The sequence below is a fragment of the Mesorhizobium sp. M0663 genome, from assembly GCF_040320585.1.
Classification (GTDB): Bacteria; Pseudomonadota; Alphaproteobacteria; order Rhizobiales; family Rhizobiaceae; genus Mesorhizobium.
In genome coordinates, this window is record NZ_JAMYPX010000022.1 from 1 (window position 1) to 109,073 (window position 109,073).

Consider the following 109,073-nt stretch of genomic DNA (forward strand, 5'->3'; position numbering starts at 1 on the left):
ATTGCGTCGTCGGCAGCTTCGACAATCTCAATCCGTTCATCCTGAGAAGCCTGCGCACCACCGCGCGCGGCATGATGGATCAAGCCTTTGGCAATCTTGTCTTCGAGCCGTTGATGCAGCGCAACTACGACGAGGCCTTCAGTCTCTACGGCCTGCTCGCCGATACCGCCGACATGGATCCCGAGCGCAAGAGCATCGAATTCCACCTCGATCCCAACGCCAAATGGTCGGACGGCGAGCCGGTGACGCCGGAAGACGTGTTGTTTACCTATGACGTCTTCACCGAGAAGGGCCGCCCACCTTACAGCCAGCGAATGAAAGCGATTGCCAAGCTCGAAAAGACCGGCGACCGCAGTGTGCGCTTCACCTTCAACGACAAGGCCGACCGCGAATTTCCTTTGATCATTGCGCTGACGCCGATCATCCCGAAACACGCCTTCAACAAGGACACCTTCGACAGGACGACGCTAAAGCCGGTGATCGGCAGCGGGCCTTACACGGTGGCGCAAGTCGTGCCCGGTCAGCGCATCGTGTTCAAGCGCAATCCGGACTATTGGGGCAAGGACGTGCCGTCCAAGCGCGGCTTCGACAATTACGACCAGATCACCATCGAATATTTCCTCAACGCCAACGCCAAGCAGGAAGCGTTCAAGAAAGGCATCTGCGCCATCGACGACGACAGCGACCCGGTCAAGCGCGAGCGCGATCTCGACTTTCCGGCCTTCCACAGGGGCGAGGTCATCGCCGAAACTTTCGATACCGGCATTCCGCCGGTGGTCAACGGTTTCCTGTTCAACACGCGGCTGCCGAAATTTTCCAATCCGGTCGTGCGGCGCGCGCTCGGCATGCTCTACGATTTCGAATGGGCCAACAAGAATCTGTTCGGCGGCAAATACACGCGCACGATGAGCTTTTGGCAGAATTCCGAGTTGTCCGCGCTCGGCCACCCGGCCAGCGAAAAGGAAAAGGCCCTGCTGGCCCCCTACCCCGGCCGCGTGCCCGCAGATGTCATGGACGGCACCTACAGGCCGCCCGTTACCGACGGCTCCGGCCAGGACCGCAAGGTGCTGAAGGCGGCATTCGAGCTGCTGAAGAGCGCGGGCTATACGGTGCAGGACGGCGCGATGCTCGATCCCGAGGGAAAGCCGTTCGGTTTCGAGATCCTGACCGCCTCGCAGGACGAAGAGCGACTTGCCGCTATCTATCAGCGCACCCTTGAGAAGCTCGGCATCGATGTCGGCATCCGCAGCCTCGACGGTGATCAGATCCAGTCGCGCAAGCAGCGTTTCGATTTCGAGGTGCTGGTCGGCTCGACCGGTTTCAACAACTCGCTGTCGCCCGGTATCGAGCAAACCGGGCGCTGGGGATCCGCTGCCGCCAAGGCCGAAGGATCGTTCAACCTCGCCGGCGTCGCCGATCCGGCGGTGGATGCGGCGATCGAGGCGATGCTGAGAGCTCGTTCGAAGGAGGACTCCGTCGCCGCCGTCCGCGTTCTCGACCGGCTGCTGATCTCCGGCAACTACATGGTGCCGACGCAGCACAACAACCAGCAATGGCTCGCTTATTGGAACTATCTGGAACATCCGCAAAAGACGCCCATATACGGTTATCAGTTGCCGACCTGGTGGCGCAAACCGAAGTGACCTCTTCACAACAGGAGATCAAGATGAACGACGAGAACTCGATTACCGTCGATGTGGTCTCCGACGTCGTGTGCCCCTGGTGCTTTATCGGCCAGAAACGGCTCGACAAGGCGATTGCCGCCGTCGATATCGACGTTCACATACGCTGGCGGCCCTTCCAACTCGACCCAACAATCCCGCCCGAAGGCAAGAACCGCCGTGACTATATGGTGGCGAAATTCGGCAGCGAGCAACGCATCCGCGAAATCCATGCCCGGATCGAACCGCTGGGCGAGGCTGAAGGCATCTCCTTCGCCTTCGACGCCATCAAGGTCGCGCCCAATACGCTGGATGCGCACCGTCTCATTCGCTGGGCCGGCACGGCCGGCGAGGCCATTCAGAACCGGCTGGTGCGCCGGCTGTTCCAGCTGAATTTCGAGGAAGGCGCCAATCTCGGCGATCATGCCGTGCTGATCGAAGCCGCCCGCGAGGCCGGCATGGATGCCTCCGTGGTCGAAACGCTTCTGCCGACCGACGCCGATGTCGAGGCGGTGCGCACCGAAATCGCCACCGCTTCGCGCATGGGCATATCGGGTGTGCCGTGCTTTCTGCTTGAAGGCAAATATGCGGTGATGGGAGCCCAGGACGCCGATACGCTTGCCGATGCGCTCCGCCAGGTCGCCGCGGCCAAGGCGCGCGGCGAACTGGAAACAGCGAACTGAGTCGGACTACTTCACCGTCACCTTGGCCTTGCTGACGAAAAAGCCATGGCCATGCTTGCCGGTGCAGGTCAATCCCTTGGTGGATGACTGGCAGGAAAACGGGCCCTTACTCCAGCTGGCGCCGTACGCCAGCCTGGTGACGTCGCCGCAGCAGCCTTGCTCGCCCGGATTCTTGATCAGCGTCGCCGGACCTTTCGGACCGAGGATGACGGTGACGTAGCTGGGCTCGACACGCGAACAGCTCAGTTCCGGTCCGCCATCCTGTGGCTCGTAGGTGCTGGTGCCGCCCTTCGGCGTGTAGATGCAGCCAATATTGCCGGACGGCGTGTTGAACTCGATCTGTCCCTCGGCGTTTGCGGGAACGGTCTGGCTGCCGGCATATGTTTGCGGCAGCCAGAAAAATGTTGCGAGCGTCGCGACAAAAAATGTCAGTGCAAGCATGGCGAACTCCCCCTGGTTCAAACCTGGATGCGTCCGGCCAGGTTCAATCCGAAGCGCGTGTTTGTCAAACGCGGTTTGTGCGCGCTCTTAAAACGGCACGGGCCAATTGATATTGATCTTCATCCTGGACTGTGTCGGCAAAGTCATTGCTTGGCCGACTACGGGGTCCTGACAAGGCGGCTTCAACCACGAATCATACGGTCACGTTCTGGCCGCCGACGAGGCCGGACTGGCCGTGAAGGCGATTCAGGCTGTGAAAGATCGACCGCTGGACGGCGCTTCTATGTTCACAAAGCTGTGTGAAGACCTTCCCTTAGGGAAGGTCACTGCTTGCTCCGGCTCAGGCAAGTAACTATTTGAAATTGCGTTGGTATTCCGCCCCTCGAAGCATGACGGCATAGCGCCGTGATCATTCATTCTGTTGCTCTACTGCAACGGCCGGCGAGCTAAGCCACCTGCGACTGGTGAAAAGCTAATGGAAAATGATCAATTGGTGTTACTGTCCGTAACAAAAGAAAAATCGTTTGGGCGGGATAGTGATTCGGGTCGATAGACCAACGCGACATTCAATATCGGAAAAATGGCTCCGCGGTGCCGCAAGGCCGTCGCCCCTGACGCCCGTATCGTCGATGCGCAGCTTCTGGGGACTGATGCGGGCCTACTGGTTCTCGGACCGGTGGGTGGAAGCCTGGACGTTGACGCTGGTGATCGCCCTGCTCACCGCGCTCTCCAGCAAGTCAGGCGTGTGGTTTGCCGTGGCATCCGGAGAGCTGGTCAACTCGATCGCCTTTTTCCACGATGCCGCAAACACCACCCCGCTTCAGACACTGCTGACCAATGCCGGGATACTTGTCCTCCTGGTCTTGCTCAAGGATGCGGGTTTTACCGGTATCCGCAGCCTGGTATCCGCAACGTTGCATCGCAAGTGGCGCGGCTGGCTGGACAGCCAGTTCAACGAAGCCCTGCTTGACGCCAATCACACGCATTTCCACGCTCAGCATGGCTCGTCAGGTGCCGCCGCTCCCGACAATATCGATCAGCGCATCCAGGAATCGATCAAGGATATGACGGGCGGAGCCATCGGCCTCGCGATGGGGGTTCTGGCCGTTGCTACTTCATTGTATTTCGTTGGCCAGCAACTGCTTGCACACTCGGCGGAGGTCAAAGGGCTGGAGTTCCTCGGCAGCTATGGCAGCGCCGTCCTCGCCTTTCTGGCGGTCGCCACCTACGTGCCGTTGAACACCTGGATCGCGGTCAAGCTGGGCAGGCTGCTGGAACGACTCAATGTCAGGATGCAGCAGGCCGAAGGCAGCTATCGCGGCGAGCTGATCACGTTTCTGCGCCGCAGTTTTCATGTCGCCGCATCGCAAGGCGAGAACGTGCAGAAGGCAGTGCACAGCCAGCGCTATGTCGACATCGACCGCACCTGGGCGCGGCTGAACATCGTCAACACAGGCTACAATTCGTTCGAGCTGATCTACAATTTCATCGGTGCCCGCATTGTCGCCTACGGGCCAGGCTTGGTTCCCTTTATCCATAACGGCTTCGATCTCAAGGGCTACATAACCGGCTCCGAGATGGTCAACTCGCTGATCAGTCAATGCTCGTGGTTCATCCACGTCATGCCTGCCATCGCCGCGCTGCGGGCCAACAGCCAGCGCGTCACCGAACTCGCAAACGCGATCGAAAACGTCCAGCACCCGCAGGAATTTTATCAGCAGACCGGCCGCTCCGATTTTCGCTACGACCGCCAAAACCCGGTTTTCGGCCTGACCATCCAGAAGCTCGAACTGGCGCATCAGGGCGAGGACGCAACGCCCTTCCTGAGTGCTGCAAATTTGCGCTTCCGGCGTGGCGAGTGGACTTTCCTCAAGGGCGAATCCGGCTGCGGCAAGACCTCGCTGATCAAGGCGATCAACGGGCTGTGGCCTTACGGTCGCGGCACCATCGTCTTCCCGGAAGGGGTCAGGAGTTTCTACGCCGCCCAGGAGGTGAAGCTGCAGCAGGTTTCACTGAAGCAACTGGTCTGCCTGCCCGGTTCCGAGCATGATTATGCCGACGTGCAGGTCGCGTCCGCCTTGCACAAGGCCGGCCTCGGCGACTTCATCGAGCATCTGGCCGATGAGAGCCGTGAAGGAAAGATCTGGGATCAGGTTCTTTCGGGTGGGCAGAAACAGAAGCTCGTCGTCGCCCGCATCGTGCTGCAGCAGCCGGGACTACTGTTCCTCGATGAAGCCACCGGCGCGCTCGATCCCGAAGGACGGATCGCCTTCCATCAGGCGATCAAGGACAATTGCCCTGATGCAACTGTGATCTCGATCATGCATGAGGCGACGCCGCCGAGATCGCTCGCGGGCACCGAATTCTACCACAGCGTGGTTGCGATCGCCGACGGCGTCGCCACCAAGAAGCCGCTGGTTCCGAGCTTGCCGGTAGAGCTCACCACCATCCTCACGCAGCCGACGCGGCCGGCCGAGGACAAATGGCTGCGCTTTCCCCGCCGGCTGAAGCAGAGATAGCCGCGGGCACCACTGCCGGCATCCAGCCAGCCTGCCACGTCGCCCGATCACAGTCTCGCGATCCAGTCGGTTTGCCGCCGCTTTAACCCGCTCTCGCGATTGACTCGGCAAGGCGCGCTCCTATGTTGCGCCGGCTTGCAGAATCTCAACTCGAACCCGCGAGCAGAAAGGTCACCGCGCCATGCCTGGCGACAGTCACAGTCGAACGCAACCGCCGTCCGCTTGACGTGACCTGACAGGCTCACGTCCTGCCGGACGGCAAGGAGTGAGCCATGAACGAGTTTTCCCCTGTCGCGGGCGGCGATGCCATCGCCATCGCTCGCGTACTTGCCAACGAACACGTCGCCGACATCGTCGAGGCCTTGAACCAGGAGCCCCGGGAGACGGCATCGGCGCTGCTTTGCGAAGTGCCGTTCGAGCGGCTGGTCGAGATCTTCGACCAGCCTGAACTCGACGGCGCTTCCGAACTGGTGGAGGCGCTGCCCCGCATCAAGGCAGGCAGACTGCTTGCCGCCATGTCGGTCGACCGCGCCGCCGACATACTGCGCGATCTGAACGAGCCGGCTCGTTCCGAACTGCTCGGCGGCCTGGCGCCACCGCTGCGCGCGACGCTGCTTGCCATTCTCGGCTATCCCGAGGGCAGCGCCGCCTCGCTCATGACGACCGAATATGTCAGCGTGCCGCCGGACTGGAGCGTGGCCCGCACGCTGGATTATATCCGCAAGGTGGAGCGGACTCGCGAAACCGTCTACGCGATCTACATCGTCGATCCGCAAACGCATGTCCTGTTGCGCTCGACCAGCCTGCGTCGACTGATCGCTGGCGAGCCGGATCAGCTGATCATGGCAATAGCGCCGGATCGCGCGCCTATCACCGTTTCACCGCTGACCGATAGTGAAAAGGTTGCTCAGCTGATCTCGAAATATGATCTGCTCGCCGTTCCGGTCGTGGACAACGGCAGACTGCTCGGCATCGTTACCATCGACGATATTATCGACACAATGATCGAGGAAACGACGGAGGATGTGCATCGTTTCGGCGGCATGGAGGCTCTCGACGAGCCCTATATGAAGATGGGCTTTCTGGCGATGATCCAGAAACGCGCCGGCTGGCTGTGCGCGCTGTTTATCAGCGAGATGCTGACCGCCAACGCGATGCAGAGCTACGAGGGCGAGCTGGAAAAGGCGATCGTGCTGACGCTATTTATTCCATTGATCATGAGCTCCGGCGGAAATTCCGGCTCGCAGGCGACCTCGCTCGTCATCCGGGCGCTGGCGCTGCGCGAGATCGGCCTTGGCGACTGGTGGCGGGTGGCATTGCGCGAGCTGCCCACCGGCCTGGTGCTTGGCTCGATTCTTGGCGTGGTCGGCGTCTGCCGCATCGCGCTCTGGCAGTATCTCGGCTTCTACGACTACGGCCCGCACTGGCCGCTGATCGCAATGACGATCGGCGCCACGCTGGTTGGCATCGTCACCTTCGGCTCGCTGTCTGGATCGATGCTGCCGTTCGCCCTGAAGCGCATGGGCTTCGACCCGGCCAGCGCATCGGCCCCGTTCGTCGCCACGCTGGTCGACGTCACCGGGCTGGTGATCTATTTTTCTGTGGCGCTGGTGATCCTGCGCGGAACGTTGCTGTAAGAAAACTCACGCACTTCCATCGCGGCAATCTCGTTGCCGCGATGGGTTCTTGTCGCGTCAGACCCGCTCACCATCTCTCACCCGGTAAGTCGGCTTGTACATTGTGACGAGTTCTTCCGCGGCGGTCGGATGCACCGCCATGGTGCGATCGAAATCATCCTTGGTCAGGCCGGCCTTCAGCGGTATGCCGAGAAGCTGCGCCATTTCGCCGGCATCCGGCCCGAGGATGTGGGCGCCGAGGACCTTTTTCGAGGCGCCGTCGACGACCAGCTTCATCAGCATCTTTTCGTCGCGGCCGGAAAGTGTGTGCCGCATCGGCCGGAAGGTGGCGCGGTAGATTTCAACATCCGAAAAGCGCTTTGCCGCCTCATCCTCCGACAGGCCGACCGTACCGATCTCGGGCTGCGAAAAGACTGCGGTAGCGATCGTGTCATGGTCGGGCGCCGTCGGCTTGTCCTTGAAGGCGGTCTCGACGAAGCACATCGCCTCGTGGATTGCCACCGGCGTCAATTGCACGCGATGGGTGACGTCACCGATTGCCCAGATGTTGTCGATGTTCGTGCGGGAGTATTCGTCGACGTGGATTGCCCCGGTTTTGGTCATCTCGATGCCGACGCCTTCCAGGCCCATGTTCTCGGTATTGGGAATGCGGCCGATGGCGAGCATGACCTGGTCGACCGTCAGCACCGTGCCGCCGGTGACAAGCGCGTCGAGCCGGCCGTCAGGCCGCTTCCTGACCCACTCTGATACGGCGTGGCAGAGGATTTTTATCCCTTTCTTTTCCATCGTGTCGTGCAGCATGCGTCTGAGGTCCATGTCGAAACGGCTGAGGATCTCCTTGCCGCGGTAGACCAGCGTCGTGTCGACGCCGAGGCCGTGAAAGATGTTGGCGAATTCGACGGCGATATAGCCGCCGCCCTCGATCATGATTGCCTTCGGCAGTTCCTTGAGGTCGAAGGCCTCGTTGGAAAAGATGCAGTGCTCATGGCCGGGCAATGCCGGATGCGGCGCCGGTCGCCCGCCGGTAGCGATCAGGATCTGGTCGGCGGTAACGGTGCGATCCTCACCGAGAAGATGCACCACATGCCGACCGACCAGGGTGGCGCGCGAATGAAAGACCTCGCCGCCGGCGCCCTGCACGTTCTTCTTGTAGATGGCCTCCAGCCGGCTGATTTCGCGGTCCTTGTTGGCGACCAGCGTCTGCCAGTCGAAACGCGCCTCAGGCACCGTCCAGCCATAACCGGCGGCGTCGGCGAAATGCTCGGGGAATTGCGAGGCGTAGACATAGAGCTTCTTCGGCACGCAGCCACGGATCACGCATGTGCCGCCATAGCGGTATTCCTCGGCAATGCCGACACGCTTGCCGAGTGCGGCCGCGACGCGCGCCGCCCTCACCCCGCCGGAGCCGCCGCCGATGACGAAAAGATCGTAGTCGTAACCGGCCATGGCTGAACTCCTTGCCCCTCAAACCCCGAGACAGGTAGGCTGCCGACTATCAAAAGAAAAGCCCGGATTTGCCGGGCTTTTGGTCCAGTGGCGGTCAGGCGGCTCGGAAGTCCGCAATCAATTCGGTGTAGCGTCCGCGGGAGCTGCACCATCGGCCGGAGCGGTACCGTCGGCAGGTGCAGCCGGCGCCTTGGCATTCGCCGCTGCACCCAGGGTCTCGCCGACCTGCTGGGCGAGATCGCGAGCCAGGCCGTTCTGCCAGATCTCGGCAGCCTTCACCAGTTCGCGCGTCACGATCGGGCCGTTGTCGAGCAGCTTCTTGCCGGAATCGGAATTGTAGAACGCGGCAATTTCATTGAGTTCCTTTTCCGAGAACACCTTTGCATAGGCGAGCGCCGCTTCCTTTTCCAGGTCGGCGCGGCGCGATGCCAGGGCCATCGCCTTCTCGTTGATCGTCTTGGCGATCAGTTCCTGCATGTCCGGGTTCTTCTGGATCAGCTGCTGCTCCAGTGCCGCGGCCGCTTGCGGCAGGATGCTGTCGAACGTATCCGTCGCATGGATCGCCGTGACGGCGGCGCGCGCCGCCTTCAAATGCGCATCGGTGACGTCCTGCGAAAACGCAGGCGACGAAAACGCGAAAACGGCCGAGGCCGCCAGAATGGCAAAAAAGCGGCCAACCCGGTTATGCAACATCATGATCGGTAAAACTCCCTGATTTTCGGGCGGCATGGACGGTTTGGATGCCGTCGCCGCCGGCTATGATGGCCGTTGATGCCAGCCCGATGAAAAGACCATGCTCGACCACGCCCGGAATGGCGTGGAGAGCATTCGAAAGCGCTCTTGTATCCGGAATGCGGCCAAAAGATGCATCGAGGATAAAATGGCCGCCGTCTGTAACAAATGGCTGGCTCCCCGTCATCCTCAATGTAACAGGGCCGGAAAGGCCAAGGTTTGCAGCCGCCGCGCCGACCGCAATTTCGGTGGCGCGCAGGCCAAACCGGTTGACTTCGATGGGCAGCGGAAAACGGCCGATCATCTCGACCATCTTGGAGCTGTCGGCGATGACGATCATGCGGGCGGAGGCCGCCGCGACGATCTTTTCGCGCAGCAGCGCGCCGCCGCCGCCCTTGACCAATGTCAGCGCCGGATCGATCTCGTCGGCGCCGTCGATGGTGAGGTCGAGCTCGGGCGTTTCCTCGAGGGTCGACAGCGGCACACCAAGCTCGCTGCAAAGGACGGCGGTGCGCTCCGAGGTCGGCACGCCGATGACAGTCAGGCCGGTGGCGACCTTGTCGGCGAGCAGCCGGACGAACTCGTCCGCCGTCGTGCCGGTGCCGATGCCGAGCCGCATGCCATCCGTGACATGGGCAAGCGCTGCCCGCGCGGCCTCAACCTTCAATTGCCTCGCATCCATGCCGGGTCCCGAGATTTGTTTCGGCGCTCGTAGCATTTTTGCCGGGCTGGTCAAAGGACCTTGCCCGCGGTGGATAAGCCGGCTTGCCTGAACGGGCCGCAGCGTTTATCGCCTGCCGGCAATCAAATCGTCACAGGACAGGCCATGACCCGACCGATCATCGTGTTCGACCTCGACGGGACGCTGATCGACACGGCGCCGGACCTGCTCGACAGTCTCAACCACAGCCTTGCCGCCAGCCAGCTCGCGGCCGTCGACGAAGCCGGCTTCAAGCGCTTCGTCGGCCATGGCGGCCGGGTGATGATCGAGCGCGCTCACGCAGCGCAGCACAGGTCGCTGGCAGTGGAGGAGCACGACCGCCTGCTCAAGCTGTTTCTGGACCATTACACCGTTAACATCCCCGGCAAGTCGCGCCCCTACCCCGGCGTCCCCGAGGCGATCGCACGGTTCGAGGCAGCCGGTTACCTGCTGGCCATCTGCACCAATAAATACGAGGCCAATTCGGTGGCGCTGATCGAGGCGCTCGGTATGACCAGGCATTTCGCGGCGATCTGCGGTCAGGATAGTTTTCCGTTCCGCAAGCCCGACCCGCGCCATCTCACGCAGACCATCGCGCGCGCCGGCGGCGACCCGCACCGTGCACTGATGGTCGGTGATTCGCAGACCGACATCGACACGGCGAAAGCCGCCGGGATTCCGGTAGTGGCAGTCGATTTCGGCTACACCGACCGTCATGTGCGAGAGTTCGAACCGTCGGCGGTGATCTCGCATTTCGATTCGCTGACGCTCGATCTGGTGCAAGGGCTGATGGCCGCGGCAGAAGGCTGAAAGCTGTCCATCGGGCGGACCGCCAAATGCCGACCGACAAGTGGTTGACTTAGCAGGCCGGCCTCCCTTATATCGCGGCGCGCTTGGCCTTCGGGCAACGAGCGGGCGATTAGCTCAGCGGGAGAGCACACCCTTCACACGGGTGGGGTCGCAGGTTCAATCCCTGCATCGCCCACCATCTAACCTACTAAAACGGTTAGATGATTTGACCCAGCCATCTTTTTTCCAAAAAAGCTCACTGGCGCGTAACTGGCGCGTAAACCAAAAAGACCTTTGCCGAGCGCAGAATCTCGGCGGAAAAGCACAGACGCAACCTGGTTCTCCAATCGCACCGCTTGGGCGGGCGGTTGGGGGTGCCGTAGGCACGGTGCTATTAGCCCCTTCGCTCCGCAGCCGTAGGAATCGGCTTGCCCTTAATCCAGAACGTGCCGCGAGTGACCCGCTCCAGCTTCCCTCGCTTGATACCGTCGTATCCGACTTGGGCGTGAGCTTTCTCGCATCCTCTTGGAAATCGTCAGCGTACGGGTAGAGCGGTTGCAGGATATCTCGGACGAAGATGCCTACAAATCGGGCGCTCAATCGATTTGTGAGAGCAATGACATGGTGAGCTACCAATACGGGGCCTACAAATGGCAATCCGCGGTGAAGACAAGCTGCCTTCGCTGGCCGCGTTCATCCGCGACGTGAAGCTGGCGATCCGCTCGAACGTGCTAACCCGCAAACAGATGCTGGAGCGTTTCCTCGTACAGTGACCGCATCTAAAAAACGCCCCAGTTGCATCGTCCAGCCTATTAGGTGCACTGCCCGTTCGAGTTATCGGGCGGAATGTAACAACTATTGCAGCAACTCACGTCGGGGTAAGATTCCCCACATGCTGAACCTCGATTTGTGCAAGCAACCTCTTTGAATTTCTTACTCATCGGAATTGGCACTTGCCGATGCAATTTTACCGAGGCTTCCGTAGCCGGATCGGAGTAGAAAGCAAACGCCGATGTGGCAAGTAAGGTAGAAAAAGCGAGTAATGCGATTAGCTTACGCATGCAAGTCCCCCCTCTGTTACAAGCGGAGACTAGCTGGAGTATTTAACAATTGCAATCTCCCGACATGGCCTTGACTCCTCTGGAACAAACAAGGAATATATTCCTAGAACGTTCGCGAGGTCACCATGCCAGCCCGCCACAAGGGCATCAACTCCGATGCCTAGACCGTTTTTGGCCGTACCATGCCTTGATTCCGTGGGGAAAACTGCTGCGAGAAGGCCTATGAGCCTGCCCACGGGCGGGCGGCGGCAATGGGGACGGCTGAGCGCCACGCCTTCATCCGGCGCGATTACCGGGAATACCTCGGCTTCCGGTTCAAGGAGCCGGAGCATGCTGAGGCGATGGCGTGGGAGTTCGGCGGCGAAACCTACTATGCGCTCGACCGCAGCAAAGGCAGCGGCTGGGATAAGTGGCGGAAGAATGTCAAGCGGCGCCCGGCTTCTTGACCTTCCGGCGCTTCCGGGTCTGCACCACAACCCCGCTCCGCGTGTTCTGGCGCCCGTCCAGTGCCTTTACCGGGGGCAGCACCTTGATGTTGTGGTTACCGATGCGCGGGAGCTTCAACAGGCCTTCCCGCTCCAGCGCGGACAGCTTGCGCGCCTCATTGCACATCGCCACCATGAATTTCAGGGCCGACACCGGATTGCCAACGATGGCACAAATCCGCTCCGTCGATTCCTCGTCAAAGCCAAGGCATTCGGAAAGCTGAAAGAGCAACACGCGGGCTTCGTCCAGGTCGAACCCCATTTGGTCGTCTATCTCTGTCTTACGGCCGGGCTTGACCAGGTTCCTCCGCTTCAGGAAGTATTTTTCGATTTTGGCGTAGAGGTCGAACAGCTTCTCCGACACGTCCAGCCACTTGCTGGCCACGCGCGCCGCAAGCAAGAGTGCCGGCAGGATGCCGACCAATATCAGGGTGCCTGGCGAAGAGTAGTGGAAGGACTTGATGCGTAGGCCGTCGTCCTTCGGGATTTGGCGATAGAGAAACAGCCCAAAGCGCCGGGTCTCGATGTCGCCGCGCCAAAACTGCGCCTGAACGATGGAATGCAGCTGAGCCCGCGTGTCCTCATCCTGCGCCACTAACGGCAGGAAGTAGCCGTAACTCTCAGTCAGGCTCTCGGACAGATGAAACAAGTCCTGAATATCCCAAGCGCCGTCGACAGTGATTTCAATAGTACCGACCGGGTTTGCCGCCAAACCATCCTCCCAAGCTCTTCCCTAGAGCGCTTATACACGCTAACGCTCGAAATCGCTGGTCAAGAAGTGGGCTTTGCCACATGATTCTCTGGCTGGTATTTATTCTGCCTTACAAGACAGCGCCGGTGCAGGATGTCAAAACTGAGTGGCGTGCTGCCCGCGTTGCTGCGGGACTGGATGACAAGGTTAATCCCTACAGCCTGAGGCACACAGCGGCCCGCTGGATGCGCCGAGAGGGCGTGAGTGAGTGGGACACTGCCACCCAGCTCGGACACAGGCGGCCGGGCGTTACGGAGCGCTACACGGCCTATGACCCGGCTTACCTCGCAGCTGCAGGTCGCCCCCTCGCCGCATCATGATTTTTAGCGAGCTGCCTTTCTTTCGGCAGCCATAAATCAGGTACGGACGGCGCCTCCTTGTAGCGCAACGGTCCGCTATCCCGGAACAAACCTACATAGAAACGAGTTTCTGCTGATCGAGATGTGAGGGAAAGCCATGTCCAGACTTGTTTTGGCGGCCGCCGTGCTGCTTGTCGGCGGATCGGCCTTTGCCGCGGACGAAAATCCGGTGCCGCCGCAGAATGCCAAGAAGCTGTCGGAAATCATCGCCAAGGTCGAGCAGCGCGACGACTTCCGCTACATCAAGGAAATCGATTGGGACAGCGATGGCTACACCGTCATTTATTACACGAGCGACAAGGCGAAAGTCGAAATCACCTACGATCCGGTGACAGCCGCGCCGAAATAGTCGCTGCCTGCAAAGGTCAGCATTCGAAAAAGGCGCGCCCGGAGGCACCCGGCCTTGGGCATGCACTTGCGCAGATATGACTTTGATGGCTGACTGCGGTGCTATCATTGCGCGCGGGGGTGGGCATGGCGACGGTAAAGCACGTATTGAAACGCTTTCTGATGATGCTCGCGGGTTATTTCATAGCGGTACTGGTTGGGCTGATCGCGGTGGCGGCGATCTATGGCGGGCTGAGTTCGCTGCCAAATGCGCCGAATTATTTCGACGTCATGGGTGTCACCCCCGTTGCGGTGCTGCTGTTGCCGCCGCTAGGCATGTTCATCTATTTTCTGACGATCGTGCTGACCGGCCTGCAGACGCTGATCTTCGCACTGATTGCCGAGTTTTTCTCGCTGCGCAGTTTTTGGCTGCACATGGTCTTCGGCGCGGCGGCCGCGGTTGGCGGCTTCGCCTTGATCTGGCCCAGTGTACCGGATGACACGAACCCGGAGCGCTGGGCCGATATCGGCATCATTGCCGCCGCAGGCGTTGTCGCGGGCTTGGTCTATTGGCTCATCGCCGGACGCGACGCCGGTTTCCGGCGTCCGCTGTTTCAGCGCTAGAACCGCATTCGTCAGCTTGCCGGCGAACGCACCGCTTCCGTGCTGTCGAGTGCCTGCTGCAGCCTTGTATCGCGGCCGTAGACGTCGTTGAAGTATTCGACGGTACCGGACAGGTCCGGCCATGCGGTGAAATAGGCGACATAGACCGGGATCTTGCGTGTCACGTCCTCGGTCGAATGTCCGTGTTTCAGTCTGTCCTCGATGTAGTCGACCGAGGTGCCGAGCACGGCAGCGGCCATGCCGCGCGGATCCTGCAAGCGAACGCAGCCATGGCTGAGCGCACGCATGTCGCGCTGGAAAAACGACTTCTGCGGCGTATCGTGCATGTAGATTGCATGCTTGTTGGGGAACAGTATCTTCAGCTCGCCCAGCGCGTTGGCCTCGCTCGGCAGCTGGCGCACGCCGTAGGGTATCTTTGCGCCGTAGGCGCCCCAATTGACCGAGGACGAGGGAATGCGCTTGCCGCGGGCATTGACCACCTCGTAGCCGGCGCGGTCAAGATAGCCAGGATCCCGGCGCAGCCGCGGCAGCATCTCGTTGACCAGGATCGACTGCGGCACGCCCCAATAGGGATGGAAGTCGACCTGCTCTATCTGGTCATAGAAGAAAGCAGTCTGGTTGGTGGGCCTGCCAACCACGGCGCGGGTCTTCAGCTTCTCCTCGCCATCATCGATATAGCTCGCGGTGAAAGCCGGCTGGTTGATGAAGACGCGCGGGCTGCCAAGGTCGGAAGGCAACCAGCGCAACTCTTCGAGCGCAACCCGAACCTTCTGAATTTTGTCGGCCTTGGACGTTCCGGCCAACGATGCAACGGTACGCGGGCCGATGACGCCGTCGCCTTTCATGCCGGCCCGTTTCTGCACCGCCTTGATCACCGGCACCAGCTCCGGATCGTAGACCTCGCTGGCGGCGAGCCTCGCCAGGACCTCGCCATAGGCGCCGCCCATCTCGTCATCGAGATTGCGCGCGATCTTTGTCAAAAGCTTCGGCAGCTCGGGGCTGGTCTGCCCCGGCTTCAACAGCAGGTTGGGATCGATGGTGATTTCGTCTTCGGCGCTGGCCTGGAGCGCTTCCAGTTCGACGCGCAGCGCCTGATACTCGGAATTCTGTGGATGCCGTGACTCGAGATAAGTGCGCACTTGCTGGGTATGGGCCAGCGTCTTCAGCACCCCTTCCATGTCGAGCGGCTTCGGCGGAAAATCGTAGTAGCCGGTCATGCGGTTGGGATCGACGCGGCCGCTTTGTGCGTCACGGGCGTAGCGCAGGACACGCGCCGACAGCGCCATCTCGAAGCGGACCAGCTCTTTCAGGCGTTCATCGACATTGCCCGCCGATGTGCCTGCTGCCGGAACTTCGACGGTGTAGTCGGCGGGCGTCAGGCCGTAGCTCGCGGCCTCGCCCAGCACCCGCACGGCATCCTGGGCACGGCTGCTGGGACTGGTTCCCGTCACCCAGATGAAATCCGGATTGGCCGAGTAATAGGCGATCAGCGCCTTGGCGGTGTCCTTCTCGGCGTAGAGGTCATAGCCGTCGAGGCCGGCAATGGCTTCGCGGAATGCAGCCCCGGTGGCCGCCGGCTCGAAAGCAGCGTCCTGAGGCGTTGCTGGTTCAGGCGCTGCCGACAGTGCCGAAAAATCGACGCGCACCAGCGGATCGCTCTTGTAGGTATAATAGGACGGGCCGCTGATTTGCGCACCACCACCGCCCCCACCACCGGAAGCGGCCGGCGCCTTGGGCTTCGGCTTGTATTTTGACGGTGGCGGCGGAAAGTTACCTTTCGGCGGTGCGTGTTTGACGCCGCCGCCGAAAAGCATGTCGAAGAACCCTTGCGCTTCAGCCTTCGGCGCCCCGAAGGCCAGCATTGCCGCGGCCACCGCAAACGGCAGCACGGTTGCTTTGTTTCCAAAGAGTTTCATGGATCACCCGCTCCGGTTGAACCGGATCCCATTCCGCGCCGCTTTCACGGTCTCGCCCACCGCATGGCGGATGTAAGGCGTGACTACACTGATTCATACTGATTTCGTTAAGCTTCCATAAATTTCGGAACGTCTGTTGCAGAACGGTTTCACAAGATCGTGACGGGTCGAGCCGATCCGCCATCGCCCCCGATCAATGGTAGTGCCCGTGAGCCAAGCCTCAAGCGTTGGCGCCGCCGTCGATGGTCAATGCCGTGCCTGTCACGAAGCGCCCTTCGGGACCGGCAAGCCAGGCGACCATGCCGGCGATCTCGTCGGCCGTGCCGAAGCGAGGCATCGCCATCTTCTGGCGCTGATGCTCGGCGTGCGGGCCGGCTGCCGGATTCATGTCGGTATCGGTCGACCCCGGATGGACGACATTGGCGGTGATGCCGCGCGGACCGAGATCGCGTGCAAAGGCCTTGGTCAGGCCAACCAAGGCAGCCTTGCTGGCCGAATAGGCGCTCAGGCCGGTGTCGGTGGCACGCTCGGCCAGATTGCTGCCGATCGAGATGATCCGGCCACCCTCGCCCATATGCGCTGCTGCCGCCTTGGCGGCGACGAACGGGGCTCTGAGGTTGACCTCCATTGTCTCATCGAAATCGGCAAGCGACAGGACATCGATCGGCGCAGCGCGCCAGATGCCGGCGCTATTGACCAGGATGTCGAGCCGTCCGAAGGCTTTTGCTGCCTCATCGACTGCCGCCTCGATCGCACCAGCATCGCGATTGTCGGCCTTGATGGCAAAGGTCCGGCCGCCGGCCGCCTCGATTTCCCTGACCACCGCACGCGCCCCTTCCTCGCCATTCACATAGGTGATCGCCACGCCTGCGCCGTCGGCCGCGAGCCTTCTTGCGATCGCCGCACCAATGCCGCGGCTGCCGCCGGTGACGAGGGCGGCCTTGCCGTTCAAGCTTCTGGATGACACCTGCTTCTCCATTTTGTAGTGATTGATACATAAATATCTGCCAGCCTTGCTGAACCACGTCAACCGAATTATGTATCGATCAATACAGAAAGGATGCCATGCCGGAACGAGGCCGCCCCCGCACCTTCGATCGAGCCGCCGCCTTGCGGCGCGCAATGGAAGTGTTTTGGGTCAAGGGTTATGAGGGCGCGTCGATAAGCGACCTGACCGCTGCAATGGGCATCAACTCTCCCAGCCTCTATGCCGCCTTCGGCAGCAAGGAAGCGCTGTTTCTCGAGGCAACCGAGCTTTACACGCGGGTCGAGGGAACCGAGATCTGGTCCGCGCTGGAAAAGGCGCCGACCGCGCGCCAGGCGGTCGAGCGGTTCCTGCGGCAGACGGCCAGGGCCTATTCACAGACCGGTCGCCCGCAAGGCTGCCTGATCGCGCTCGGCGCATTGCACCAGGACTCAAGCCGCGGCGCCATCTGCGATGATCTGCGCCGTCGCCGCGCCGAAAACCGCGAAGCCTTGCTGAGACGGCTCGAGCGTGGCGTGGCCGAGGGGGAGTTGCCGGCCGATTTCGACTGCGGTACAGCCGCGACCTTCTACGCGACCGTGCAGCACGGCATGTCGATCCAGGCGCGCGACGGCGCGTCGCGCTCGGCTCTTCTGGCGACGGTGGCCGGGGCAATGGCGGCTTGGATAGCGATGGCCAGCACCGGGGCGGCGTGACGGTCGAAACCGGCTGACAAGAACGATATTCAGGTCACTGCAGAGACGGCTCCAGTCTGCCGGCAACGAAGCCAACGGCACGCTCCGCCACACCCCTGTCGGCGAGAATGCGGCGGTGGCCGAGCCCGTCGGCCCAGTAAAGCCGCACATGGTCTCCGGCGCGCGTGTAGAGCCTTGCATGCTCGGCGGACACTTCGCGGTCGTCCGGCGCGTGGATCACCAGCGTCGGCAGCGGCGTGCTTGCGAGCTGGCGGTCACCGGTGAACTCGTGCAACGGCCGGCCGGCGATGCGCTCGGCCCGGTCGGCCATGGCGGCCTGCGAGCGCGAGCCGACATTCAGCATGCGGCTGAAATCAGCGAAGATCGCCGGCAGCGAGCTCGGCGCGGCGATAAGCACCAGCCGCCCGGCCGCCAATCGCGGGATGTTCCTGATCGAACCGGCGACGGCGTTGGCGGCAACGGCACCACCGAAGGAATGGCCGACAATGGCCGCGAACGGGCCGAACCATTCGCCGGCAACCCGTGCCGCATCGACCGCACTGACCAGGGTAAGCCGGCGGCCCTGCGACTGGCCGTGGCCCGGCAGATCGAGCGAGACCACCTTGTAGCCGGCATCGCGATAGGCTTCGATCAGCGCGCGCATGTATTCGGTGCGCGAACGCCAACCATGGATGACGAGCACGGTGCCGGCAGTCGCCCTGCCCGGCTCGGGCCGGAATTCATGCACCATGACGCAGCCGGTTCTGGTCTTTAGCCGGTGATGGCGTGCCTGGGTCATGAAATCGGCGGCGCGATCAATTGCGCGGCGCTCGCCTTTGCTCAAGCTCTTCTCGTGCGGCGTGCGGCAGAACAGCTCGAATGCAGCACGCCCGGTGAGTCGCGGTGCCACATGCTCAGCCACGCCGAACGTGCCGCGGATGACCTTCAGTCCAAATGATGCCATAGTGGCGATCCATTCATTGGTTCAAGCATGAACATAATAGTTCAAACATGAACATTAAGCAAGACCTGCCCTGGGACAACCCGCGTTTTCGCAACTGGGTCGCGGTGGCGCGCGCCTGCCATGTGGTGGAACGCACCCTGGCGGTGAAGCTTGCGCCGCTCGACCTGAAGCCGGCGCAGCTCGACGTGCTGATGAACCTCTACCGTCATCCCGGCATGTCGCAGCACGACCTTGCTCGTCGGCTGCTCGTCGGCCGCTCCAACATCACCATGCTTTTGCCTCAGCTGGAGACCCGTGGCCTGCTGCGCCGCGAGGGCGACGAGAAGGACAAGCGCGTGCTGAGGCTGACGTTGACAGAGGCCGGCGAGGCACTGCTGATGCAGGCGCTGAAGGTCCATATGGCGCTGATCGAGAAGGCGATGAGCCAGTCGACGCCGGAACAATGTGACATGATCGGCGAACAGATGCGTAGGATTGCCGAGGTTTTGAAGACCGCCTGACAGCCCAGTGCTCCACCACCAACTGCTTCACCACATCGATTTTTTCGCGCGCTCGGGCCATTCCTTGTCGTAGACCTCGCCGTCAATGTTCTTGCGGCTGGTGATTTCCAGGATTTGGCCGGGAGTCGGCAGCGATCTCGGGTCGACATGCCTTGCCGGATTCCACAGTTCCGATCGGTGGATGGCGCGGGCGCACTGGAAATAAACCGCATCGATCTCGATGATCGTCACCGAGCGCGCCGGCTTGCCCTCGACGGCGAACGAGGCGCAGAGCCCGGTATCGGTGGTGATGTGGGCGCGGCCATTGACGCGCAGTGTCGTGCCGGAACCCGGCACCAGGAACAGAAGCGCGACGCGCGGATCGCGAAGGATGTTCCTTAGCGAATCGGCACGGTTGTTGCCGCGCCGGTCCGGCATCATCAGCGTTTTCGGATCGTGGATGCGGACGAAGCCGGCGAGATCGCCGCGCGGCGAGCAGTCCAGCCCTTCTGGCCCGCAGGTTGCGAGCGCGGCAAACGGCGAAGCCTCGATGATAGCTGCGTATTCGCGAATCAGTTGGTCGAGTTCCTTGACCACCGACGCCTCGCCGGGCGGGCCATAGAGCGCTTCAAGCTGTTCGATGCTGGTGATCATGGACATGTTTTCGTCTCCAAAGCTTTGCCGGCGCTACTCCAGATGGATGACGTTTTCACGACAAGTGCCCGTTTGCCGGTCATCAGGAAACGGGTGTCGAGGCAACGCAAACAAGGGCAAACCGCTTTACCTGCATGATCGTGCCAACGGATACGGAGGTCAAAAATGGATAAACCGCTCGACCGGCGACGCACCGCCATGGAACTTATTGAAAACATGTTCAATGTTGAAATGCGTTTCCTGCAATCAGGCTCGGAGAGCCTCGATGTGCTTGCCGGCGCATTTCATGCCGACATTGTCGTGCATGAGCCGCGCTCCCTGCCCTATGCCGGTGACTGGAACGGCCTCGACGGCGTTGGCGCCCTTTTCCGCAAAATGCGGGAAATCTGGAGCGACGTGGCGGTGGAGGACCTTCAGGTCGCCCAAAACGATGACACGGTGTTCATGAGCTGCTCGCTTTCGCTGACATCGTGGGCCAATGGTGCAACCATCAAACAGCCGTTTGCCGAAGTCTTGCGCTTCAAGGATGACCGGCTGATCGAAGGCACGCCGTTTTATTACGACACCAGCGAGATACTGGCGATCCTGCGTTGACCTGAGAGTCCTGCGGGATCCATTCAACGGTCGCGGCTCAGCCCCTTCTCTTCCAGTTCGGCGAGATAGGCGGCCCAGCGTGCATCCTTCTCATGACCCAGCGTATGCAGGTAATTCCAGGTGAAGATGCCGGTATCATGGAAATCGTCGAAGGTGATGCGCACGGCATAATTGCCGACCGGCTCGATCTTCAGAATCGCTACATTGCGCTTGCCGGGAACGGTGACGCGCTGTTCGGGCGAATGGCCCTGCACCTCGGCCGATGGCGAGGCGACGCGCAGCAGCTCGGCCGACAATTCGAACGGCTGATGGCCCGGAAAGGTGACGGAAAGCAGCTTGCGGTCCTTCGAGACCCTAAGTTCTTTTGGCGCTGTCATGGTGGTGGATCCTGCGGAGAACTGCCCTTCCCTACGCCGCTTCGCGTCGAGGGAAAAGGCCGCATGGAAAGTTCCGACATGATCTGTCGGCGTCGGAATGTTACCGATGATCGCGAGCTTCTATCTTGAATGCCAAGTTGGCTCGTATCACATAGCCATATATAACGAAGCCGTTCACGCCCACGGGAAGCGCACAAGCATGGATATGATCGATCCTTTCGGTCGCACGATCACCTACCTGCGCGTGTCGGTCACCGACCGCTGCGATTTCCGCTGCACCTATTGCATGGCCGAGGACATGACGTTCCTGCCGAAGAAGGACCTGCTGTCGCTGGAAGAGCTCGACCGGCTCTGCACGGTCTTCATCGAAAAGGGTGTGCGCAAGCTCCGCCTCACCGGCGGTGAGCCGCTTGTGCGCAAGAACATCATGCACCTGGTACGCCAGCTTTCGCGGCATCTCGAGAGTGGTGCACTGGAAGAGCTGACGCTGACCACCAACGGATCGCAGCTTTCCCGCTTTGCCACCGAGCTCGCCGACTGCGGCGTCAAGCGCATTAACGTCTCGCTCGATACCCTCGATGCCGACAAATTCCGCCAGATCACCCGCTGGGGCAATCTAGACAAGGTCATGGACGGCATCGACGCCGCGCAGGCGGCCGGGCTAAAGGTAAAGCTCAACGCCGTGGCGTTGAAGGACTTCAATGACGCCGAATTGCCGGAAATGCTGCGCTGGGCGCATGGCCGCGGCATGGATCTGACGGTCATCGAAACCATGCCGATGGGCGAGATCGACGCCGACCGCACCGACCAGTATTTGCCGCTGTCGCTGCTGCGCGCGGCTCTCGAACGCCAGTTCACGCTAAGCGACATTCCCTACAAGACCGGTGGCCCGGCCCGCTATGTCCAAGTCGCCGAGACCGGCGGACGGCTGGGCTTCATCACGCCGATGACGCATAATTTCTGCGAAAGCTGCAACCGGGTCCGGCTGACCTGCACCGGCACCCTTTACATGTGCCTCGGCCAGGAAGATGCGGCCGACCTGCGCGCGCCGCTGCGTGCGTCGGAAGGCAACGAGCTGGTCGCCGATGCCATCGACGAAGCAATCGGCCGCAAGCCCAAAGGCCACGACTTCATCATCGATCGCCGCACCAACCGTCCGTCGGTGTCGCGGCATATGAGCGTCACCGGCGGCTGATTTTTCGCCGATTTCGTGCAAGAATAATCACCTTGGTATCGGCGCGAGGCAAGGCGTGCAGCGGTTTTTTGCAGTCCTGACGTTTTTCGGAGTGATGGCGGGGACCACGGCAGTTGCCGCGCCATTTACCTACACGAACGAGCGCTTCGGTACCATCTGCACCTATCCGGATGAAATCTTCACTCTTCGCCAGCCTGAGCCGGACAATGGCGATGGACAACAATGGCTCACTGCCGATGGCGCCAGCCTGATCTGTTCGGGTATCCTCAACATCGATGATGACACCCCGACAGCCTTCGTCTCCGCCGAGAGGGCCAGCAAGGAACCTGGCTACAGGATCACCTACAGCAAGACCGGCAAGGACTGGGCGGTGCTGTCGGGCATCAAAGGCGGGAACATCTTCTATGAACGCCGCCTGTTTGGAAAAGACGGTGTCATCCGCACGGTCTGGATCGACTACCCGCCAGCCCTGAAATCGAAATACGACCCGCTCGTCGATGCGATCGCCGGCAGCCTCAGGGGACCGTGAGCATCCGGCGACGTCAGAACTTATTGGCAGCCTATTGTTTTTGCTAGCGAGTCACGGTTGTTGGCGCGTGTAGTCATATCGTACGGCAAGCCATTTTTTGCCGCTGCCATTGGCCTGGAGGAAATGTTGCTCGGCCACTTCGTGATTGTCGCCGTCCCTGGAAATGACGAAATCGGAGGCCGTGAACCGCCCTTCGACCTCGGGGCCGAAGCCGACGAAACCAAGCGGCTGGAACAGCAGTGAAATCTTGCCGTCCTCCTCGCCACCAAAACTCCAGGCGGGCATGATCCCTGCCGGGAAACGGGTGTCCATGGAGACATACTTCCAGCGGCCCTCCACCCGGTCATAGCTCAAATAGGCTATCCGCTGGAAGTCCGGCATTTTCGACCCGGGCGCCGGGCGCATCACCTCCTGCATGAAGGGACCGATCATCGTGCGCTCGGCCACCAGCCCCGTCATCACGATCGGCTGGGCGCCGGGCGTTGGCCAGATCGTGTTGACGACGGACCATTTCCCGACGCGGCGAGCGAGCTCATCCGCTTCGTGACCCGGCGTGGACATCCGTTCGACTGCCGACGCCGAAGCGCCGTTCTCGGCGAACGCAGGCGCTATCGCCATGAGGATAACCGCCAGGGCAGAGGAGAACCGGAAAAGCCGACGAAACATGCCGCCTGCTGCCTGTGCCAAGCCAGTCCGCATTGCCTCGTGCATTCATCATGGACCATCTCCCCAACACGATCAGAAGCTTACAATGACCAATTTGGTGAATCTTGCCGAGCAAATTTGATCTCGTCGAAAAATTCTCCTCGAGCCGCAGTGTGACAAATTTGCCCTCCGAACCCATCCTTTAGAACGGCACCTTTTTTGGGGTCACACCCAGAAAAGGTCTTGTCCGCAAACGGTCACCGGATTTACCGCAAGCCCATTCGGGCCTAGCCTCTGCTCTGGAGCGGTTCTTCGCCCAGTGGGGGAATACGATATGCGCAAACTCATTCTTTCTCTTGCATTGCTCAGCCTCGCGGCCCTGCCCGCGGCGGCTCAGTCGATCGGCGGCACCTATGCCGTGGCCGGCACCAATTTCGATGGGTCGTCCTATGGTGGCGACGCCACGATCACGCTGACCAGCGAGACGACCTGCACGATCCATTGGGAGACAGGCGGCTCGTCCTCGGACGGTATCTGCATGCGCAACGACGATGCCTTCTCCGCCGGCTATGTCATGGGCAAGGCGGTCGGTCTAGTTGTCTACAAGGTGCAGGAAGACGGCTCGCTGCATGGCCTGTGGACGATTGCCGGCAAGGAAGGCAACGGCACCGAGGTACTGACGCCCAAATAAGCCCTGCCGCTCTTGCGCGGCAGATGTCACGGGCCACAGAAAGGCTGTGGCCCAGCCCTTTGACGTTGCTGTCTTGTGGGTGCCTGCTAGACGCTTGCTGCAGGACTCACCCGGTAATCGCCTTGCCTCTTTCGCCAAACCTCCGCGGCGCGTTGTTCATGATGGTGGCCATGGCTGGTTTCACTCTGAACGACGCGATCACCAAATTCTCATCAGAATCGATGAACATGGCGCAGGTCATGCTGATCCGCGGCGCCTTCGCTTCGCTTTTCGTTGGCCTGCTTGCGTGGCAACGGGGCGCGCTTGCCCGGCCAGGTTCGATGCTGCAGCCGACCGTTGCGCTGCGCGTCGCCGGCGAGGCCGGCGCCACCGTGTCGTTCCTGGTTGCTCTGGCACACCTTCCGATCGCCAATGTCTCCGCCGTACTGCAGGCGCTGCCGCTGGCGGTGACGATGGGCGCCGCGCTTGTGTTCAACGAGGGCGTCGGCTGGCGGCGCTGGCTGGCCATTGCCGCCGGTTTTGCCGGCGTGCTGATCATCGTGCGGCCCGGCTTCGAAGGGTTCAGCGTCTTTTCTCTGCTGGCGCTGGCCAGCGTCGCATGCTGCGCGGTGCGCGATCTCGCTACCAAGCGGATCCCGCAGGCAATTCCAACATTGCTGGTGTCGACCGCCACCGCCCTTGCCATGACAGTTCTGGGCGCGGCACTGCTTTCGCCGATGGGCGGCTGGACACCGATGACAGGACAAAGCACGGCGTTCCTGGCGCTGGCGGCGGTGCTCGTGCTCATCGGCTATCACTTCATCATCACGGCGATGCGGGTGGGCGATATCTCCTTCATCGCGCCGTTTCGCTACACCGCCCTGCTCTGGTCGATCTTGCTTGGCTTCACGATCTTCGGCGATGTCCCCGATCTGCCGATGATCCTCGGTGCCACGATCATCATCGCGTCAGGCCTCTATGCACTCTACCGCGAACGGATCGTCGGCCGGCGAAAAACAGCCGCCGAAAGCACTGGACCGGACATGGCGCCGGACGGCATATAGAGTGACTGTCGACGACTGTCTGATTTGAAAACTGGATTTTGGGTCTAGGCAGCAAACGATGGGCCGACATATCGCAGGGATCATTCTGGCCGGCGGCCGATCGAGCCGGATGGGTGGCGGCGACAAGACGCTGCTTGCGCTTGGCGACGGTACCCTGCTCGACCGTGTCGTTTCGCGCCTTGGCCCGCAGGTCGGACCGCTTGCGCTAAACGCCAATGGCGATCCGACACGGTTTGCCGCAACGGGGCTTCCGGTGCTTGCCGACACTGTCAAAGGTTATGCCGGGCCGCTTGCCGGGATCCTGACCGGCCTCGAATGGGCTTCCGACACGACCTGCCAGGCGCTGGTCACGGCTGCCGGCGATACGCCTTTCCTGCCCAGGGATATGGTCGAGCGGCTGCTCGCGGCAGCCGACGAACGCCCCGGCTCGATTGCGGTCGCCTGTTCCGGCGGCAAACGGCATCCGACCTTTGCACTCTGGCCGCTAGGGTTAGATCAGGTCTTGCGACAATTTCTCGTCGAGGAAGACAACCGGCGCGTTGCGGCGTTCATCGACCGGCACGGTTTTGTCGAGGTGGAATTTCCCATCCTGAAATCCGGCGGGGCCGAGATCGATCCGTTCTTCAACATCAACACTCCCGACGACCTTGCCCAGGCCGTGCATCTGTTGCAGAGCATCAAGCCATGAAAAGACGTATTTTCGGCATCACCGGCTGGAAGAACTCCGGCAAGACGACATTGACCGAAAAGCTGGTAGCCGAACTCGTCCGGCGCGGCTGGAAAGTGTCGACGGTAAAACACGCCCATCATGATTTCGACATCGACAAACCCGGAGCGGACAGCTTTCGCCACCGGCAGGCGGGAGCGATGGAGGTCGCGGTCGTGTCGGGCAGGCGCTGGGCGCTGATGCACGAATTGCGCGGCGAGGACGAGCCGACGCTGGACGCGATCCTGTCACGGCTGGCACCGTGCGACATCGTGTTAGTCGAGGGTTACAAGCGCGAAGCGCACATGAAAATCGAGACGAGACGGCTCGAGGCCAAGGACCGGACACCGCTCTCGGCAGGCGATCCACACATTGTCGCCATCGCCTCCGACTTCCCCATTGTCGGCGAAGACCTGCCGGCCTTCGATCTCGACGACACGAATTCGATAGCTGACTTCATCGAGCGCGCCACAAGCCTGTCGCGCTGAAAATGCGGCAGAAGACAGTTTCCGCCCAGTTGCTTTCCAATTTAGGCGTCTGACCCAGCGTCATCGCTTTCTGAACATGACCTTCCCTCAAGCGACGGTTTTGCAGTTGCTTTTTCTTGGGAAAGAATGGGAATATCGCATCAGCGGGCGGTCAAAAGCACCGCCCACAGAGCCGTTCGGGAACGACGGCCGGGACTAACAGAGAGGACCATTATGCGTATTGCACTGCGTATCGCGCTTGCCGCTTCGGCTGCGCTGCTGACGCTTGGCGTTGCCCAGGCCCAGGAAAAGACCTTGAGGATCGGCACCGAGGGAGCCTATCCCCCATTCAACAATCTGACAGCCGACGGCCAGCTCGTAGGCTTCGATATCGACATTGCCAAGGCGCTCTGCGACGAGATGAAGGTGAAGTGCACCTTTGTCGCGCAGGACTGGGACGGCATCATTCCCGCCCTTCAGGCAGGCAAGTTCGACGCCATCGTCGCGTCGATGTCGATCACGCCGGAACGCGCCGAGAAGGTCGACTTCACCCACAAATATTACAATACGCCGCCGGCGATTGCCGCGCCCAAGGACACCGACATCAAGGGTGTCACCAAGGAAGATTTGGCCGGCAAGACGATCGGCGTGCAGGCGTCCACCACGCATTTCAACTATTCGACCAAGACTTATACCGACAGCACCGTCAAGCCGTACCCGACCGCACAGGAATACCAGCTCGATCTGGCCAATGGCCGGCTCGATGCCGCCAATGACGACATCGTCGTGCTGCAGCAATGGCTGGATTCGCCGGACGGCGCCTGCTGCAAGCTGGTCGGCACAATCAAGCCGGTCATCGAAATCCACGGTCCGGGCGCCGGCATTGCCGTGCGCAAGGGCGAGACCGATCTGGTCAACCAGTTCAATGCGGCGATCGACGCCATCCGAGCAAACGGAAAGTACAAGGAAATCAACGACAAATACTTCAAATATGATGTTTATGGCGGCGAGTCCTGATCGACCGACATACGAGGACTTGAACGGCGGGAGATTCCCGCCGTTCTTATAAGGATGCCGCGCACGAGGGGTGACGCGGCACGGGTCTCAAAGAGCCTCAAGGAGAACAGGCAGGCGGATGCAGAGCGCACTGACGCTTCTCAGTTGGGGACCCGAAGGCTGGCTCGACGACATCGCCGCGGGTGTGTTTGTCACAGTATGTCTTGCGCTGGCCACTCTGCCCTTCGGGCTGACGCTCGGCTTTTTCGTGGCGCTGGCCAAACAGTCGGAAGAGCCGTCGCTGAGACTGGCCGGGAACATCTACACCACGATTTTTCGCGGAATACCCGAGCTGCTCACGCTGTTTCTGATCTTCTTCGGCATCCCATTGATCCTGCAGTACATTGTCCGGCTGGTGAGCCCCGGAACGTCCGCCGACGTCAACAGCTTCGTCGCCGGCATGATCGCGCTCTGCTTCATTTTTTCCTCTTATTCCAGCGAGGTGTTTTTATCCGCGTTCCGCGCCATTCCAAAAGGGCAATATGAGGGAGGCTATTCGGTTGGCCTGTCCAGCGGCCAGACGATGCGGCTGATCGTGCTGCCGCAGTTGATCCGCATCGCGTTACCCGGACTTGCCAATCTCTGGCTTATCCTGCTCAAGGACACCGCGCTCGTCTCGGCCGTCGGGCTCAACGAGATCCTCAGGCAGAGCGGGGTTGCCGCTCGCGTCACCAAGCATGCCTTCCTGTTTTATGGTTTTGCCGGCCTGATCTATCTCCTGCTGGCGATCGTCTCCTCCTTCGGCATCAATGCGATCGAACGAGCGGTCGGCGGCAGCGAGGTCAAGAGATGAGCCTGGCCACCGACACGCTGAAGGTCGACCGGCCGCCGCCCCCCGCACGCGGCTGGTCGCGCCAACGCATCCTCGGCCATGTCCTGGTCGGCCTGTGGATCGCTCTCGGCATCGGCATGGTCGTCTACCTGACCGCTGCGTGGAACCCGGAGTTCTTCCAGAAATATGCACCCGGCTACATATCCGGCCTCGGCATCACCCTGTTGCTGGTTGCCATCTCGATTGTGCTTGGTGCGATCCTGTCTGTGCCGATCGCCTATGCACGCATGTCGAAGAACCCGATCCTTTCGGGGTTTGCCTATGCCTATGTCTATTTCTTTCGCGGCACGCCGCTGTTGGCGCAGACCTTCCTGGTCTACTATGGGGTCGGCTCCTTCCGGCCGGAGCTCGAGATGGTCGGACTGTGGGGCTTCTTCCGCGAAGCGTTCAACTGCGCGATCTTCGCCTTTTCGCTGAATACGGCCGCCTATCAAGCCGAGATTTTGCGCGGCGCGATCGAGAGTGTACCGAGGGGTCAATGGGAAGGTGCCGCCTCGCTCGGCCTGCACAAAGTGCAAATCCTACGGAAAATTATCCTGCCGCAGGCCCTGATCGTGGCGCTGCGCCCGTATGGCAACGAGATCATCCTGATGATCAAGGGCTCGGCGATCGTTGCCATCATCACCGTCTATGATCTGATGGGCATCACGAAGCTCACCTATGCGCGCACTTTCGACTTCCAGTCCTTTATCTGGGCGGCGATCATCTATCTGATCATTGTCGAGATCCTGCGTCACGCGGTCGAGTGGATCGAACGGCGCATCACCATCCATCTGCACCGCTGACTCCCATCGCCTTGCCTGATCCGGTAAGAAGGCCGCAAAGCAGGCTTCTAAGGGATTCGAAAACATGGCTTCGGTGGCATTTCTTGGTCTTGGCGTCATGGGCTATCCGATGGCCGGACATCTCAAGAACAAGGGCGGTCACGACGTCACCGTCTACAATCGCACCAGCGCCAAGGCCGAGCAGTGGGTTGCCCAGCATGGCGGCAGCTTCGCCGCGACGCCAGCGGAGGCGGCCGCGGGCAAGGACTTCGTCTTTTCCTGCGTCGGCAATGACGACGATCTGCGCTCGGTGACGACCGGTGCCGAAGGCGCCTTCAATTCCATGAAGAAAGGCGCCATCTTCATCGACAATACCACGGCATCGGCCGAGGTCGCGCGCGAACTGGCACAGGACGCGCAAGCGCTCGGGTTTGCGTTCCTCGACGCCCCGGTCTCCGGCGGTCAGGCAGGCGCCGAGAACGGCATGCTGACCGTGATGGTCGGCGGCGAGCCCGACGCCTTCGACAGGGCCAAGCCAGTTATAGATGCTTATGCCCGCATGGTCGGATTGATGGGATCGGCCGGGGCTGGCCAACTCACCAAGATGATCAACCAGATCTGCATCGCCGGCCTCGTTCAGGGCCTGGCGGAGGGCATCCATTTCGGCAAGAAGGCTGGGCTCGACATCGAAAAGGTAATCGAGGTTATCTCCAAAGGCGCCGCCGGTTCCTGGCAGATGGAGAACCGCCACAAGACGATGAATGCCGGCAAATATGATTTCGGCTTCGCCGTCGACTGGATGCGCAAGGATCTTGGCATCTGCCTCGCCGAGGCCGACCGCAACGGCGCCAAACTGCCGGTGACGGCACTTGTCGACCAGTTCTACAAGGACGTGCAGGCGATGGGCGGCAAGCGCTGGGACACGTCCTCGCTGCTGGCAAGGCTGGAGAAATAGGATTTCACCGTGGCCGAGCTTTCGCCTCAATCCAGCGCCGATGAAATTGTCGCTCATCTGCGCTCGATCGCCTCGGAGGAAAATCGACTTGGCATGCTGCGCTACGGCATCAAGATCGAACGTGCGCTAGGTATCTCGCATGGCGTGCAGCGGCAGATTGCCAAGAAAATCAGGCGCAACCATGAGCGTGCCTTCGAGCTTTGGCAGACAGGCATCATGGAGGCGCAGTTCATCGCTTCCGTGACAGCCGATCCGGAGCGGTTCTCCGCCGCGGATGCAAGACGATGGGCGGCGACTTTCGATTCCTGGGATATCGTCGATGGGGTCTCCGATCTCTTTGTCGATACGGATTGCTGGAGGGAATTGATCGCCGAATTCGCGGTCGACGAACGGGAATTCGTTCGGCGCACGGCTTTTGCGATGATGGCCTGGTCGGTGGTTCACCGGAAGAAGGAACCCGAGACGACCTTCCTCGAATTCCTGCCGATCATCGAAGCGCATGCGACCGACGGCCGCAATTTTGTGAAGAAGGCCGTGAACTGGGCGCTTCGTTCGATCGGCAAGCGATCGATGAATTTGCACGGCCTTGCCCTTGCCGTGGCGCTAAAACTGGCGGCCTCGACAGACAGGACCGCACGCTGGATCGGCAAGGACGCCGTGAAGGAACTTTCCGATGCCAAGACGCTCGAGCGGCTCGCCGCCAGAAAAGCCTGACCTGAGCGAAGTGCGCTTCACGGAGGTGACGCAATCGACGCGCGCCGATTTCGAAAACCTGTTCGAGCAACCCGGCGGGCCGAAATACTGCTGGTGTATGGCTTGGCGCAATCTCGACCGCCGCGAGCATGTCGAGAACGACGAGAAGAAACGCGCGATGATGACGCTGATCGACGCCGGCACGCCGGTCGGCATTGTCGCCCAGATCGATGGCCGGACCGTCGGCTGGTGCTCGATTGCGCCGCGCGAGACCTATCGCAGGCTGTCGCGGCAGCAGGACGATAGCGAGATGGGCATCTGGTCGATCGTCTGCTTCTATGTACCGAAAGCGCTGCGCGGCGGCGGGCTGGCAAGCGCATTGCTCAACGCGGCCATCGATCACGCCTTTGCCAAAGGCGCCAGGACGATCGAAGCCTATTCCGTCGACCAGGCGTCGCCGAGCTACAGCTTCATGGGTTTTCGCGACATGTTCGCCGCCCGCGGCTTTCGCGAGATCGGCATGACCGGCTCGCGCCGGCATGTGATGCGGCTTGAACGTTGACCTGTGAGGCAGCGGCAGCTTTACTTGATGTCCGCAGATCAAGGCTCAACGGCGGAGCAGCGATGAGCAACCGTTTTAAATCAGGCACGATCATGGCAACTGCCTTGTTGGCGTCCGCGATCGCGGCAAGCGCTTCCGCCGGAACCATGCATATTTTCTGGAAGGATCTGCGCCCGGCGACCCAGGCAGCCGCCGAAAGCGTCGGACTGCCAATGATCGCGGCCAAAATGCCGGATCGTGGCGAGACGCTCTCACTCGACTTGCAGGACAAGACCGTGCAACTCGCAGGCTATGCGCTGCCGGTCGACCGCGATGGTGATCTCGTCTACCAATTCCTGCTGGTGCCGTGGACGGGAGCCTGCAGCCACATGCCGACGCCGCCGCCCAACCAGATCGTCCTCGTCACGCCTGCACACCCTTACAGGATGTCCGAGACCTACCAGCCGGTTTCGGTGACCGGCGCATTACGGCCGGGCATGGAGAAGAGCCAGCTTTTCATCCTTGACGGCGTCAGCGTCATCCAGTCGGGCTACACCGTGCGCAAGGCCGAGGTGGTCAATGTCGACACCGTGCCGGACACGATCACGCTGCCGGTCAACTCGCCCTGGAGTTTCCTCAACAAAAAGAAGAACTAAACAGAAGAATCTCAGGCGGCGTTCGCGCCGGACTCCTTGTCGAGCATCATGTAATCCAGCGGCATCTCGGTCGTGTATTTGATCTGCTCCATGGCGAAGGAAGACGACACGTCGCGGATCTCGATCTTGGCGATCAGCCGCTTGTAGAAGGCATCATAGGCGGCGATATCGGGCACCACGACGCGCAAGAGATAGTCGACGTCGCCGCTCATGCGATAGAATTCGACCACTTCCGGGAATTCCTGGATGACCTCCGAAAAGCGCCGCAGCCATTCATGGCTGTGCGAATTGGTGCGGATCGAGACGAACACCGTGACCCGCACATTGACCTTTTCATGATCGAGGATGGCGACGCGCCGCTTTATGACGCCCTCCTCCTCGAGCTTCTGGATGCGCCGCCAGCACGGCGTCGTCGACAGGCCGACCTTCTTGGCGACGTCGGCGACTGCAAGCGTCGCATCCTCCTGCAGGAGGCGGAGAATTTTTCTATCAAGGCGGTCCATTGGGTGCTCCCCTGATGCAAGTCGTCCAAGTGCGCAACGGCCTTGGCACAACGACATGCATAAAAACAAGAATTTAACGCGCGTCCCCTCATGCGCGACGCGCTTCGAGGAATGGATTACCATATTCCCTCTTGCTCGAGCCTATTACAAGAAAGAAATTCTGCCGCATAGTGCGAAAGCGAGTGATTTCTTGCTGAATGCCTAGCCGAGGCGATAGCGGATTTCCGATCTCAGAAAGGGCAGCAAATCCATTTCAAACCATGGATTGCGCTTCAGCCAGCCGGTGTTGCGCCAGGACGGGTGCGGCAGCGGCAGGACTTTCGGGTCGGTTGCCGCCGCCCAGATGGCACGCCAATCCATGACCGTTTCCGTCAGCGAGGGACGGCGCGCCGCGCCCATATGCCAGCTTTGCGCGTAGATGCCGATCGTCAGCACCATATCGACTTGCGGCATCAGCGCCATCAGCGATGTGCGCCAGGCCGGCGCACATTCGCGGCGCGGCGGCAGGTCGGCGCCCTTGGCGTCCTGACCGGGAAAGCAAAAGCCCATCGGCACGATGGCAAACTTGTCCGTGTCATAGAATTCCTCGCTGCCGACGCCCAGCCAGCTTCGCAGCCGGTCGCCGGAGGCGTCGGTGAACGGCATGCCTGTGATGTGAACCTTGGTACCCGGCGCCTGGCTGGCGATCAGGATACGCGCACTCGACGATGGCCTGAGCACCGGACGCGGCTGGTGCGGCAACGGCCTGCCGGCCGGCTTATCGACGCAGATGCGGCAGGCGCGTACCCGCGCCGCCAAGGCTTCCAGCTCTTTGCTCATTCGGAACTCGTTGTCAGGCGGCGGCACTCGGCCGGCTGGAGATTTCCCGATACCAGCGCAGCACGTTGGTGCACTCTTCGGGTACCTTGATGCGAGCCGGCTTCATAAAGTCGATGGCGACCAGCCCGGTGATGTCGGCGATCGAATACGCATCGCCGGCGACGAATTCCCTGCCGGCGAGCTCAGTGTCCAGAAATCTCAGGAATTCGATCGCCTTCGGCTTGTTGGCCTCGCCCCATTCGGGGATTTGCGGGATCTCCCATTCCCTCATTGCGGGGTGGATGTGCCGGAACGCCGCGGCGACGCAGCCGAACAGATTGAACTCCACACGTCTTTGCCACATCTCGACGATTGCCTTGCCGAGCGCGCCACGCCCGAACAAAGCCGGCTCGGGGTGCAGTTCCTCGAAGTAACGACAGATTGCGACGGATTCGGTGATGATGGTGCCATCGTCGAGCTCGAGCACCGGCAGACGCTTCAGCGGATTGCGCGAGCTGACCGGCTGCTCTTTGTGCTCCAGCGCGCCCATGTCGACGGGCACCAGCGGAACCTGAAGTCCCTTTTCGGCCAAAAAAATCCGAACCCGACGTGGATTGGGCGCGCGCCCGCCGTCGAACAGCTTCATCTCTATCCTCCTCGTCCGTCCCGACGAACTATAGGCACAACTCACCAGAAGCGAAAAATTTCACGCAAGGCATCGCCGATCGACGCCAAGGTGCCGTGCTTTCTTTCGACCAGCTCGTGGCCGTGGCTCTCGCGCCAGTTCTTCGGCTCGTCGAAAGTTCCGCCCCAGATGCCGGCTTTGCCCGCGCGCGCAGCAGCTTCCTCGGTCTCGAAATCGCCAAAGGCGACCGCCCAGCCGGCCTCGACCTGTGCGCGGTTGAGATCCTTGCAGTCGCCGAGCAGCCTGCTGTAGCGGTCGCGCTGCCAGCCGCTGCAGGAGACGGCTTTGCCGGCGATCAACCGCACCAGGGACTGCCGCGCGAGCTTGCCGCAAGGATAGTCGGCACCGTCCTTGCGACAGATCTGCGAATATTCCGGCGCGTCGATGCCACGCATGCGGATACGCTCGCCGCCGAGCGTGATGCTATCGCCGTCATTGACGGTGGCCGCGCCCTCCGTCTTGCGCGTCTCCACCCGGTCGAGGCGCGCCGCCAGGAGGATCGCCAGGCCGAGCACGATGAGTGTCAGCCCATAGTCCATTAGTCGGCGCCACAGGCTTCGCGGACGCGGCGCATAGTATCGCTGGCACGGCCATCGCGACCACGAACGGCTCATATGGCAAACCGTTGGTTAATCATTCGAACGTAGCTTAACGATTTGAAATTGCTGCCCGCGTAAATTGAAGACTTCATGCCCCTGCAACGCTCGACCACGGCGGACAAGTTTATTGTGGACCGCAGAAAACGCCATCGCAACAGCGATGTCGCGCGCGCGGTGCGCAAGACGCGCGACCGTCTTTCGCAGCAAGCCGGAAATCCCGACTTCGACCGCGAGCTGTTGAAGCTCCACGCGCTTTCGATGACCGGCGGCGTGATCGTTATCCCGCTGCTCGTTCTGGCAACGGCCGCGGCAGGCTTGCTCGCGGGCATCGGCAAGGAGATCGGCGTCTGGGCGCTGTTCACATTCATCTGCTATACCATCGTTGCATTCATGGCCAGACGCGTCACGCGAGCGTCCGAACTCAACCCGCTGGAAACGCATAGGGATTTCCTGATCGGCCATTTTCTGTGCGGGCTTGGCTGGGCTTGGTTCGCATGGCTCGGCTGCGAAACTTGCCAAATGGATCAGTTCCAGGTCGCCAAGGCGGTGGTGCTGCTGCTCGCCATGTCGGCAACCGCTATCCTGGCCTCGTCCCTGCGCGGTGCGCTGTTGGCGACCTTCGCCCTCCCGGTCGCCATCTATGCTTATGCCAGTGCGAAATTATGGATGCCGGTCGAGGCGATCATGGCAGGCTTGCTGATCGCCTCGTTGCCTTTCTTCGCCTATGTGGCGCGCCAGCTCAACCGTTCCTCGCTGATGCTGCTGTCGTTCCGCTCCGAAAAAGATGCGCTGATCGCCGAACTTGAGACGGCGAAATCGATGTCGGACGAGGCACGGCGGCGGGCGGAAGACGCCAATCTGGCGAAATCGCGTTTCCTAGCCTCGATGAGCCACGAACTGCGCACACCGCTCAACGCCATTCTCGGCTTTTCCGAAGTGATGGCCAACGAGGTGCTCGGCCCGATGAGCAACCCGACTTATCGCGACTATGCCCGTGACGTGCACGACTCCGGACAGCATCTGCTCGACCTGATCAACGAAATTCTCGATCTGTCGCGCATCGAAGCGGGCCGCTACCAGCTCAACGAGGAGCCGATGATGCTGCTCTCCGTCGTCGAGGATTGCTGCCACATGATGGAGCTGAAGGCGCGCAACAAGGACATCCGCATCGTCCAGGATTTCGAAAACGCCTTGCCGCGCTTGTTCGCCGACGAACGCGCGGTGCGGCAGATTGCGCTCAACCTGTTGTCCAATGCCATCAAGTTCACCGCCACCGGCGGCGAAATCCGCGTGCGCGTCGGCTGGACGGCGGGCGGCGGGCAATATCTCTCCGTCAAGGACAATGGGCCGGGCATACCGGAAGACGAGATTCCGATCGTGCTTTCGGCCTTCGGCCAGGGCTCGATCGCCATCAAGAGCGCCGAACAGGGCACCGGGCTTGGCCTGCCGATCGTGCAAGGCCTGCTGGCCATGCATGGCGGCGAATTCCAGCTCCATTCCAGGCTGCGCGAAGGCACCGAGGCGATCGCCATCTTCCCGCTGAGCCGGGTGATGGAGGAACTGCCGGCGCTGCCGACCAAGGCGGTTGCCTCGCGCCGGCGCTGAATGCTTAACCGCGGACCGCGGCTGCCATGCCGGAGCTGGTCAGCGCGGCCGCCTTGACCAGGCCGGCGGCAAGCGCCGCCCCTACCCCCTCGCCTTGACTGACGCCCAGATCGAGCAGCGGGCGAAGGCCGAGGCGCTCGGCGGCCTTGGCATGACCAGACTCTGGCGACAGGCTTGCGAGGAGACAATGATCGAGCGCGGCGGGGTTGGCGGTATGTAGGACACCAGCGGCCGCAGTCACCGCAAACCCATCGAGCAGCACCGGGATCTTCTGCATCCGCGCCGCCAGAATGGCGCCGCAGATCGCGGCGAATTCCCGCCCGCCGACCCGGCGCAGCGCTTCCAGCGGGTCCTTGAGGCTCGCGCCGTGAAACGCGACCGCGGCATCGACCACCTCCGCCTTGCGCCTCTGCATCGCCGCGTCCGCCCCTGATCCAGGGCCGACCCAGTCGGCGCTGGTGCCGCCGAACAGTGCCGTGCAAAGGGCCGCGGCGACAGTCGAATTGCCGACGCCGAGGTCGCCAAGGCAAAGCAGGTCGGTACCGCCGGCAATCGCTTCCATGCCGAAGGCCATGGTAGCGGCACAACCGCGCTCGTCCAGTGCCGCATCCTCCGTAATGTCGGCTGTCGGAATGTGCAGGGCCAGATCGAACACCTTCAAGCCGAGATCGTTGGCGATGCAGATCTGGTTGATCGCTGCACCGCCGGCGGCGCAGAGCTCGACTGCATTTGCCGTGGCGGCGGCGGGGCGCGGCGAAATGCCGTGGCGGGTGACGCCATGATTGCCGGCAAAGATCGCCACCAATGGCCGCGTCACCGCCGGCGGCGCGCGGCCGCTCCACCCGGCAAGCCAGGCGGCGATGTCCTCGATGCGGCCAAGCGAGCCTTTGGGCTTGTCTGCCTTGGCAAACAACTGGCGCACGCGGGCCTTGGCCGCCATATCTCCCGGCGGCAGGCTCACCAGGAGGTCGCGAAAATCGTCGAAAGGCAGCGCGCTGGTCATGTCGATGGCAATCGTCCGTGTGGATTGGTGAGCGGCATAGCCGCCTTGGCCAGCCGGCACAACCTCAAGCCGGCACAACCTCCAGGCCTGGTACAACTTGGCGGTATTGACGCGAAAGCATTCGTTGGCGGCGCTTCCCGGAGGGCTTGCATTGACTTTGTCGTTGCACCATGTGGAGGCTAGCCAAGGAAATCCTTATGACGGCCATTGAATCCCCGTGCATCCTGGTCTGCTCGATCGACATGAAAACCGGCTTCTGTTTCGGTTGCGGGCGCACGCGCGAGGAAATCGCCGCCTGGATCGACATGACCCCGCAAACCCGCCGCAGCGTCATGGCCGAGCTGCCGGCAAGGCTGGAAACGGTCGAGCGACGCCCCCGCCGGGAAACCCGTCGCAGCCGCATGGCACGCGAACGCGACGCCCTCTCGTGAACCGGCCGCAGAGATGAACCGACTGTTGTGGATTCTGATCGTCGCGATCGGGGCGGGTGTGCTCCTGCTCATGCTCAACGATTCCGCCGGCAGTACGTTCGGCATCGAGAATTACGATTTCAGCCAGTTGATCTGGCTTGGCGCCTTAGCGGCACTCGTCGGCGCCGGCCTGGTCAGATCGGGCAGGCCGTTGGGCACCATGGCCCGCAGCCTCGGCGCCTGGGGTGCCATCGTGCTGGCGCTGATCGCCGGCTATCAGTACCGCTATGAGTTGCAGGATTTCGCCAGCCGCGTCACCGCCGGCCTTGTTCCCGGCAGTCCGCTGGCGCTGGGCGTGGAAGAAGGCCATGCCACAGTCACCCTGGACAAGGCCGGCAGCGGCCATTTCGAAGCGCGCGTCACGATCAACGGCACGCCGATCCTGACGGTTGTCGATACCGGCGCGACCAGCACCGTTCTGACCGCCGAGGACGCGCTGGCGGTCGGGTTCAATTCGGCGGCTCTCCGCTTCACCATACCGATCTCTACCGCCAACGGCATGACACGCGCGGCGGCGGTGCGAACCGACGAACTGTCGATCGGCGGCATCGTGCGCAAGGACATGCCCATCATGATCGCCGCACCAGGCACGCTCGGCCAGAGCCTTCTCGGTATGAATTTCATCGGCTCGCTATCGGGTTTCGACGTACGCGGCGATCGCATGATTTTGCGGGATTAAGTTTTTCCTCAGGCCGCCTCTGCGGTCCGGCCGAAATCGACCTCTGCGAAAGCCGTCTTGATCACCTCCGGTCCGGCACCGGGCTTTGTCGCCTCGGTGGACAGGATCTGCCGATAGCGGCGTGCACCGGGCAGGCCGTGAAACAGCCCGACCATGTGCCGGGTGACATGCCCGAGCCGTCCGCCCTGCTCGATATGGCGTGACGCGTAATCCGCCATGGCATCGATCAGTGCGGCAAAATCGAACGACTCAGCTGTGCTGCCGTAAAACGCGGCATCGATGCCGGTCAGTATCCCTGGCGTGTGATAGGCGGCGCGGCCGAGCATGGCGCCATCGACATGGTCGAGATGCGTCAGCGCCTCTGCGAGATATTGAATGCCACCGTTGATGCCGATGAATTTGTTTTGTTTTCTGGCTTTCAGCCGATAGACGCGGTCATAGTCGAGCGGTGGGATGTCACGATTTTCCTTTGGGCTCAGTCCTTCCAGCCAGGCCTTGCGGGCGTGCACCCACAGCGCGTCGGCGCCGGCCGCGAAAACAGCATCGGCCAACGCATCGAGTGCCGGTTCCGGATCCTGCTCATCGACGCCGATGCGGCACTTGACGGTAACCGGTATTTTCACCGCCGCCTTCATTGCCGCGACGCAATCCGCGACGAGCACGGGCGTCTTCATCAGGCAGGCGCCGAAGGTGCCCGACTGGACGCGGTCGGACGGGCAGCCGACATTGAGGTTGATTTCATCATAGCCGAAGGTTTCGCCGATGCGCGCCGCCTCGGCCAGCTTTCCCGGATCGGCGCCGCCGAGTTGCAGCGCAACCGGATGTTCGCTGTCGTCGAAGCCGAGCAGCCGCTCGCGTGCGCCGTGGATGACCGCATCGGCCACCACCATCTCGGTATAGAGCAGCGCCTCGCGCGTCAGCTGGCGATGGAAGAACCGGCAGTGCCGGTCCGTCCAGTCCATCATCGGCGCCACGGCAACTTTGTGGCGTAACATATTCATTTTACTATTTTTTCTGTCTCAGTCCGTCCGATACTCCGTTCGAATGACAGAGCAATTTGGCAAGAGATGCACACCTAACTGACCCGATATACGATTTTGCCGCCGCAACTGAAAGCAAATTGGCATGTCACACATGTCACTGTACGCACCAGTTAGATGCCTGCCGTGGAACGATGGACCGCCGGCGGCATACCAGTCAGCCAAGGCGAAGCGTGTTGCGGGCGATCTGCCACGCGGATTCGACATGCCGCCGCGCCGCCGCCTCCGCCTCGTCCGGCTTGCGCGACCGGATTGCATCCATGATTTCGGTCATTTCGGCGATCGCCGGCTCGCGGCGGTTCTCCGACGCGATCGTCATTGAGCGGAGCTGGTTGATGCGGACATTCAGCCCCGTCACGATTTCCCAGGCAATGCGCTTGTCCGCCGCCTCGAACAGCGTTTCGTAGAACTTGGTCGTTGCCCGCATCACCTCGACAGGCGCACCGGACGCCCACGCCTCAAGCAGGTTCCTCAAGGCGGCATCGAGCAAAGCGATCTGCGCGTCCGTGGCCGTTAGGGCGCAAGCCCGCGCCGCGATGCCCTCGAGCAGCGCCCGCAATTCATAGATTTCGTCGGTGCGGCCGAGATCCGGCTTGGCCACGGCGGGTCCGTGGCCCGGTATCATCTGCACCAGGCCTTCCGCCTCCAGCTGCCGCAGGACCTCGCGCACGACGGAACGGCTCACCCCGAGCTGATCGCATAGCGGCCGCTCGACCAGCCTTTCACCAGGCTGGAAATAGAAGCCCATGATCGCTTCACGCATGCGCTCCAGCGCCAGCGTCCTCAGCGTCTTGGCAGAGCGGTCGATCCGCAGCGTATCGCCTGACATTTTCTCTCCCTACCCCGATCCGGCCACAAAACAGATTCCATAGCCGATTGACAAGGCTTCTGGTGCTCCATAGTATGGTATACCATAAGATGACGTAAAGATTTCGGCGCTGCACAGCGCCGTGGCGACCGAGGACTTCATGAAACCAGCCATTCGAAAGATCGTCACCTATATCGAGAACACGTTAATCGAGGGCGGCAAGGAAGCCCCAAAACCGTTGCGTCTGATCGGCGTCGCCGCCGTGCTGACAAACCCTTGGGCGGGCCGCGGTTTCACCGACGACCTGTCGACGGAGATCCGCGCCATTGCTCCCGTCCTCGGTGAACTGCTGACCCGCGAAATCATCGCCGTCGCCGGTTCCGGCGACGCGATAGAGGGCTACGGCAAGGCCGCGGTCTGCGGCACGGCGGGCGAGATCGAGCATGCATCGGCGCTGATCCATACGCTGCATTTCGGCAACCATTACCGTCGCGCGGTCGGCGCCAAGACCTATCTCGCCTTCACCAATCTGCGCGGAGGGCCGAACACCCCGATCATGATCCCGCTGATGGACAAGAACGACGAAGGCCGCCGCTCCCACTATCTGACCGTACATTTCCAAATCGGCGACGCGCCCGCGCCCGATGAGCTGGTAGTGGCGCTTGGCGCTTCGATTGGCGGCCGCCCGCACCATCGTATCGGCGACCGCTATCAGGACCTCAAGGAGGTCGGCGACCTGCATGGCTGACGTCGCTGCCACCGCATGGGTCCGGGACACGGCTCCGGACGGCACCGGCTTCATCCGCGCCGGCTCCGGCGCGCCGGTTCTGCTCATTCACGGTGTCGGCATGAACGCCGCGATCTGGCACGATCAGATCGCGGCGATGAAAGACCATCATGACCTGATCGCCATCGACATGCTCGGCCACGGCGTTTCACCGCTGCCGCCGGAAGAAGCCAGCCTGTCGGATTTCGCCGATCAGGCGGTTCGCCTTCTCGACCATCTTGGCGTGGCGTCGGTGTCGATCGTTGGCCATTCGATGGGCGCGCTGGTCGCTCTGGAGATCGCCCTTCGCACCCCTTCGCGCGTTCGCTCCATCGTCTGTCTCAATGCGGTATTCCGCCGCCCCGCGGCCTTGGCGCAGGCCGTACGCGAGCGTGCGGCCGCGCTCGGCACCCATGGCAACCCTTCCGCCATTGCGGCTACGCTTGCCCGCTGGTTCGGCGACCCGCTGCCGGCGAACCTTATCGGGGCGGCCTCTACCGCGCGCGCCGCCCTTGAAAGGGTCGACCCCGAAGGCTACGCGCGCACCTATCGCCTCTTTGCCCGTGCCGATGCCGAGCATGCCGGTGCCCTCCCCGGTCTTGCCGCACCGGCCCTGTTCATGACCGGGTCGCAGGACAGCAATTCGACCCCGGCCATGTCGGCGGCGATGGCGAGGCTTGCGCCGCACAGCCAATGCCTCGTGCTCAATGGAGAAAGGCACATGATGGCAATGGCTTCACCTGAAAAAGTGACCAAACACATCATGGAATTTCTCGACACGGCAGGAGACGCTGGCGTGAGGCCGGAGACGGATGCAGTCTTTGACAGCGGCGAATTCCGGCGCGCACTCGGCTCCTTCCTGACCGGTGTCACCATCGTCACAACGATCGGAGCGGAAGGCGAACCGCGCGGCTTCACCGCCAACTCCTTCACCTCGGTCTCACTCGAGCCGCCGCTGGTGCTTGTCTGCATCGCCAAGAGGGCGCTGGGGCACAGTGCTTTTTCGACGTCGAGAGGTTTCGCCATCAACATCCTGTCAGAGGACCAGAAGGCCCATTCCGGCATCTTCGCTTCCAAAGCAGCGGACAAGTTCGCGGCCGTGAGCTGGCAACCGGGCCGGACCGGCAATCCGCTGATCGACGGCTCCGTTGCGGTGTTCGATTGCGGCATGGAGCAGCTGGTCGATGCTGGCGATCACTCGATCCTCATCGGCCGCGTCCGCGACTTCAGCCACAACGGAGCCCAGCCCCTCGGTTATTGCAGAGGCACCTACGTCACGCCTGGCCTCAGCCAGGAGGCGCTGGCGGCGGCGCCCCCCGATACGGAGGTCGGCGCCATTCTCGAGAACGAGGGCCGTGTGCTGTTCGTCCAAACAGCCGACGGGATTTATGAATTGCCTGCGGGGCGCGGACTGGGCACGCCCAACGATGCGCGCAGCCTCAAAGGGCGCCTTGCCGCCAGGGCCATAGACGCCCAGCTCGGCTTCCTGTTCGCGGTGTGGGACGATGCCGCCGAACCCTGGCGCACGCATGTTTATTATCGCGGAACGGTCGAGGGATCCTATTCCGACGATCGCCAGATGCGGCTTGTCGACCTCGAGAAGATCGCGGATCTGAAGATCGCCGATCCCGCAGTGCGTTCGATGCTTGCCCGCTATGCGCGCGAACGTACGGAAGATGCATTCGGCGTCTATGTCGGCAACGAGGTCGAAGGCGAAGTCCGGCCGCTCGCCAAGCCCGCGCCTTCTCAAATTCCTATTTCCGGCCGCGGGTGAAACCGATGAAGTTTTCGCTTTTCGTGCACATGGAGCGATCGGATCTGGCAAAGCCGCATTCCGAGCTTGTCGGCGAGCTGGAGGAGCTGGTTTTGCAGGCGGAAGAGGCAGGATTCGAGACTGCCTGGATCGGCGAGCATCACGGGATGGAATTCACCATCTCGCCGAACCCGTTCATCAACATCGCCTGGCTCGCCGCCAAAACCAGGCGCATCCGGCTCGGAACAGGAACCATCGTCGCGCCGTTCTGGCACCCGATCAAGCTTGCCGGCGAAGCAGCGATGGCCGACGTCGTCACCGGCGGCCGTCTCGACATCGGCATTGCGCGCGGCGCCTACGCTTACGAATACCAGCGGCTTTTCCCAGGCCTCGAGGCCTGGGGTGCCGGCCAGCGTATGCGCGAGATGGTGCCGGCGATCCGGGGCCTTTGGGATGGTGATTTCGAACTCGCCGGCGAGTTCTGGTCGTTTCCTTCAACCACCTCGTCGCCCAAGCCGCTGCAAAAGCCTTATCCACCGATCTGGGTGGCCGCACGCGATCCGAACTCGCACGACTTTGCGGTTTCCAGCAAATGCAACGTCCAGGTGACGCCGCTTGCCTCCGGCGATGGCGAAGTGGCCAGCCTGATGGAGCGTTTCAACGCGGCGTGTAATGCCCACCCCGACGTACCAAGGCCGGAGATCATGCTGCTGATGCATACTTTCGTCGCCGAGGATGCCGCGGAGGCTGACCGGCTCGCGCAGGATCTGTCGCAGTTCTACTGCCAGTTCGGCGCCTGGTTCCAGAACAAGAAGCCGGTGCACCAGGGCATAATGGAAGCGCTGACCGAAGACGAGATCGCGGCCATGCCGCAATATGCGCCTGACAAGATCAAGCAGAACCTGGTCATTGGCGAAGCCGACGAGGTGATCGCCAGGCTGAAGGCCTACGAAGCGCTCGGCTACGATCAGTATTCGATCTGGATCGACAGCGGCCTTTCCCATCGGCGCAAGAAGAAATCGCTGCAGCTCTTCATCGACAGGGTGATGCCGGCCTTTTCCGAGCCGAAAGCTGGATTGCGATGAGCACCACTCAATTCAGGAACTATATTGACGGCAGCTTCGTCGAAGTGGCGGCGACCTTCGACAGCATCGATCCCTCGACGGGCGCGCCATGGGCGAAGATGCCCGCTGCATCGTCTGATGACGTCGACCGCGCCGTCGAAGCTGCTCACCGGGCGCTTGGCTCCGGCACGTGGCCGGCAATGACGGCAACGGCACGCGGCAAGCTTCTGGTGCGGCTCGGCGATCTGGTGGTCGCCAATGCCGACCGGCTGGCGGAACTCGAGACGCGCGATACCGGCAAGATCATCCGCGAGACCCGCGCCCAGATCGCCTATGTCGGCGACTATTACCGCTATTATGGCGGGCTGGCCGACAAGCACGAGGGCTCGTTTGTCCCCATCGACAAGGCCGACATGGAAGTGACCATCCGGCCGGAGCCAATTGGCGTCGTAGCCGCCATTGTGCCGTGGAACTCGCAGCTCTTCCTGTCCGCCGTCAAGCTCGGGCCGGCGCTGGCGGCCGGCTGCACCATCGTTCTGAAAGCATCGGAAGACGGCCCTGCCCCGTTGCTGGCCTTCGCCGAACTCGTCCATGAGGCGGGATTTCCCGCCGGGACCGTGAACATCCTGACCGGCTTCGGCCACGATTGCGGTCACCGGCTGACCAGTCATCGGCTCGTCGCCCGCGTCGCCTTCACCGGCGGTCCCTCGACCGCTCGGCAGATCGTCAGGAATACGGCGGAAAACCTCGCTTTCACGACGCTCGAGCTCGGCGGCAAAAGCCCGGTCGTGGTGTTTGCCGATGCCGATCTGGACAGCGCCGCCAACGCGGTCGTTGCCGGCATCTTCGCTGCCACCGGCCAGAGCTGCGTCGCCGGCTCTCGGCTGCTGGTCCAGCGCTCCGTGAAGGACGAATTCCTCGCCCGGCTCAAGCGCAAAGCCGAGGCGATCAGGATTGGCGATCCGCAGGATCCCGCGATCGAAATGGGACCGCTCGCCACCTCGCGCCAGCGCGAATGGATAGAGAAGATCATTGCTGAAAGCCTGGCCGCGGGCGGGCAACTGGTCACCGGCGGCATTCGCCCCGCGGGCATGGCGGACGGCTTCTATTACGCGCCGACGATTATCGACGCGCCTGATCAGACCCTTGCCTGCGTGCGCGAAGAGCTCTTCGGCCCGGTGCTCTGTGTGCTAGCCTTCGACGGCGAAGCTGAAGCGCTTTCGCTCGCCAACGACACGAAATTCGGCCTGGCGTCCGGCGTGTTCACCACCAATCTGGCAAAAGCCCACCGCATGGCGCGCGGCATCCATGCCGGCGTGGTCTGGATCAACACCTATCGGGCGGTCTCGCCGCTGGTTCCGTTTGGCGGCTACGGCCAATCCGGGCTCGGCCGCGAGGGCGGCCTCGATGCGATCCGCGACTACACGCGTTCGAAATCGGTGTGGATACGCACCTCCGACGACCCGATTCCCGATCCTTTTGTCATGCGGTAGCCGCCGCTGGCCGGAGATGCGCGATCAAGGCGAAAACGACCGATCGCGAACAGACAACAACGAAAACAACAGAGGAGAACGACAATGAAACTGATCATCACCGGCTTCCTTGCCGGATTTATTGCAACGACAGTTCCGGCAACGACGGCCGCAAAGGCCGAGGACATGGTGTTCACCAGCTGGGGCGGGACGACCCAGGAAGCGCAGACCAAATCCTGGGCCGAGCCGTTCACCGCTGCATCCGGCATCAAGGTCATGCAGGACGGCCCGACCGACTACGGCAAGCTGAAGGCGATGATCGACAGCGGCAGTGTCAACTGGGACGTCGTCGACGTCGAGATGGATTTCGCCATCAAGGCGGCCAAGGACGGTCTGCTCGAGCCGATCGACTTCAAGACCGTGCCGAAGGCCGACCTCGATCCGCGCTTCACCACCGATCACGCCGTCGGCAGTTTCTACTATTCCTTCGTGCTCGCCTGGAACAAGGGCGCCGTTTCGGGTGAACCGGCCGGCTGGGCCGACATGTTCGACCTGACGAAGTTCCCGGGCAAGCGGACCTTCTACAAATGGTCGGCGCCCGGTGTCATCGAGATCGCGCTGCTGGCCGATGGTGTTCCGGCGGACAAGCTCTATCCGCTGGATCTCGATCGCGCCTTCAAGAAACTCGACACCATCAAGTCGGACATCGTCTGGTGGAGCGGCGGGGCGGAGTCGCAGCAATTGATCGCATCCGGCGAAGCAACGTTCGGCCAGCTGTGGAACGGCCGCGTCTTCGCACTGGACAAGGATGGCGCCGATGTCGGCGTCTCCTGGAACCAGAACCTGACCGCAGCCGACGTTCTGGTGGTACCGAAGGGTGCCAAGAACAAGGATACGGCGATGAAATTCCTCGCCGCGGCGAGCAGCCCCGCCGGCCAGGCCAAATTTGCCGAAGCCAGCGGTTATGCGCCGATCAATACCAAGGCCAAGGCAGAGATGCCGGCCGATGCCGTGAAATCGCTGCCGGACGCTCATGTCGGCGGGCAGATCAATCTCGACATGAACTACTGGGCCGCCAATCGCGACACCATCGCCGCGCGCTGGTATGCCTGGCAGGCGAAATAAGCCCGCCCTTGAACCGCAATGGACGAGACGGTTCGCGCCGTCTCGTCCCGTAGCCGGGTCGCTGTCATGTCGGTCGAAACACGCCGGAACTTTGGAACGGTGCGGGTGCCGGCAGGTCTCAATGGCCTGCTGCCGGCCCTGATTCTGATTATGCTGTTCTTCGTCATCCCCGTGCTGGCGCTGCTTTTGCGCAGTGTCACGGAGCCCGAGCCAGGCTTGCAGAACTATGCTGCCCTGCTTGGTGACGGCACCTATGCGCGGGTGTTCTTCAACACATTCCTGGTCGCGGCGTTGGTCACCGTCGCCACGGTCCTTGTCGCCTTTCCGGTCGCCTGGATGCTGGCAATCATGCCTTCGGGACTGGCCTCGATCATCTTCGGCATCATCATTCTGTCGATGTGGACGAACCTGCTCACCCGCACCTATGCTTGGATGGTGCTCCTGCAGCGTACCGGCGTCATCAACCGGACGCTGATGACCATCGGCGTCATCGACCACCCGCTGCCGCTCATCAACAATCTCACCGGCGTCACTATCGGCATGGTCTATATCATGCTGCCCTTCATGATCCTGCCGCTGGTCGGCACGTTACGGGCGATCGATCCGATGACGCTGCGTGCGGCGTCGCTGTGCGGCGCAAGCCCTTTCCAGGCGTTCCGCCGTATCCTCGTGCCGCTGTCGCTGCCCGGCGTCGCGGCCGGCGGCCTGATGGTCTTCGTCATGTCGCTCGGCTACTTCGTAACGCCGGCACTGCTCGGCGGCACGTCGAACATGATGCTTGCCGAAATGATCGCGCAGATGGTCCAGTCGCTGCTCAACTGGGGGCTCGGCAGCGCCGCTGCCTTCATCCTGCTTGTCGTCACCATGGTTCTCTATGCACTGCAGCTGCGCCTTGTCGGTGCCAGGCGCACGAGCGGAGGCATCTGAGATGCTGCTCGACTATGACCGCATGGGTTGGCTACGGGTTGCCCTGCTCGGCTTCACCGCGCTGGTCGCTGGCTTTCTTCTGTTGCCGGTGGTCTTCATTGTTCTGCTCTCCTTCGGCTCGTCGCGCTGGCTGGCTTTTCCGCCGCCCGGCTGGACGCTCAAATGGTACCAGGAGCTTTTTGCCGATCCGGCCTGGCTCGACGCCGCGCTGACCAGCGCTCGGATCGCCACCATGACGGCGATCCTGGCAGTAGCGATCGGCCTGCTCGCCTCCTTTGCCCTGGTTCGCGGAAGGTTTGCCGGACGTGAGATCCTGCGCGGCCTGCTGCTGACGCCGATGGTTCTGCCCGTCGTTGTCTTCGCCATCGCCATCTACGCCTTCTTCCTTCGCCTTGGCCTCGGCGGCACCACCATCGGCTTCGTCATCGCCCACACCGTGCTGGCGCTGCCCTTCGCCATCATTCCGATCGCCACCGCGCTCGAAGGGTTCGACAAGTCGATCGAGGACGCGGCAATCGTCTGCGGGGCAAGCCCGCTCGAGGCCAGGCTCAGGATCACCTTGCCGTCGATCCGGATCGGCATCTTCTCCGCCGCGATTTTTTCGTTCCTCGCCTCGTGGGACGAAGTCGTGGTGGCGATCTTCATGGCCAGCCCCAGCTTGCAAACCTTGCCCGTCAAGATCTGGGGCAGTCTGCGGTCGGACCTCAGTCCGGTGATCGCCGCTGCCTCCAGCCTGCTGGTCGGGCTGACGCTTGCCCTGATGGTGATGACGGCGCTGCTGCAGCGAAAGTTCCGGACATGACCCACCCTTTCCTCTCCATCCGCAATCTGCGCAAGGCGTTCGGGGCGATCGTCGCCGTGCACGACGTCACGCTGGACATTCCCAGGGGCGAGTTCCTGACCTTCCTCGGGCCCTCCGGTTCGGGAAAATCGACGACGCTCTACGCGATCGCCGGCTTTCAGGACCCGACTTCCGGCGATGTCTTGCTGGAAGGAAAATCACTGCTTGCAGTGCCTTCGCACAAGCGCAACATCGGCATGGTCTTCCAGCGCTACACGCTGTTTCCGCATCTGACGGTGGCCGAAAACGTCGCTTTTCCGCTGCGGGTTCGCCGCCGGCCGGACGCCGAGGTGAAGAAAAAGGTCGCCGACATGCTGGCCCTGGTGCGGCTCGAAAGCTTTGCCGGACGCTTACCCGATGCGCTGTCGGGCGGCCAGCAGCAGCGCGTCGCGCTGGCCCGGGCGCTGGCCTACGATCCTCCGATCCTTTTGATGGACGAGCCATTGTCGGCGCTCGACAAGAAGCTGCGCGAGGAAATCCAGGGCGAAATCCGCCGCATCCATCGCCAGACCGGCGTCACCATTCTCTACGTCACCCACGATCAGGAAGAGGCGCTGCATCTGTCGGACCGAATCGCCCTGTTCAAGGATGGCCGCATCGAGCAGACCGGCACCGGCGAGGATCTCTATCTCAGGCCAGCGACCGATTTCGTCGCCGGCTTCATCGGCAATTCGAATTTCCTCGCCGCCGAACATCTCGGCACCACCAACGGCACGACAACGATCCGCATGACAGACGGTTCGGTCATATCCGGAGTCAGGGCCAACGGCACGTTCGGCAAAGGCCAGAAGACCAGGCTGATGATCCGGCCCGAAGCCTTTAGCATGGAGCGGAGCCCGGCGAGCGCGGAACTGAATGTCGAGATCGTCGACATCGCATTTTACGGCGAGCGCCGGCGGATCGTCGCGCGCATCGCCGCTGGACAGGAGGTTGACATCAGGCCGACCTCCGCCGCCATGCAATCGCAGGATGTGTGGCCCTGCAGCCGGCAGGTCTTTTTCGATCCCGCTGCTGCATTCCTGTTTCCGGCCTGACTAAGCCGCGGTGGATCGCCGCCCTTCAACGCTTCGCAGCGATGGAAGCGTGCTTGGGAACAAGCTGTGGTTAGGTCCATCATCAGCTTCGGTCAGCAAGCGCGCAACGTGATCGACGCTGCAGTCGGCTGATTGGATGGCGGGCGCAACTCCTGTATCCATTGACAGTCGTCATGCTCGGTTGGAAGATGAAGAAGGTCAGCGGCGATAGCCATACGGGAAGGCAATGGTCCAACCGCCAGATACCGGACACCATCCTGGCAGCGTCGTCGCGGTCATCGTCATTTGTTTGATCATCGTTGCTTTGTTCTTCATAGGCTTCAGATACTCAAGGCCAGGCCAGGGTACCCTCGTTATTCCTGGCGGTACGCTGCAGCAACCGTGAATCCGACCCCTTGGCGCTGACGCGGAGCCGTTCTCAGGCTGCCAAAAGTGCCCCGGCGGGACTGGGGGACGCCGCAGAATGGGCCGGCGGTTCGCAGCCGGTCTTTTGCTTCCCGCCGCGGCATTTCTTTCCCACCTAAACAACCAAGCCTGACCGGTGTGAGGTCGACCATACTAGGAGACGACGAGCGCTCAGTCACTAGGCACTAGACGGCCCTGATCAGCCGGAGCAGAGAAAGCGCTTCGAAAAAGGTCCCCTTGCGAAAGGCAAGATAGGTCGGCTCTTCGACACCATGGAACCGGCGCTTGAAGGCCGCCTGCCCCTGCAGATTGAAGCGGGTGCGATTGACCCAGGGGGAGTCATAGGCACGCTGGAAGGCGTGCCGCCAGAAATCGCTTTCGGCAAACCCGCTAGGTCCGATTTCGACAAGCGGCGACAGGCCTAGGGTGACGACGGAAACACCTTCATCGCGAAAGCGGTCGACCGCGAATTTGGTCAGGCCGATCTCGGCATGCGCCGAGCCATCGATATGCTTGCGCTTGAACGAGGTGGTGTAGCCGATGACCTTGCCGTCGCTGAACAGCGGATCGAAATCCAGCAAGGCCACGAGCTCCCCATCCGGACCGTGCAGGACGAAACGGCGCATATCGACGCCAAGGTGATCGGCAAAGGGCCTGTTGAGAAATCTCATCTCCCAGCGCTTGACGATGCGGTCGGCCCGCCAATTCTGGGAGAGCCTGGCAATCTCGTCGAGGAAGACAGTCCCGTTGTCCTCTGCGAAGGAAAAACCCTTCTTCAAGAGCCAGCGTTCGGAATAGCGCACTGTCTCATTGCGCTTTCCGGAAAAGTCGTGTCTGGGCAGGACAAGCCTGGTGTCGACGCCGAGGCGGTTGACCTGATAGCCAAGCCCGGCAAGCACGCGCGCCGTCTGGTCGCCGATCTGCACGAACCACGGGCTGCCGGCAACCTCGATGAAACGTCTGATATAGTCGCGCCGATCGGCCGGGGCAGCCACTGGATCACCGAGCGCGAAATGATGTCGCGTTTTGCTGCCGTAAGCGATGTAGCCCTGGGCATCGCCGAAGTAGTGAAGCCCCTTCTGCACGGCGGTCGAATAGGCAAGGGAAAAATCACCGTGGCGACGGACCAGCGCCAGGCGCTCGACATGGTTCAGCTGCAGCCGCGGTATTTTAGGCCCGCGGTTCTCCAGGAAACGATCGAGGCGTCTTCGCAGTGACGGCATGGTCGACTTTCGCGTGCCGGCTAGGCCGATGAAAGAGCTGACGGACCCCAAACCGATCATGTTGCCGCGAGCTGATCCTTATCTCAGCGCGGCATGTTTACCCGGCCGGAGCCGCCAGATTCGTAGGCGCAATCTGCCCCGGTCCCGCCCCCAGGCGGCAACACGCATTGTTGTCGACGCCCAGCGCCTGACGGCTGGTTGCTGCGCCCTTGGCGACACGAAAATCAATGCCACTTTCGGAAGCGCCCAGGTCACCTGCCAAACACGATGTTCTTAGCGAACGGCGCTCTGAGAAGATTCCGCTTGTTCGGAAGCCAGGAACTCGTCGCGTTCTGCTATCCACAAATCGGCGTAGTCGACATTCTGCCATTCGGCAAACCACGGGCCGCCGCTGGTATAGTGGACCGCCTTAGGTGTGCCGACCGCAGGCTTTTCGTTCCAGCCTTCGAGCCAATTCCACTCTACCGGCAATGAGCCCAAATCTTTGTCGGCAACCCACTGCATTCGGTGAAGATAGGCGCCACTTTCCTGATTCACGACCTCTGGCGTGAGCGATCTGACCGAAGGATGCGCGCAATTGAACAGCATCAGCGACGACCAGTTTTTCCGAGGATAGGACGTCTGGACCACACCATCCATCTTGGTTGTGGCCTTCGGCGTATAGTCATGCTGGACGCAATAGACCGCCTTGTCCGAGTCCGTATATTTCAGCAGGCCTGCGACGTCACCAAGCCACAGGAAATCGCAATCGCAAAACAGGGCCCAACCCGTGTAGTCGGCGAGAAAGGGCGTGAGGAAGCGCGTGTAGGTGAACTCCGTTGAGGCGAGCGGATCTTTTTCCCGCCAATATAGCCCGCGGGCACGCATCTCGTCCTGTTTGATCGGAATGACGGAGACAGGCGCCGATGCATGTTTGAGCAGGGAGTGTCGCGCGACGTCGTACGCGATCGGCTCACGGCTGTCCCATCCGATAAATACCCTAAACGCATCAGTCATATTCACTACCCTGGCTTTCGATTTTTACGGTCGTACACTAACTAGTTGGCGATGGCTCGGCAACAATTGCGGTCAACCAAGCCGGTTTCTCACAGATTTGTCCTGGCCTCAGCGTTGCTTTTTTGGGTGGACTGGGCCTCGCATTCCCAATGCGACACGGGCCCATTTCTGATAGGTGTAGCTGGCCGAATACGCGGCCACCATCGCACCAATGGAACCGTCCAGAAATCCCAGCCGGAAAATATAGCTGCGCACATAGGCCCAGACCGAGCGCAAAACCGCCTTGCCTATCGAGCTTTTTTTGCCCTCGGCAAGCAGTTGCGCGGCGGACGCTTCTGCGTACCGGCCGATCTTGTCGTGGGCATCTGCCAAGTCGGTAATGGAATCGTGCTCGATCGGCCGGGACAATCGGCTGACCTTCCCGTTCACCAATACCTTCTCGTGCACGGTGTCGTCGCTGAACCGCCCGGAGCGGCGACGGAAGAGCCTGAGCACCAGATCGGGCGACCAGCCGCTATGGCGGACAATGTGCCCGCAAAAGCGCGATCTTCTCGGTATTTCGAAGCCGTCATTGGCTTTTGGGTCGGCGATTGCGGCCCTTATTTCCGCGCCGAGCGGCGCCTCCACCCACTCATCGGCATCCAGCGAGAGGATCCAATCCCCCGTTGCCGCGGCCAGCGCACGGTTTTTTTGCGCACCAAAACCGGGCCAATCAACGGTCATCAGAACCTTTGCTCCCAGAGCACCGGCAATCTCCCTGGTTCTGTCGCTGCTGTTGTTGTCGAGAACGACGATCTCATCGGCAAAATGGACCGACCGAAGGCATTGCGCGATGGATGCCTCCTCGTTGCGGGTGATGATAATGACCGAGAGCGCCGGCACGGTCAGAATGCTCCGGCATCAAAGCTGCCACTGTCATTCGAATGCATCTGCAGCATCGGCTCCCGGCCCGTTAGCACACTGAGGGTACTAACCTAATTCAACAAAGTCGAAAATCATTTCAGATCAAGGCCTTCATACAGCGCCATCATTCGCTTGATCATGACATTGAAATCATAGTGTTCGGCCGCCGCTCTCACCCGGGCTGCGGTCTCAGGTCGTGACGACAACTGCAGCGCGTGCGCGAGCGCTGCAGCGAGGTCGCTTTCGCTGGCCGCATCGCAAACGAGCGTCGGCTCGAACCGCTCGACAAGCTCGCGCGCTCCACAGCCGGTGCTTACCACGGCGGGCAAGCCGCTGGCCATCGCTTCGATGACCACTGTGCCGAAAGGATCATAGATGGAAGGCAGCACGGCAATATCGGCCGCGCCGTACCACGGCAGCATGTCTTTCTGCGGCCCCAGCATCTTGAGCCGTGCGCCGAGACCGAGCCTGTCACCGGCCTGCCTGAAGGCGTTGGCGCGCGAATCATGGCCGATGACCCACAATTCAGGCTCGCCATCGAGCCTAGCGACCGCCTTCATCAGTGCAAGAAGTCCTTTTCGCGCAAAGCCCGAGCCGACAAACAGGACGACCGGCCTGTTTTCGTCGACGTCGAGCCGCGCGCGGATTGTCGCCCGATGCTGCTGGCGCAGCTGCGGGTTGAAGCGGTCGAGATCCACCCCGTTGGGAATATGGTGCACATTTTCCGCCGGATAATCGTAGTGACGGACAATGTCCTCTGCCACCATCTTCGAAATGGCAATGACAGCTTTGAGCCTCGGGCTGGCGTAGGTTGCACGTTCAAGGCGCAGCGTCTGGCGGTGAAAGGGGCTCAGCGCCATTGCCGCCCTGCCAAGCCGCGTCTCGAAACGCCGCCGCTCGGCAAGATAGGCGGCATGAACGCCCTCCCCGGCCCGGAAGACATCGCAGCACGGGAGGCGATCGTTGCTCTGCACCAGCGCCGGCGGCATCTCGGCGATCTTGCGGCAGGCAGCTTGAGCAAAGGACGTCGCCCGCAGCGAACGCGGAAACCGGCGGCCGGCACAATGGATGAACTCGATGCCTTCATAACGCGGCCAGTCGCCGGACAGCACGGCCACCCGCCGCTGACGCGCGGCGAATGCGGCCATGATGTTTTCCAACATGATCTCGCCGCCACCGAAAGGCGCATAACGCTGGCGCACGAACAGGAGCGGCCTGTCGAATTGAATTTCGGTGCCACGAATGCCGGCGTACATGGGGTCTGGGCTCCGGCCTTGTTGCCATCTGACGATGTCTATAGAGGCCAGCTCGCATCGGCAACACTTGGAAAGCTCACCCGCCGGAACTCAGAACAGGCCTGTGTCCATTGTCCGCAACTGCTTGCGATTTGCCTAACGGTGCTGCATGTAGAAATTAACTGCAAACAGCGGATCAGCGCCAGCTCCAGCCGGGCGGTGACCGCCATGAGGGGAATCGATGGCTTGAGCAAAGCAACCTGGCCCGCCATTGTCCGCCGGACGATTACCGACACCGCCATATATCGGCTGAGACACACCTTCGGAAGACGGGCAGAAGTGTCATCGCTGCGGCCGATAACGCCCCTTAAAGCGAATGACCTGCCTTTGATCCTCGTCATCCGCAACGAGGCGGACAGGCTACGCCCGTTCCTGAAGCACTATCGCGAACTCGGCGTCACCAGATTCGCCGTCCTCGATGACCGCTCGACAGACGGAACAGCTGAGCTTCTGGCCGAGCAGCCAGATGTCGATCTATTCAGCTCGCCGATCACCTATTCGCAGTCGGACCTGGGAAACCTTTGGCGTCAGCGGATTGTGCAGATCTATGGTCAGCCTCGCTGGTATCTGACCGTGGATGCGGACGAATATCTTGTCTATGACGGTATGGATCAGCATCCGCTCGGTGCGATGGCCGACTGGCTCAAGCGGCGCGGAATGACACGCCTGCTGGCGCCGATGATCGACATGTATCCGAGCGGAAACATCTGGGACGTACCCTTCGATCCCATCGTGCCGCCATGGCAAGTTGCGGACCATTTCGACGGCAGCGGCTATGAGGTGACGAGGAGCCCCCGGCATCTCAAGATCACAGGCGGCCCGAGAACCCGGCTTTTCGCCAGGCAGCACAAGTTGACCAAGTTTCCTCTGATATATGTTGATCGCCAGACGATTTTTACGTCGATTCACTCACCGCTGCCCTACTGGCGAAACTATATAAAGGGATTGGCTGGCCTGCTTCATTTCAAGTTCTTCGCCGATTTCAACGACAAGGCGCAGGTCGCGGTGGCGGAAGGTCAGTATTGGAACGGCGCTTCCAAATATCGCCAGTATCATGAGGTATCGAGCGGTAAAGCCGCTCTCAGCGCGATGAGCGAACAGTCAATGCTGTACGAAGGAGCTCACAGCCTGTTCAAAACGGGTTTGATCGACAAAATTGATTGGTAGACGGCATTTCAAGCAGATGCCGAACCGACATCATGCATAACCGAATGCTTTCATAAGCTGGGCACCTCGTCCTTGGACCAGGTCCTGTAGCTCGGCGTTTCCAAGTTCGGAGCGCCATCTTCCGCTCCCGTCATAGATCGGCTGATTGACCTGTTGGTTCCGGAGCACCGCATGCGGCGTCTCGCCGCTGGCGTCGGTCGGCTTGAACCACTGCTGCGGGTTCTTGTGATAGTCGAGGAGATCCGGGCTGAAGGTTACATCGAGAAAGCCGCATATCTGCTCGACGACTTTGGCCGGATTCTCGACCAGGTCCTCATAGCGATAGATCAGCACATCCGGCTTTCCCCGTTCCGCAAGAACCAGCGCATTGTCGTTGATCCAGCGGTCGAGAGCCTCCGTTGGGTCGCCAAGTCGTTTGATCAGGGACGCAACGACGTCGCGCCCATCTCGCACCGGCATGACGAAACGCGCGCCGGGCACGAGCCGGCGAATGCGGGCGACACGGCGGATATGCCGCGGTGTCTTTTCAAGCAGCACGTTCTTTCCAGCATCGAGCGCCGCCCGCTTCAGTTTCCAGAAGCGGAACATGGCCAGTGGCGTCCACTTGAAGAAAATGTTGGTTTCCTGGAGCGGCAGGTAGACGTCGGGATGCGACGCAAGGATCGTCGCAATCAACGTCGTCCCGCTATGGCCGCAGCCGCAAATGAATCCGGTCCGCATCACCATGTCGGCAATGCTCCCTAACCCAAGGCGACCCGGGCGCGGTTATCGACGCGAGCGTAGCACAAGCCGTTCGTGCTAAAAACCTTGTCCAGCTTCTCCCAATATTCGAACTTAGCCAACTGCTCGTCACAATAGGCCACGTCGTCCTCGGAAAGATATTCCCCGTAACCGCCTATCTTGCCCTTGCGCACCTTGAAGCTTTCGGGATCATTCGCATCGCGCGGCTGTAATATCTTGCCGTATCGATCGGACAGATCACCGGTCGATTCACTCACTTTCATCTTGTCGAACGTTCGGTTGTTCGCCACCTCGACAAGCGTCCGATCGTCAGCCTGCTGGTTCAGGAATCCAAGGATCGCGCGAAGGACACCAGCCGTATCCCGATGCATATCTTCATATTGAAGATACCGGATTTCGCGCATCCGGGGCATGGCCGCGAACCAATGCAGATTAAATCTGATGATCTTTTCAATCCCATGATTGTCGCTTCTGATAAAATCGCTGAACGATCCCGCTGGAAGCATGTGGCGCTTCTGAACCTGAAAGTACCCTGAGACCACCGTATCTCTTGGATCGCGAACAAGCATTATTGTTCTTCTCTTCTTGTATCGAGATTTATTCTCCTTGAGGCCCGATATCGGTCGAAGTAACTTGTGGTCGGTTCCGTCGTGAATGTATTGAACTTCAACTCCGAGATCGTCCAGCATGACACGCAGCCACGTGCGCCCCGATTTTGGAAAGGATACGATAAGAGGAAGAGGCGGCTCTTTGGCCTGGAAAAATTTTAGAAAGGACATGTTTAGAAAGGACATGGAGAGACCTCCTTTAGATTATCAGAGCTGGCGCCCGAACCGCTGCCGGCCAGACCAACCCCATTACTGGGCGCCTAAGCCTACGGCTAATTCGAACACAAGGCAGAAATGCCGGCAAGAATTGCGATCCTCTGCGGGGCGAATTGGCCTTTACTATATCCCGGTTCGGAATGCCTTATGTTTTTTGGCCTGTTGCGACGACTGTTCGACACGGGCGCTCCATTCCGCGGTCCGTCGGCCGAACTCCTTAATGCGCATCGCGTCGAAGCGTATTCAGTGACGCGCTTTTGGACGACATGCATTAGCCACTCACTTTTGTGAGCCATGGCGCCAGAATGGACTCGGCCTCGCCCATCACCACGGACCAGGGGCGTTCCCGTTTCGAGACCAGCACGGCCGATGGATAGTAGGGCGTGCGGTCGCCCTCGACCGGCCAGGAGCGTTTGAAGCCGTCGCCCAGAATGAAAACCGAGGGGATGCCGAGCGCGCCGGCCAGATGCGCTCCGGTATTGCTGATGGTCACCACGGCGTCCATCGCGGCAACCTGCGCGGCGAAAAGATCCATGTCGACGAGCTGATCGACCGATCTGTCATGAAGAATTCGCTCCGGCTCACCGTCGGTCAGGATCTTCAGATCGGTCTCGATCTGGCCGTACTGCAGCGAGACGAACCGGAGGTCCGGTCGGCCGATCAGGTTTCGCCAGGCGGCAAGCGGCGGCAGGTCTTTGCCGGGATTGGAGCTGCCCCATGCGATACCGACCAACGGCCGTCCTTCCTTCCGGTAGCGGGCGCGAAGTTCAGCGACCCGGGCCGGATCCGGCTTAAGGGGCACGAAATGCTCGCGGATCGTCGCCTCGTCGGTTTCGAAAACGGCAGTCAGATGCTGGACGCCGGCGAAGGCCTGCGCCTCGGCATAGGCGGCCTTGCCGCCAGCGCCGACCGGCCGCACATCGGCGGTCGGAAAAGTGCGCTGAAAGAGCGGTACCAGGCGGCGCTCGACCAGCACGATCGAGCGGGCGGCGCGCTCCAGGGCACAGCCGACGGAACTCGCATGATGGATCGCGGTGGCCAGACCCTGCTTTTCGGTTTCCATCAGATCAATCAGCAGTGTCTGGCCAGAAATATCCTGGCCCAGCCACTCGCCATCGACGCGGCCGTTGACGATGTGGCGTCGGGCGATCCTGAGTTCGGCGGCTGCGCCATAAGCGCCCATCCGCATCAGCGCCTTGCTGAGCTCGTCGATCAGGTGGACCTCGCCCCTCGACTTCGCAATGGATCCAAGAGCCAGGGCTTTCGGCAGGGCCGCCGGCCAATCGCGGGACTCGACGCTTCGCCGATAATCCGCCATCTGATCGGCAATGTCGCCGTCGCGCCAGCGAAGGAAGAGCTGCCGGCGGTGACGTCGGAACCAGACCTTGTATTTGTAGCCTGCAAGCGCGACAGCGCGGCGCAACCGGCCGAGAAGTAGGCTACCTTCCATCGCCAGCTCCGCTGATGATTTGCATGACCCGTCCGCCTGCTTCCTGCACTGCCGACGCCCAGGCTCGGCCGCCTTTTCGGGCCAGTCGAACGCTCGGATATGCGGCGACGGTCTCGCCGAAGGCAGGCCAGGACAGTCGAAACCCGTCGTCGAGCATGACAATCGTCGGCACGCCGAGCGCTCCGGCCAGGTTGGCGCCGGTATTGCTGATCGTCACCACCGCGTCGAGCGCCGCAATTTGAGCGGCAAAGCGGTCCATGTCCGTCAACTGGTCGACGGAAGCGTCATGGATGATGCGCCCCGGCGCGTGGCGCTCGAACTCGGAGAGGGCTGGCCCGACATCGCCATATTGCAAGCTGACGAGGCGCCCCGGCAGGCTGCTGAACAGCGTCCGCCAATCGTCCAGGGCCGGCAGATCCTTGCTCTTGTTGAGGCTTCCCCAGGCAAATCCGATCAGGGGACCTGGGCCGCCATCGAGATAGGTGCCGCGCAGCTCGGCAACCAGTCGGCGGTCCGGCTCCAGCGGAACGAAGGGCGCGCGTGCCGCCGGGTCGTCCGGCCAGAAATGCTTTGCGAGTGTCTCGAAACCGGCAACGACATCAGCGTCCACCGCCGCCATGTCCTCTTCCCCTTCAATCCTGACATCGAGCGCAGGATATGTTCTGCGATAAAGCGGTGCCAGTCGCGGCTCGACGAAGACGATGCATCGACCGGCAGCCGCAGCTGCTGGACCAAGCAAAGATGCGAACTGGAAAAAGATCGCCAGGTCGCCTTCGCGACGATCGACGAGAAGCGTGCGACCCGCAAGATCACTGCCATCCCAATCGGGCCTGCCGCGCAGCTGCTTGCTCGCCGCCATCAACTGCCAGATGCGATTTCCTCCGTCGAGACGCCTCAGTCCGCGCCCCGCTTTCTTGATCAGGCCGAGATCGCCAAGCTGCTCACCAAGCGCGCCAAGCGCCAGTGCATGGTCGCGAGCAGTTTGCCAGTCACCACGCTGCACGCTTTCCTCCATCAGCCTCATATGCCTTTCGGCACTTTCGTCGGCGTGGCGCGAAGGACGTCTAAGAAGTTCCTTTGCCCGCTCGAGAACCTTCTGCAGCCGCTTGCCGACGGCGCCTTGCGGGCGCAGATCGGCGGTTTTTGCCTTCTGAAGGATGGTTCGTCTGTTCTGCACGGCGATGTTCTATCGTCCTCGGGGAGCGTCGGAAAGCGTCGTCAGGATCGACGAGAGCCGCCGGCCGGCCTCGTCGAGCACCAGCGACCAAGGGCGTCCCTCCTTGCGAATGACAATGCCCTTCGGATACCAGGGTGTCCGGTCGCCGGTCACCGGCCATGCCGTCTGAAAATTATCGTCGATGAGGAAAACAGTCGGCACGCCAATGGCTCCGGCAAGATGGGCCGCCGTATTGCTGATCGTCACGACAGCATCGAGTGCGGCGACCTGTGCGGCGAAACGGTCCATGTCGACCATTTGGTCGACGCTGTCGTCAAAGATCAGACGCGCGTCGTTGCCGTTGCGAAGGCGCCGCAACGCCGGCTTGATCTGTCCGTACTGGAGCGAAACGAATGTCGCTTGTGTCTGGGCGATGAACCGTGCCCATTCAGGAAAATCAGGCACGTCCTTGGTGTGGGACTTGCTGCCCCAGGAGAGACCGACCAGCGGCAGATCCGTCATCGAGCGATAGCGCTTGCGGAATGCCTCGACGAGTTCAGGATCTGCCCGCAGCGGTACGAAGTCGGCAGCAAGCTTTTCGGCGTCGCGTCCGAACACCCAGGCGAGATCTTCGAAAGTCGCGTGTTTGTCGCCGACCACATCCCGCTGCGCCGGGACCACGGTCGCCTTCGGGAACGTTCGCTGCAGAATTGATACCAGGCGCGGCTCGACCCGAATTGTTGCGCTTTGGGCATAGGCAGCGGCAGCGCCGGCCAGTCGCGCGTGGCGGATAACCCGGCCAAGGCTGCGCGGGTCATCCTCCACAAGATCGATCAGCAGTGTATCCGATCCGAGATTCTCGCCGGTCCACTCGTTGGCGCTCTTCCCTTTCCGCAGCCGGCGAGCGGAAAGCCGAAGCTCAGCTGCCCGCGCAAAGTTGCCAAGGCGTTCGAACGCCTGGCCCGCCTTCTGCATCAGCTCCGGGTCGCGATTATGATCGGCCGTGACAGCCATCTCATTGGTACCTGCTTCAAGGCCTTTCCAGTCCCTGCGCACGATCAGGGCCTCAACCTTGGCCTGCAGCTCAAGAATGGAACGAGGCTGCTTGGGACCGGAAAACAACCTGCGCACCGCCTTTTTGTACCGGCGCACCTGAAGGCCCAGTCCACCAATCACATACCGGACATAGGAACCGTGATAAAAGCTGGTCATCGGCCGTCAGCGCAATACGCTCTGCCGCAGCTTTTTGCCGCTTTCGACCATCGGATCGGGCGTCTCCAGGTGGAATATCGAACGATATATCTCGCTGTGCTTGGCAAGCTGGTCATGCGTTCCAGCATCGACGAGCTGTCCGGCGTCAAACACGAGAATACGATCGGCCGCCTTGATTGTAGACAGCCTGTGCGCAATGCAGATCACCGTGCGCTGAAATGTGTTGTCGAAGGCTGCCTCCATAACCGCCCGTTCGTTTTCACCGTCAAGCGCGGATGTCGCTTCGTCATAGACGATTACCGCAGCATTCTTGAGCAGGGCGCGCGCGATGGCAACGCGTTGTTTCTGGCCGCCGGACAGGTTGGTGCCGCTTGGCCCGACAAGCGTGTCGAGCCCGTTTTCGAGCGCCGAAGCAAAGCTGGTGACCCGGGCGAGGTTCGCAGCAGACTCGATTTCCTGATCCGTGGCATTCGGGCGGCCGTCGCGAATGTTGTCGCGGATCGAGCCTTCAAACAGGAAGACGTCCTGTGACACAAGTGCGATGTTATCGCGGACGTCGGCCAGGCTGATCTTCGAAATGTCCTTTCCGTCGATCAGGATCCTGCCCTTGTCCGGCTCCATCAGACGCAGGATCAGATTGACGATGGTAGTCTTGCCGGCGCCGGAGCGGCCGACGATCGCCAGCTTCTCACGAGGTCGCACGTCGAAGGAAACACCCTCGAGCGCGGGGCTGTTGCCGTCATAGGAAAAGGCCACATCTTCAAAGCGGATACCACCATCGACGTCGGTCAGACGCTCGCCCGCGATCGCGAGTCGCCGCTGCTCGGGCGTGTCGATCAAATCATACATCTGCTCGACGGCGACCATTTGCTTCTGGATGTCGACATTGACCCGGGCCAACCGCTTGGCAGGCTCATAGGCAAGCAGGAACGCGGTAATGAAGGCCATGAATTCGCCGGGCGTCTTGCCGTTGCCGAGGGTCTGCCAGCTGGCGTACATAACGAAAAGCCCGATGATCACGCCGCCGCCGGTCTCCATCAATGGGCTCATCAATGCTGACGTCCGATTGATCTGGATGCCACGTCTTTCCATCTTGCGGACGGCCTTTGCAAAGCTGGCGACGGCCTTGTCCTCGAGCTGGAAGGACTTGATGGTGCGGATGCCTTCGACGGCTTCCGTGCCGATCGACTGGACTTGTGCGGCCAATTCCGTCTCGCCCCTCGCCAGCGCCTTGAGCTTCCTGGTTATCGCGCCGACTGACAGGAACAGCATCGGCAGAACCGCCACGGATATCAGCGACATCACCGGGTCCTGCTTGACCATGACGCTGGCCAAGGCAATCAGGGTCAGCAGATCAGAGACGGCGCTGCTCGTGAGGGTGAGAATAACGGTCGCCCCGGCGCGCGCGTTGAACATGATTTTGGAGATGAATTTTGCCGGATGCTGGTTCGCGAAACGGCTGATGTCGAAATACACCATTCGGGAAAATTGCCGGTTTTGCAGGTCCGAAACGATAGCCCGGCGAATCTTTCCCGTCGTGATGGTCTGGCAGTAGGCAGCTATGCCCTTGACCAGGAAAATGCCGATGATGACGACGCTGATACCCGATACAGCGGCAGCGTCTCGCTCGACATAGATGGTGTTGATCATGACTTTCATGATCCAGGCCGCCGCGCCGGTCGCCGCAGCAGCGGCGATCGAGCACAGCAAACCTGTCACATACAGCATCTTGTGCGGCGGCAGATTTTCGCCAATCAGACGCTTGATCAGCGGATATGCTGGGGCCGTTGACACTCGTTTCTTTGTAATCATCTCGTCGCCGCCCGTTGCGATCCCGTCCGGTCTTCGCGTTATCTTGAAGCGCGAGACGGTTTCGATCACCTGTCTGTGGCTTCGTTCCCGACCGCAGTCAATGCCGAACCGGATCCTTGCACGTCATCGGCTTATGACCGTCGGTTCCTCGCATGCGAGCATAGCGGACCCCAGCCACGCGGCTTTTGCGCCATTCGTCGTCGGCCGCGCTATGCCTGGTCAGTGTTTCGCGAGGACCATGAGATGGCTTCCAAGAGGCGATGTGTGATTGCTTTTGATTGAAAAGCCCACATCCGAAAGCACCGCGATCATCTCCTTATCCTTGCCAGGAGGAACGCGGGCAACGATCGTTTGAGCACGCCCGGCGATATCGCACAGCACGCGTCGCGCCTTGTCCTCGCCGAGGCTCCACTGCATGTGATGGTAGACCGCCAGCAGCATGACGATGTCGTACTGCGGTTGGAGAACATTTTGCAGCTTCCGGCTGCCAAGATCGAGACAATCGAACCGGCTTTGGACCGGACAACCCAGGAAGATCATCTTGGCCGTCTCGATATGCGGCTTGAGAATGTCGATCCCATGGATCGAACTCGGTCCTAGCTTGGATATCTCATAGGCGACAACACCCATGTTGCAGCCAACATCGAGAATGGATTTCCCGGCGTAGTCGACCTCTGCTGAGAATAGGCCGTCCAGACGGTCGTCCCACGTTCCCTTGAATCTCTTTTGCTTATTTGACCACCACAAATCGTTGTTCTCCAAAAACGGCGCCGGACTGGTTTCCTTGACGGAGGGGGACTGTGCGCCCGGCCTAACTCGGTCCAGTTGCTGGCGCGCAACGACACTGTCCTGAGCGTCCTGTAAACGCAACCGCGGGAGAAAGGAACTCCTGATCACAGCATCCTGCGAAGACGTTTCGGTAAGTTGACGAACACCCGGCCCGACAAATCGACATATTGGTTGGAAATGGCAACGTCGCTTGGCGCCCCCTACCCGTGCCTGCCCTCGAGTTCCTGAAACGCACGATAGCCCGGGCCGGCACACGCAGGGACATAAGTAATGCCCCGTCGGCAAGGCAAGCCATATTTGTTCTTGCTTTGTGCCGGCAGCTATGCTACCAATTTGCCTATGGTGCTGATTTGCACCAACGACCGTCTTGCCGCGACATGCGGTTTTTCAGCCAGGCTCGATCAAAGCTCGCCCGCATCGCGGGGCTTTTGGCCAATCACGGCCGGGTGCCGGCCTTTTCGGCAGCTTCCGAGAATGGAAATCGGAAAAGCAGCTTCCGGTTCTCGTCGCAGACTTCGAAGGAAAGACCTGTCAGGACCGGGCTGCCGCTGAGCAGGCCCTCGGCCAGGATTTCCTTGGCCGAAGCCATTGCGTTATCCTGAGCCGCGGACAAACCGTCCAACTCCTGACCCTCGAAATCTTCCGTCAAGCGGCCCTCATTGTTTCGGAAATGGAAAAAATATCTCGGCATGGCTGCTCCGGTCGGTCGGTTTCTCTAATGCATGTCGCGCAAAAGTGTGCAGCGGTTTTGCGACAACGACATGCACAAAAACAAGCACTTAAAGCGCGTCGCATGAGGCCGATCGACGCGATGCGCTTTAGTCGCGAGCGCCTCAGGAACAGCGTCGGATTTGTGCACGACGGCACCGTGCGATTTAGGCGTTGGGATTCATGGCGTTTAGGCCTTCATGCGTCAGGTCGATCGAACAGCACCCCCAGCCCGTGTTCGAACGCACATACCACAATCATGTCGTCCAGGGCTTTTCCGGAGACCGGGCAATTCGGCATGACAGCCCTGATCGCGATCTCAGCCGCTGCGGTGGAAACCGCATCGTGGCGCCTCTTCCTGGTCTCCATGTATTGCTCGAGCAGAATTTTCAGGCGCCGCGCGGCAATCTCGTCAACGACCATCGTTCTCCCTCGATTCGGCACAATGTCCGTCTTCCAGGTCTGTCCTCCGGATGAAGGTCCGCTGCCATTGGGTAGCAGCGGACCACTCGGCTGGGTGAGCCAATGACCCGAGGCGGGGGTGTCTCGGACCGCCACCACAATAGCTTCGGCAGGCCACTCGTTCCACAGAACGCTGTCGTTGGTAATTTTCGTACACTGAGCATTGCCACAGACAGTCTGCGACCGTGGGATTTTTGCGCTATGCCCGTAGCCTGATAACCGGATCAGCTTCGGCTTCGATCGACATAGGTGTAGATGCCCGCGCCGATCGCGACCGCTCCTACAGTGATCAGAATCGATGGCACACCCATTAACGTGGCGATGATCCCCCAGACAATGGCGACGGCAATCGCGCCGGCCGTTCCCAGCACCAGTCTAAGCCGTTTCGACATTATCCATTCCCCCAAAAGTGCATCTTTGGCCTTTTCCGGTCGAAATACCGCAATGCGGCACCATTGTCTGCGCTTCGTCCAACTTTTTATGCCGCCCCTGAGCCCCAATCGCTGAGGCGTAAGCGATCCGTGTGCGGCCTTGTTGCAAACACCCACTCGACAATCAGGAAGCTTGGGCGCGGGCCCGAGAAGCGAGGCGTCAGAAAGCGAGGTATCTATGCAAAATTTTCGGAATTTACTCCGGTTCTCGATCATGGCCATGGCGGCCACGACAACCGCAATAGTCATCACCGGGCTTACCCCCGAGACAACCGAAGCGACTTTGATTTGCCATGGGTTGGTCTGCCAGAAGGCGAGCAATGAAGGCAGTGCCTTCGGCGCCAAATATCAGCGCAAATGCACCTGCGAAAATGTAAGCGAGGGCGCTAACAACCATCCCTCCCCGCACAATGTCAACAAGGGGCCCATCGGCGGCTCAAGCAGCAGCAGCGGATCGAGCGGCGCCAGCAGCTCAAGCGGCACCACCAGTTCGAGCGGCAGCAGCGGTTCGAGCGGCAGCAGCGGATCCAGTGGCGGCAACGACGGAACAAGCAGCGGCGGGTCTAACGGCAGCGGCGGAGTGTAGCGGCTGCTCAAGCGGCTCCGGTGGCGGCGCCACTCGAGTTGAACCGTGGCGGCGACCACGCGGCCGGCAACGACGATCGATCCTCACGACAACGGGAGTAGTAGTATGACGCTCCGACCGAAATCGGCGACCGCGCCCCTCACCGGCCTTGCAGGATTGCTTGGTCTTGCGCTCACCGTCGCGATGCTCGCCGACAGAAGCTGGCCTGTGCATTTGCAGGCCATGACTGTCATTGCAGCTACTACTGCAGCAATGATCGCGGTCGACACGGCTTATTTCCAGACGTTTCGAAGGCGTTCAACGGGATTGCAGGCGAAGCCGATGCGAGCGCTTGAAGTCGAGCGTGTCGTGCGCAAGCTCATCGGCTTCATCGTTACGCTCACGACCATTGCCGCAGTCTACTGGATAGTGCCGGAATACCGGCGTGAGTTTTACGCCCCCTACTGGGCAGCGCTCTACGACACCTTGCCGGCGCTGCTCGTCGGTCGCCGATCGGGCGCTCCGGCTGAATGCCACCCTTGCTCGGACCATCTGCGGCAGTCGGCGCTATCGCCTCAAGGCGTGATCGCGATGCCGATCCTCGCCGCTCATCGGCAACGGCCGATCGCCCTCGAGCAGGCGGGTGATCCGGGCGAAGCCGGCAAAAGCCTTTCTCGCTTCCTCGGCCGACATCCGGCCGGCCATGGCCGCAGCGCAGCAATTCACGGCGCACTGGTAAACCGGCCCGCGCCGCCCCGCCGGCCATTTTCGCAAGAATGCCATTGCTTCGGCAACGCTGTCGATCTCCTCCACAGGCTGTCCCTGTCCGCGCAAAACCCGCACGGGCGAAAAGAATTGCAAGCGGTCCATCATTTCCTCCCCGTCGACCGGATGCGTGCGATCGAACCCCACTAAACTCGCGAACCCGACTTTGGTTCCCGGCAAAAGAGGGCTTGGCCTGAAAAATGTTGGCTGCACGAGACGAGCAGCGGTGGACGCGCCCGGCAGCTCCAATTGGGTGACATCTTGCCCCAATTGGGTGACATCTTGCCATTGTACGGGAACGTTAGCGCGGCTGATGCATTTCGATGCCACGAGCAGTCTTTTTGAGGGAAATGCCAAAACATGAGAATAGCCCATGTGGCGCCGCTCCATGAATCCGTGCCACCCCGGTTCTATGGAGGGACGGAGCGCATCGTCTCCTATCTGACCGAAGGATTGGTCGAGCTTGGCCATGACGTGACCCTGTTCGCCAGCGGCGATACCAAGACGTCGGCGAAATTGGTGGCGTGTCGCGAGCGCGCGCTCCGTCTCGATCCGCGCCCGCACAAATCCGAAACCGCGGCGCATCTCTCGATGCTCGCCGAGGTGAGGAGCCGTGCGCAACAGTTCGACATCATCCATTTCCATCTCAGCCACTTCCTGCATTTTCCTTTCTTCGAACACATGCCCGACCGGACGGTGACGACACCGCATGGCAGGCTCGACTATGTCGACCTAGCCCCGGCCTACGAACATTTTCCGCGCTTTCCGATGATCTCCATTTCCCGCAGCCAGAGAACCGGGCTACCCAGGGCCAATTGGCTGGCGACCATCCATCACGGGCTGCCGATCAATATGTACGAGCCGACTTTCGAGACGAATGCGGACGAGCCGTATCTGGCCTTTCTCGGCCGGCTGTCGCGCGACAAGCGCCCGGAGCGTGCCATTGAGATCGCCTTGCGCTCCGGGCTGAAACTGAAGCTTGCAGCAAAGATCGGCGACGACGACCGCCCTTTTTTCCACGACACGGTCGAGCCGCTGATCGACGGCGACCGTGTCGACTATATCGGCGAGATCGAAGAGGACAGAAAAGCGGAATTCCTCGGCAAGGCGGCCGGCCTGCTGTTTCCGATCGATTGGCCGGAGCCGTTCGGTCTTGCCGCGATAGAGGCTATGGCCTGTGGCACGCCGGTAATCGCCTGGAAATGCGGTGCCCTGCCGGAGATCATCGACCACGGCGTGACCGGTTTCCTTGTCGATACGGTCGATGCCGCAGTCACCTCGATACCGGAATTGCTGCGCCTCGACAGGCGACAGGTGAGAGCCGTGTTCGAAAACCGTTTTTCTGCCACGAGAATGGCCCACGACTATGTGGCTGCCTATGCGCGCCTGATCGGTACTCCCGGTGAAGCGAGAGCGTCCTGATCGGCGTCATTGTGGACGTTGGAACGAAACGACAGAGCTTGTGACGTATGAATCAACTCGACGAGCGTAAGCTTGATCCCGCCGTAGCCCTTGCCTCCCTCGACGAGGTTGCGCCCCGGGAGCCGCACCGGCTGTTCGCCCTCAAGCAAGCCGACTGCTTCGCGGTGGCCGACGCCTATGGCGACATCCGCGGCGCCGGCGATGGCTTTTTCCGAGACGACACGCGTGTGCTTTCGGAATTCCGGCTGACGGTCGGTGGCCGGCAAATGTCGTTGCTCGGCGCCTCGCTCAGCCAGGACAATGTGCTTTTCACCTCGAACCTGACCAATCTGCCGATCCAGAGTGTCGGTGGTCGCGACATTCCGCAGGGCGCGATCCACATAGAACGCGTCAGGCTGCTTTGGCAGGACCGGCTGTTCGAGCGCATCACCCTTTCCAACTACAGCCAGGAATCGTCGGCCATTCGGGTTTCCTTGCATTTCGCAGCAGATTTCCGCGACATGTTCGAGGTGCGCGGTTCGACCCGGCTCAAGCGCGGAATAGCCCACGCCGCCGAGACCAGTCCGACATCCGTGGTGCTTCGATATGACGGGCTGGACCAGCTCGTGCGCCTGTCGGCGATCTCGTTCTCGCAGGCGCCGGACAATTTGACCGCCAGCCGCGCGGATTTCCTGGTTGCGGTGACGAAGCGCAGCAGCGAGGTCCTCTATATCGAGGTCGGCCCGGAAGTGGCGGAGACACCCGACCGCGACCGTTTTCGGGCTGCTGCCGCCCGCGCTCGCTTCGGCATGCGCGCCAAACGCCGCCACGGCGCGACGGTGCACAGCTCCGGCCGCGTCTTCAACGACTGGATCGAACGCGCGCGCGCGGACGTGGCGTTGCTGACCACCGAGCTTTCAACCGGACCTTACCCCTATGCCGGCATACCCTGGTTCTCGACGGCATTTGGCCGTGACGGGGTGATTTCCGCACTGCAGATGCTGTGGTTGAATCCTGGGCTGGCGCGCGGCGTACTCGCCTTTCTCGCCCAGCATCAGGCGACCGAAACGTCGCCGTTCAGCGATTCGCAGCCGGGCAAGATCATGCACGAGACCCGCAAGGGCGAGATGGCGGCACTGCGGGAGCTCCCGTTCGGCCGCTATTACGGCGGCGTCGATACCACGCCGCTCTACATTCATCTCGCTTGCGCCTATGCGGATCGTACCGGCGACATGGCGTTCGTCGACAGCCTGTGGCCATCGCTCTGTGCAGCGGCCGAATGGACGGAGGAGACAAGCCGCGCGACCGGCTTCGTTACCTACCAGCGCGGCGCCGAGACCGGCCTTGCCAACCAGGGCTGGAAGGACAGTTTCGATTCCGTCTTCCATGCCGATGGCCGCATGCCCAAGGGGCCGATCGCCCTGGTCGAGGTGCAAGGCTACGTCTTTGCCGCGTTCCGTGGGCTGGCGGCGCTCGCCCGCCGCCGCGGCGAGGACGACAAGGCCGATCATTGGGAGGAACGCGCCGAAACCATGCGCGCCGCGGTGGAACGCCATTTCTGGATGGACGATCTCAATTTCTATGCACTGGCGATCGATGGTGCAGGCGAGCTCTGCAAGGTACGGACGTCGAATGCCGGCCATCTTCTCTTTGTCGGGCTGCCCGAGCCGGAACGGGCGCAGATGGTCGCCGATCAGCTGCTCTCTGCGTCGTTCCACTCTGGTTGGGGAGTGAGGACGCTGGCCGACGATGCGATATTCTTCAATCCGATGTCCTACCACAATGGTTCGATCTGGCCGCACGACACCGCCATGTGCGGTGCCGGCCTGGCACGTTATGGCGTGCGCGACAGCGTAGTCAGGCTGATGAGCGGCACGTTCGAATCGGCTGTCCATTTCAACATGCGGCTGCCGGAACTGTTCTGCGGCTTTACCCGGTCGCCGGGCGAAGCGCCCATCGCCTATCCCGTCGCGTGCCTGCCGCAGGCCTGGTCGGCGGGATCGGCCTTCATGCTGATGCAGGCCTGCCTTGGGCTCGAAATCGACGGCTGGAACAGCGAAATCCGGGTCACCCGCCCAAGGCTGCCGATCGGCATCGACACGCTGACATTGCGGCATCTAGGTGTCGGCTCGACAGTGGTCGACCTCACATTCCAGCGTGTCGGCGACCGGGTCGTCGCCTTTCTCGCCGATCGGTATGAGGGGATGGTGCCGCTCATCGTGCGCACTTGATGCCGCCGCACTGCGGCGCGTCGAAAATGACGCGCGGCATTGCAATCGTCCGGAACCGATAGCCTCTTTGTGCGTTGCAAAAATGGGCGGCGCGGGAACGCTGCAGTTGTTATACGGCGGCGAACCAGAAAACAAATAAAAAAACGGCTATCGGCCGGCCGGAGGCGAGATCACATTCTATGTCAGATTATACTGTAAACCTGCTCTGGGTTTTGCTGATTGCAAGTTTTGGCTTTTCCGCTTTTGCCATTCTCCTGTCGATATCCCGCCAGCGTCGCGGCCGCGCAACGGCGGCCGCATACACGCCGAGCGAGGATGTCGCGTCGGAAGCGGCACGCAAGGTGCTGCGCGAGTTCGAAAAGAACGGCCAATCGGCCGATGCGGCACTGGTCACATGGTCGCCCGACACTTTGCGCAAGATCCTGGCCGACGACCTGCCGGACGCACAGGTCATCGTGGTGTCCAACCGCGAACCCTACATCCACAACATCAAGGATGACGGGGTCCAACTTTTGGTGCCGGCCAGCGGGCTGGTTTCGGCACTCGAGCCCATCACCCGCGCCTGTGCCGGCACCTGGATCGCCTTTGGCGGCGGCACGGCAGACCGCCTCACCGTCGACAAGGACGACCGGGTGCAGGTGCCGCCAGGCAATCCGTCCTATACGCTGCGCAGGGTCTGGCTGACGGAGGAGGAATATCAGGGCTATTATCTGGGCTTCGCTAATGAGGGCCTATGGCCGCTTTGCCATATCGCCTTCACCCGCCCCGTGTTTCGCGCCTCGGACTGGGACGCCTACGAGGCCGTCAACCGCAAATTCGCCGATACGGTGGTTGCCGAAGCCCGCAACGAACGGCCGATCGTGCTGGTGCAGGACTACCATTTTGCGCTGCTGCCACGCATGATTCGCCAGCGCCTGCCGGACGCGATAGTCATCACCTTCTGGCACATCCCTTGGCCCAATTCGGAAGTGTTCAGCATCTGTCCGTGGCGTGAGCGGATCCTGGAAGGACTGCTCGGCAGTTCGATCATCGGCTTTCATACCCAATTCCATGCCAACAACTTCACCGAAAGTGTCGACCGCTTTCTGGAGAGCCGGATCGAACGGGCAGACGCGGCAATCTCCTATGGTGGGCAAACCACATTGGTCCACGCCTATCCCATTTCCATAGAATGGCCGGCCCAATTGCTGGCAAAACTGCCGTCTGTGGAGGAGTGCCGCGCCAGCGTGCGCGACAGATTCGGCCTGTCTGCGGATACCAAACTATGCGTTGGCGTCGAGCGCCTCGACTACACGAAAGGCATTCTCGATCGCTTCCATGCCTTGGACGAATTGTTCACGAGATATCCCGAATGGATAGGCAAGGTGGTTTTCCTGCAGATCGCCGCGCCGAGCCGGGGGACATTGCCCGCCTACCAGCAACTCCACGACGAATGCCGCCGCTGTGCCGAGGAGCTCAACCGGCGCTATGGCAGCGAGACATACAGCCCTATCCTGATGGTCGCCGAACATCATCGGCAGGAGCAGGTCTACGAGGTCTATCGCGCCGCCGACATCTGTATGGTCACCAGTCTGCATGACGGCATGAACCTTGTCGCCAAGGAATTCGTCGCAGCGCGCGACGACGAACAGGGCGTGCTTTTGCTCAGCACCTTCGCCGGTGCCTCGCGCGAACTGCTGGAAGCGCTGATCGTCAACCCCTACGATGCGGCCATGATGAGCGAGGCGCTGTTGCAGGCGCTGACGATGACGCCGGAAGAGCAGCGCGAACGTTTGCGGCCGATGCGCGAGATGGTCCGCGACAACAATGTCTACCGCTGGGCCGGCAGTATGCTGCTGGACGCCGCGCGCCTGCGCAAACGCGGCGATCTCGACAGGGTGACCGGAACCGGCGAGCGCCCGCCATCGAACACCAACAACGTCATCTCGATGTTCGAGCGGGCTCGGAAGGCAGCGTCGTGAAAAGCTTTGAACAACCGCCGGCGTTGAACCTGTCGGAAGGGCAATGGGCGCTCTTCCTCGACATCGACGGAACCCTGCTGGAACACGCTGCCCATCCCGACGCGGTGTTCGTCGGCGAGGAATTGCGCAATCTGCTCGAACGCATCGAGCGGCGGCTGGATGGTGCGGTCGCCTTCATCACCGGCCGGTCGATTCCCGCCGTGGACAAGCTGTTCCATCCGCTGAAGCTGCGGATCGCCGGACTGTATGGGCTGGAGCACCGGCTGACGCCGAGCGGTCCGATCGATGCCGCCGACGCGCCGGCCGACATCGCCGCCCTTGCGGACGAGATCGAGGCCGAATTGGGCAGCGGCAAGGTCTATGTCGAGCGCAAGGGGCCGGTCCTTGCCGTTCATACAAGAGCAGCACCGCAACTGCTTGCACCCGCAATCCAGCTCGTCGAACAGGCATTGGCCCGGCTTCCGAAGGGTTATCGGGTGCTTCCGGGAAACGCCGGCGTCGAGCTCATGCCTTTGGAAGCCGTCAAAGGTGCTGCCATCCGGCGTTTCATGGACATTCCGCCCTTTGTCGGCCGGCGGCCGATATTCCTCGGAGACGATACGTCGGACGAACACGGTTTCGAGGCGATCAATGAAATTGGCGGCATCTCCATCCGCGTGAAGCCGAACGGACCGACGGCCGCAAACTATGCCCTCGACGACGTGACCGGCGCAATAGCCTGGCTCGAGGCCAGTTTCGAGACGTCGGCGGTGGCCTGATCGCGCCGTGGCCCGGTTCAGCTGATCTTCCCGTCCACCATGTGAATGCGGCGATCCATGCGTGCGGCCATGTCGAGGTCATGCGTGACTGCCACGACCGTCTTGCCGCGTTCGCGCACCAAATTCTGCAGGATTGTGAACACCTGCTCCGAGCTCTTGCTGTCGAGGCTCCCCGTCGGCTCGTCTGCCAGGATAAGCGGCGGGTCGTTGGCGAGCGAGCGTGCCACCGCGACGCGCTGACGCTGGCCTCCCGAAAGCTGGTCCGGCCGCTTTTCGAGATGTTCGCCGAGCCCCAGCGATGACAGCAACTCGCCAGCCCGTTCGCGCATCACGGGTCGGGCCAGCCGACCAAGCTTGCGCATTGGAATTTCTACATTTTCGCGCGCCGTGAATTCCGGCAGAAGGAAATGAAACTGGAAGACGAAGCCCAGCGTCGAAAGCCGTGTCTGCGCCCGCTCCCTTTCATTCATAGGCTCGCTATCGCGTCCGCCTATCCTCAAGGTCCCGCCTGTCGGCCGGTCGAGCAGCCCAAGCAGATAGAGCAGCGAGGACTTGCCGGAGCCGGAGGGACCGGTGACGGCGACGAATTCGTTGTCGTTGATCGTGAGCGTGATGTCCTTGACCAGCGTAACGGGGACCGTCTCTGGCAAGATGCGGGTCAGTCTCTCGGTCTCGATGAGTGCGCTCATGTCGCGCCTCTTATTATGTCGACCGGATTCAGGCGCGCTGCACGGCGCGCCGGCAGGTAGCCAGCCACCGCCGCCGAGCCCAGTGCGAAGGCCGAGGCGATGATATAGTGGGTCAGGCTCCAGGCTATCGGCAGCCGGGTCATCTCCTGGCCAGTCGCGGCGATCTCGAAACGCACCAGCGACAGTGCATAGGTCATGGAGAAGCCAAGCACCCCGCCGAGCACAGAGCCGGCAGCGCCGATCGCCACGCCTTCCAGCAAAAAGAGCCGGCGCATGTCGGACTCCGGGAAGCCAAGCGACTTCATGATGGCGATGTCGCGCGCCTTCTCGTGCGTGATGGTGGAGATGATGTTGTAGATGCCGAAGCCAGCAACCAGCATGATCGCGCCGACGACGGTGTACATGATGACGTTGCGCACGACGAGCGCTTCAAGGATCGATTCATTCGCCTCCTGCCACGCCACGGCCTTGTAGCCCAGTTCGGCCTCGGCTCGATGCGCCACCGCCGCAGCGCGGTTGGGGTCGTCGAGCTTGATGCGGATCTCGTTGATGGCATTCGGACGCGCGGAGAGGATTTGCGCGTTCTTCAAAAGCACATAAGCTTCGCCTTCGTCGCGCGCGGTAGTGCCGGTGTGGAAAAGTCCGGCGATCTTGAAATTGCGCGTCAGCCCTTCGGAGGAAACCGCCGTTATCGTGTCGCCGAACCCGGCGCCGAGCCGGTTCGCCATCGTGTCGCCGATGAGCACGTTGTTGCCGCCCGCGGCAAGTGCCGAAAAGCTGCCTTCGACGAACTCTCCGACGATCGGTGAAACGCCGGTCTCGCGCTGCGGATCGACCCCGATGATAGCTGCGCCCACTTCGCGGCTGGAATAGCGGATCACGCCCTGCGTCTTTAGGCTTGCTGCGAACCGGCCGGGAATCCAGCTCTCCAGCCAGGAGGTCGCGGCGGTCGGGTTGATGATGCCGCGCCGATCGTCGCGTGGCCGGAGCCCCGAGATGGCGGCGGTCTCGAAGTAGTCCTCGGCCGGCTGCCGGCGGGCGGTGCGCTGCTCGTCGGTGATGTCGACATGCGGCATCGTGTCGACGAGCTGCCTGACGAAATCGTCCTGCCCGCCCTGCATCAGCGCCGCCATCGCAATTGAGAAGCCGACACCCACCGCGACGCCGACTATGGCGACCAGCGTCTGGCGGCCGCGGCCGGCGATATGCGTTACGGCAATGTCGACGATCAGCGCCATCGTTGCCTATCTCTCCTGCGCGGCGGCGATGTTCACGCGCGCACCGTCGCCGAGGTCAGCGGGATAGGGCGAGATGACGCGAGCCTTCTCATCGACACTAGAGATAACTTCGACGCCATTGGTGCCGCGAATGCCCGTTCGGATTTCACGCCGCCAGGCCTTGTCGCCTTCGACTACGAACACCTTGTTCCCATCCACCGCAACCGACGGGATCAACAGCGCATTTTTCGAAACGCGGATGACGATGTTCACGTCGGTCGACATGCCTATACGAAGCGGCGTATTGTCCGGCAGGCGGAAGCGGACGCGATAGGTCTTCGTCACCGGATCGCCCTTGGGCGTGATGCTGTCGACCACCGCTTCCAGATTCTGCCGAGGGAACGCATCGGATTTAAGCAGCGCGCGCTGGCCGATCTCGACCCGTGGAATGTCCTCCTCGTTGACCTCGGCGACCACCAGGAGCGGCTTCGGCTCGCCGACCCAGAACAACACGGCGCCGAGTTCGGCGATCTCACCGACCTCGCCGTCCTGCCTGAGCACGATACCGGCGCTCGGCGCTCGTAAGACGTAGGTGTCGAGCCGCGCTTTCTGTCCGGCAACCAGCGCTTCGATCTGGCCAAGCTCGCTTTGCGCGCGATCGAGCGCCTGCTGGCTTGCCGCACGCCTTTCGGCAAGCACGGTCAGCCTCCGGAGCTCTTCCTGGGCAAGTGCTTGACGCGCTTCGATCTCGCCAAGCACGGCCCGGGCCTCGCTGTCGTCGAGCTTGGCGAGCACATCGCCTTGTGCAACCCTCGACCCCTCGCAATTACACTGCTCGACGATCCTCTCGCGGACAACGGGAGTCACCTTGGCCCAGGTTCGCGGCTCGACTGAGCCACTCGCGTAAACGATCTCCGCCGCGTCGCCGCGTTGTGGCGTCACGATCGAAACCTTGGCCGGCTGCCACACATACCAAGCGCCGAAAGCAGCAGTCGCCGCGACAAGAACGATGCCGACAGTCCAGCGTATCCGTCGCAAGAAGCTCTCCTTCCACCATCGAATGCGAACGCGGAGCGGTGGCAGACATAGCATTAGACCGACCGTCGGTCTATAAAAGTTGCATAAAGAAACGGTTCGTGCTCCTCTTGCCCCCTGTACTTTGTGAGGTCGATTTTGCCCCGAGTGATAAAGCCCCCGGAGATACGATCCACCGAGCTCCTCGACTGTGCCCAGCGGCTTTTCTTCGAGCATGGCTACGACAACACGACGGTGAACGACATCATCCGCGAGGCCGGCTTGTCGAAGGGTGCGTTCTATCACTATTTCGCGTCGAAGGAGGCCCTGCTGGAGGCGCTCGCCAGACGTCTCGCACGTGACAGCCTTGCCGAGCTGCAACCCCTCCTCGACGATCCGTCACTCGATGGGATTGGCCGGCTCAATGCACTCTTTGCCGGCTCGCGACGGCTGAACGTCGAGCTTGCCCCGCAATTGCGAAAAACGTTCTTCGTCGTGTTCCGGCCCGAGAACCTTGCCCTCTTCCATCGGGTCGACCAGGCGGCCAGGGAACTGGCCGAGCCGATAATCACAAATCTGCTCAGGAAGGGAAGCGAGGAAGGCATTCTCGACGTGCCCGACCCGCAAGCTTTTGCCGAGATGTTCCTGCAACTCCGGCTGACCTTTCGGGACGTGATGCACCGCGCCCTGCTACAGGCCGAACAGGGTAATATCGACGAAGCAGCGCGGCTGCTCGAGGGCCGATTGCGGCTCTACGGCATCGCAATCGACCGGCTTTTGAAGTTGCCCGATGGAACGATAGAAGCCGTGCAGCCCGGTTTTGCCCGGGCTTTTCTCGAAGCCGGACCGTAAACCGCTGACAGCGATGGAGGAGAGTTGATGAGTAGGAAATCGCGCGCTTCGACCGATGCCGTTCTCAAGGAACTGCGTGCCTTCGGCCTCACCTATCCGGGCGCCGAGACAAAGACTCCGTGGCCTGGTCACGACGATCTCGCGGTGAAAGGAAAGACCTTTGCTTATTTGAGCCTTGAAGGCGAACCGTTCAGCATCTCCCTCAAACTCCCCTACAGCGGCGACGAGGCGAGAAAGCTCCACTATGCGTCGCCGACAGAGTATGGCCTTGGCAAGAGCGGATGGGTGACGTTCGAACCAGCACCGGACGAACTGCCACCGATCGGACAACTGAAGTCATGGCTCGATGAGAGTTATCGCGCACAAGCGCCCAAAAAGCTTGCCGCCCTGATCACGCACAAGGTGGACTCGCGAGCTTAGGTCGAGCGATCGGTGTCACCCCACGAATCGTCGGCGCTAGAAGCTCAACGACGCCACGCCGATAAGCGCCTTTTTCATTGAATGTCTTTAAGTCCAAAGCCGGCAAATCGTCTGCTTGCCGGTTCCCCTGCGTCAGGCTTAACCTGCGTGCCATGCGTGGAGGCGCGTGCGGTAACAAGGGGAGGACATAGCAATGACCATACAAGGCGCATGACCGGACCTGTACAATGAGGATCTCGCACCGGCGAAGGTTCGAAACTGGGGACCGTTCTCGATCTTCAACGTCTGGACGTCGGACGTCCACAGCCTGTGGGGCTACTATCTCGCTGCCAGCCTGTTCCTGTTCTGCGGCGGCTTCGTCAACTTCATCATCGCCATCGGTATCGGCTCGCTGATCATCTATGCGTTAATGAACATGGTCGGCTATGCCGGCGTGAAGACCGGGGTGCCCTACCCTGTCCTGGCGCGTGCCTCCTTCGGCATCTGGGGCGCCAACATACCGGCGCTGGTGCGCGCCGTCGTCGCCTGCTTCTGGTACGGCGCGCAGACGGCGGCGGCCTCCGGGGCGATCGTAGCCCTGCTGATCCGCTCGCAATGGTTCGCCGACTTCAACCAGAGCACCCATTTCCTCGGCCACTCCGGGCTCGAGGTGATCTGCTTCGCCGTCATCTGGGCGCTGCAGCTCCTGATCATCCAGAGGGGCATGGAAACGGTGCGCCGCTTCCAGGACTGGGCCGGACCGGCGGTGTGGGTGATGATGCTGATCCTGGCGATCTATCTTTGCATCAAGGCAGGCACCTTCGCTTTCACCAGCGACATCCCGATGGATGCGCTGCTGGAAAAGACAAAGGACGCGGGCGTGCCGGGCACGCCGGGCTCCTGGACCTCGCTGTTTGCGGTGGCCGCGATCTGGGTGACCTATTTCTCCGCGCTCTATCTCAACTTCTGCGATTTCGCGCGCTACGCCCCGGACAAGGCATCGCTGCGCAAGGGCAACATCTGGGGCCTGCCGGTCAATCTTATCCTGTTCTCGCTGGTCGCCGGCGTCACCACGATCGCCGCCTTCGACGTCTATGGCGAGGTGCTGCTGCATCCCGACCAGATTTCGGCGAAATTCGACAGCTGGTTCCTGGCGGCGCTCGCAGCCCTGACCTTTGCGGTGGCGACGCTCGGCATCAATGTGGTGGCGAACTTCGTGTCGCCGGCCTTCGACTTCTCCAATGTCTTTCCACGCCAGATCGACTTCAAGAAGGGCGGCTACATCGCGGCGCTGATCGCGCTGGTGCTCTATCCATTCGCGCCCTGGGAAGGCAGTGCCGCCTCCTTCGTCAACATCATTGGCGCGACGATGGGGCCTATCTTCGGCGTGATGATGGTCGACTATTACCTGATCCGGAAGGGCGAGGTCGACGTCGAGGCACTCTACAGGGAGAATGGCGAATTCCGCTTTCAGGGCGGCTGGCATGTCAATGCCTTCATCGCCGCCGGTATCGGCGCGGTCTTCTCCTCGATCCTGCCCAACTTCACCAGCCTGCTGCCGTCATGGTGGGGCGTCTATGGCTGGTTCTTCGGCGTGGCAATTGCCGGCGTCATCTACTACGTGCTGCGCACGATGGCACTCGGTGCCGGAGCCAGGATAGCCAAGGCCTGAACAGACTCGGGCGGCGCGAGCCGCCCCGTTCATTCTGCGATCATTTCGGCCAGGCGGCGCACGGTGTTCCAGTTGCGCGACGTGCCAATGCCGAGGCGTTTGTGGCTCACCGCCGCAAGCAGCCGCGAACTCGGCATCTCGCGGGAAAAGACGATCCAGATGTCGCCGCCGACAATCCGCAGCTTCTCGTCCTTGCCGGCATATGCCTCAAGCGCCGCGGCGGTCTCGGCGGGAACGGGCGCTCGCATCACGCGCACCGCCACCTGGTCCGCGGCCTCGGCCGATTCAGCTGGGAACGGATTGCCGGCCGCCAGCCTTAGCCAGCCGTCGGCGCGGCGCACGATGATGTCGACGTGGCGGCCGAAAATCTTTGCGAACGCCGCCTCCAGCCGCTGCTCCAACGCCGCAAGTTCTGTTTCTTGCGCCTCGAAGACCAGATTGCCGGTCGCTACCAGCGTGCGCGGCTTATTCAGACCCAGGCCTTCGGCCATCGCCTTCAGATCGGACATGACGACCCGCCGCCCCTCGCCCAGGACAATGCTGTAGAGCAGCGCGACGTAAGTTTGCATGGGCGGTTAGTCTAGACCAGCCGCGACTGCTCTACCGCCGCCTCGATGAAGCTGGCAAACAGCGGGTGCGGATCGAGCGGCCGGCTTTTCAACTCGGGATGGTACTGCACGCCGATGAACCAGGGGTGGCCGGGATATTCGACCGTTTCCGGTAGCACGCCGTCCGGCGACATGCCGGCAAACACCAGGCCGCAATCCTCGAGCCGCTCCTTGTAGTCGACATTGACCTCGTAGCGGTGGCGATGGCGTTCGGAAATCTGGGTATCGCCATAGATCTCGGCGATCTTCGATCCCTTGGCGAGGTCGGCCTGGTAGGCACCGAGCCGCATGGTACCACCAAGGTCGCCGGTTTCCCTGCGCTTTTCCAGCATGTTGCCCTTCAGCCATTCGGTCATCAAGCCGACGACCGGCTCCTCGGTTGGACCGAACTCGGTCGATGATGCGCGCTCGACGCCGGCCAGCGAACGCGCCGCCTCGATGCAGGCCATCTGCATGCCGAAGCAGATGCCGAAATACGGCACCTTGCGTTCGCGCGCGAACTTCGCCGCCAGGATCTTGCCCTCAGAGCCGCGCTCGCCAAAACCGCCGGGGACGAGAATGCCATGGACCTTCTCCAGCCTCGGCGCCGGGTCTTCCTTCTCGAATATCTCGCTTTCGATCCAGTCGAGCTTGACCTTGACCCGGTTGGCGAGGCCGCCATGCGACAGCGCCTCGATCAGCGATTTGTAGGCGTCCTTGAGGCCGGTATATTTGCCGACGACGGCAATGGTCACTTCGCCTTCCGGATTGTGGATGCGGTTGGACACCGCTTGCCACCGTTCCATGCGGGGCTTCGGCGCCGGATCGATGCCGAAGGCGGCCAGCACTTCCGAATCCAGCCCTTCATTGTGATAGGCCATCGGCACGTCGTAGATATGCGGGACGTCGAGCGCCTGGATGACGGCGCTTTCGCGGACATTGCAGAACAGCGACAGCTTTCTGCGCTCTTCCTTGGGGATCGGCCGGTCGGCGCGGACCAGCAGTATGTCGGGTGCAATGCCGATGCCGCGCAACTCCTTGACCGAATGCTGCGTCGGCTTGGTCTTCAGTTCGCCTGCCGTCGGAATGTAAGGCATCAAGGTCAGGTGGACGTAGACGGCGTTGTTGCGCGGCAGGTCGTTGCCGAGCTGGCGGATCGCCTCCAGGAACGGCATCGCTTCGATGTCGCCGACGGTGCCGCCGATCTCGCACAGCACGAAATCGTAGTCGTCATTGCCGTTGAGGACGAAATTCTTGATCTCGTCGGTGACGTGCGGAATGACCTGCACGGTAGCGCCGAGATAGTCGCCGCGCCGCTCGCGCTCGATGATGTTCTTATAGATCCGGCCGGTGGTGATGTTGTCTTGCTGGTTGGCCGAGCGGCCGGTGAAGCGCTCATAATGGCCAAGATCGAGATCGGTCTCGGCCCCGTCATCGGTCACGAAGACTTCGCCGTGCTGATAGGGCGACATCGTGCCGGGATCGACATTGAGATAGGGATCGAGCTTTTTGATGCGTGCGCGATAGCCCCGCGCCTGCAAGAGAGCCCCAAGGGCCGCTGCAGCAATGCCTTTTCCAAGTGAGGAAACCACGCCGCCTGTGATGAATACATATCGCGCCATGGGAGTCATCGCTTAACGCGGCCGAATTGATTCCGCCAGAGAAAAAACCGCCGCGAAGGCTTTTTCCCAAGAAGGCGCTCTGGTCGTTGGCGTATCAAAACAAAAGGGCCGGCGAGGCCGGCCCTTTTGGCACGATCTGTCAAAGCGTCAGATGATGACGACTTTGGTGCCTACTTTCACCCGGCGGTAAAGGTCCATGACGTGCTCGTTGATCATGCGGAAGCAGCCATTGGAGGCGCTGGTTCCGATCGACTGCGGCGCGATGGTGCCGTGAATGCGCAGGTGGGTATCCTTCTTGCCGTCGTAGAGATAAATGGCGCGCGCACCGAGCGGATTGTCGCCGCCGCCGGGCATGCCGTCCTTGTACTGGCCATAGTGCTTGGGTTCGCGCTTTTGCATATCCAGCGTCGGAATCCAGCGCGGCCATTCCTGCTTGTCGCCGACGGCAACCGTACCCTTGAACTGCAGGCCTTCCCGGCCGACCGCGATGGCATAACGGCGGGCGGTTGACGATGATTCGACGAGGTAGAGACGACGGGCGCTGGTATCGATGACGATGGTGCCGGCGTTGTAGCCGGTGAATTCGACCTCCTGCGGCACGAATTCCGGCTTGACCTTGAACTGCCGCTTGGCCTGCTTCCTTTCGAGCGCGGCGTCGAGCGCGCGTGTTTCCGGAAGCAGCGACATCGACGAAGAGGATGTGCCGCCGAACAGTCCCGCGAACAGCCCGACGCTCTGCGGCTTCTGCCCGACCGGTTCGCTGCGCAACTCGCCATTGTTGCCGGTCAGCGCAACGTTCATGGCCTCGGCCGGGATCGGCTCGGCCGACTGGATCGGCGCAATGGGCGTAATCGGTTCGATGTTGACGGTCTTCTTCTTGGCCGGCGTGGCGTCAGCCACCTTGGCCGTTGCGAGCGGCTGGCTCTTCTTGGCAAGGAACGCCTGCCGTTCCGCATCGGCTTTGGCTTTCGCCGCCTCGCGCATCGCCAGCTTCCTGGCTTCGAGTGCCTTGGCGCGAGCGGCTTCCTTGTCGGCTGCGATCTTGGCTTCGATCTTGCGGATCTGCGCAAGGTCGTCCGGCGTCGGATCTTTCTTCTTCTTGAGAAGCTTCAATTGCGCTGCATCGCTTTTGGCAGCGACCTTGACGACGTCGGTTGTTGTTGCGGCTTTGTGGGCCGAGTTTGCCGCCGGCATGGCCGCGTAAGCGGGCGCACCTAGGCTGAGCACGGCACAAAGGCCGGCAAAAATGAAGCTGCGAAGCTGCATGGGGAAGATCCGATCGTTCAATGCTTGTTGCCCACGGCGTCGCCCGGCGCCCCCCAAGGACGCCGAGAATGCCGCGTGCAACGTATAATCGATTAGCCGGAAGCGCCTCAAGCGTGAGGCGCAGTCGAATCTTCGTGATCGTGCGGCATTTGCCGCGACTGTGTTCAAACGACAACAGATCGCGGCATAAGTTGCCCTATTACTGGTTGGGGACCTGCGGCGTGGCCGGCGCGGTGGCGCCGTTTGTCGCTGGCGGCGTCGCCGGAGCGGTTGCCGGCGGCGTCGTTGCCGCGCCATTGCCGGACGGCGGGGTCGGCGCCGTGGTGCCCGAAGGCGGCGTCGGCGTCGTGGTTCCAGGCAATTGGTTGAGTACGCCCTTGCCTGCTCCGTCCGAGGTCGCCGGCACGCGATCGAGAATGTCGATCGGCTTCTCGCCATAGCGCGCAACGATCGACAGTGTCAGCGAAGTGACGAAGAAAGCGGCAGCCAGGATCGCCGTCGCCCGCGTCAGCGCATTGGCGGCGCCACGCGCGGTCATGAAGCCCGATCCGCCGCCGATGCCGAGGCCGCCGCCTTCGGAGCGCTGCAGCAGCACCACGCCGACAAGCGCGAGCACGACCATGAGGTGGACGACGATCAGTACGGTTTCCATAATTTACCCTGGCAAGGCCTTGTGCGGCCGCTGATTTGGAGGCGGCTCAATACAATGCTTTGACGGCATTTCCAAGCCCGTGGCCGGAATATGGGAAGCAATGCGTCCTTTGCAACGATTTCGGCGCCGGCCGTCCGCTCAAATGCAGCAAGCAGCCCTTGTATCAAGCAATATTTCGATAGGCTTCCGCGATGCCGAGGAAGTCCGCCGCCTTTAGGCTGGCGCCGCCGACCAGCGCGCCATCGACATTCCTGACGCCGAGCAACTCGACGGCGTTGGACGGCTTGACCGAGCCGCCGTAGAGAATGCGCATCTTGGCCGCCGTATTGCCGAGCTTCCGTGCCAGTTCTTCGCGGATATGCGCATGTGCCTCGGCGACGTCGGCGGCGGTCGGGGTCAAGCCGGTCCCAATCGCCCATATTGGCTCATAGGCAATGACGGTGTTGGAACCCGTGGCGTTTGGCGGGACCGAGCCAGCGACCTGGCGCGACAGCACGTCGAGCGTGGCTCCTGCTTCTCGTTCGGCTCTTGTCTCACCAATGCAGATGATGGCCACCAGCCCGGCGCGCCATGCGGCGGAGGCCTTGGCCTGGACCAAGGCATCGTCCTCCTTGCGATCGGCGCGGCATTCGGAATGGCCGACGATGACATGGCTGGCACCTGCATCCTTCAGCATCTCGGCCGAAATGCAGCCGGTATAGGCGCCGCTTTCCTCCGTGTGGCAATCCTCTCCGCCGGCCCGCACCGGCGTGCGCGACAGAATCTCGGCGGCGTGCGCAAGCAAGGTCGCCGGCACGCAGACCACCGCTTCGGTCTCGGCGTCGAGCCCACTCATGAAGCCGTTGCCGATCATCCTGAGCTCGTTGAGCGAGGCGCTAGTGCCGTTCATTTTCCAGTTGCCGGCGACGAGCGGGCGGATTCCAGGCGTCATGGGATTTGTTTCTCCGGGCAATTTCCAGCTGGCCCTCACTATCAAAATCAGGCCACAAAGCAATCGACAGTGGGCAGGAAGGGCGCTATTGCGCTTGTTTCAGACTCGGCGCATGCGAAATGCACAAAAATCGGAAGTACTCATGCTTGGTATGTTGAGAAGCGCGGCGGGGACCTGGGTCGCTAAACTGCTGCTGTCATTGTTGGTGTTGAGCTTCGCCGTCTGGGGCATCTCGGGCCGCCTGATGGGCGGTCTTGCCGGCCATGATGCCGTGATCACGGCCGGAGGCACCAAGGTCTCGATCAACGAATACCGCCTCGCCTACGATCGCCAGCTCAGCGTCATGTCGCAGCAATTCGGCCAGCGCATCAGCCGTGAGCAAGCGACGGCGCTCGGCATCGACAACCAGGTGCTGGCGCAACTCGTGTCGGGCGCTGTCCTCGACGAGCAGGCCCGCAAGCTCGGACTCGGCCTGTCAAAGGACCGGCTCGCCGAACTGACGCGTGAAGACCCGGCGTTCAAAGGGCCTGCCGGAAGCTTCGACAGGAGAACCTTCGAGTACCTGCTTCGGCAGATCGGCATGCGGCCGGAAGACTATTTGAAGAACCGCGCCCAGGTCGCGGTCCGCCAGCAGATCGTCGAGGCGGTTTCGGACGGCCTCAAGGCCCCGGATACATTCTTCAAGGCGGTCGCGCTCTATCGCGGCGAAGATCGCACCATCGACTACCTGACCTTGCCGAAATCGCTTGTCGAGCCGATAGAAGCGCCGTCCGACAGCGCGCTTTCGGCCTATTTCGAGGAAAACAAGAAAACCTACGCCGCGCCCGAATACCGTAAGTTCTCCTATGTCAGGCTCGAACCGGAAGACATCATGGATTTGAGCGCGGTGACCGACCAACAGGTCAGCGACGACTACAATAAGAACAAGGCGCGCTACACCACGCCGGAGATGCGCACCATCGAGCAGCTTGTGTTCAAGACACCTGATGCCGCAAAGGCGGCGCTCGATTCGCTCAGGACCGGCGCGACCTTCGACAAGATCGTCACTGCCGAAGGCAAGACGCCGGCCGACACGCTGCTCGGCACGCTGGCCAAGGACAAGATCGCCGACAAGGCGGTCGCCGACGCTGCCTTCAAGCTCAACGTCAATGAGGTCAGCCCGGTCGTACAAGGCGCATTTGGTCCCGTTCTGCTGCGCGTCACCGAGATCAAGCCGGAAGTGGTGAAGCCGCTGGCCGAAGTATCCGAGCAGATCCGCAAGGACCTGGCACTGGGCGAGGCAAGCCGCATCTTGCTGGACGTGCACGACAATTACGAGGATACGCGCGCCTCGGGCAGTTCGCTCGCCGAGGCAGCCGCCAAATTGAAGCTGAAGGTCGTCACCATCGATGCCATCGATCGCACCGGCCAACGGCCGGATGGAAGCATCGTCAAAGACCTGCCGGAATCGCCGGCACTCATCAAGGCGGTGTTCGAATCCGAACCCGGAACCGACAATGAAGGCCTCACCACCGCCGATAACGGCTTCGTCTTCTACGACGTGAGCGCGATCACGCCTGCCCGCGACCGCACATTGGACGAAGTCCGCCAGAAAGTCGTGGCCGACTGGACCGCGGCGGAGACCACCAAACGGCTCACCGCAAAAGCACAGGATCTCGAGAAGCGTCTCAAGGCTGGCGCCACGCTCGAGGTGATCGCCGGTGAGCTCAAGCTCGAAAAGCAGACCAAGCGCGGCGTCAAGCGCGATGCTGACGACGTCGATTTCGGCAAGGAAGGGGCCGCCGCGATGTTCGGCGTCGGCGAAGGCGGCACCGGGCTGATCCCCTCACCTACGGGCGACGGACAGATCCTGTTCAAGGTTGCCGAGGTGTTCGAGCCTGCCGGGGCCGATGCCAGCTCAGTACCCGAGGACGCACAGAAGTCCTTCACCTCCGGCATGTCCGACGACCTGCTCGACCAGTTGGTGGCGCAGTTGCAGACGCAATATGACGTCCGCATCGATCAGACGGCCGTAACCCAAGCCCTGGCCAGATGAGCGCGCTGAAGATCCACATCGCCAAGGTCGCCGCCGGCAGCGCTCTTTCTTTCGAGGAGGCGCGCGAGGCCTTCGACATTATCATGTCGGGCGATGCTACCCCCGGCCAGATCGGCGGCTTCTTGATGGCATTGCGCGTGCGCGGTGAGACCGTCAGCGAGATCGCCGGCGCCGTCGCCACCATGCGCGCCAAGATGCTACGTGTCGAAGCCCCCGAGGGCGCCATCGACATTGTCGGCACCGGCGGCGACAATTCGCACAGCGTCAACATTTCGACCGCATCCGCTTTCGTCATCGCCGGCAGCGGCGTGCCCGTCGCCAAGCACGGCAATCGCGGACTGTCCTCGCTGACCGGCGCCGCCGATGTGCTGATCGCATTGGGCGTCAAGATCGACATCCCTCCGGAGACGATCGGCCGCTGCATCCACGAGGCCGGCGTCGGCTTCATGTTCGCGCCGGCGCATCACCCGGCGATGAAGCATGTCGGCCCGACCCGGGTCGAGCTCGGAACCCGCACCATCTTCAACCTGCTGGGCCCGCTTTCCAATCCGGCGAGTGTCAGACGGCAGATGGTCGGCGTGTTCCTGCCCGAATGGATCATGCCCGTGGCAGAAACGTTGAAGGAACTTGGTGCCGACCATGCCTGGATCGTCCATGGCGACGGCTATGACGAGATCACCACCACCGGCGAGACACTTGTCGCCGAACTGGCCGGCGGCGAGATCCGCAGCTTTACGCTGACCCCGGAAGCAGTCGGGCTGACGCGTCACACCAAGGACGAGTTGCGCGGCGGCGACGCCGCCCACAACGCCCAGGCACTGCGCGACATGCTGGGCGGCGCCGCCGGCGCCTTTCGCGATACGGTGCTGATGAATGCCGGCGCCGGGCTGGTGGTGGCCGGCAAAGCGACGACGCTTGCCGACGGCATGGTAACGGCGGCGCAGGCCATCGACAGCGGCCGCGCGCTGAAAGTGCTCGATAGGCTGATCGAGATTTCGAACGGTTAAAACCATGTCCGACATCCTGCGCAAGATCGAGGCTTACAAGCGCGACGAGATCACGGCGGCCAAGGCGCGCGTGCCGCTCGCCGAGATCAAGGCACGGGCGACTGATGCCGACGCGCCGCGCGGCTTTCTTTCCGCCCTTGAAGCAAAGCGCAAATCCGGCAGGTTCGCGCTGATTGCCGAAATCAAGAAGGCTAGCCCATCCAAAGGCCTGATCCGCGCCGATTTCGATCCGCCGACGCTGGCCAGTGCCTATGCGAAGGGCGGTGCCGTCTGCCTTTCGGTGCTGACCGACGCACCCTCCTTCCAAGGCGCGCCCGAATTCCTCACCACTGCGCGCGCTGCCGTCGAGCTGCCTGCATTGCGCAAGGATTTCCTGTTCGACCCCTATCAGGTCTACGAGGCCAGGGCATGGGGCGCCGATGCCATCCTGATCATCATGGCCAGCGTCGACGACGCGTTGGCAAGAGAACTCGAAGCGACAGCGTTCGGGCTCGGCATGGACGCGCTGGTCGAAGTGCATGACGAGGCTGAGATGGAACGCGCGCTGCAGCTGTCGTCGCGGCTGATCGGAATCAACAACCGCAATCTCCGGACCTTCGAAACCAGCCTACAGACCTCGGAGCGGCTGGTAGCGATGGTGCCGGCCGACCGCCATCTGGTCAGCGAGAGCGGTATCTTTTCGCACGACGATTGCCGCCGGCTGGAGCAGAGCGGCATTGCGACTTTCCTGGTCGGCGAGAGCCTGATGCGCCAGCAGGACGTGGCCGCGGCAACGCGCCTGCTGTTGACGGGCAAGGCGCCGGCAGAGGCCGTTTGAGGATGGCGGCCGCCCTCACCCATCTTGGCGCGCAGGGCGAAGCCAACATGGTCGATGTCGGCGACAAGGCTGAGACGGTGCGCACGGCAGTCGCAGAAGGTTTTGTCGCGATGCGGCCCGAGACGCTGGACATGATCCTCGCCGGCGACGCCAAGAAGGGCGACGTGCTGGGCACCGCGCGCATTGCCGGCATCATGGCGGCCAAGAAGACGCATGAACTGATCCCGCTTTGCCATCCGCTGCTGCTGACCAGGATATCTGTCGATATCGAGGCGGACGCCGCGCTGCCCGGCCTGAAGGTGACAGCATTGACCCGCGTCACCGGCAAGACCGGCGTTGAGATGGAGGCTCTGAGTGCCGTCTCGGTCGCTTGCCTGACCATCTACGACATGGCCAAGGCGGTCGACCGCGCCATGGTCATCTCCGGCATCAGGCTGGTTGAAAAGACCGGCGGCAAATCCGGCGACTATAAGGTCACCGGAGATCGGACCACCGGGGCCGGCCGATAATGGCGCTGGTCCCCGTTGCCGAGGCGCTCGAGCGCCTGCTGGATGGCGCAGCAGCGCTGCCGGGTGAACGCGTCGCACTGCTGGATGCCGCAGACCGCGTGTTGGCGGAGCCGGTCGTGGCGCTCCGCACCCAGCCGCCGTTCAATGCCTCCGCCATGGACGGCTATGCCGTGCGGGCCGCCGATATCGCGTCCATACCAGCAAAGCTTTCGGTGGTCGGCATGGCGCCAGCCGGACGCGGCTTTGCCGGGGTGGTGCAGCAAGGGCAAGCCGTACGCATCTTTACCGGCGCGCCGCTTCCCGAAGGCGCCGACACCATCGTCATCCAGGAGAACGTCCGCGACCACGGCGGCGGCAGCGTCGAAGTGACGGAGCCGACGGTGCAGGGGCGCAACATCCGCCGCCTCGGGCTCGATTTCGCCAAGGACGACGTCCTGCTGGGCGAGGGCCGCCTGCTCGATCCGGCGGCCTTGTCGCTGGCGGCATCGGCCAACCACCCCAAGGTCGGCGTGGTCAAGCGGCCGCTGGTCGCCATCATCGCCACCGGCGACGAATTGCTGCCGCCGGGCAGTGAGCTTGGCCCCGACCAGATCATCTCGTCAAACGCCTATGGCGTCGCCGCCGCCGCACAGTCGGTCGGCGCGCGCGCGCTCGATCTCGGCATTGCGCCGGACCGCAAGGAGGCGATCGCTGCGCTGGTGACAAAGGCGGTGAAGGCGGGCGCGAACGTCATCGTCACGCTGGGTGGTGCCTCGGTCGGAGACCACGACCTCGTTCATGACGTGCTGACCGGGGAAGGCATGGCTCTCGATTTCTGGAAGATCGCCATGCGGCCCGGCAAGCCGCTGATGTTCGGGCGGCTGGGCGACATCCGCTGCATCGGCCTGCCCGGCAATCCGGTGGCAAGCCTGGTCTGCACCCAGCTCTTCCTGAAGCCGTTGCTGGCGCAGCTCGGCGGCCGCGCCTTTCAGCAGGATATGCGTCGGGCGCGGCTCGGTACCGCCATGCCGGCCAATGATCTCAGGCAGGATTATGTGCGGGCTGTTGTCAGCACCAACGCCGGCGCGCTCGTGGCGACGCCGTTCGGCATCCAGGACTCCTCGATGCTGAAAATGCTGGCCGATGCCGACGGGCTGATCGTTCGCGCGCCGTTCGCTCCTGCCGCGGCGGCGGGCTCCCCCTGCGACGTGCTGATGCTACGCTGAACCTGCCTCACTCCGAAATCAAGGTCCGGGTCAGCGGATGGTCTGGATCGGCCAAACCGTCGATGATGTTGAAATGATGCCGGTCAGGTTCGACCACCGAGCTGGTCGCGGTACCCAGGCCGATCCAGATGTTGGCCAGCAACGCGCTCTGACGCAGGAATTCGGCGCGCTCGCCGCCGCCGGCCCAGCAGGTCAGGCGGGCCTTGTCCATCGGGCGCAGCAGCACCGGGCTTTCGGCCTGCGCCTCGGCCTCATCGATCGCGATCGTCTCGTTCATGCCGGTGCGCATGATCGGGCGCAAATCATGCACCCCCGAGATCGACACCACGTGACGAACGCGCCGGACCACTTCGGGCGCCAGCGGCGTCGTCGCCGTAACCATCCGGCTAACAAGATGGCCGCCGGCCGAGTGTCCGGTCAGCATCAGCGGCCCTGGGACCATCGCCGCCGCCTTGCCGATCGCCGCGCCGACTTCCTTGACGATGCCGCCAATGCGTATCTGCGGACAGAGCGTGTAGGACGGCATCGCCACCGCATAGCCGCGATCAACAGGGCCAGCGGCAAGATGCGACCAGAAATTCTTGTCGAATGCCATCCAGTAGCCGCCATGAACGAACACCACGAGTCCCTTGGGCTTGATGGCCGGCAGGAAAAGATCGAGCCGGTTGCGTGGGTTGTCGCCATAGGCCATGTCGAGCCGCGCCCTGCCCTCGGTCGAAAGCACGTCGCGGAAAACCCGCGCGGGCTCGATCCAGGCTGCCGGCCAGCGATCGCTGCCGGCTATGTTGGCGCCGTTGGCATAAGCGTTGTCCCAATCGGCAATGTGACGTTCGAACACCCTGCGCCTCCCTGGCAATATGGCCTTGCAACGTAGCCGTGAGCATCGCGCGGCGCGTCGTCGCCAGCCTCACGATTCCAGCTCTCGCATCAATCTCAAGTGACAGCTGCTTTGATGGCGAAGCGCGCATCCTTCCACGCACCGGTGCGCAGGATGTCCTCAAGCAATTTGACGGCCTGCCAGACATCGGCATAGCCGACATAGAGCGGGGTGAAGCCGAAGCGCATGGTCGATGGCGCGCGAAAATCGCCGATCACGCCACGTTCGATCAGCGCGCGCATGACCTGGTAGCCATGCTCATGCATGAATGAGATCTGGCTGCCGCGTTTTTCCCCATCGCGCGTGCTTTCGAGCGTGAGCCCGTAAGTGCCGCACTTTGCCTCGACAAGCTCGATGAACAGATCCGCCAGCGCGATGCTCTTCTTGCGCACCGCCGTCATGTCGACATCGTTCCAGATGTCGAGCGCGCCCTTCAGCGTGCGCATCGACAGGACCGGCTGCGTGCCGCACAGAAACCGGCGGATGCCGGTGCCGGCCGCATAGCCTGGCTCGAAGGCGAAGGGCCGTGCATGGCCCCACCAGCCGGTGAGCGGCTGCTGGATGTCGGAAAGATGCCGCTCAGCCGCATAGATGAAGGCAGGCGCGCCCGGGCCGCCATTCAGATATTTGTAAGTGCAGCCAACGGCAAAATCGGCGTTTGCCTTGTCGAGCTCGACTGGCATCGCGCCGGCGGTGTGGCAGAGATCCCAGACGATCATCGCCCCGGCTTCCTGAGCCCTGCGCGTCAGCGCCGGCATGTCGCGCAGTTCGCCCGACTTGTAGTTGACGTGGTTGACCAGCACCACGGCGGTGCGTTCGTCGATCAGCTCTTCGACGGTCGGCGCGTCGACCCCCGAGAGGCGCAGCAGCGTATCTTTTCGCGTCGAAACCACACCCTCAGCTATGTAGAGGTCCGTCGGAAAACTATCGCCCTCGGCGACGATGACCTGCCGCTCCGGTCGCATGGCCATGGCGGCGTGCAGCAGCTTGTAGATGTTGACCGATGTCGTGTCGCAGACCACCGTCTGGCCGGCCGCGGCACCGATCAGGCGCCCGAGCTGGTCGCCAAGTTCAAGCGGCATGTTGAACCAGCCGGCCGTGTTCCATGCGCGGATGAGATCATGCGACCATTCTTCGGTCGCGGCCTTGTGCAGTTCATCGAAAGCGGCACGTGAAGCAGCTCCTAGCGAATTGCCGTCGAGATAGATCACTCCTTGCGGCAACACAAAGCGGTCGCGCATCGCGCGCAACGGATCCGCGGCATCCATCGCCTTTATGGCCACGAGATCGGGAATTCCTGTCATGATTTGTCTGCTCCCCCAAGATCCAACGCAACGCCGGACACGCATCGACTGTTCTTCCATTACCTGGTTGCGCGCAGCAAGGCTCCACCGGCGAGAAGCAGCCTGACCAGGCGGTGGAAACCGGGACTTAACCCGAGGTTGGCGTTTTGAATTCGTTTCGTTCACGGTGCATTGACCAGACCGCACAGTCGATACGGGTTCAATTCCGTGCCTTTTGCCGACCGACGGCCGATGCCAGTGCCGCCTTCTAGGAGGCCAGAAGGGCGCAAACGAAAGCAGAATCAAGGCGATGAGGCTCGCGGCGGTGAAAATGCGGTACGCCGGTAGGGGACGTCGTTTGTTTCCCGAGCCTTAACGCATTCATTAAACTTTAAACAGTTGCGGAACACAACTGGAACAGATAGTGTTTGTTCTGGGTTTGTTTTTCTGATTCTGTTGGGGGTCGCTATGCTGACACGCAAACAACACGAACTGCTTATGTTCATCCACGAAAGGTTGAAGGAAAGCGGTATCCCGCCTTCATTCGACGAGATGAAGGAAGCGCTCGATCTGGCTTCCAAATCCGGAATCCACCGGCTGATTACGGCGCTGGAGGAGCGCGGCTTCATTCGCCGTTTGCCCAACCGGGCCCGTGCGCTGGAGGTGCTACGCCTGCCTGACTCGATCGCCCCCGGCCTCAATGCGGCACGCAAGTTCTCGCCGAGTGTCATCCAGGGCAGCCTTGGGCAAGGCGCCCCTCGGCAGGGCAAGCCGACATCGTCGCGTGTCCCTGCAGCCGGCAATGACGACGATGTCGTCGCCGCCGTTTCGATCCCGGTAATGGGCCGCATCGCGGCCGGTGTGCCGATCGATGCCATCCAGCACCAGACGCATTCGATTTCGGTGCCGCCGGATATGATCATGGGCGGCGAGCATTATGCGCTCGAGGTCAAAGGCGATTCGATGATCGAGGCTGGCATTTTCGACGGCGACACGGTGATCATCCGCAATGCCGATACGGCGAGCCCCGGTGAGATCGTGGTGGCACTGGTCGACGAGGAGGAAGCGACGCTGAAGCGGTTCCGCCGCAAGGGCGCCTCGATCGCCCTGGAAGCCGCCAATCCGGCCTACGAGACGCGCATCTTCGGACCAGACAGGGTCAAGGTGCAGGGCAAGCTCGTCGGACTGATCCGCCGCTACTGAGCTCCGCCCTTGGCGCCGGCTTTGGGGTTGTCGGCCCTGCGGTATGGCGGCAGGCCCCGTGCCGCGCGTGAAAATTTCCGCTGCACGTGCCAGGGCCGGTATGATTTTTCGACCGCGAAACGGATTTCGGCGCGCGTTGCCGCTTGTGGATCGAAGTAGACGGCGGCACTTCCCGCGCGCGCCAGTTGCCGTTTGGTGACGACGAGGACCAGCCGGTCGTAGTAGCAGGGGTTATGGGCGGTGGCGTCGTCGATGACGATCAAGCTGGCAAAGGCGCAGGCTGGCCGCGCAGTATCGCGGTCCTTGGCTTGCGCGATGATCGCGCCGGATGGATGCCTGGCAAGGCAGAGGCCGTCCGTGCAAATGAACGGCATGCCCGGCGGTAGGTCGGCCGGATCGGCAATGTCGAATTGCGGGTCGTTCTTTCCAGGTGTTTCCGGCGCGACGATAGCCTCTGATGTGAGCGCGCGTTTCCAGTTGTCGATGGTGAACTCATTCGGGCGTGCCCGGTTGACCGCGAGTTCACCGCTGCCGATCGGCAGCGCGACCAGCCGTGCGTCCTCCGAGACCAATACGTCGGGTATGCGTGTCTGCGTTGTCGTCAGCAAGCCGGCGAGCGCAAAAGGAAGTGCCGCCAGCCGCAACCAGGTCGTCGCCATGCTGGCAATGACGAGGGCGATCGTCACCAGAAGGACGGATCTCAGCGAAATCAGCCCGACCGCATCGATCGGCGAGCGCTCCGATATCCACCCGGACAGGGCGATCATCGCCGTCAGCCCCTTGCCCATGACATAGAGGAAAGGGCCATCCGCACCGAACGGCATCGCCAGCGCGCTGAGAACGGCGAAGGGCATGACGACCAGTGAGACGATGGGCATGATGGCCAGATTGGCGAACAGGCTGAGCGGCGCCACGCGCTGGAAATGCCATATGGCGAAAAGCGCCGTGGCGCTCCCTGCAATGATCGAGGTCATCGCCAGACCGCACATGCCCAGCAGGACCTTTCGAGTGGCAAAGCGTAGCGGCGACAGCCGCGGCGGCGGCGTGGTGGCCCTGCCGGCGCGGTAATCGGACCAGCCTGCATAGGCGCCGACAAGGGCCGCCGTCGCGGCGAAGGACATCTGGAAACTCGGACCGACCACCTCGTGCGGCGACACCAGGATGACCGCGATGGCCGAGATCGCCAGGTTGCGCATGGTGAGCGCGGCCCGGTCGAACAGCACGGCGATAAGCATCACCGCCAGCATGATGAAGCTGCGTTCGGCCGCCACGACAATGCCGGAAAAGACGAGGTAGGCCGCAATCGAAAAAAGCGCGGCGGCCGCGGCATATTTCTTGACCGGCCGTCGCGATGAGAAATCGGGAAACAGCGCAAAGGCACCCCGCAGCAGCGCCATGATGGTGCCGGCGACCAACGCCATATGCAGCCCCGAGATGGAGATGATGTGGTAGATGCCGGTGCGCCGCATCGCTTCGTTGATCTCCTCGGGAATGCCGGCGCGCACGCCGACGATCAGCGCAGCAGCAATCTCGCCCTCGGCACCGCCGATGCGGCTGCGGATATGGTCGGCGATGGATTCGCGCGCGTCTTCGATCGCGGAAGAAAGCTGCGCGCCAAGCGGCATGCTGCCCGACGACACGACTTTCGGATTGCCGAGAAAAAAGCCGCTGCCGCCGATACCGGCGAAATAGCTGTCGAAGGAGAAATCATAGCTGTCGGGCCGCACCGGGCTGGTCGGCGGCAGCAGCCGCACATAGCCGGTGATCTCGGAACCGGCCGTCAGCTCAGCCGGTATCTTCATCGCCGAAACGCGGACCCGTTCCGGCATGTAGCGCAGTGTCGGCCTGGCCGTTGAGATCACATCGATTGTCAGCCTGATGCGGCCGCTCGCCATGGGCTCGTACGATACGACGCGACCCGTCAGCCGCGTTGAGATTTCGGAGCCGAGCATATGCGTTCCGACACGCCATGTCTCGAACTTGGCGGCAAGTACGCCAAGCGCGCAGAGCAGCGCCACCATGAAGCACAGGCGCGTCCTGGGCCATGACCGCGAGACGACGGCACAAAGGGCCGCGAGGAGCGCGATTGCGATCGGCTGTGGAAAGGCCGGCTCCACCGACAGCCCGAAATATACGACCACCCCGCATGCGAGGAACACCGGCACCAGCAGGAAGGCGATGCCGCGGTCGAGTTCCAGGCCGGCTGCCGAGGTTACGCTGTTGCGGATACGGGACGGTGACGGGAGGCGGAAACGCCTGGGCAGGCGTACGATGGGCTCGCCCGCGGGCACGAGAACCGTTGCTGGGTCGCTGGCCGGCAGCGACGGAGCATCGAAGCGCGGAGCGGGTAGCAATGCCGGTGCCGGCAGGACAGGCGGGGGTGCGGCAAACAGCAAGCGTTCGCTGACGCCGCTGCCAACGTCCTCGCCCTCGCCCGCACCACGGCCTCGCACAGCCATCGGGTCTGCCCCTTGCGCCCTCGACCTCCTATGCTACATGAACGCGCAACGCGCGAAAGTCCGCAAACCCACTTCCTTCGCCCGCCTGAGAGTTCCATGCCCGATAAGGTCGTCACCCGTTTTGCCCCCTCGCCCACCGGCTATCTGCACATTGGCGGCGCGCGCACGGCGCTGTTCAACTGGCTGTATGCCAAGCACACAGGCGGCACGATGCTGCTGCGCATCGAGGACACCGACCGCGAGCGCTCCACCGATGCGGCAAGCGCGGCCATTCTCGACGGGCTTTCCTGGCTTGGCCTGACATGGGACGGCGAGCCGGTGTCGCAGTTCGAGCGTGCGCCGCGCCATCGCGAAGTGGCCGAGGAACTCGTTCGTATGGGCAAGGCCTATTATTGTTATGCGACGCCTGCCGAGCTAGAGGCAATGCGCGAGAGCGCACGGGCCAAGGGGCTGCCTCCCCGCTATGATGGACGCTGGCGCGACCGCGACCCGTCGGAGGCGCCGCCCGGCGCCAAGGGGGCGATCCGCATCAAGGCGCCGACAGACGGCGAGACGGTGGTGCATGACCGCGTCCAGGGCGACGTGCGCTTTCCCAACAAGGATCTCGACGATTTCATTATTCTGCGCTCGGACGGCAATCCCACCTACATGCATGCCGTCGTCGTCGACGATCACGACATGGGCATCACCCACATCATCCGCGGCGACGATCATTTGACCAACGCCGCACGTCAGACCGTAATCTATCAGGCCATGGGCTGGGAGGTGCCGTCGATGTCGCATATCCCGCTGATCCACGGTGCCGACGGCGCCAAGCTGTCGAAGCGGCACGGTGCGCTTGGCGTCGAAGCCTATCGCGCCATGGGCTACCTGCCGGAGGCGCTGCTCAACTATCTGGCGAGGCTTGGCTGGAGCCACGGCGACGATGAGATCATGTCGATCGCCGACATGATTGCATGGTTCGACATTGGCGACGTCAACAAGGGCGCCGCCCGTTTCGACTTCGCCAAGCTCGAGGCGCTTAACGGCGTGCATATGCGCCGGATGAACGACGCGGCGCTGCTCGACATCTTCATCGCCACTCTGCCCTATCTTGAAGGCGGCCCGGCAATCGCCGCGCGCCTCGACGACAGACGCAGGGCGCAACTGCTTGCCGCTTTGCCGGGCCTGAAGGAGCGCGCCAAGACGCTGGTCGAACTTGTTGAAGGGGCTGCATTCCTTTTCGTCGAGCGGCCGCTGCCGGTCGACGAGAAGGCGGCGGCGCTGCTCAGCGGTGAGGCGCGCGCGATCCTGCGGGGCGCTCATGCGGCACTAGCCACGGTTTCGGAGTGGTCTGCCGCCTCAGCCGAAGCCGCGATCCGCGACTATGCGCAGGCCGCCGGCCATAAACTCGGCGCCGTGGCCCAACCTTTGCGCGCCGCGCTCACCGGCAAAAGTACCTCGCCAGGTGTCTTCGATGTGCTGGCCGTGCTTGGCCGCGAGGAAAGCCTGGCGCGGATCGCTGATCAAATCGATTAGCAAACTGGCCCAAGAAGATTGGCATTGAAAGGTGTGTTTCGCAGTGCAACATTGGGTCTTGGCCTAATCTGCCGCGCAGATTCAGCCGCGCAGATTCAATTGCGGGCGCAAATGTGCGTATTCCGATGCTTTTGACGTGTTGGGTTCAGATATTTTGCCTTTGCCGGCCTGAGGAAACAAAAAGGAGTTTGCTATGACCGAACCTGCGACAAAAATGGAATTTGGCGGCAAAACCCAGGCATCGACGGCCAAGCTGGAACTCGGCGGCAAAATCCATGAATTCAAGATACGAAGTGGTTCGGTAGGACCTGACGTTATCGACATCGGTTCGCTCTACAACACCGCCGGCGTCTTTACCTACGATCCCGGTTTTACGTCGACGGCGAGCTGCGAATCGGAAATCACCTTCATCGATGGCGATGCCGGCATTCTTTTGCACCGCGGCTACCCGATCGACCAATTGGCCGAGCACGGCGACTTCCTCGAAGTCTGCTATCTCTTGCTCTATGGTGAACTCCCGACCAAGGCGCAGAAGGACGATTTCGACTACCGGGTGACGCGCCACACCATGGTGCATGAGCAGATGTCGCGCTTTTTCACCGGCTTCCGCCGTGATGCGCATCCGATGGCGGTGATGTGCGGCGTGGTCGGCGCGCTGTCGGCCTTCTATCACGATTCCACCGATATCTCGGACCCCTATCAACGCATGGTCGCGTCAATGCGGCTGATCGCCAAGATGCCGACGATCGCGGCGATGGCCTATAAATACCACATCGGCCAGCCATTCATTTACCCGAAGAACGAGCTGAATTTCGCAGCCAATTTCCTGCATATGTGCTTCGCCGTGCCTTGCGAGGAATACAAGATCAATCCGGTGCTGGCCCGCGCGATGGAGCGCATCTTCATCCTGCACGCCGATCACGAACAGAACGCCTCGACTTCGACCGTCCGCCTGGCCGGCTCGTCGGGCGCCAATCCTTTTGCCTGTATCGCTGCCGGCATCGCCTGCCTGTGGGGTCCCGCACATGGCGGCGCCAACGAGGCTGCCCTGAACATGCTGGGCGAGATCGGTCATGTCGATCACATCCCGGAATTCATTGCGCGCGCCAAGGATAAGAACGATCCGTTCCGATTGATGGGATTTGGCCACCGCGTTTACAAGAATTACGATCCGCGCGCCAAGATCATGCAGAAGACCGCGCACGAGGTCCTGGGCGAGCTCGGCATCAAGGACGATCCACTGCTCGACATCGCCATGGAGCTGGAAAGGATCGCACTGACCGATTCCTATTTCATCGAGAAGAAGCTCTATCCGAACGTCGATTTCTATTCCGGCATCACGCTGAAGGCGCTGGGCTTTCCCACCACCATGTTCACCGTGCTGTTCGCGGTCGCCCGCACCGTCGGCTGGATCGCGCAGTGGAAGGAGATGATCGAGGACCCGCACCAGAAGATCGGTCGCCCGCGTCAGCTCTATACCGGCGCGCCGGAACGGGATTACGTGCCGATCGCAAAGCGGTGAAGGTGGTGAATGGTGAATGGTGAATGGTGAATGGTGAATGGGAGTAGCGAAGCGTCGCTCCCTGTCCATAGAAACCACTATTCACAATTCACAATTCACTATTCACCACTCACCCACTTCCTCACCATGCCCATCACCACCCCCGCCGCCATCTCGCCTGACGGCTTGGAGGTTGCCATACGCCCGGCAATGTCGGCAAAACCGTGCTTCTGCCAGGTGCGGTAGGCGGTATCGGAGAACAGCGCTTCCAACTGCCGCGCCAGATAATGCGGCCGCACATATTGATTGTAGTGTTCCGGCACAACCGGCCGGTCGGCAATGAGATTGGGCAAGGCTGCGCTCCATACTTTGATCAGCGGCTGCGCCATGCGCATGACCGGATCGAGCCGGTAGCAGGAGATCATCGGCACACCCGCCAGTGCCAGTTCCAGCGATACCGTCCCCGACGCGATCAGCGCCGCATCCGCCTTGCCGAAGGCCTGCCATTTGCGTTCGGCATCAAGGATGATCTCCGGCTTCTCGTCCCAGCTCGCGACCGAGGTCCTGACCAGGTCGGCGACGTGCGGCACCGTCGGCAATAGCAGGCGCAAGCGGTGCCCGCGCGCCCGCAGGATCGACAGCGTTTCGCCGAACGGCCCAACCAGGCGCCGCACCTCGCCGCGACGCGAACCGGGCAATACAAGCAACGTTTTCACACGGTCAGCGGAGAGGTTACGCGGCTGCGCCTGCGCCCTGGCGGCACTGACTATGCCCGGATCGTGTGCAAGGCGATGCCCGACATAGGTGCCGGGCGGCCCGCCCAGGCGAGCGAGTTCCTTCACCTCGAACGGCAGGATGCAAAGAATGTGATCGACATATGGCTTCATCGCCGCCGCCCTGCCCGGCCGCCAAGCCCACACGCTCGGGCAGACATAGTGGACGATCGGGATAGTCGGATCGGCGGCACGCACCTTCTTGGCGACGCGCAGCGAGAAATCCGGACTGTCGATGGTGATAAGGCAATCGGGCTATTCACCGGCAATCGCCTTTGCCGTCTGGCCGATCCGCCGCATCAGGCGCGGCAGGTCGCGCAGGATGGCGCTAAGCCCCATCAGTGCGATCTCGCTGCCGTCGAACAATGGCGCCAGGCCGAGCGCCTGCAAATGGCGGCCGCCGATGCCGACAAGCCGAACTTCGCGCCCGGTCATGCGCTTGAGCGCCTGCACAAGGTCGGCGCCAAGCAGGTCGCCGGACTCCTCGCCGGCGACGACGGCTATCTTCAACGGCCGCTCATTCGCCATGCGCCGGCTCCGCAGCAGGCAGGCCGATTACGAACAGGCCGAGCGCATTGGCACGTCCGATGGTGGCGGGACCTTCGAGCACCAGCGAGCGACCGGCTTCGACGGCAATGCCGGCCAGTCCGGCGGCATGCGCCGCCTCGACGGTCAGCGGGCCGATGGAGGGCAGATCGGCACGCAGTTCCTGACCGGGCTTGGCGCATTTGACCAGAACACCTCGGCTCCCGCCGGCCAGCCTGCCGTGCCCGCGCAACTCCCTTGTCCGCTCGAGCAGCCCGTCGGTGCCTTCGACGCCTTCCAACGCAATGGCGCGGCCGCCGACCGCAACAGCCGCTTGGCCGATATCCAGCGCGCCGATGGCTTTTGCCGCCGCGTGCGCCGCCTCGATGTCGCGCCAGTCGGATTTGCGTGGCGCCGCCTTGGTCAGCAGGCCTTCGGCGGCGACCAGCTCCGGCACGATCTCGTGAGCGCCGACGACCTTGATGCCGCTGCGCTCGATCCTGCGCACGAACAGTTTCAGCACCGTATCGTCGCCCCGGGTTACACCGACGAAGAGGCTGGGTAGCCACGCGAGCAGGCCCAAATTGAGGCGCATGGCGCTCAGCCTGGGGCGGCGCGTGATATGACCCGCGGTTACGAGATGCGTAACGTGATGCCGCTTAAGGATCGGCAGCAGCGAGCCGACGTCTTCCAGCCTCAAGGTTGCCTGCTCATAGGGCTCGAAATCGGCTATGCGATCGACCTCGCCGGCCGCCATCACGACGAAGGGCAATTTGCCTTGCCGGGCGAGCGCTCGGGCAATTTCGACCGGGAGACTGCCGCCGCCGGCGATGATGCCGACCTTGGCATCTGGCGCGAGATCAAGGCCCTTTCCGGCAGCCTCAATCTTCGTCATCTGCCCTCAGTCTTCATCATCGGTATCGTCGCCGTCGCTACCCTTGAGCGACGGCACGGCGTAGTGCCGCTTGCCGCGACCGGCGATGAAGTCGACGATCTTCATGGCAGTCGGCGACGAGGCGAATTCCGCCTTGGCGAATTCGATGTTTTCGCCGACGGTCCGGGAGCGATCGAAGATCGTCTTGTAGGCTTTGCGCAGCAAGTGGATCTCCGAACGCGGCAGGCCGGCGCGCTTCAAGCCAATGATGTTGAGGCCGCGAAGGCTGGCACGGTTGCCAACGGCGATGGCGTAAGGAATGACGTCGCCGACGATCGCCGAGCAACCGCCGAGAAAGGCGTTATCGCCGATGCGGACAAACTGATGAACCGCGGTAAGGCCGCCGATGTAGACATTGTCACCGACTTCGCAATGCCCGCCTAACGTCGCTTGATTGGCGAAGGTGGCGTTCTTGCCGACCACGCAGTCATGGGCAATATGGGCATAGGCAAGGAAATTGCCGTTGTCGCCGATCCTCGTCTCGCCGCGGCTCGAATCGGTGCCGACATGCATGGTGACACCTTCGCGGATCGTGCAGTTCTCGCCGATCACCAGCGCAGTACGGCCGCCCTTGTGCTTGGTGTTCTGCGGCGGCCCGCCAAGTATCGCCATCGGATAGACCTTAGTCGATGCACCGATGGTGGTCGCGCCAATCACCGAGACATGGCTGACCAGTTCGACGCGGTCGCCGATCACGGCGTCGGGGCCGACGTGACAGAAGGGCCCGATGCGGGCGCCTTCGCCGATTTGGGCGCCTGCCTCGATGACCGAGGATGGATGGATGACTGTCTGGATTTTCATTAGCATTCGTTTGTCAGCCGCTTGCGACCATCATCGCCGAGATCTCGGCTTCCGCCGCCTTGGCGCCATCGACGAGGGCCTCGCAAGCGAATTTGAGAAGATTGCCGCGTTTCTTGATTTTCTTCACATGAATTTTCAGCTGGTCGCCTGGAACGACCGGCTTGCGGAACTTGGCATTGTCGATGGTCAGGAAATAAACCAGCGACGGCTTTTCCGTACCAAGGCTGCGGATGCAGATGGCGCCGGCCGTCTGCGCCATCGCCTCGATGATCAGCACGCCGGGCATGACCGGCTGGTCGGGGAAATGACCTTGGAAATGCGGCTCGTTTATGGTGACGTTCTTGATGCCGATGGCGGATTCGTCGCCATCTATGTCGACAATACGGTCGATCATCAAGAACGGATAGCGGTGCGGCAGGAGCTTCATCAGCCGCATTATGTCAACCGCTTCGAGCGTCGCCGCTGCGATGTCAGCCATTTTCCCCCTCACCCTGTTTGCGCGTCCGTGCAAGTCTGCGCAAGGCCGCTATCTCGCGCATGGCTTCCGCCATCGGCTGCGCCGGATATCCTCCCCAAATCTCACCGGCAGGCACATTGCTCATAAACCCGCTTCTTGCCGCAAGCTTGGCCCCGGACCCGATGGTCAAATGATCCGCAAGGCCGACACCGCCACCCATGGTGACGTTGTCGCCTACCGTCACGGAACCGGAAATACCCGAAAGCCCGGCTATTATGCAATTGCGGCCGATGCGAACGTTGTGCGCGATCTGCACCAGATTGTCGATCTTGGTGCCCTGGCCGATGATCGTGTCGGACATGGCGCCGCGATCGACGGTCGTATTCGACCCGATCTCGACGTCGTCCTGGATGATGACGCGGCCGATCTGCGGAACCCGCTCCGGACCCTTGGCGCCGGCCACGAAACCGAAGCCATCCTGGCCGATCCTGGCACCGCCATGGATGATGACGCGATTGCCAATCAACGCATATTGCACGCTGGCACCTGGACCGACATAGCCGTCGCGGCCAATCTGCGAAGACGGACCGATGACCGCATGCGGGGCAATGACGGTCCCGCTGCCGATGGCAGCGCGAGGTCCGATGATCGCACCCGCTTCGATGATCGCGCCGGCCTCGACATGGGCGGTCGCATCGATATGGGCGTGCGGCGAGATACCGGTTTCGCCGGTCATCGGTCCAGGCGTTGCAGCCGCCGGAAAAAGCAGACGCCCGACCATTGCGAAGGCCTGCTGCGGGCGCGGATGCACCAGCACCGCGATGCCCGCCGGCGCCTTGCCGGCAAATTCGGCAGGGCAGAGAACCGCCGCCGCCCGCAGTGACTGCATCAGGGCGAAATTGCGCCTGCCATCGACGAAGACAAGGGCGTTCTCGCCGCCTTCGTTGGCGGGCGCCAGAGCCTCGATCGATACGTCGGAGAGACCGGAATCAACAAGCGTCGAGCCGGTCAGATTCGCGACTTCGCCGGCCGTATACCGGCGTGAGGGCGCGAAGAACACCGGATCGGTCATTCCAGAAGCAATATCCAGCTAGCGCATGACCCGAAAATCGGAAATCGACCCTCGGAAAGGATCATGCGCAAATCAAAGTGCTACAACGTCCTTTGCGCGTCCGATAGGACGCGCTGCGCTGTAGTGTCGGATCACTGCCATCCGGATCCAAACGAGCCGGAAGCATCATTGCCCGCTACATCAGAAGCGGGTCGATATGCCGAAGTTGAATTCCTGCACGTCGTCGGTCTTTTCCTTCTTGACCGGGATCGCATAGTCAATGCGGATCGGGCCGAAAGGCGATGCCCACATCAAACCGACACCGACGGAAGCGCGCCATTCCATGCCGGTTGTCGAAGAATTGACAAGGCCACTTGCGATTTTGCTGCCGTAGAGCGTTGCCGCATCGGCGAACACAGCGCCGCGCAAACCGAAGCTTTCGGGGATGACCGGCAGCGGGAACTGCGCTTCCGCCGAGGCATTGAAGTAGGTGGTGCCGCCGAGATGGTCATTGCTGTTGTCCGAAGCAACCGGGCCGATGCCGCCGTATTCGAAACCGCGGATCATACGGTCGCTGCTCTGGAAATGGTCGAAGACGCGCAGATCGCCGTTGCCATAGCCTTGGACATGGCCGGCGCCGCCCGAAATGAGGCCCACCAGGTCCAATTGTTCGGACAGCGTCTGATAAATGCTGCCGCGCGCCGTGACCTTGATGAACTTGGCGTCGCCGCCGAGGCCGGCCACTTCCGTGCCGACATTGGCATAAATACCGTCATGCGGGTTCTTCATGTCGTCGATGGTATTGTAGATCAGGCCGAGACTGACCGAAGACTTGAGCCATGGGCTCTCGTTAACGCCGTTTTGGATCGCCTGGGACACGTCGCAACCGGCCGCTGGGTCGCAGCCCTCATCGAACTCGTACTTCTCTTGCGCAATATTATAAGCGAGTTGCGTCGAGATATTGTCTGTGATCGGCAGGCCGAAGCGAACGGTCGCGCCTGTCGTGTCGCTGTCGTAATGGTCGTAGTTTCGGCTCTGCTTGTAGATGTCGAAGCCGGCCGCGATGCGGCGTCCGAGGAAATAGGGTTCGGTGAAAGAGAAGCTGTAGTCGCGCGAGTTCTTGCCACCGCCCGCTGCCACCTTGATGAATTGGCCGCGACCGAGGAAGTTGCGCTCACTGACGGAACCTTCGACGGACGGACCTGACGTTTCACCGCCGCTCGAATAACCGGCGCCGACCGTGAACTCACCGGTCGATTTCTCGACCACATCCACCACCAGCACAACCTGGTCCGGCTCAGAACCCGGAACGGTGGAAATTTCGACTTTTTCAAAATAATCGAGCGCTTCCAGCCGCCTCTTCGCGCGCTGGATGAGGACCTGATTGAAAGCGTCGCCTTCGCTGACATCGAACTCGCGGCGAATGACGTAGTCGCGCGTCCGATCGTTGCCGCGAATCTCGATGCGCTCGATATAGGCCTTGGTACCCTGGTCGACCGTATAGACGACCGAGATCGTGTGGTTCTCGAAGTTGCGGTCGCCGCGCGGCGTCACCTGGGCGAAGGCATAGCCGGATCCAGCGACCTTTTCGGTCAAGGCGATGATCGTGTCCTCGACGTTCTTGGCGTTGTAGACATCGCCCTTGTGGGTCTCGACCACCGATTCAAGCGACTTGGCGTCGACCTCGGGGATCGTGCTTTCGACGCTGACATCCCCGAACGTATAACGCTCGCCCTCCTGCACCGTGATGGTGACGGTGTATTTGTTGGTGGTGTCGTCGAGTTCGCCGACGGCCGAGACGACCTGGAAGTCGGCATAGCCGTGATTGTAATAGAAGCGGCGCAGCAGCTCCTGGTCGGCGCGCAGCTTGTCCTCGTCATAAACGTCGTCGCGCAGCACGAACGACAGGAAGGACGAACGCTTGGTGGAGATGATGTCCGACAGCCGGCGGCTCGAATAGGCGCTGTTGCCGACGAAATTGATCGCTGCGATCTGGGTGCGGCCGCCTTCGTTGATGTTGAAGACCACGTTTACCCGGTTGTCGCCGAGATCCATGATCTGGGTGGTCACGGCGGCATCGTCGCGGCCGATACGCCGGTATGCGGCCTTGACCGCCTCGACATCGGCATCGAGCTGCTGTTGCGAGAAGGTGCCGCGCGGCTTCAATTGCACCGCGGCCTCAAGCGCGTTGTCCTTGAGCTTCTTGTTGCCCTGGAACAGCACCTGGTTGACGACCTGGTATTCGGACACCTTGATGACCAGCGTCGATCCGACCTGGTTGATCTGCACATCCGAAAACAGCCCGGTGCCAAACAGCGCCTTGACCGCATCGTCGATATCCGAACTGGAAAACGCCTTGCCGGGCTTGATCGTCACGTAATTGCGGATGGTGTCCGCGTCGACACGCTGATTGCCGGTGACTTCGACTCTAGAGACGACAGCCGCCTCGGCGGCCGATGTGGCAACGAACTGCACTGCGAGCGCGCCTGGTACAACCAGAGCGGCGGACATAGCCACCGCGGACGCGGCGCTCAGAAACTTGGATGCTGCCTTCATCGGGCTTTTGTACCTTTTCTCGAAGTCCCCACGGCGAGAAAACCGGACGTGCGGTAATTTCCCCTACCGTATTAACCGGATTTTCCCTACACGCAAGGCTTCTGGTTAATATGTATTTACTTAACCCTGCGGCGTGGCTTTCGCGTCACGCATATCCCCACGCATGGTAAACGGCGTCTCAACATTGCTCGTGCCGAAGCCAAATTCCTTCATGATTTCAGCACCCAAACAGATCGTTCCAGAAAACAAAGCCCATGAACCCGAGCACCAATATGAGGCCGCTTCGGTAAGCCATTTCCATCATGCGTTCGGACACCGGCCGCCGGATGACAGCCTCCACGCCGTAGAACAGAAGATGCCCTCCGTCGAGGGGGGGAATCGGCAAAAGGTTGAGAATCCCTATCCCGACTGACAGGAATGCAACAAGCTGCACGAGCCATTCAAAGCCGAGCTTTGCCGCCTGACCCGACATCTTGGCGATCTTGATGGGGCCGCCCAGCTGGCACTTGTCCTCGCGACCGACAACGAAACGTTGCAGGAACTGGCCGGTACGCTGGATGACGTGTCCGGTTTCCTGGACCGCTGCCCCGACCGCCCCGGCCGGACTATAGGTGATCAGCCGCGGCTGGCCGAGTTCCTTGTTGTTGACGACGCCGATCACGGCCACCTGGACCTTGTTGCCCAGTGCGTCTTGTTGTTCCATCAAGCGCGGCGTCGCCGTGACGGTGATTTCCTTGCCGGCGCGTAGCATGACGAAGGTGATGCTGTCGCCGGCGCGGCCAGAGACCAGACGCTGGACGTCGGCGAAGGTCTCGACCTTGCTGCCGTCGACGCTGACGAATCGGTCGCCGGGCATGATGCCGGCCGCGGCGGCCGGACTGCCGACAGTGACCTCAGCCACCATCGGCTCCAGCACGGGCCGGCCATGGACGGAAAACAGCACGGCAAAGACGGCGATCGTCAGCAGGAAGTTGAACAGCGGCCCCGCCACGACGGTCGCCGCCCGCTTCCAGATCGGCTGCGTGTGGAAGGCAACCTTGCGTTCTTCGTCGCTCAGCGCCTCGATCTCCTCCGAGCTGGGCTGGCTCGACGTCGCGTTCATGTCGCCGACGAACTTGACGTAGCCGCCGAGCGGTATGGCGCAAAGCTTCCAGCGCGTGCCGCGGCTATCGTTGAAGCCGATGATCTCTGGGCCGAAACCGATCGAAAAGGCTTTTGCGCCGATACCGCACCAACGCCCGACGAGGTAATGGCCCATTTCGTGGACAAAAACGACCACGGTCAGCACGAACAGGAAAGGCACCAGCGTGCCGAGGACAAAGCCCTCTGTGCTGAAAACCGCGTGAAAAATCTCGTTCAATTCATGCCCTCAAATTCATCCACGGCACAGATCACGCCGCGACTGTGACATCAATCCAGGCGAATCCATGACGCAGCCCCGCGCCGGCCCACCGACGATGCCGTTCAAACCGGAAACAGCCCCTGTGCCGGATGGTCGGCGGTCGCGGAAATCCAGCCGATGACGTATAGGGCGAAAGCCGCCGCGACAAGCCCATCTACCCGATCCATGATGCCGCCATGGCCGGGTATCAGCGTGCCGGAATCTTTACGGCCGTGGCGTCGCTTGACCCATGATTCGAACAGGTCGCCGGCCTGCGCGACAATCGAAAGCACCAGTGCGACCACGCCAAGCACGACGAGGTTGCCCGTTCCGGCTACGGCGGCCAGAAGCAGCCCGGCCACTACGCCGCCGACCACCCCACCGAGCGCCCCGCTCCGCGTCTTGCCCGGCGAGATCGACGGCGCCAGCCTTGGACCACCGATGGAGCGGCCGACGAAATAGGCAAAGATATCGGTCGCCCAAACCACGGCGAATAGGAACAGAATGGCCAGCAGCCCTGAATGGTCGTCGTCACGCAAGAAGGCCAGCGACAAGCCGGACACGGCCGCATAGGCAAGGCCGGATGCTTCCCACGGTCCTGCCCTGCGCATGGAAGAAGCGACGGCAGTGACAGCAACCAGAGCCGCGACGAGCGGCAGCAGCAAAGACGCAGGCAGGCCGGCGACGAGGGCACCAATAAAGACCACGATCAGCGCCTCGGGCAGAAAGCCGAGACCTGCCGTGGCACCAGCACCTGCCGGGGCAACGGGGCGGCTCATCCGCGTCCACTCGTAGAAGATCACCGCCGCCATGGCGGCGCAAAGCAACCGGAAGGACAGTCCGCCGAGCCAGGTCAGGGCAAGCGTGACGATGGCAAGCACGACGGCCGAAATGACCCGGAGTTGGAGGTTGCTCATTCCTCAGCCTGAGGCGACATCTTGGGCGGCAAGTCCGCCGAAGCGGCGCTCGCGGCCGGCGAAATCGCGCAGTGCATCGGACAGGTGCTCGCGACTGAAGTCGGGCCAGTAGCAAGGCAGGAAAACGAGTTCGCTATAGGCGGCCTGCCATAACAGGAAGTTGGACAGCCGAAGCTCGCCGCTGGTGCGGATGACCAGTTCCGGGTCCGGAATGCCCTCTGTATCGAGCGAGCTGGCAAAGGAATCGGCCGTGATCGCCTCGCTCTCGATCTCACCGCGCGCCACCGCCGCTGCGAGCTTGCGCGCGGTGCGCACGATCTCGTCGCGCCCGCCGTAATTGAAGGCAATGACCAGTGTCAGCGCCTCGTTGCTGAGAGTGAGCGTTTCGGCTTCCTCGAGCAGCCCCCTTATGTCGGGCTGCAGCCCTGCCCTGTCACCGATGACCCTGATCCGCACCCCACTCTGGTGCAGCTCGGCAAGGTCACGTCGGATGAAAAGCTTCAGCAGGCCCATGAGGTCGCTGACTTCGGATTTCGGCCGTGACCAGTTTTCCGACGAAAAAGCGTAGACGGTCAGGAAGGAGATGCCTAGGCCGGGGGCGGCGCGCACTGTCTTGCGCAGCGCCTCGACGCCGGCGCGGTGACCGGCCAGCCGCGGCAAGCCGCGCGCCTTGGCCCAGCGTCCGTTTCCGTCCATGATGATCGCGACATGCGCGGGCGTTGCCATATTCTCGCTTCCGGGCCAGGCGTGGCCAGACCCTAGACCTGCATGATTTCCGCTTCCTTGTCGGAAAGCAGGTGGTCGATGGTGCTGATTGTCTCGTCGGTCAGTTTCTGAACCTGGTCGGCCCGTTTGCGATGGTCGTCCTCACTGATGTCGCCGTCCTTTTCCGCCTTTTTCAGAAAGTCCATGCCGTCCCGGCGAACGTGGCGTGCGGCGACGCGGGCATTCTCGGCATAACCGTGCGAGATCTTGACCAGCTCCTTGCGGCGCTGTTCGTTGAGCTCGGGCAGCGGAATCCTGAGATTGGTACCGTCGACGATAGGATTGAAGCCGAGATTGGCTTCACGGATGGCGCGGTCGACTGCGCTGACCATCGACTTGTCCCAGACCGAAACCGAAATCATGCGCGGTTCCGGCACCGACACTGTTGCCACCTGGTTGATCGGCATGGTGGTGCCATAGGCCTGCACCTGGACGGCATCGAGCAGGTTGCTCGACGCGCGGCCGGTGCGCAGCGAAGCCAGATCATGCTTGAACGCGGCGATCGCCCCGTCCATGCGCCGTTTGAGATCGTCGTACTCGCCACTCATCATCGTCTCCTCGACCCGTTAACCCGGGTTCACTGCTTAGGCCCTGTTCGAGCCTCATCCGCAACCGGTCCCTTTCGGGTTCATGGTCCGGTCAATCGTCTGCGACAACCGTGCAACGGCCGCCGCCCCTCAGGATATCGCCGAAGCCACCCTTCTCGTGGATCGAATAGACGATTATCGGAATGTTGTTTTCGCGCGCAAGTGCAATCGCCGCCGTATCCATGATCGAAAGCCCGCGTTTGATGACTTCGTCATGGCTGATCCGCTCGAAACGTGTCGCATGCGGGTCCTTCTTGGGATCAGCCGAATAGACACCATCGACCTGGGTGCCCTTGAACAGAGCATCGGCGCCGATCTCGGCGGCGCGAAGGGCCGCAGCCGAATCGGTGGTGAAGAACGGATTGCCGGTGCCGCCGGCGAAGATGACGACCTTGCCCTGGTTCATGTAGGCGGTCGCCTGACGCTGCGAAAAACTTTCGCAAAGCTCGGGCATGGCGATCGCCGACAGCACCACGGCGTCGACGCCGATCTTGTTGAGCGAGGTGCGCAGCGCCAGCGAATTGATAACCGTGGCAAGCATGCCCATATGGTCGCCGGTGACGCGGTCTCCGCCTTTTGACGCAACCGCGACGCCACGGAAGATGTTGCCGCCGCCTATGACGACACCGACTTCGATGCCCAATGCGCGGGCCTCGGCGATGTCGGCGGCGATGCGGTCGACCACCGATACGTCGATGCCGAAATGCTGCTCGCCCATCAACGCTTCGCCCGACGCTTTCAGCAAGACACGTCGGTAGAGGGGCTTCACCGTCATCTGGTCCTCGTCATCGTGCGTGTGACGCGTTTCGGTGCGCCCCGAAACACTGGGCGTTCCGATACACGAAGGGGGGCCCGCAGTAAACCCGCGCCCCCCGCGGCAAAATGAAATATTTGGCCCGGGAATACCTCAGCAAAACCCCCCCAAAAATGCACGCCATGGGCCATACCGCCGC

At 61.9% G+C, this 109,073-nt stretch carries 107 protein-coding genes, 1 tRNA gene and 2 pseudogenes; 54 read left to right on the forward strand and 56 right to left on the reverse strand.

The annotated features are described in order from the left end of the window. On the forward strand, nt 1–1,643 hold a 1,643-nt coding region (locus NKI54_RS26995; protein WP_352692734.1), incomplete at its 5' end, for an extracellular solute-binding protein. Nucleotides 1,644–1,666: 23 nt separating this feature from the next. After that, complete coding sequence (locus NKI54_RS27000; RefSeq protein ID WP_352456761.1) at nt 1,667–2,344, forward strand: DsbA family oxidoreductase; 678 nt, start codon at nt 1,667–1,669, stop codon at nt 2,342–2,344. A gap of 6 nt (nt 2,345–2,350) precedes the next feature. On the opposite strand, the gene NKI54_RS27005 is transcribed toward NKI54_RS27000, so the two are convergent. After that, nucleotides 2,351–2,785: a hypothetical protein gene (locus NKI54_RS27005; RefSeq protein WP_352636712.1), complete on the reverse strand. Its 435-nt coding sequence runs from the start codon at nt 2,783–2,785 to the stop codon at nt 2,351–2,353. Nucleotides 2,786–3,414: 629 nt separating this feature from the next. On the opposite strand from NKI54_RS27005, the gene NKI54_RS27010 reads away from it, so the two are divergent. Further along, the gene (locus NKI54_RS27010; protein WP_352636713.1) at nt 3,415–5,304 is read left to right on the forward strand and encodes an ABC transporter ATP-binding protein/permease; all 1,890 of its coding nucleotides are present in this window, start codon (nt 3,415–3,417) and stop codon (nt 5,302–5,304) included. A gap of 272 nt (nt 5,305–5,576) precedes the next feature. Beyond that, a complete protein-coding gene (gene mgtE, locus NKI54_RS27015; RefSeq protein WP_352636714.1) occupies nt 5,577–6,941 on the forward strand; it encodes a magnesium transporter in 1,365 nt (454 codons plus the stop codon). Between the two features lie 57 nt (nt 6,942–6,998). On the opposite strand, the gene gor is transcribed toward mgtE, so the two are convergent. From gor to rpiA, 3 genes are all read right to left on the reverse strand, one after another. Further along, a complete protein-coding gene (gor, locus tag NKI54_RS27020; protein WP_352692735.1) occupies nt 6,999–8,387 on the reverse strand; it encodes a glutathione-disulfide reductase in 1,389 nt (462 codons plus the stop codon). A 117-nt stretch (nt 8,388–8,504) separates the two neighbouring features. Continuing rightward, a complete protein-coding gene (locus NKI54_RS27025; RefSeq protein WP_352636716.1) occupies nt 8,505–9,083 on the reverse strand; it encodes a DUF2059 domain-containing protein in 579 nt (192 codons plus the stop codon). Beyond that, the gene (gene rpiA / locus NKI54_RS27030; RefSeq protein WP_352448900.1) at nt 9,070–9,801 is read right to left on the reverse strand and encodes a ribose-5-phosphate isomerase RpiA; all 732 of its coding nucleotides are present in this window, start codon (nt 9,799–9,801) and stop codon (nt 9,070–9,072) included. The genes NKI54_RS27025 and rpiA overlap by 14 nt, the downstream gene beginning before the upstream one ends. A gap of 144 nt (nt 9,802–9,945) precedes the next feature. Between rpiA and NKI54_RS27035 the strand changes: the two genes are divergently transcribed. From NKI54_RS27035 to NKI54_RS27050, 4 genes are all read left to right on the forward strand, one after another. After that, complete coding sequence (locus tag NKI54_RS27035; RefSeq protein WP_352471880.1) at nt 9,946–10,629, forward strand: phosphoglycolate phosphatase; 684 nt, start codon at nt 9,946–9,948, stop codon at nt 10,627–10,629. Between the two features lie 103 nt (nt 10,630–10,732). Then, nucleotides 10,733–10,807 (forward strand) — tRNA-Val (locus NKI54_RS27040). Between the two features lie 451 nt (nt 10,808–11,258). Further along, complete coding sequence (locus NKI54_RS27045) at nt 11,259–11,381, forward strand: hypothetical protein (RefSeq protein WP_352636717.1); 123 nt, start codon at nt 11,259–11,261, stop codon at nt 11,379–11,381. 539 nt (nt 11,382–11,920) lie between these two features. Further along, on the forward strand, nt 11,921–12,115 hold the full coding sequence (locus tag NKI54_RS27050) for a hypothetical protein (protein ID WP_352636718.1): 195 nt from the start codon (nt 11,921–11,923) through the stop codon (nt 12,113–12,115). On the opposite strand, the gene NKI54_RS27055 is transcribed toward NKI54_RS27050, so the two are convergent. Next, the gene (locus NKI54_RS27055) at nt 12,093–12,866 is read right to left on the reverse strand and encodes a hypothetical protein (RefSeq protein WP_352636719.1); all 774 of its coding nucleotides are present in this window, start codon (nt 12,864–12,866) and stop codon (nt 12,093–12,095) included. The genes NKI54_RS27050 and NKI54_RS27055 overlap by 23 nt on opposite strands. A gap of 80 nt (nt 12,867–12,946) precedes the next feature. Between NKI54_RS27055 and NKI54_RS27060 the strand changes: the two genes are divergently transcribed. The 3 genes from NKI54_RS27060 to NKI54_RS27070 all read left to right on the forward strand — a co-directional run bounded on the left by NKI54_RS27060 (nt 12,947) and on the right by NKI54_RS27070 (nt 14,215). After that, nucleotides 12,947–13,225 (forward strand): tyrosine-type recombinase/integrase, encoded by a 279-nt coding sequence (locus NKI54_RS27060; protein ID WP_352636720.1) that lies wholly within the window; start codon nt 12,947–12,949, stop codon nt 13,223–13,225. A 136-nt stretch (nt 13,226–13,361) separates the two neighbouring features. Next, nucleotides 13,362–13,613 carry a PepSY domain-containing protein gene (locus NKI54_RS27065; protein ID WP_023675031.1) on the forward strand — a complete coding sequence of 84 codons (252 nt, stop codon included), beginning with the start codon at nt 13,362–13,364 and terminating at the stop codon, nt 13,611–13,613. A gap of 125 nt (nt 13,614–13,738) precedes the next feature. After that, nucleotides 13,739–14,215, forward strand: a complete 477-nt coding sequence (locus NKI54_RS27070; RefSeq protein ID WP_352448896.1) for a hypothetical protein — start codon at nt 13,739–13,741, stop codon at nt 14,213–14,215. Between the two features lie 11 nt (nt 14,216–14,226). Here NKI54_RS27070 and NKI54_RS27075 read toward each other — a convergent pair whose 3' ends face one another. Both NKI54_RS27075 and NKI54_RS27080 read right to left on the reverse strand, forming a co-directional pair. Then, nucleotides 14,227–16,131, reverse strand: a complete 1,905-nt coding sequence (locus NKI54_RS27075) for a L,D-transpeptidase family protein (RefSeq protein ID WP_352636721.1) — start codon at nt 16,129–16,131, stop codon at nt 14,227–14,229. 220 nt (nt 16,132–16,351) lie between these two features. After that, on the reverse strand, nt 16,352–17,098 hold the full coding sequence (locus NKI54_RS27080; RefSeq protein ID WP_352636722.1) for an SDR family NAD(P)-dependent oxidoreductase: 747 nt from the start codon (nt 17,096–17,098) through the stop codon (nt 16,352–16,354). 98 nt (nt 17,099–17,196) lie between these two features. Between NKI54_RS27080 and NKI54_RS27085 the strand changes: the two genes are divergently transcribed. Continuing rightward, a complete protein-coding gene (locus NKI54_RS27085) occupies nt 17,197–17,811 on the forward strand; it encodes a TetR/AcrR family transcriptional regulator (RefSeq protein WP_352636723.1) in 615 nt (204 codons plus the stop codon). Nucleotides 17,812–17,845: 34 nt separating this feature from the next. Here NKI54_RS27085 and NKI54_RS27090 read toward each other — a convergent pair whose 3' ends face one another. Further along, entirely contained in the window at nt 17,846–18,754 is a 909-nt protein-coding gene (locus NKI54_RS27090) for an alpha/beta hydrolase (RefSeq protein ID WP_352636724.1), read from the reverse strand. 47 nt (nt 18,755–18,801) lie between these two features. Here NKI54_RS27090 and NKI54_RS27095 point away from each other — a divergent pair, with 47 nt between their 5' ends. Then, complete coding sequence (locus NKI54_RS27095) at nt 18,802–19,254, forward strand: MarR family winged helix-turn-helix transcriptional regulator (RefSeq protein ID WP_352448891.1); 453 nt, start codon at nt 18,802–18,804, stop codon at nt 19,252–19,254. Nucleotides 19,255–19,281: 27 nt separating this feature from the next. Here the strand turns inward: NKI54_RS27095 and NKI54_RS27100 are convergent, their stop codons facing one another. After that, on the reverse strand, nt 19,282–19,893 hold the full coding sequence (locus tag NKI54_RS27100) for a pyridoxamine 5'-phosphate oxidase family protein (protein ID WP_352636725.1): 612 nt from the start codon (nt 19,891–19,893) through the stop codon (nt 19,282–19,284). Nucleotides 19,894–20,052: 159 nt separating this feature from the next. Between NKI54_RS27100 and NKI54_RS27105 the strand changes: the two genes are divergently transcribed. Then, nucleotides 20,053–20,481 (forward strand): nuclear transport factor 2 family protein, encoded by a 429-nt coding sequence (locus NKI54_RS27105; protein WP_352636726.1) that lies wholly within the window; start codon nt 20,053–20,055, stop codon nt 20,479–20,481. A 23-nt stretch (nt 20,482–20,504) separates the two neighbouring features. Here NKI54_RS27105 and NKI54_RS27110 read toward each other — a convergent pair whose 3' ends face one another. Next, nucleotides 20,505–20,858 (reverse strand): gamma-butyrobetaine hydroxylase family protein, encoded by a 354-nt coding sequence (locus NKI54_RS27110; RefSeq protein WP_352456745.1) that lies wholly within the window; start codon nt 20,856–20,858, stop codon nt 20,505–20,507. Nucleotides 20,859–21,057: 199 nt separating this feature from the next. On the opposite strand from NKI54_RS27110, the gene moaA reads away from it, so the two are divergent. Both moaA and NKI54_RS27120 read left to right on the forward strand, forming a co-directional pair. Next, a complete protein-coding gene (gene moaA, locus NKI54_RS27115) occupies nt 21,058–22,053 on the forward strand; it encodes a GTP 3',8-cyclase MoaA (protein WP_031211306.1) in 996 nt (331 codons plus the stop codon). Nucleotides 22,054–22,108: 55 nt separating this feature from the next. Further along, nucleotides 22,109–22,582, forward strand: coding sequence for a hypothetical protein (locus tag NKI54_RS27120; protein WP_352456743.1), 474 nt, complete (start codon nt 22,109–22,111; stop codon nt 22,580–22,582). A gap of 51 nt (nt 22,583–22,633) precedes the next feature. On the opposite strand, the gene NKI54_RS27125 is transcribed toward NKI54_RS27120, so the two are convergent. After that, nucleotides 22,634–23,200 (reverse strand): DUF1579 family protein, encoded by a 567-nt coding sequence (locus NKI54_RS27125; protein WP_352636727.1) that lies wholly within the window; start codon nt 23,198–23,200, stop codon nt 22,634–22,636. Nucleotides 23,201–23,561: 361 nt separating this feature from the next. On the opposite strand from NKI54_RS27125, the gene NKI54_RS27130 reads away from it, so the two are divergent. From NKI54_RS27130 to NKI54_RS27180, 11 genes and pseudogenes are all read left to right on the forward strand, one after another. Then, on the forward strand, nt 23,562–23,918 hold the full coding sequence (locus NKI54_RS27130; RefSeq protein ID WP_023675018.1) for a hypothetical protein: 357 nt from the start codon (nt 23,562–23,564) through the stop codon (nt 23,916–23,918). Between the two features lie 122 nt (nt 23,919–24,040). Beyond that, entirely contained in the window at nt 24,041–24,961 is a 921-nt protein-coding gene (locus tag NKI54_RS27135) for a DMT family transporter (protein WP_352456740.1), read from the forward strand. A 58-nt stretch (nt 24,962–25,019) separates the two neighbouring features. Then, nucleotides 25,020–25,649: a molybdenum cofactor guanylyltransferase MobA gene (gene mobA, locus NKI54_RS27140; RefSeq protein WP_352593597.1), complete on the forward strand. Its 630-nt coding sequence runs from the start codon at nt 25,020–25,022 to the stop codon at nt 25,647–25,649. After that, nucleotides 25,646–26,155 (forward strand): molybdopterin-guanine dinucleotide biosynthesis protein B, encoded by a 510-nt coding sequence (gene mobB / locus NKI54_RS27145; protein WP_352636728.1) that lies wholly within the window; start codon nt 25,646–25,648, stop codon nt 26,153–26,155. Before mobA ends, mobB begins: the two co-directional genes overlap by 4 nt. Nucleotides 26,156–26,368: 213 nt before the next feature. Then, the gene (locus NKI54_RS27150) at nt 26,369–27,151 is read left to right on the forward strand and encodes an ABC transporter substrate-binding protein (RefSeq protein WP_023717637.1); all 783 of its coding nucleotides are present in this window, start codon (nt 26,369–26,371) and stop codon (nt 27,149–27,151) included. A gap of 118 nt (nt 27,152–27,269) precedes the next feature. After that, the gene (locus NKI54_RS27155) at nt 27,270–27,983 is read left to right on the forward strand and encodes an ABC transporter permease (RefSeq protein WP_023675013.1); all 714 of its coding nucleotides are present in this window, start codon (nt 27,270–27,272) and stop codon (nt 27,981–27,983) included. Next, a complete protein-coding gene (locus NKI54_RS27160; RefSeq protein WP_352636729.1) occupies nt 27,980–28,807 on the forward strand; it encodes an ABC transporter permease in 828 nt (275 codons plus the stop codon). The genes NKI54_RS27155 and NKI54_RS27160 overlap by 4 nt, the downstream gene beginning before the upstream one ends. Before the next feature lie 58 nt (nt 28,808–28,865). After that, nucleotides 28,866–29,741: pseudogene (locus tag NKI54_RS27165) on the forward strand (NAD(P)-dependent oxidoreductase); the annotation flags it as partial. Nucleotides 29,742–29,750: 9 nt separating this feature from the next. Continuing rightward, nucleotides 29,751–30,455: a DNA alkylation repair protein gene (locus NKI54_RS27170; RefSeq protein ID WP_352636730.1), complete on the forward strand. Its 705-nt coding sequence runs from the start codon at nt 29,751–29,753 to the stop codon at nt 30,453–30,455. Continuing rightward, the gene (locus NKI54_RS27175) at nt 30,415–30,996 is read left to right on the forward strand and encodes a GNAT family N-acetyltransferase (protein ID WP_352636731.1); all 582 of its coding nucleotides are present in this window, start codon (nt 30,415–30,417) and stop codon (nt 30,994–30,996) included. The genes NKI54_RS27170 and NKI54_RS27175 overlap by 41 nt, the downstream gene beginning before the upstream one ends. A 62-nt stretch (nt 30,997–31,058) precedes the next feature. Beyond that, on the forward strand, nt 31,059–31,631 hold the full coding sequence (locus NKI54_RS27180; RefSeq protein WP_352636732.1) for a DUF3299 domain-containing protein: 573 nt from the start codon (nt 31,059–31,061) through the stop codon (nt 31,629–31,631). 11 nt (nt 31,632–31,642) lie between these two features. On the opposite strand, the gene NKI54_RS27185 is transcribed toward NKI54_RS27180, so the two are convergent. The 4 genes from NKI54_RS27185 to NKI54_RS27200 form a co-directional block, all read right to left on the reverse strand. Beyond that, a complete protein-coding gene (locus tag NKI54_RS27185) occupies nt 31,643–32,134 on the reverse strand; it encodes an Lrp/AsnC family transcriptional regulator (RefSeq protein WP_023675006.1) in 492 nt (163 codons plus the stop codon). 201 nt (nt 32,135–32,335) lie between these two features. Next, nucleotides 32,336–32,953, reverse strand: a complete 618-nt coding sequence (locus NKI54_RS27190) for a uracil-DNA glycosylase family protein (protein ID WP_502898253.1) — start codon at nt 32,951–32,953, stop codon at nt 32,336–32,338. A gap of 13 nt (nt 32,954–32,966) precedes the next feature. Further along, nucleotides 32,967–33,578, reverse strand: coding sequence for a glutathione S-transferase (locus NKI54_RS27195; protein WP_352466226.1), 612 nt, complete (start codon nt 33,576–33,578; stop codon nt 32,967–32,969). A 41-nt stretch (nt 33,579–33,619) separates the two neighbouring features. Further along, nucleotides 33,620–34,231 (reverse strand): thermonuclease family protein, encoded by a 612-nt coding sequence (locus NKI54_RS27200; RefSeq protein WP_352692737.1) that lies wholly within the window; start codon nt 34,229–34,231, stop codon nt 33,620–33,622. A gap of 75 nt (nt 34,232–34,306) precedes the next feature. Between NKI54_RS27200 and NKI54_RS27205 the strand changes: the two genes are divergently transcribed. Then, nucleotides 34,307–35,821 carry a sensor histidine kinase gene (locus NKI54_RS27205; protein ID WP_352636734.1) on the forward strand — a complete coding sequence of 505 codons (1,515 nt, stop codon included), beginning with the start codon at nt 34,307–34,309 and terminating at the stop codon, nt 35,819–35,821. A 4-nt stretch (nt 35,822–35,825) separates the two neighbouring features. Here the strand turns inward: NKI54_RS27205 and NKI54_RS27210 are convergent, their stop codons facing one another. Then, nucleotides 35,826–36,824 carry a nicotinate-nucleotide--dimethylbenzimidazole phosphoribosyltransferase gene (locus NKI54_RS27210; protein WP_023675001.1) on the reverse strand — a complete coding sequence of 333 codons (999 nt, stop codon included), beginning with the start codon at nt 36,822–36,824 and terminating at the stop codon, nt 35,826–35,828. Between the two features lie 197 nt (nt 36,825–37,021). Here NKI54_RS27210 and NKI54_RS27215 point away from each other — a divergent pair, with 197 nt between their 5' ends. Beyond that, on the forward strand, nt 37,022–37,255 hold the full coding sequence (locus tag NKI54_RS27215) for a DUF1289 domain-containing protein (protein WP_031193575.1): 234 nt from the start codon (nt 37,022–37,024) through the stop codon (nt 37,253–37,255). A gap of 13 nt (nt 37,256–37,268) precedes the next feature. Next, nucleotides 37,269–37,973, forward strand: a complete 705-nt coding sequence (locus NKI54_RS27220; RefSeq protein WP_023674999.1) for a TIGR02281 family clan AA aspartic protease — start codon at nt 37,269–37,271, stop codon at nt 37,971–37,973. Nucleotides 37,974–37,981: 8 nt separating this feature from the next. Here NKI54_RS27220 and dusA read toward each other — a convergent pair whose 3' ends face one another. Then, entirely contained in the window at nt 37,982–38,974 is a 993-nt protein-coding gene (gene dusA / locus NKI54_RS27225) for a tRNA dihydrouridine(20/20a) synthase DusA (RefSeq protein WP_352568656.1), read from the reverse strand. A 196-nt stretch (nt 38,975–39,170) separates the two neighbouring features. Next, on the reverse strand, nt 39,171–39,842 hold the full coding sequence (locus NKI54_RS27230) for a GntR family transcriptional regulator (protein WP_352593622.1): 672 nt from the start codon (nt 39,840–39,842) through the stop codon (nt 39,171–39,173). Between the two features lie 139 nt (nt 39,843–39,981). On the opposite strand from NKI54_RS27230, the gene NKI54_RS27235 reads away from it, so the two are divergent. The 8 genes from NKI54_RS27235 to NKI54_RS27270 all read left to right on the forward strand — a co-directional run bounded on the left by NKI54_RS27235 (nt 39,982) and on the right by NKI54_RS27270 (nt 48,803). Next, complete coding sequence (locus NKI54_RS27235) at nt 39,982–40,569, forward strand: amino acid synthesis family protein (protein WP_352636735.1); 588 nt, start codon at nt 39,982–39,984, stop codon at nt 40,567–40,569. Continuing rightward, the gene (locus NKI54_RS27240) at nt 40,562–42,361 is read left to right on the forward strand and encodes an alpha/beta fold hydrolase (RefSeq protein ID WP_352692738.1); all 1,800 of its coding nucleotides are present in this window, start codon (nt 40,562–40,564) and stop codon (nt 42,359–42,361) included. Before NKI54_RS27235 ends, NKI54_RS27240 begins: the two co-directional genes overlap by 8 nt. Nucleotides 42,362–42,366: 5 nt before the next feature. After that, a complete protein-coding gene (locus NKI54_RS27245) occupies nt 42,367–43,425 on the forward strand; it encodes an LLM class flavin-dependent oxidoreductase (RefSeq protein ID WP_023674994.1) in 1,059 nt (352 codons plus the stop codon). Next, nucleotides 43,422–44,897 (forward strand): aldehyde dehydrogenase, encoded by a 1,476-nt coding sequence (locus NKI54_RS27250; protein ID WP_023674993.1) that lies wholly within the window; start codon nt 43,422–43,424, stop codon nt 44,895–44,897. Before NKI54_RS27245 ends, NKI54_RS27250 begins: the two co-directional genes overlap by 4 nt. Nucleotides 44,898–44,981: 84 nt before the next feature. Further along, nucleotides 44,982–46,001 carry an ABC transporter substrate-binding protein gene (locus tag NKI54_RS27255; RefSeq protein WP_023674992.1) on the forward strand — a complete coding sequence of 340 codons (1,020 nt, stop codon included), beginning with the start codon at nt 44,982–44,984 and terminating at the stop codon, nt 45,999–46,001. Between the two features lie 66 nt (nt 46,002–46,067). Next, nucleotides 46,068–46,928 (forward strand): ABC transporter permease, encoded by an 861-nt coding sequence (locus tag NKI54_RS27260; RefSeq protein ID WP_023674991.1) that lies wholly within the window; start codon nt 46,068–46,070, stop codon nt 46,926–46,928. Between the two features lies 1 nt (nt 46,929). Beyond that, the gene (locus NKI54_RS27265) at nt 46,930–47,730 is read left to right on the forward strand and encodes an ABC transporter permease (protein ID WP_352448865.1); all 801 of its coding nucleotides are present in this window, start codon (nt 46,930–46,932) and stop codon (nt 47,728–47,730) included. Further along, nucleotides 47,727–48,803, forward strand: coding sequence for an ABC transporter ATP-binding protein (locus tag NKI54_RS27270; protein ID WP_352593633.1), 1,077 nt, complete (start codon nt 47,727–47,729; stop codon nt 48,801–48,803). The genes NKI54_RS27265 and NKI54_RS27270 overlap by 4 nt, the downstream gene beginning before the upstream one ends. 590 nt (nt 48,804–49,393) lie before the next feature. Here the strand turns inward: NKI54_RS27270 and NKI54_RS27275 are convergent. From NKI54_RS27275 to NKI54_RS27290, 4 genes are all read right to left on the reverse strand, one after another. Beyond that, complete coding sequence (locus tag NKI54_RS27275) at nt 49,394–50,431, reverse strand: phosphatidylglycerol lysyltransferase domain-containing protein (protein ID WP_023674988.1); 1,038 nt, start codon at nt 50,429–50,431, stop codon at nt 49,394–49,396. Nucleotides 50,432–50,704: 273 nt separating this feature from the next. Further along, the gene (locus tag NKI54_RS27280) at nt 50,705–51,427 is read right to left on the reverse strand and encodes an LPS glycosyltransferase (RefSeq protein WP_023674987.1); all 723 of its coding nucleotides are present in this window, start codon (nt 51,425–51,427) and stop codon (nt 50,705–50,707) included. A gap of 108 nt (nt 51,428–51,535) precedes the next feature. After that, nucleotides 51,536–52,309 (reverse strand): glycosyltransferase family 2 protein, encoded by a 774-nt coding sequence (locus tag NKI54_RS27285; protein ID WP_023674986.1) that lies wholly within the window; start codon nt 52,307–52,309, stop codon nt 51,536–51,538. A 113-nt stretch (nt 52,310–52,422) separates the two neighbouring features. Beyond that, nucleotides 52,423–53,478, reverse strand: a complete 1,056-nt coding sequence (locus tag NKI54_RS27290) for a glycosyltransferase family 4 protein (RefSeq protein WP_210164203.1) — start codon at nt 53,476–53,478, stop codon at nt 52,423–52,425. Between NKI54_RS27290 and NKI54_RS27295 the strand changes: the two genes are divergently transcribed. Next, entirely contained in the window at nt 53,395–54,792 is a 1,398-nt protein-coding gene (locus NKI54_RS27295; RefSeq protein WP_156937290.1) for a glycosyltransferase family 2 protein, read from the forward strand. The genes NKI54_RS27290 and NKI54_RS27295 overlap by 84 nt on opposite strands. A gap of 30 nt (nt 54,793–54,822) precedes the next feature. Here NKI54_RS27295 and NKI54_RS27300 read toward each other — a convergent pair whose 3' ends face one another. The 12 genes from NKI54_RS27300 to NKI54_RS36530 all read right to left on the reverse strand — a co-directional run bounded on the left by NKI54_RS27300 (nt 54,823) and on the right by NKI54_RS36530 (nt 66,178). Then, a complete protein-coding gene (locus tag NKI54_RS27300) occupies nt 54,823–55,518 on the reverse strand; it encodes a sulfotransferase family protein (RefSeq protein WP_352502415.1) in 696 nt (231 codons plus the stop codon). 14 nt (nt 55,519–55,532) lie between these two features. Beyond that, entirely contained in the window at nt 55,533–56,327 is a 795-nt protein-coding gene (locus NKI54_RS27305) for a sulfotransferase domain-containing protein (protein WP_352568666.1), read from the reverse strand. Between the two features lie 301 nt (nt 56,328–56,628). After that, nucleotides 56,629–57,807 carry a glycosyltransferase family 9 protein gene (locus NKI54_RS27310; protein WP_352646114.1) on the reverse strand — a complete coding sequence of 393 codons (1,179 nt, stop codon included), beginning with the start codon at nt 57,805–57,807 and terminating at the stop codon, nt 56,629–56,631. Then, the gene (locus tag NKI54_RS27315; protein WP_352692740.1) at nt 57,797–58,984 is read right to left on the reverse strand and encodes a glycosyltransferase family 9 protein; all 1,188 of its coding nucleotides are present in this window, start codon (nt 58,982–58,984) and stop codon (nt 57,797–57,799) included. Before NKI54_RS27315 ends, NKI54_RS27310 begins: the two co-directional genes overlap by 11 nt. Before the next feature lie 9 nt (nt 58,985–58,993). Next, nucleotides 58,994–60,175, reverse strand: a complete 1,182-nt coding sequence (locus tag NKI54_RS27320) for a glycosyltransferase family 9 protein (RefSeq protein WP_023674979.1) — start codon at nt 60,173–60,175, stop codon at nt 58,994–58,996. 6 nt (nt 60,176–60,181) lie between these two features. After that, nucleotides 60,182–61,969, reverse strand: a complete 1,788-nt coding sequence (locus NKI54_RS27325; protein WP_352636740.1) for an ABC transporter ATP-binding protein — start codon at nt 61,967–61,969, stop codon at nt 60,182–60,184. A 237-nt stretch (nt 61,970–62,206) separates the two neighbouring features. Beyond that, nucleotides 62,207–62,749 (reverse strand): class I SAM-dependent methyltransferase, encoded by a 543-nt coding sequence (locus tag NKI54_RS27330; RefSeq protein ID WP_352636741.1) that lies wholly within the window; start codon nt 62,747–62,749, stop codon nt 62,207–62,209. Between the two features lie 463 nt (nt 62,750–63,212). Then, on the reverse strand, nt 63,213–63,467 hold the full coding sequence (locus NKI54_RS36525; RefSeq protein ID WP_502898254.1) for a DUF6894 family protein: 255 nt from the start codon (nt 63,465–63,467) through the stop codon (nt 63,213–63,215). A gap of 215 nt (nt 63,468–63,682) precedes the next feature. Next, nucleotides 63,683–63,907 carry a hypothetical protein gene (locus tag NKI54_RS27340; protein WP_352636743.1) on the reverse strand — a complete coding sequence of 75 codons (225 nt, stop codon included), beginning with the start codon at nt 63,905–63,907 and terminating at the stop codon, nt 63,683–63,685. A 263-nt stretch (nt 63,908–64,170) separates the two neighbouring features. Continuing rightward, a complete protein-coding gene (locus NKI54_RS27345) occupies nt 64,171–64,698 on the reverse strand; it encodes a hypothetical protein (protein WP_023674974.1) in 528 nt (175 codons plus the stop codon). A 27-nt stretch (nt 64,699–64,725) separates the two neighbouring features. Further along, nucleotides 64,726–64,974 carry a hypothetical protein gene (locus NKI54_RS27350; protein ID WP_156937288.1) on the reverse strand — a complete coding sequence of 83 codons (249 nt, stop codon included), beginning with the start codon at nt 64,972–64,974 and terminating at the stop codon, nt 64,726–64,728. A gap of 535 nt (nt 64,975–65,509) precedes the next feature. Next, the gene (locus NKI54_RS36530; RefSeq protein WP_502896931.1) at nt 65,510–66,178 is read right to left on the reverse strand and encodes a DUF982 domain-containing protein; all 669 of its coding nucleotides are present in this window, start codon (nt 66,176–66,178) and stop codon (nt 65,510–65,512) included. Between NKI54_RS36530 and NKI54_RS27360 the strand changes: the two genes are divergently transcribed. The 4 genes from NKI54_RS27360 (at nt 66,068) to otsB (ending at nt 72,058) form a co-directional block, all read left to right on the forward strand. Next, a complete protein-coding gene (locus NKI54_RS27360; RefSeq protein ID WP_352568676.1) occupies nt 66,068–67,129 on the forward strand; it encodes a glycosyltransferase family 4 protein in 1,062 nt (353 codons plus the stop codon). The two genes, NKI54_RS36530 and NKI54_RS27360, sit on opposite strands and share 111 nt — an antisense overlap. Before the next feature lie 47 nt (nt 67,130–67,176). Continuing rightward, nucleotides 67,177–69,339 carry an amylo-alpha-1,6-glucosidase gene (locus NKI54_RS27365; RefSeq protein WP_023674970.1) on the forward strand — a complete coding sequence of 721 codons (2,163 nt, stop codon included), beginning with the start codon at nt 67,177–67,179 and terminating at the stop codon, nt 69,337–69,339. A 179-nt stretch (nt 69,340–69,518) separates the two neighbouring features. Continuing rightward, a complete protein-coding gene (locus tag NKI54_RS27370) occupies nt 69,519–71,300 on the forward strand; it encodes an alpha,alpha-trehalose-phosphate synthase (UDP-forming) (protein ID WP_352636744.1) in 1,782 nt (593 codons plus the stop codon). Next, nucleotides 71,297–72,058, forward strand: a complete 762-nt coding sequence (otsB, locus tag NKI54_RS27375; RefSeq protein WP_352593655.1) for a trehalose-phosphatase — start codon at nt 71,297–71,299, stop codon at nt 72,056–72,058. The genes NKI54_RS27370 and otsB overlap by 4 nt, the downstream gene beginning before the upstream one ends. Before the next feature lie 17 nt (nt 72,059–72,075). Here the strand turns inward: otsB and NKI54_RS27380 are convergent, their stop codons facing one another. From NKI54_RS27380 to NKI54_RS27390, 3 genes are read right to left on the reverse strand one after another with little or no spacing between them, the layout of a single operon-like run. Continuing rightward, nucleotides 72,076–72,747 (reverse strand): ABC transporter ATP-binding protein, encoded by a 672-nt coding sequence (locus NKI54_RS27380; protein ID WP_352593657.1) that lies wholly within the window; start codon nt 72,745–72,747, stop codon nt 72,076–72,078. Continuing rightward, entirely contained in the window at nt 72,744–73,985 is a 1,242-nt protein-coding gene (locus NKI54_RS27385) for an ABC transporter permease (RefSeq protein ID WP_352593659.1), read from the reverse strand. Before NKI54_RS27385 ends, NKI54_RS27380 begins: the two co-directional genes overlap by 4 nt. 6 nt (nt 73,986–73,991) lie before the next feature. Beyond that, nucleotides 73,992–75,002: an efflux RND transporter periplasmic adaptor subunit gene (locus tag NKI54_RS27390; RefSeq protein ID WP_502898067.1), complete on the reverse strand. Its 1,011-nt coding sequence runs from the start codon at nt 75,000–75,002 to the stop codon at nt 73,992–73,994. Nucleotides 75,003–75,137: 135 nt separating this feature from the next. Between NKI54_RS27390 and NKI54_RS27395 the strand changes: the two genes are divergently transcribed. From NKI54_RS27395 to NKI54_RS27405, 3 genes are all read left to right on the forward strand, one after another. Continuing rightward, nucleotides 75,138–75,830 (forward strand): TetR/AcrR family transcriptional regulator, encoded by a 693-nt coding sequence (locus NKI54_RS27395; RefSeq protein WP_352568680.1) that lies wholly within the window; start codon nt 75,138–75,140, stop codon nt 75,828–75,830. Between the two features lie 27 nt (nt 75,831–75,857). After that, nucleotides 75,858–76,250, forward strand: a complete 393-nt coding sequence (locus NKI54_RS27400; protein WP_352568681.1) for an MmcQ/YjbR family DNA-binding protein — start codon at nt 75,858–75,860, stop codon at nt 76,248–76,250. 220 nt (nt 76,251–76,470) lie between these two features. Beyond that, nucleotides 76,471–77,901 carry an NCS1 family nucleobase:cation symporter-1 gene (locus tag NKI54_RS27405; RefSeq protein WP_352636756.1) on the forward strand — a complete coding sequence of 477 codons (1,431 nt, stop codon included), beginning with the start codon at nt 76,471–76,473 and terminating at the stop codon, nt 77,899–77,901. Between the two features lie 29 nt (nt 77,902–77,930). Here NKI54_RS27405 and NKI54_RS27410 read toward each other — a convergent pair whose 3' ends face one another. The 5 genes from NKI54_RS27410 to tpiA form a co-directional block, all read right to left on the reverse strand. Beyond that, nucleotides 77,931–78,470, reverse strand: a complete 540-nt coding sequence (locus NKI54_RS27410; RefSeq protein WP_352458119.1) for a DUF1697 domain-containing protein — start codon at nt 78,468–78,470, stop codon at nt 77,931–77,933. Nucleotides 78,471–78,481: 11 nt separating this feature from the next. Beyond that, nucleotides 78,482–80,110 carry a CTP synthase gene (gene pyrG, locus NKI54_RS27415; RefSeq protein ID WP_352692741.1) on the reverse strand — a complete coding sequence of 543 codons (1,629 nt, stop codon included), beginning with the start codon at nt 80,108–80,110 and terminating at the stop codon, nt 78,482–78,484. 147 nt (nt 80,111–80,257) lie between these two features. Further along, entirely contained in the window at nt 80,258–81,376 is a 1,119-nt protein-coding gene (locus tag NKI54_RS27420) for a L,D-transpeptidase (RefSeq protein ID WP_352692742.1), read from the reverse strand. 199 nt (nt 81,377–81,575) lie between these two features. Further along, on the reverse strand, nt 81,576–82,028 hold the full coding sequence (secG, locus tag NKI54_RS27425; RefSeq protein WP_254817294.1) for a preprotein translocase subunit SecG: 453 nt from the start codon (nt 82,026–82,028) through the stop codon (nt 81,576–81,578). 163 nt (nt 82,029–82,191) lie between these two features. Continuing rightward, nucleotides 82,192–82,959 carry a triose-phosphate isomerase gene (gene tpiA / locus NKI54_RS27430; RefSeq protein ID WP_352448837.1) on the reverse strand — a complete coding sequence of 256 codons (768 nt, stop codon included), beginning with the start codon at nt 82,957–82,959 and terminating at the stop codon, nt 82,192–82,194. Between the two features lie 142 nt (nt 82,960–83,101). On the opposite strand from tpiA, the gene NKI54_RS27435 reads away from it, so the two are divergent. The 5 genes from NKI54_RS27435 to NKI54_RS27455 are packed head-to-tail and all read left to right on the forward strand — an operon-like array spanning nt 83,102 to nt 88,532. After that, on the forward strand, nt 83,102–84,994 hold the full coding sequence (locus NKI54_RS27435) for a SurA N-terminal domain-containing protein (protein ID WP_352636746.1): 1,893 nt from the start codon (nt 83,102–83,104) through the stop codon (nt 84,992–84,994). Continuing rightward, complete coding sequence (gene trpD / locus NKI54_RS27440; protein WP_023674955.1) at nt 84,991–86,001, forward strand: anthranilate phosphoribosyltransferase; 1,011 nt, start codon at nt 84,991–84,993, stop codon at nt 85,999–86,001. Before NKI54_RS27435 ends, trpD begins: the two co-directional genes overlap by 4 nt. A 4-nt stretch (nt 86,002–86,005) precedes the next feature. After that, the gene (gene trpC / locus NKI54_RS27445) at nt 86,006–86,818 is read left to right on the forward strand and encodes an indole-3-glycerol phosphate synthase TrpC (RefSeq protein WP_023674954.1); all 813 of its coding nucleotides are present in this window, start codon (nt 86,006–86,008) and stop codon (nt 86,816–86,818) included. 2 nt (nt 86,819–86,820) lie between these two features. Next, complete coding sequence (gene moaC, locus NKI54_RS27450) at nt 86,821–87,327, forward strand: cyclic pyranopterin monophosphate synthase MoaC (protein WP_023674953.1); 507 nt, start codon at nt 86,821–86,823, stop codon at nt 87,325–87,327. Then, nucleotides 87,327–88,532, forward strand: coding sequence for a molybdopterin molybdotransferase MoeA (locus NKI54_RS27455; protein ID WP_023674952.1), 1,206 nt, complete (start codon nt 87,327–87,329; stop codon nt 88,530–88,532). Before moaC ends, NKI54_RS27455 begins: the two co-directional genes overlap by 1 nt. Before the next feature lie 7 nt (nt 88,533–88,539). Here the strand turns inward: NKI54_RS27455 and NKI54_RS27460 are convergent, their stop codons facing one another. Together NKI54_RS27460 and kynU are read right to left on the reverse strand one after the other, a co-directional pair. Beyond that, entirely contained in the window at nt 88,540–89,370 is an 831-nt protein-coding gene (locus tag NKI54_RS27460; RefSeq protein ID WP_352636747.1) for a hormone-sensitive lipase, read from the reverse strand. 95 nt (nt 89,371–89,465) lie between these two features. Further along, on the reverse strand, nt 89,466–90,713 hold the full coding sequence (gene kynU / locus NKI54_RS27465) for a kynureninase (RefSeq protein ID WP_352692743.1): 1,248 nt from the start codon (nt 90,711–90,713) through the stop codon (nt 89,466–89,468). A gap of 447 nt (nt 90,714–91,160) precedes the next feature. On the opposite strand from kynU, the gene lexA reads away from it, so the two are divergent. Further along, entirely contained in the window at nt 91,161–91,895 is a 735-nt protein-coding gene (gene lexA / locus NKI54_RS27470) for a transcriptional repressor LexA (RefSeq protein WP_023674949.1), read from the forward strand. Here lexA and NKI54_RS27475 read toward each other — a convergent pair. Next, nucleotides 91,889–94,354 (reverse strand): ComEC/Rec2 family competence protein, encoded by a 2,466-nt coding sequence (locus tag NKI54_RS27475; RefSeq protein WP_352692744.1) that lies wholly within the window; start codon nt 94,352–94,354, stop codon nt 91,889–91,891. The two genes, lexA and NKI54_RS27475, sit on opposite strands and share 7 nt — an antisense overlap. Nucleotides 94,355–94,450: 96 nt before the next feature. On the opposite strand from NKI54_RS27475, the gene gltX reads away from it, so the two are divergent. Then, a complete protein-coding gene (gene gltX, locus NKI54_RS27480) occupies nt 94,451–95,872 on the forward strand; it encodes a glutamate--tRNA ligase (protein WP_352646141.1) in 1,422 nt (473 codons plus the stop codon). Nucleotides 95,873–96,065: 193 nt separating this feature from the next. Then, complete coding sequence (gene gltA, locus NKI54_RS27485) at nt 96,066–97,394, forward strand: citrate synthase (RefSeq protein WP_352568691.1); 1,329 nt, start codon at nt 96,066–96,068, stop codon at nt 97,392–97,394. Between the two features lie 98 nt (nt 97,395–97,492). On the opposite strand, the pseudogene lpxB reads toward gltA, so the two are convergent. The 11 genes and pseudogenes from lpxB to pyrH form a co-directional block, all read right to left on the reverse strand. Then, nucleotides 97,493–98,674, reverse strand: a pseudogene (gene lpxB, locus NKI54_RS27490) (lipid-A-disaccharide synthase). Beyond that, nucleotides 98,664–99,566: an LpxI family protein gene (locus NKI54_RS27495; RefSeq protein WP_352448825.1), complete on the reverse strand. Its 903-nt coding sequence runs from the start codon at nt 99,564–99,566 to the stop codon at nt 98,664–98,666. Before NKI54_RS27495 ends, lpxB begins: the two are co-directional and overlap by 11 nt. A 6-nt stretch (nt 99,567–99,572) precedes the next feature. Continuing rightward, the gene (lpxA, locus tag NKI54_RS27500; protein WP_352625619.1) at nt 99,573–100,406 is read right to left on the reverse strand and encodes an acyl-ACP--UDP-N-acetylglucosamine O-acyltransferase; all 834 of its coding nucleotides are present in this window, start codon (nt 100,404–100,406) and stop codon (nt 99,573–99,575) included. Between the two features lie 13 nt (nt 100,407–100,419). Further along, complete coding sequence (gene fabZ / locus NKI54_RS27505; RefSeq protein WP_023674942.1) at nt 100,420–100,884, reverse strand: 3-hydroxyacyl-ACP dehydratase FabZ; 465 nt, start codon at nt 100,882–100,884, stop codon at nt 100,420–100,422. Continuing rightward, entirely contained in the window at nt 100,877–101,935 is a 1,059-nt protein-coding gene (lpxD, locus tag NKI54_RS27510; RefSeq protein WP_352692745.1) for a UDP-3-O-(3-hydroxymyristoyl)glucosamine N-acyltransferase, read from the reverse strand. The genes fabZ and lpxD overlap by 8 nt, the downstream gene beginning before the upstream one ends. A gap of 180 nt (nt 101,936–102,115) precedes the next feature. Beyond that, nucleotides 102,116–104,470, reverse strand: a complete 2,355-nt coding sequence (gene bamA / locus NKI54_RS27515; protein WP_352613732.1) for an outer membrane protein assembly factor BamA — start codon at nt 104,468–104,470, stop codon at nt 102,116–102,118. A gap of 217 nt (nt 104,471–104,687) precedes the next feature. Then, complete coding sequence (gene rseP / locus NKI54_RS27520; protein ID WP_023674938.1) at nt 104,688–105,830, reverse strand: RIP metalloprotease RseP; 1,143 nt, start codon at nt 105,828–105,830, stop codon at nt 104,688–104,690. Between the two features lie 104 nt (nt 105,831–105,934). Further along, entirely contained in the window at nt 105,935–106,768 is an 834-nt protein-coding gene (locus NKI54_RS27525) for a phosphatidate cytidylyltransferase (protein ID WP_352636754.1), read from the reverse strand. Nucleotides 106,769–106,771: 3 nt separating this feature from the next. Further along, on the reverse strand, nt 106,772–107,494 hold the full coding sequence (locus tag NKI54_RS27530) for an isoprenyl transferase (protein WP_023674936.1): 723 nt from the start codon (nt 107,492–107,494) through the stop codon (nt 106,772–106,774). Nucleotides 107,495–107,526: 32 nt separating this feature from the next. Next, on the reverse strand, nt 107,527–108,081 hold the full coding sequence (frr, locus tag NKI54_RS27535; RefSeq protein WP_084640965.1) for a ribosome recycling factor: 555 nt from the start codon (nt 108,079–108,081) through the stop codon (nt 107,527–107,529). A gap of 91 nt (nt 108,082–108,172) precedes the next feature. Next, entirely contained in the window at nt 108,173–108,895 is a 723-nt protein-coding gene (gene pyrH / locus NKI54_RS27540) for a UMP kinase (protein ID WP_023674934.1), read from the reverse strand. Nucleotides 108,896–109,073: the final 178 nt, after the last annotated feature.

Bases quoted from the DNA above. Each gene is read 5' to 3' on its own strand.
- NKI54_RS36525 (WP_502898254.1), bottom strand. From the start codon at position 63,467: ATGCCGAGATATTTTTTCCATTTCCGAAACAATGAGGGCCGCTTGACG.
- NKI54_RS27360 (WP_352568676.1), top strand. From the start codon at position 66,068: ATGAGAATAGCCCATGTGGCGCCGCTCCATGAATCCGTGCCACCCCGG.
- NKI54_RS27210 (WP_023675001.1), bottom strand. From the start codon at position 36,824: ATGACCAGCGCGCTGCCTTTCGACGATTTTCGCGACCTCCTGGTGAGC.
- NKI54_RS27010 (WP_352636713.1), top strand. From the start codon at position 3,415: ATGCGCAGCTTCTGGGGACTGATGCGGGCCTACTGGTTCTCGGACCGG.
- NKI54_RS27215 (WP_031193575.1), top strand. From the start codon at position 37,022: ATGACGGCCATTGAATCCCCGTGCATCCTGGTCTGCTCGATCGACATG.
- bamA (WP_352613732.1), bottom strand. From the start codon at position 104,470: ATGAAGGCAGCATCCAAGTTTCTGAGCGCCGCGTCCGCGGTGGCTATG.
- NKI54_RS27095 (WP_352448891.1), top strand. From the start codon at position 18,802: ATGAACATTAAGCAAGACCTGCCCTGGGACAACCCGCGTTTTCGCAAC.
- NKI54_RS27125 (WP_352636727.1), bottom strand. From the start codon at position 23,200: ATGGCGATAGCGCCTGCGTTCGCCGAGAACGGCGCTTCGGCGTCGGCA.
- pyrG (WP_352692741.1), bottom strand. From the start codon at position 80,110: ATGGCGCGATATGTATTCATCACAGGCGGCGTGGTTTCCTCACTTGGA.
- NKI54_RS27200 (WP_352692737.1), bottom strand. From the start codon at position 34,231: ATGAGCCGTTCGTGGTCGCGATGGCCGTGCCAGCGATACTATGCGCCG.
- NKI54_RS27190 (WP_502898253.1), bottom strand. From the start codon at position 32,953: ATGAGCAAAGAGCTGGAAGCCTTGGCGGCGCGGGTACGCGCCTGCCGC.
- NKI54_RS27025 (WP_352636716.1), bottom strand. From the start codon at position 9,083: ATGATGTTGCATAACCGGGTTGGCCGCTTTTTTGCCATTCTGGCGGCC.
- NKI54_RS27250 (WP_023674993.1), top strand. From the start codon at position 43,422: ATGAGCACCACTCAATTCAGGAACTATATTGACGGCAGCTTCGTCGAA.
- NKI54_RS27340 (WP_352636743.1), bottom strand. From the start codon at position 63,907: ATGGTCGTTGACGAGATTGCCGCGCGGCGCCTGAAAATTCTGCTCGAG.
- NKI54_RS27060 (WP_352636720.1), top strand. From the start codon at position 12,947: ATGATTCTCTGGCTGGTATTTATTCTGCCTTACAAGACAGCGCCGGTG.
- NKI54_RS27525 (WP_352636754.1), bottom strand. From the start codon at position 106,768: ATGAGCAACCTCCAACTCCGGGTCATTTCGGCCGTCGTGCTTGCCATC.
- mobA (WP_352593597.1), top strand. From the start codon at position 25,020: ATGGGCCGACATATCGCAGGGATCATTCTGGCCGGCGGCCGATCGAGC.
- dusA (WP_352568656.1), bottom strand. From the start codon at position 38,974: ATGAATATGTTACGCCACAAAGTTGCCGTGGCGCCGATGATGGACTGG.
- NKI54_RS27195 (WP_352466226.1), bottom strand. From the start codon at position 33,578: ATGAAGCTGTTCGACGGCGGGCGCGCGCCCAATCCACGTCGGGTTCGG.
- NKI54_RS27475 (WP_352692744.1), bottom strand. From the start codon at position 94,354: ATGGCTGTGCGAGGCCGTGGTGCGGGCGAGGGCGAGGACGTTGGCAGC.
- NKI54_RS27255 (WP_023674992.1), top strand. From the start codon at position 44,982: ATGAAACTGATCATCACCGGCTTCCTTGCCGGATTTATTGCAACGACA.
- lexA (WP_023674949.1), top strand. From the start codon at position 91,161: ATGCTGACACGCAAACAACACGAACTGCTTATGTTCATCCACGAAAGG.
- kynU (WP_352692743.1), bottom strand. From the start codon at position 90,713: ATGACAGGAATTCCCGATCTCGTGGCCATAAAGGCGATGGATGCCGCG.
- NKI54_RS27185 (WP_023675006.1), bottom strand. From the start codon at position 32,134: ATGGACCGCCTTGATAGAAAAATTCTCCGCCTCCTGCAGGAGGATGCG.
- NKI54_RS27310 (WP_352646114.1), bottom strand. From the start codon at position 57,807: ATGGAAGGTAGCCTACTTCTCGGCCGGTTGCGCCGCGCTGTCGCGCTT.
- NKI54_RS27320 (WP_023674979.1), bottom strand. From the start codon at position 60,175: ATGACCAGCTTTTATCACGGTTCCTATGTCCGGTATGTGATTGGTGGA.
- fabZ (WP_023674942.1), bottom strand. From the start codon at position 100,884: ATGGCTGACATCGCAGCGGCGACGCTCGAAGCGGTTGACATAATGCGG.
- NKI54_RS27130 (WP_023675018.1), top strand. From the start codon at position 23,562: ATGCGCAAACTCATTCTTTCTCTTGCATTGCTCAGCCTCGCGGCCCTG.
- lpxD (WP_352692745.1), bottom strand. From the start codon at position 101,935: ATGACCGATCCGGTGTTCTTCGCGCCCTCACGCCGGTATACGGCCGGC.
- NKI54_RS27150 (WP_023717637.1), top strand. From the start codon at position 26,369: ATGCGTATTGCACTGCGTATCGCGCTTGCCGCTTCGGCTGCGCTGCTG.
- lpxA (WP_352625619.1), bottom strand. From the start codon at position 100,406: ATGAAAATCCAGACAGTCATCCATCCATCCTCGGTCATCGAGGCAGGC.
- NKI54_RS27370 (WP_352636744.1), top strand. From the start codon at position 69,519: ATGTCAGATTATACTGTAAACCTGCTCTGGGTTTTGCTGATTGCAAGT.
- NKI54_RS27410 (WP_352458119.1), bottom strand. From the start codon at position 78,470: ATGCAAACTTACGTCGCGCTGCTCTACAGCATTGTCCTGGGCGAGGGG.
- mobB (WP_352636728.1), top strand. From the start codon at position 25,646: ATGAAAAGACGTATTTTCGGCATCACCGGCTGGAAGAACTCCGGCAAG.
- NKI54_RS27235 (WP_352636735.1), top strand. From the start codon at position 39,982: ATGAAACCAGCCATTCGAAAGATCGTCACCTATATCGAGAACACGTTA.
- NKI54_RS27005 (WP_352636712.1), bottom strand. From the start codon at position 2,785: ATGCTTGCACTGACATTTTTTGTCGCGACGCTCGCAACATTTTTCTGG.
- NKI54_RS27105 (WP_352636726.1), top strand. From the start codon at position 20,053: ATGGATAAACCGCTCGACCGGCGACGCACCGCCATGGAACTTATTGAA.
- gor (WP_352692735.1), bottom strand. From the start codon at position 8,387: ATGGCCGGTTACGACTACGATCTTTTCGTCATCGGCGGCGGCTCCGGC.
- NKI54_RS27290 (WP_210164203.1), bottom strand. From the start codon at position 53,478: ATGGCCGCATTCGCCGCGCGTCAGCGGCGGGTGGCCGTGCTGTCCGGC.
- NKI54_RS27300 (WP_352502415.1), bottom strand. From the start codon at position 55,518: ATGGTGATGCGGACCGGATTCATTTGCGGCTGCGGCCATAGCGGGACG.
- NKI54_RS27495 (WP_352448825.1), bottom strand. From the start codon at position 99,566: ATGACGAAGATTGAGGCTGCCGGAAAGGGCCTTGATCTCGCGCCAGAT.
- NKI54_RS27295 (WP_156937290.1), top strand. From the start codon at position 53,395: ATGGATGAACTCGATGCCTTCATAACGCGGCCAGTCGCCGGACAGCAC.
- secG (WP_254817294.1), bottom strand. From the start codon at position 82,028: ATGGAAACCGTACTGATCGTCGTCCACCTCATGGTCGTGCTCGCGCTT.
- NKI54_RS27075 (WP_352636721.1), bottom strand. From the start codon at position 16,131: ATGAAACTCTTTGGAAACAAAGCAACCGTGCTGCCGTTTGCGGTGGCC.
- NKI54_RS27455 (WP_023674952.1), top strand. From the start codon at position 87,327: ATGGCGCTGGTCCCCGTTGCCGAGGCGCTCGAGCGCCTGCTGGATGGC.
- NKI54_RS27260 (WP_023674991.1), top strand. From the start codon at position 46,068: ATGTCGGTCGAAACACGCCGGAACTTTGGAACGGTGCGGGTGCCGGCA.
- trpD (WP_023674955.1), top strand. From the start codon at position 84,991: ATGAGCGCGCTGAAGATCCACATCGCCAAGGTCGCCGCCGGCAGCGCT.
- NKI54_RS27280 (WP_023674987.1), bottom strand. From the start codon at position 51,427: ATGACTGATGCGTTTAGGGTATTTATCGGATGGGACAGCCGTGAGCCG.
- pyrH (WP_023674934.1), bottom strand. From the start codon at position 108,895: ATGACGGTGAAGCCCCTCTACCGACGTGTCTTGCTGAAAGCGTCGGGC.
- NKI54_RS27110 (WP_352456745.1), bottom strand. From the start codon at position 20,858: ATGACAGCGCCAAAAGAACTTAGGGTCTCGAAGGACCGCAAGCTGCTT.
- NKI54_RS27220 (WP_023674999.1), top strand. From the start codon at position 37,269: ATGAACCGACTGTTGTGGATTCTGATCGTCGCGATCGGGGCGGGTGTG.
- NKI54_RS27000 (WP_352456761.1), top strand. From the start codon at position 1,667: ATGAACGACGAGAACTCGATTACCGTCGATGTGGTCTCCGACGTCGTG.
- NKI54_RS27245 (WP_023674994.1), top strand. From the start codon at position 42,367: ATGAAGTTTTCGCTTTTCGTGCACATGGAGCGATCGGATCTGGCAAAG.
- NKI54_RS27530 (WP_023674936.1), bottom strand. From the start codon at position 107,494: ATGGCAACGCCCGCGCATGTCGCGATCATCATGGACGGAAACGGACGC.
- NKI54_RS27160 (WP_352636729.1), top strand. From the start codon at position 27,980: ATGAGCCTGGCCACCGACACGCTGAAGGTCGACCGGCCGCCGCCCCCC.
- moaC (WP_023674953.1), top strand. From the start codon at position 86,821: ATGGCGGCCGCCCTCACCCATCTTGGCGCGCAGGGCGAAGCCAACATG.
- NKI54_RS27385 (WP_352593659.1), bottom strand. From the start codon at position 73,985: ATGGCGCTGATCGTCGACATTGCCGTAACGCATATCGCCGGCCGCGGC.
- NKI54_RS27100 (WP_352636725.1), bottom strand. From the start codon at position 19,893: ATGTCCATGATCACCAGCATCGAACAGCTTGAAGCGCTCTATGGCCCG.
- NKI54_RS27380 (WP_352593657.1), bottom strand. From the start codon at position 72,747: ATGAGCGCACTCATCGAGACCGAGAGACTGACCCGCATCTTGCCAGAG.
- NKI54_RS27085 (WP_352636723.1), top strand. From the start codon at position 17,197: ATGCCGGAACGAGGCCGCCCCCGCACCTTCGATCGAGCCGCCGCCTTG.
- NKI54_RS27400 (WP_352568681.1), top strand. From the start codon at position 75,858: ATGAGTAGGAAATCGCGCGCTTCGACCGATGCCGTTCTCAAGGAACTG.
- NKI54_RS27065 (WP_023675031.1), top strand. From the start codon at position 13,362: ATGTCCAGACTTGTTTTGGCGGCCGCCGTGCTGCTTGTCGGCGGATCG.
- NKI54_RS27435 (WP_352636746.1), top strand. From the start codon at position 83,102: ATGCTTGGTATGTTGAGAAGCGCGGCGGGGACCTGGGTCGCTAAACTG.
- NKI54_RS27265 (WP_352448865.1), top strand. From the start codon at position 46,930: ATGCTGCTCGACTATGACCGCATGGGTTGGCTACGGGTTGCCCTGCTC.
- NKI54_RS27365 (WP_023674970.1), top strand. From the start codon at position 67,177: ATGAATCAACTCGACGAGCGTAAGCTTGATCCCGCCGTAGCCCTTGCC.
- NKI54_RS27175 (WP_352636731.1), top strand. From the start codon at position 30,415: ATGCCAAGACGCTCGAGCGGCTCGCCGCCAGAAAAGCCTGACCTGAGC.
- NKI54_RS36530 (WP_502896931.1), bottom strand. From the start codon at position 66,178: ATGGCCAAGCTCGACCAATCCTTCGGTCAGATAGGAGACGATGCGCTC.
- NKI54_RS27070 (WP_352448896.1), top strand. From the start codon at position 13,739: ATGGCGACGGTAAAGCACGTATTGAAACGCTTTCTGATGATGCTCGCG.
- NKI54_RS27050 (WP_352636718.1), top strand. From the start codon at position 11,921: ATGGGGACGGCTGAGCGCCACGCCTTCATCCGGCGCGATTACCGGGAA.
- moaA (WP_031211306.1), top strand. From the start codon at position 21,058: ATGGATATGATCGATCCTTTCGGTCGCACGATCACCTACCTGCGCGTG.
- gltX (WP_352646141.1), top strand. From the start codon at position 94,451: ATGCCCGATAAGGTCGTCACCCGTTTTGCCCCCTCGCCCACCGGCTAT.
- NKI54_RS27230 (WP_352593622.1), bottom strand. From the start codon at position 39,842: ATGTCAGGCGATACGCTGCGGATCGACCGCTCTGCCAAGACGCTGAGG.
- frr (WP_084640965.1), bottom strand. From the start codon at position 108,081: ATGAGTGGCGAGTACGACGATCTCAAACGGCGCATGGACGGGGCGATC.
- tpiA (WP_352448837.1), bottom strand. From the start codon at position 82,959: ATGACGCCTGGAATCCGCCCGCTCGTCGCCGGCAACTGGAAAATGAAC.
- NKI54_RS27270 (WP_352593633.1), top strand. From the start codon at position 47,727: ATGACCCACCCTTTCCTCTCCATCCGCAATCTGCGCAAGGCGTTCGGG.
- NKI54_RS27035 (WP_352471880.1), top strand. From the start codon at position 9,946: ATGACCCGACCGATCATCGTGTTCGACCTCGACGGGACGCTGATCGAC.
- NKI54_RS27180 (WP_352636732.1), top strand. From the start codon at position 31,059: ATGAGCAACCGTTTTAAATCAGGCACGATCATGGCAACTGCCTTGTTG.
- rpiA (WP_352448900.1), bottom strand. From the start codon at position 9,801: ATGGATGCGAGGCAATTGAAGGTTGAGGCCGCGCGGGCAGCGCTTGCC.
- NKI54_RS27090 (WP_352636724.1), bottom strand. From the start codon at position 18,754: ATGGCATCATTTGGACTGAAGGTCATCCGCGGCACGTTCGGCGTGGCT.
- gltA (WP_352568691.1), top strand. From the start codon at position 96,066: ATGACCGAACCTGCGACAAAAATGGAATTTGGCGGCAAAACCCAGGCA.
- NKI54_RS27275 (WP_023674988.1), bottom strand. From the start codon at position 50,431: ATGCCGTCACTGCGAAGACGCCTCGATCGTTTCCTGGAGAACCGCGGG.
- NKI54_RS27305 (WP_352568666.1), bottom strand. From the start codon at position 56,327: ATGTCCTTTCTAAACATGTCCTTTCTAAAATTTTTCCAGGCCAAAGAG.
- NKI54_RS27420 (WP_352692742.1), bottom strand. From the start codon at position 81,376: ATGCAGCTTCGCAGCTTCATTTTTGCCGGCCTTTGTGCCGTGCTCAGC.
- NKI54_RS27205 (WP_352636734.1), top strand. From the start codon at position 34,307: ATGCCCCTGCAACGCTCGACCACGGCGGACAAGTTTATTGTGGACCGC.
- NKI54_RS27240 (WP_352692738.1), top strand. From the start codon at position 40,562: ATGGCTGACGTCGCTGCCACCGCATGGGTCCGGGACACGGCTCCGGAC.
- mgtE (WP_352636714.1), top strand. From the start codon at position 5,577: ATGAACGAGTTTTCCCCTGTCGCGGGCGGCGATGCCATCGCCATCGCT.
- NKI54_RS27155 (WP_023675013.1), top strand. From the start codon at position 27,270: ATGCAGAGCGCACTGACGCTTCTCAGTTGGGGACCCGAAGGCTGGCTC.
- trpC (WP_023674954.1), top strand. From the start codon at position 86,006: ATGTCCGACATCCTGCGCAAGATCGAGGCTTACAAGCGCGACGAGATC.
- NKI54_RS27045 (WP_352636717.1), top strand. From the start codon at position 11,259: ATGGCAATCCGCGGTGAAGACAAGCTGCCTTCGCTGGCCGCGTTCATC.